Consider the following 115,343-nt stretch of genomic DNA (forward strand, 5'->3'; position numbering starts at 1 on the left):
AAGCCATACTGTATGGAACTGCCGCCCAGTCCATCACCATGGGTCGCTTCAATGATATCCGCCCCGGAGTCGTCGATTGCGCGTGTGAGTTCTGCGATCTGTTCCTTCGAATACTGGTGGCGGATGGCGTGCATGCCATCGCGCAGCGTTACGTCGTTAATCGTTACTTTTCTTCCCATTATTTAAGCACTCCTTCTTTTTGCATACTTTGCGCGATGACTTCCCCCGTCTTTACAGCGGCGGATGTGATGATGTCGAGGTTCCCTGCATACTCTGGCAGGAAGTCCCCGTTCCCTTCAACTTCTACAGAGACGGTCACGATATCGCCTTTGATCACCGGGTCTGCCTTGAACCTGTAGCCAGGCACGTACTCCTGTACATTCCCGAGCATTTTTTCAAGTGATGCTTCAATTTCCGCCTTCTTGTCCTCGGCAGAGCCAGCCGTCTTCACATGGATCGTATTCCTCATCAGAATCGGCGGATCGGCAGGATTCAGTGTAATGATCGCCTTGGATTCCTTCGCACCGCCCACTTCCTTCAATGCCCTCGCCGTCGTCACTGTGAATTCATCTATATTCTGCCTTGTGCCGGGGCCTGCGCTTTTACTGGAAATGGAGGCAACGATTTCTGCATAGTCCACATCGAGGACATCCGACACTGCCTTGACCATCGGAATTGTCGCCTGGCCGCCGCAGGTCACCATATTCACATTATCCAAATGCGGAATCTCCTCTTCTTTGAGGTTGACGGATGGTACAAGGAAAGGACCGACTGCAGCAGGTGTCAGATCGATTGCTTTCTTGCCCATCTCCTTAAGTATCGGTGCGTTGTGTGCATGGGCTTTCGCTGAAGTCGCCTCGTAGACGATATCTGCGATTTCAGGCTGTTCCCTCAAGCCATCGATTCCATTTGAAATGGCAACAAGACCATTCTCTTCAGCCTTTTTCAGCCCCTTTGATTCCGGATCGATTCCAATCAGTGCTGTCACTTCAAGTATGTCACTTCTCATCAGTTTGATCATCAGGTCGGTTCCGATGTTTCCGGAGCCGATGATTGCGCATTTAATTTTATTGTTTGTCATTTCCATCCCTCTTCCTATTTTTTAAGTTCCTTGCTGCTGCAGCAGTATTCGCATGCCTGTCTGAGATGGGTTGCAAGCAGCTGCCGCGCCTGCTCCACTTCATTCTCCGCGAGTGCCTGAACGATAGCCTTGTGCTGCCGGATGATTTTCTCCTGATCCTTCAATGCTGCTTCGCTTGTAATGTCGATCAGTGTCCTGAAGATGTCGCGCTGTGCGGACCATAGATGCATGAGGCTGTTATTATCCGCCATCCTGACCAGCAGATGGTGGAATGCAAGGTCGATCTCGATGTCCCGCTGCTTGTAGTAGTCCGCTTCCTCCATCTGCTGGATATAAAGCAGCAGCCGGTCCTTGTTGGCATTGAACATCTCCGGATCGATCTGGCCCAGTGCATGCGTCTCCAGGAGAATACGCGTGTCATAGAGGTTCTCGATGTCTTTTTGTTCAAACCCGGTTACTGCCGTACGTCCATTCGAATGCTTCTCCAGCAGATTTTCAGCAACCAACTTGCCGATGGCTTCCCTGACCGGTCCCCGGCTGACCCCGAGTTCGTGGGACAGTGCGGTTTCCACCAGGGCTTCCCCTTTTCGATATTTTCCCAAGATGATGTCTTTGCGAAGATGATCGACAATTTGAGAAGCGATATTCGTTTTGGTAATCAAATTGTTTCCACCTCCGTGAATATTCTGAAATGTAAACAGTTAACATTAACTTAAGTTTAAGAAACCGTTTGCATAATGTCAAGATAAAATTCAGAAATTTCCCTAATTATTATTTATATACCGAGCAGGAATAGACAAATCGGTATGGTGAGCAGGCTGATCAGCGTCGTCACCAGTGTGGAAAAGGACACAAGGTTCGGCTGCACATTGAACTGCACTGCAAGCATGGTCGAGTTGGCAGCCACCGGCATCGCGTTCAGGATGATGAATACCAGCTTCATCGTATCATCGACCGGCATGAACAGGACGAGGATGGCCGCAACTACAGGCGAGATGAGCATACGTACGGCAACCACGGTCGTAATATTCTTCATTTCGAACTTCTCTTTCGTAATCTGCGCAAGCTGCATTCCGAGAATAAGCATGACGACGGGAATGGCGGCATTTCCGGTCATCTGGATGATTTCCATCAGCTTGTCGTCGATTGTAATGTTGGCAAGCTGCAGGATGACGCCCGCCAGAGCCCCGTAGATGACTGGAATCCTGAAGACGCTGACCAGTGCCTCCTTTGCCGAAATCGTTGCCCCGTTGCCGAACGAGGCGATGAAGATGCCGACCGTACTGATGATGAATCCATGCAGCACCATCAGCACGATCGCATAGTCGAATGCTGTCGCTCCAATCGCAAACAGGACGACGGGAGATCCATAGTTTCCGCTGTTCGGGAACAACGTACCGAGCAGCATTGCCGATATGTCCTCCTTCCCCGATTTCATGAAAAATCCGATGGCCACCGTCACTGCGGCAAGAATGACGGTGATGATCAGGGAAAATATGAACAGATACAGATAGTCCACTGTAATTTCGTTGCTGTAGAACGTATCGAAGGTCAAGAGCGGCAGTAATATGTATAGGGATAGTGCGGATATCGATTTGATATCCATGTGAAGCAGTTTTTGGGCCGCATAGCCCGTTGCAAATACCAGGAAAACTGGGAGTACAATCATCAACAGTTGCATCGCTTCTCATCTTCTTTCCATATTTTTGTCATGCTTCCATCATAGATTATTATGGAAACAAAAAGAAGCCAGGCAGATGCCTGACTTCATCATTTAGACTAGCTTCTTCTGAGGAATAGAACGATTGCTGCAATGATTCCCAGTACAAAGAGTGCAACCGCCCCGATGATCAGGCCGATGTTCGAGCCCCCCGAGCCGGTCTGTTCACTCTCCTGTGCAGTATCCACCGCTTCTCCGCTGGTTTCATCCTCTGCAGACTCTTCGGGTGACACTTCATTCTCTGCTGTTTCTTCTTCCGTCGGTTCTGCAGTCGTTTCTTCCTCTTGCGTCTCCTCTTCAGTCGGCGCTTCTTCTGTACCCTCTTCGGTCAGCTCTTCTGTACTCTCCTCAGCAGACGGTTCCGTACTCTCTTCCGTCGCTTCTTCGGTGCTTTCCTCAACCGTTTCTTCCGTCGAAGGCTCAGTGCTTTCTTCCTGTACGGCCTCTTCAGTACTTTCTTCGGCCACTTCCTGGTCCTCATTGTTCGACAGCGCTGTAGAGAGTGCAGAGTCCGCTTCATCCAGCTGATCCTGGGTGATCTGGCCGTCGTTTAAAAGTGCATTCGCGTTCTCAAGTGCGGATTGGAGTTCGGGAGTGCGGGATTCCATCGGAATCTGTTCCGCTTCATTGACCGTCTGCTCCAGTCCGGATGTATCCACTTCAGGGGCATCGCTTACATTGGTGGTTGTTGCCGTCCTGAAATATGAGGTCAGCAATGGATTGTCATTCTGGTCCATTGCACGGACATGGTAGTTGTATGTCGTCGATGTGTCCAGTCCCTCATCTTGGTAATGGGCTTCCTGCGTCGTATCAATCAGCTGGTCATCCCGGTACACTTCATAGTATGCCGCACCCTGAAGTGGGTCCCATGAAAATTCCACAGTATTCCCTGTCGTGCCCTGGATGGTCACCAGCCTGTTGTGGAATGTCTCCATGAACTGGTATGTCTGCGGTGCACGCTCAGCCAGGCGGGCACCTGCATTGCCTCCGAGGTAATACATCGCAAATGTTTCTGCAAAATATTCACCCGGTGTATTGAAGTAGTTCGGCACCTGGTGGTCATGGAATAGATTGTCCTTCTCCTGTGCCATGATATCCCTGAAAGCCTGGGACTCACTTACCGTAAATCCGGCTGCGTAGCTGTCGACCGCATGCCCGTACTCATGCAGTTCAAGATTGATTGTGGAATGGGAGTTGCCCGGATTGCTGTATCCGATCCGTGCAGCTGTCGTATAGCCGCCCGCACCAGGCACATCGTCCCAGGTACGTCCCGTGCCTTCCCAGCCTCTCGGTGTCACACCCGACAGATATTCGAACTCCGGCAGTTCGGTGAGCGGCTGGTCCATAAGTATGATTCTGACGCCTGCACGGTTCGTATGTGCAAGAATCCGTTCATCCACCCGTGCGAGCCGGTTGATCATGGCCTGGGCTTCATTCGCATCGTAACTCCCGTCATCATCCCTGATTTCGACCATGTTCTGTAGACTTGGGCTGTTTGCAGATGCCTGTTGTGGCGCGAAACCGGTAAACATCAGCAATAGCCCGAGCACCATCACAATTCCTGTGAGGGTTTTCTGTTTCATATTTTTCCCCTACCTTCGCTCGTGTTTCCTAATATCTGTATTCCCTATAATAGGGATTTTAGACATGATTCTGATGAAACGATGATGTTAATCTACACTATAGTGCCTAAACAGGTCTCTGGCAAATAAAAAATGGCCATCCGGCATATGAATGCAGGATGGTCATGTCTTCAGCTGTATCTAGGTCAGACTTTCCCTTACGACTTTCTTGTAGTGGACCAGTGACAGCAGTGCAAAGAGGGAATAGAAAAGTGCATATACCCCCATCACAATCAGCATCGGCGTCCACATTTCAGTACCAAACAGGAACCATCCGGCATTCACTGCGAAATAGGCATGCAGCAGGCCGACCAGCAGTGGCACTCCGAAGGTGATGATCATTTTGAACGACAGCCCCCTGATGATTTCACGTTCCGAGAAGCCGAGTTTCCTGAGTACATTGTAGCTCCCCTTTTCTTCCTCGCTTTCGCCGACCTGCTTAAAATAGAGGATGCAGCCTGATGTCACGAGAAATGCAAAACCGACGAACGCAATGACGAACATTGTCATGCCGGAAGCCTGCAGCTGACCCGTTTGCTGCTGTATTTTGGATTCGAAGACCGGGTTTTCCTCACGATTCATCATATTCAAGATATCCATGCTGTCGCCTTCAGTGATATCGATGGCATGCAACATCTTGACTCCCTGTTCCTGCATCTCGTCGGACTGATGCTCGGAGAGCTCCTGATAGACCGTTTCGTCGACAATGGCTGTAGGTGAACCGTAGGAAACCATGCTCGGGAGAACCGCCGTCTCCTTTATGTCAACGAGTTCAAGCGAGCGTTCGTAATCATCCGAGACGAATGTCATGGGTGCATGCAATGTATAGTCGATGAAGGTCTGCATGACACTCGGCGTGCCGGTGATGATGGTTTCATTGGGACCGAGTGCGACTGAACCAAAATGCGCATCACTCACAACATTCATATACAGAGTCGAACCGTTAAAATCCAGTGCCTCGAGATCAGCGCTGATTGCACCTTCCGTCTTTGCCTCGTAGTCGACCGCCGGCATTTGGATGCTTTCGTAATCCACTCCTTCTTCATCGAGGAGTTCCTCATAGAATTCCAGCGCTTCCTCTTCATAGAACACATAATCATGCGGCATTGTATTTTCGACCATCTTCTCTGTAGAGTAGTAGGTGATGTAGGACAGCGACATGAGGCCGATGCTGAGGGCACTGATGACGGCAATCAGCGTCAGCAGGAATGCATTGGACTTCATCTTGAACATGATCCTTGTCAGGGAGAGGACATCCGTCACACTCACGTGTCCCTTCTTCGATTTTCTGATCATGTTCAGCACGAAGGCAACTGAAAATTTGAATGTGATATATGTTCCGATGATCGTCAGACCCAACACACCGAATACAAGCAGAAAGATAAGGGAGACATTCTCCATCAGCTGTGTGGAGAAGTAATAGCCGACTGCTACCATGGCGAGTCCAAGGACGCCCATCAGCACTGTGCCCGTGCCGAGACGCCTTGTATCCGATTCGCTTGTCCGGTTCATCGTCATCATCTGCAGCAGTCTTGTCCGCTTCAGGAAAATGAAGTTCTGAATCATCAGCAGAACGAATATGCCGATGAACAGCAGCGCCGTCTGGCCCACTGCTGCCATTGAAAAGTTGAGTCCGACGGAAAGTTCGACCTGCATGATCCTGAGCAGGATCATCATCAGCATCCTCGACAGCAGGAATCCGAAAAGGATGCCCACCATCAGGCTGCCGAAATAGATGATGGCATTCTCCAGCACCAGTATCCTGAACACTCTGCCCCGGTCGAGCCCGATGAGCTGGAAGAGCGCAAGTTCTTGGTTCCTCCGCTTCAGGAAGATGGTATTTGCGAACATTACGAAAGTGACGATGATGACGATCAACAGGACTGAACCGACTATAAAGCCGGTCGACATCATTGTGCCTGAAGACAACTCCTCGGCGGCACTCTCGTCCTTCGACATGAGGACGAAAGAAAAGTACAGGGAGACACTAAAAATAAGCGCGAAGATATACAGTCCATAGTTTTTGATGTTCCTGAAGAAATTTTTCAGGATGATGCGGTTAAGATTCAACGCCGACACCGCCCAGCACGCTCTGTGTATTCATGATTTCCTTATAGAATTCCTCCTGGGGACGCCCGCCCCGACGCAGCGTCGAATATACCAGTCCATCCTTCAGGAAGATCACCCTGCCCGAGTAGCTCGCAGCCGTCGCGTCATGGGTCACCATCATGATTGTGGACCGGCTTGCCACATTCATCTGCTGGAGCTTCTTAAGAAGGTTGCTTGCCGACTTCGAGTCCAACGCACCTGTCGGTTCATCGGCAAAAATGATTTTCGGCTGATGTATGAACGCCCGGGCGGCGCTGGTGCGCTGCTGCTGGCCCCCGGATATTTCATTCGGATACTTTCCACTCAGTTCATGGATGCCAAGTTCCCCGGCCACCCGTTCGAACTGACGGTCCACCTCATCCTTCTTCATATTCCTGATGGACAGCGGAAGCAGGATATTCTCCTTCACAGTCAGCGTATCAAGCAGGTTGTATTCCTGGAAGATGAACCCGAGGTCATTCTTTCTGAAGTGCGCAAGCTGCTTGTCCTTCATTTGGGTGATATCCGCGCCTTCAATCTGTATATGGCCGCTGCTCACCCGATCGATTGAGCTCAGTACATTGAGCAGGGTCGTCTTCCCGGATCCCGATGCCCCCATGATGGATACGAATTCACCCTTTTCGATATTCATATCAATTCCTTTCAGTACTTCTGTCCGGTTGAATCTGTTGCCATAGGACTTTTTGATATCCTTTGCTTCCAGTATCATATTGATGCCTCCATCTGGTTTTTTATCATACTCATATTCTATATGTATCCTGCAGGACAATCGTTCGATTTACATGACAGAAACAGAAGACCATGTGACATTTTCGTCACATGGTCTTCACTTTATGGAAAGTATTCTGCCCTGGAAAGATGATTACGACCCGTGTGCCTTCTCCATATTCGGAATCCACTTCAATTTTCATATTCATGGCCATTGCAGCTTCCTGTGCAAGGTACAGCCCCATGCCGGTCGCCTGCGCATCCTCGTGATCGCTGGTCGATGTGAAGCCCGCTTCGAATATCCGGGGGAGATCCTCACTCCGTATTCCTCTGCCATGGTCGGTGACGGTGAGGACAAGGCGGCCATCCTCCATGGCACTGCTTACACTCACATCATCATTATCCGTATATTTGACACTGTTTGTTATGACCTGGTCCAGGATGAACGTGAGCCATTTGACATCCGTCTCCACCTCCGGTACTGCCAGATCGATATCAAAGCCGACCCCCTTCTCCATGCACAGGCGCCTGACCTTCTGGATACTCCGTCTCACAAGCGGTTCAATTTCAGCCGTCTCGAAATAGAGGTCATTCCGGATGTTTGGCAGTCGCTTCATGTACAGCATCTCATTCAGCATGCCATCTAGCCGCTGCCATTCATTGGCAAGCTTCATCTTCTCCTGTCCTTCCAGATCGTCGATCAGCAGATGCATCGTCGTCATCGGCATCTTCATATCATGGATCCAGCGGGTGAGACCGTCCAGGCTCTCCTTCGTTCGGCCCGACTCCGCGTCCAACCGCTCGTCATGTGATCGCTTCACTCTGATCAGGCGCTCATGGATGGCCTGCTGCTCGGCCGTGACGGGCAGGGGCAGGGCGTCGATGTCCTCCACCGCCTCGAGGGAAAGCAGTTCCCTCGTATACCGTCTGCCCCTCGCATACTGCCATACCGCGAAAATGACGAGGAGTACACTATTGATGGCGACGATATAGAGGACGGAAAGATTTGGGATGGCCGCATCCAGAAGTCCAAGCAGCAGAATCATTCCGTTGAAAAGGAGGAACAAAAGCCACCAGGGTAAGTGCTGCTTCAGATACATCAGTCTCACTCCTTCAGCATATAGCCGAGTCCGGTTTTTGTAATGATGGCATCCTCAAGGCCCATCTCCTCGAGCTTTTTGCGTATGCGGTTGATATTGACGGTCAGCGTATTATCGCTGATGAACTTCGCATCATCCCACAGCTGTTCGATCAACGTCTCCCTTGAAACCACCTGATTCCTGCTCCCGACGAGGATGGAGAGGATGAAGGATTCATTTTTGGTCAGATCAAGGACAGCCCCCTCCCTGGAGACAGTAAGCTTTTTGAAATCAAACACCGCGTCACGGAATCCGACCACATCCACATCCTGCTGTCTGTACTGGTAGGCACGCCTCAGGAGCGCCTGAACCTTTGCCACCAGCACTTCGAAGTTGAAGGGCTTCTGTATATAGTCGTCGCTGCCCATCTGCATGCTCATCACCATATCCGACGGATGGTCCCGTGAAGACAGGAAGATGATCGGCACGCTCGATATATCGCGGATCCGCCTGCACCAGTAGAACCCGTCATATTTCGGCAGTGTAATATCGATGATGACCAGATCCGGTTCAGACTGGATGAAGTCATGCACGACATTGCCGAAATCGGACACCCCCGTGACCGTGTGGTCCCATTCCTCAAGGCGCGATTTCAATTCCTCATAAAGCGGCATGTCGTCTTCAACAATGAATATCTTCGACATTATGGCTTCCCCCGATTTCTTTTGCAAAAAATAAATATCCAGTTCCCATTATAGAGGAAACTGGATATTTTGTATCGTTTTCTATGACTGTATCGTATAGTCCGTCTGCATGTCCCACTCATGAATCTCGAAATGGCGGGCGCCGCTTGTCACATAGGGGTCCTGTCTGACGATTTCTTCGACCGCTTCAAGGGATTCCCCCTGATAGATGACGAGGCCGCCGGCGCCATCGGCAAAACGTCCATACATGAATACATTTCCGGCTTCCCTCTGATCCCTCAGGAAATCCAGGTGCTGCTGACGATATTCCTTACTTTTCTGTGCATCCTTCATCGGTGCCAATGCTGCGAAATATTTCATGCCATCCCTCTTTCCAAATGTTCTTTCCTATATATTACCATCATGTTGCCATGTTTTTCTATATCTGTCTGGCTTTAAGGAGCAGTCTCAGGAAATAGGGGCCACCGATCAGTGCCACGACGATGCCCGTCGGAATGATCGTCGGTGCAAGTACCAGCTTGCCGAGGAGATCCGCCCCGGTGAGCAGCACGCCGCCGATCAGCAGGGAGGAGAAGAACAGCACCTTCATATCCTGCCCGAAGAGGAGCCTTGAAATGTGCGGGGCAATCAGACCGATGAAGCTGATCGCTCCGCACACGCTCACGGCAAGGCTTGAAAGCATTGCTGAGAGGATGATCAGGATGATCTTTTCCTTGTTCACATTCATGCCGAAGCCGATCAGCATCTCATCATCCAGGTTCAGCATGCCCATCTCCCGGATCCGGAAGAAGACGAAGGCTGCAACGATCAGGATGTATGGCACCGATATATAGACGAACGGCCATGTATCCCCCCATATGTTGCCGGCGAAATACCGGTTGAGCATCTCCATCTGGGTTTCATCAAACATGGAAGTGAATACATAGACGAAGCCGGTCACCCCCATCGCGGTCGCAATACCGATCAGGATGAATATGTTGCTTTTGAACGTTCCGCCCATGAAGGACAGGAAGAAGATGATGAGCACTGTCGCAAGGCCGCCGATAAAGCTCATCAGGGGGAGTGCATACAGATGCTGGCTCATCGAGCCGCTGATGAACATGATGAAGAGCACCACACCGAAGCCGCTGCCGGCATTCACACCGATGATGCCCGGATCGGCAAGTGGATTCTTCGAAATGACCTGCAGAATCAGGCCGCTGAGCGCAAGAGCGGCGCCGCAGACCAGCGTGACGATGATCCGCGGCATCCGGAACTCGAACAGCACGAGCTCGACATCCTCCCCTGCCTGGTTGGTCAGCAGGGCCAACAGGTCGCCGGGAGCCAGACTGAAGGTTCCCGTAAGCAGGTGCGTGAGTACGATTGCGATGAGCATGACGATGATGATGATGAATTTCATCCGGTTACGCATATTTCCGCCCCCGCTTCTTGATGATATAGATGAAGAAAGGCAGTCCGATCACTGCAATGATGGCGTTGACGGGCGTTTCATTGAAGACTCTGGCGAACATGTCGGACAGGGCGAATATCATCGCCCCGAGCATTCCGGTATAAATGATGGTGAACCTGTGCATGTTGCCGAACAGCATCTTGACGATGTGGGGCACGAGCAGCCCGAGGAATACGACATTCCCCACCATGGCGACTGCCATACTGGCAAGCATGATGGCAAGGACCAGCGTCACCCTGCGGTACAGTGTCTGGTTCTGGCCGAGGGATACCGCCATCTCGTCCCCGAACAGGAGGACATCAAGCTCCTTCGACAGGAACAGCAGCACCGCCACGAGCACCAGTGCAATCGGAAAGACCAGGACGATGTTCGACATCGACTGCCCAGCGGCACCGCCGGCGGTGAAGAACGCGACGTACTGCCCCAGGCCGAATGTGATCACCAGGAAATCCGTCACTGCATAAAGCAGCAGGCTGATTCCGGCACCGGCGAGAATCAGGTGCATGGGGGAGCGGTAGCGCGTCAACGAAAGGATCACCAGGCCGACCAGCATGCCGCCGGCAAAGCCGACGCCCATCACCCCGATGAACGGCAGTGTGGGCAGCAGCAGTGCCCCGACGATGATTGCAAGATTGGCACCGGCATTGATGCCGAGGATGCTCGGCTCACTCAGATCATTATGCGTGACGGACTGGAGCACAAGCCCGGATATGCTGATCATGAATCCGGCGAGAAGTGCACCCAGTACGCGCGGCATCCGGATCTCATACAGGATCTGGTGCGCCTGGTCCGTCATATCCAGGGTGAAGATGACACCGAGGACCTGCTGGAGGGTGTATGTATTTGTCCCGAACATCATCGCCACCACAAAAGACAAAAGAATGCCCATCAGAGTGATGGGCAAAGGATACCATTTACGATCCATGCTGGACCTCTTTGACTGTCTGGCAGAACAGATCGTAATCTGCAAGGATCGGCTTGCCTGTCAGTGGATCAATGGTGATTTTTCCATTGATGTTGAACACATTGTTCAGAATGTCGTTTGTCAGGACATCGGTGGGATGACCGCTTTCGATGATTTCCCCCTGGTCCATGATGATGAGGTGGTCTGAATATTTTATTGCGTGATTGATGTCATGGAGCACCATGACGACCGTCTGCTTCGTCTGTTCGTTCAATCTTCTGACGATGTTGAGCGTCTCCAGCTGGTGATGGATGTCGAGGTACGTCGTCGGTTCATCGAGCAGCAGCACGTCCGCCCCCTGGGCGAGGAGCAGGCTGATCCATACCCGCTGCGCCTGTCCGCCTGAAAGCTCGCTCATCATGCGCTCGCTGAACTCGATGGCACCCGTCTCCTTGAGTGCCCAGTCGATGATCTTATAGTCATCCGGCTTCAGGCTCTGGAAGCGTTTCAGGTGCGGATACCGGCTGAAGCTCACCAGGTCGCGCACTTTGACATCATACTGGAGGCGGTTCTTCTGGGAGAGTATGCCGACCTTTTTGGCAACCTCCTTCGATTTCATCTGACGGATGTCCATATCATTGATATAGACGCCGCCCTCCTTGGCGGAAATGATTCTCGAAATCGTCTTCAGCATCGTCGACTTGCCGCAGCCATTCGGTCCGATGATGGTCGTCACCTTGCCCTCCACCAGCTCCATATTGATCTGATTGAGGATCGTGCGCTCATTCAATTCGACTTTTATATCTTTCAGCAATACACTCGTCATCCATGACACCTGCCTGTTTTTATTTCGTCAATGCGTCTACAATGATATCTTTCTGGTATTCCAATGAATATGGGTCGTTGTAGTAGAATGTCGGAGAGTCGAATTCGATGACATTGTCATTCTGTACGGCTTCGAGACTGTTCCATACTTCCGTATCCTTATAGGCGTTGTCCGCACCGGAATCGCCCGTGCCGACGAACATGTAGTCGCCCGCATATTTCTCTATCTCCTCAGCGGAAATCTTCTTCCAGCCGGTTTCGACGACTTCGTCCTGGACGGCTTCAGGCACTTTTACATCCAGTCCCTGATAGATGATTTCGGTGCCGCGGCCCCAGTTTGTACCATATACATATATGTCTTTGGCGAACTGTTCAATGACACTTGCGGTTGTATCTTCACCGATGGCCTCCTGGACCACTTCACGGTCCTCTTCAAGTTCGGCCTCCCAGCTTTCGATCCACTCTTCCGCGTTCTCTTCATTGCCTGTAATCTCGCCGAGTTCCCTGTGGATGTCAAGATAGTTCCACTTGGCATAGTCGATTGGAATTGTAGGAGCTACCGCTTCCAGTTTATCTAAATTTTCATCAGAATTAAAGGTAATAATCAAATCCGGATCAAGATTCATAACTTGTTCAATATTTCCCTCTTCAATCAGCTCGATATCTTCGGTATACGGCTCAAGCACTTCGCTTTCCGTCACTCTTGCATGTGCCCCGACGACATTGGCATCCATATGCATCAAATTCCCGAAATAGCTCATCCCGAGGATGACGATGCGCTGCGGGTCTTCAGGAATCTTTATCTCCTCGCCTGCGTCAGTCGTGTAGGAGACCATGCCGCCTGAAGCATCCTCTGCCGAATCTCCGCTCGTCTCTCCTGCTGCCGATTCATCCGTCGCTTCCTCTGACGATTCCTCTGAATTGCCACATGCTGCAAGAACCAGTACCATAAGTAATGCAAATAACCCGATGAACTTTTTCATTTTTCTACCCCGCTATGATTTATTTGAACTCCCGATATTGATAATCATTCTCATTGACTATATAATAAACGAGAATAGGGAATATTTCAATAGAAAAGAGGAAAGGCCATGAATATTTCGGATACGCTCATCATCGGCGGCGGACCAGCCGGTCTCTATGCCAGCTTCTATGCAGGACTCCGCGGCATGAGCGTCCAGCTCATCGAACACCACTCGGAGCTCGGGGGCAAACTCAATATATATCCCGAAAAAATAATTTGGGACATCGGCGGCATCCCCCCTCAGCCTGCCGAGGACATCAAGCAGCAGATGATCACTCAGGCGCGGACGTTCCATCCTGAAATCCACGTATCAACCACCTGTGAATCGGTCATCCGCCATGATGACCATTTCGAAACTATCACCGACCGGGGATCCTTCTACAGCCGGACGCTGATCATCGCCTCGGGGCGCGGTATCTTCACCCCGGTCAGACTTGCGGTCGAAGGCGCCGAGACATATGAACTGACCAACCTGCACTATACGGTCAAACGGCTGAACCGTTTCAAGGACCGGAACGTACTCATCTCCGGTGCCGGCAATACGGCGGTCGACTGGGCGGATGCCCTTTCCGAGGTTGCCGTCTCCGTCACGATGGTCTACAGGAGCGAAGAAATGAAGGGCCATGAAGCGATGATCGCAGCCCTTCACAGGAAGGATAATATTCAAATGTGCGCGCAGTGCGAAATCGATACACTGCATCCGAACGCTGCAGGGGATGCCATCGCCTCGGTCAGGCTCACCAACGGCCTCTCCCTCGATGTCGATGACGTCCTCATCAGCCACGGCTATGAATCGAACTGTGAATTCCTCAATACACTGGACGGCGACTTCGAATACAATGAACATCAGATGATCGAAACACATGATGTCGCCGACACGCCGGTGCCCGGCATATATGCCTGCGGCGACCAGATCATCTATGACGGCAAAGTCCGCCTGATCGCCGGCTGCTTCACGGAAGCGGCCCAGGCGGCCAACCATGCGAAGACCTTCATCAAATCCGATGCACCTGAAGACGGCATGGTCTCTTCACACAATGACATCTTCAAGGAAAAGAACAAGGCCCTGATCAGGAAGATGCACTGATGACTTGGACCGTGGAGATATTCGTCCCCACCCCGCCATACAAAAATAGAGTTCATCTCCTTTGAAGAGGAATGAACTCTATTTTTTTGGTTGTGATCATTTTCTCCATGATCTCTTCAAACAATGCCTACATATCCTTCATCGCATCCAAAAACTGCATGATCGCCGGACTGAGCAGGATGATGAACAGTGCCGGGAAGATGAATAGCACCATCGGAAACAGCATCTTCACCGGTGCCTTCATCGCCTTCTCCTCGGCCCGCTGCGTTCTCATCTGCCGAACTTCCTCGGTCTGGACACGCAGCACCGTGACCATGCCGATGCCGAGCTTCTCAGCCTGGATGATGCTGAACACCAAACTCTTCAGCTCCTCGATCGGCACACGCCCGATCATGGCAGTAAGGCCCTCCTTCCGCGTCCTGCCGAGCCGGACCTCTTCAAGCACGTATTTGAACTCGTCAGACAGCACCCCAGGCTTTTTCGCGACCACTTTGCTGAGTGCTGCATCAAAACCCAGTCCCGCTTCCAGGCTGATCGTCAGGAGATCCAGAAAATCAGGCAGTTCCTTCAGTGCCTGCGCCTGCCGTTTCTTCGCCTTCATGTTCATGTTCAGCTTCGGCAGGGCGATGCCTGCTGCCACCCCTGTGAATAGGAGCAGAATGCCATGGACGAATGTGAGATTCATGAACAAAATCACTAGTACGGAAAACACAGCCAGTACGCCCGAGAGCATCCACTGCACCATCTTGAATTCGATTGGGCTGAGTTTCATCCCCGCCTGCAGCAGCCGGACCTCCATCTTGTCCACCTTGTCCTTGGCGAGCCTTTTCTGCGACTTCTTCTTGAGGCGCTTCCATCCCGGCTTGATCAGTCGATCCATGAATGAAGCGTCCTCAATATCGATGTGCACATCCCCCGGTGCATCCGCCTCCGGAAAATACAGTGCAGTGCGTGCTGGGACCGTCCGGTTCCTGTAGGCAGGAATGGCCAGCGCTGCGTAAATCATCATCGTGATGGATAAAAAGAAACTGAGCATGAGAAATAGCATGGTTACACCTCGATCATTGTCATTTTGCGGATGAATATGAAGCCGATGATTTCAGAGACGAGTGCTCCGGCGAGCAGTATGCGTCCGATTGGTTCAGTGAACAGCAAACTCATATAGTCGGGGTTGATGACATACAGCAGCATGCCCACGACAATCGGAAGCAGCCCGATGATCAAGCCCGAAAGCTTGCCCTGGGCGGTCAGCGTACGGACCTGGTTCTCTATCTTCGTCCGCTCGCGGATCGTCTCCAGTATCTTATCAAGGAGATAGACGAGGTTCCCACCGACCTGCCTCTGGATCATTATCGATTCGACCAGCATGTCGAGCTCCGCGCTCGGCATCCGCCGCTTCCAGTCAATGAGCGCGTCTTCGAGCCGCGTCCCATACTGAAGGTTTTTAAGGACATACTGCACTTCCTCCTTGACGGGCGAATACGACTCCTCTTCGACCATCTGGAGTGCCTGGAGCAGACTGAACCCCGCCCTCAGTGAACCGCTGATCGAAGTGATCATCCCGGGGAGCGAGTCGTTGAACTGCTTGATGCGCTTCTTTTTCTTCTGTCCGAGCATAATCATCGGCATGAAGTATCCAAAGAGCCCGCCCATGATGGCCAGAATGAAGTTGTTCGAGATCATGTATAGTATGCCACCGGCGATGATGAAGGCCATCATCCTGAAAGCGATGAATTCCTCGACCTTCATCAGTACGCCGGCCGCTGTCAGTTCACTTTCCAGTCTTTCACGCTTCCTGCTCTTCCTGCCCCGTTTGACGAGCAGGTGCTTGAGGGCGCTGTTGGCATTCTTCAGGCTCCCCTTCAATGAGAAGGGTTCCCGGGGCTGCGCGCCTTCCGGATTTCTGGCGGCGGAAATGGCAAGAAGAATAAGAAAGAGGGTAATGAAAGTGCCTGCAATCAGAATGATTTCCATCCGGTCACTCCTTTTCCATGAACAGGGAAGCCGGCAGCTGGATGCCTTCCTGCTCCAGCTTTTCATAGAACTGCGGCCGGATGCCCGTCGGCACCAGTTTACCGATGATTTTGCCGTTATCATCCACACCGTTCTGCTTGAATACGAATATATCCTGGAGGACGATGACGTCCCCTTCCATGCCCTGCACTTCCGTAATGCTGGTAATCCGCCGCGTCCCATCGTTGAGACGCGACTGCTGGACGATGACATGGAGGGCGCCGGCAATCTGTTCCCGGATGGCTTTGATCGGCAGATCCATGCCCGCCATCAGCACCATCGTCTCAAGCCGCGACACCATGTCACGCGGACTGTTCGAGTGGCCCGTTGCAAGTGAGCCATCGTGTCCGGTGTTCATCGCCTGCAGCATGTCGAGCGCCTCTCCGCTCCGCACCTCACCGATGACGATGCGGTCCGGACGCATACGGAGCGAATTCCGGACCAGGTCACGGATTGTGATGGCCCCCGTCCCCTCGATGTTCGCCGGCCGCGTCTCGAGTGACACGACATGCTCCTGCCCGAGCTGCAGCTCGGCTGCATCCTCAATCGTCACGATGCGGTCCTTGTTGGAAATGAAGGAGGACAGGACGTTCAATGTCGTCGTCTTGCCGGAACCTGTCCCTCCACTAACGAAAATGTTCAGCTTGCCTTCAACGCACGCCTTGATGAAGGCCGCCATCTCCTCGGTCAATGTACCGAAGCGGATCAGATCATGGATGGTGAACGGATCTTTCGCAAACTTACGGATCGTAATCGTCGGTCCTCCGAGCGCAAGCGGCGGAATGATCGCATTGACACGCGACCCATCCTTGAGCCGGGCGTCGACCATCGGGCTGCTTTCATCCACACGCCTGCCAAGCGGGGAGAGAATCTTCTCCAACACCGCCATGACATGGTCATCATCCCTGAATGTGACGTCGGTCAGAGACAGTTTCCCTTTGCGTTCTGCATAGACATGCTTCGGCCCATTGACCATCACCTCGGATACATCCTCATCCAGAAGCAGGGGGTTGATGGGCCCGTATCCCGTCAGGTCGTTCTTCAGTTCGAGCTTCAGCTTTTCGATGTTGCCGATATTCTGGATATGGTCGTTCTCCTGGAGAATGTCCTGAATGATGTCATCCATATCCACGACGATGTCTTCAATATCCTCGTCCTTCCGCTCTTTCAGGATGAACTTCAGCGTCAGGTTCTTCAGCTCCAAATATTCCGCATCCGGTTCTTCGACCCGCACCGGTTTCGGCTTCTCCGCTTTTTCCTCCCTGATTGGGGGCAGGCCGGCTTCCTTCTCCTCCACAGGAGCAGTATGCTTCGGTGCTTTCACTTCCCTGTCATTTGTACTGCCATCATTTTTTGTCTGTAGTCTGGCCAGGAGGCTCATGCTTCAGTCACCTGCTTTCTGTCGCCCATCTCACGGAGATGCTCGGTGATCTTCCTGATCTTTTTCGAGAAGCGGTGTTTCGGGCTGCTCGATAGGAATGGAATGCCGCGGTCCAATGAATAGGAGATTTCCTTCAGTGCATAGGGCAGATAGAAGACGTGCTCCTGTGCCATATTCAGATGGTCGGGCACCTTCTTCGTTTCCATCAGCGTCGGCACGGTATTCTTGTTTACAACGAGACGGGTCTTCTCCCCATGACCGAGTGCATCAAGCGTCTCCACCATGAGCCGTGTATTCTTCAATGCAGCCATGCCCGGTGTGGTGACGACCATGATGCGGTCTGCCAGATCCATCAGCACCATGTTCTGTTCGGTCAGTCCATGATGCGTTTCCACAATGATGACCTCAGCCTGTGACTTCAAGTTCTCAATCGCAACGGAAAGATCTTCCGCATCGACGAGATCAGCAAACTCCGGACGCGGCGGTGCCGGAAGCAGCCGGACACCCGACGCATGCATCGTACAGAATGTATGGATGTTCTGGAAATCATCCCGTTCCACCGCTTCCTTGATGCTGACGCCCGGGGTCAGGTCAAGCGCCAGTGCCATATCACCAAATTGCAGATCACCATCGACGAGCACCGTACGCCTCCCCTGCTCCTGGAATGCCATTCCGAGATTCGTGGCGACGACCGTCTTCCCAGCGCCCCCCACTGCACTTGTTACCAATATGATTTCAGCGGTCATAACCACCACACCTTTCATTCATTCTCCAATTTGATGATGCGGCTGCTGATCCAGCCCTGCTGGCCGGATTTCGTTTCCACATGCATCCAGATGCGGCCATCCGCATCCGTCTCTTCTTCATTCTTCGTAATGAGCGAATCGCCCGCATCCACCACGGTCAGTACATTCGCATCGAGGGAAGGGCCGTTCCTCACATGGGCCCGTTCGGGAAGTACGATGATGTCCTGGGCGTCCGCATTGTCTGAATCCCCTTCAGTAGCCGGTTCTTCGACTGTTTGCTCAGTCGCTTCGACCTTCATTTCAGAAGCTTCCGCCTTATCCGCCCCACCTTCGACACTGCCGACTTCCATGTCCATCACTTCGCCATTCTCCTTCAACCTGCTGATCAATAACAAGTGCAGAACGCCATGATAATTTGCATCTACAACTTCAACTGCATCCGCCTGCTTCATCTCAACCGTTACAGTCAAGTACTGCTCATTCCCTTCCCCTTCGCCCGGCTCTTTCATACGTTGATTGACCGCCAGTATTTTCACGTTTTCAAACAGTATTCCAGCTCGGCCAAACCCATTTTGATTAGACTCATCATATGGTACATGTACAATATCAATCCTGTCGTTAGGTTGAACCAAGCTAGATACCGGTTGTGATTGATAGTCTTTGACTTCAAATGATACGGCTCTATAGCCATACGCCACTTTTTTGGATAGTATATCCCCTTCGCCTTTTTTCTCGATGTGGTGCTCAAGCAGCACCTCTCCGGCTACAAGGGAAGCCGCTGTATAATCCCCGATCGCCATATCTTTGTTCCTTACCGCAGACGGGTGCACTTCCGTCTCCCGCTTTTCGATCACCTGAAGATTTTCTCCTGTAAGCTGCGTGTTCTCCTCGATGTCCGAAGCCGCTGCAGCCACTTCAACCATTACAGGCTCGTCCGTCTCAGCCGCACCACTCTGCTGCATGACTATATAGAAGACGCCTGTCGTCAAAAGTCCTGACAGAATCGCCAGCATCAATATTTTTTTCGGTTTCATTGCATTCCACCTACCGTGTCAATTTAATCGTATATGCACCACGGTCCAGTGGTGCGTCTCCATTTGATTCTCCCGCTCCGACCCTCTTAATGAAAATGCCGCTGATTGAGTCATCCTTCGAGTCCATCGGATTAGCGAGATAAAAATAGGCAAACCCTGTTATTTCCACACTTTTCATCTGTTTCCCACCGTCGCCCAACGGCTTATATACCGGAATCAACATGATCCTTGGACAATCCCTCTGCTGGTAGTCTCCATCAGGGTAAGGACAATTGCTTATCCTGTAGTTGACCCCTTCTCTAGTTGCTCCTGCGATGTTACCCGTCTGAGTATTGATGACATCCCCTACTTTGAGCTCTTCGTCAAAGCCATATTTGAGAGATTCTCCATAAGATTTCGCTCCTGGGCCTTCCAATGCCAGTATGCCGAAGTTCCCTGTCTCGGAATCTCCTGCATCCACCTTCAATGTATAGGTGTCCCCATAAACTAATTCCATTGATTCATTCAATCCCAGCGGTACAGTACCGATGCCGGCAGTCATGGCATGGAGGCCAGCTTTTGCCTCAGCCTGCACTGTTACACTGTCTACTCCAAACAGGGCAGAAAAGAATACTGGAACTTCCCGCCCAACTCCCACATGAAGGAGGGCGTCTCCTTCCATATTTGAAAATAGAAGACTGTCCGTCTCCCCATGATGGTCTAGAATTTCGCCCACCACCTGGTTCACCTTCTCACTCGAGTTGGGCAGTTCCTGTGCGCCTGACAGTGCTGCCGCATTGGCAGTCTTCTGCATGTGACTCTTCGTCATATAAAGATGACCGCCATCGACAACAAGGCCAAGGATTGCGAGTGTGATCATCATGCCCAGTGCCATGAGGAGAAAGGAGCTTCCCTCTTCCTTTTTTAAAAAAGCTTTCATCATATCACTCCACTCTCGTTGTAGAGCTTGTCTTCACTGTGAAAGGAATCGCATAATCTCCCAGCGGGTTGAAGATCTGCTCAGGGTAGGTGATTTCCACTGTGACATAAGTTCCCGGGTCCTTTTCACCTGTCGGAGACACGTTCACAGTGAGTTCCGAAGCATCACCCGCAATGAAATTGTCGATTGCGTACGACTTCACCATCTCATCCGACTCCCCGAGACCTGCCATACGTGCTGCATCCTGGGTCACGAGCTCCAGCTGAAGCTGAGAATGGATGACCCGCCCAAAGTCGACGACACCGATGAGCAGAAAAAAGATGAGCGGTACAAGAATTGCGAATTCTACAGTCGATTGACCATTTTCCCGTCTCATCATAGAAGTTCCACATCCATCAGCAGCGCCAAGCCTGAACCACTTGCGATTGCCACACCGTACGGCATGCCGATGCCAAAGGATTTCTTCAATCCACCCCTTGTCACAATGACAAATATCGCAAGCATTCCTCCGACCACCGCCATATAGATGAAGGATTCCAATACAAAGCTACTTCCTTTAAACGCACCAACCAGGCCAAGCAGTTTGACATCCCCTGCCCCCATGCCCCCAAGGATATAGGGGATGAGCAGTAATGCAAAACCGACGACAAATCCAATCAGAGCGTCCCCAAATCCACTGAATCCACCGAATATGATATTCAATCCAAATGCAGCCAAAAGTGCTGGAAAAATCACCTTGTTGTATATTTTCCGTTCACGAATGTCTGTAACGACACAGACTGCAAGTACGATAATAAGAAAGACATTGATCAGCATATATCCTCTTCCTCCCGTCCGATCTTTCTACAAAAAACAGACCCATCAATAAGGTGGGCCTGTGGATGCAGCAAGTATATTATCCTTCTGTCGTTGTAGTTGCGCCAGTTATAGACTTAACGATACCTTCGAAAATGGCTGTGAATTCATCTGTAAGTACTGCAAAAGCGACTACGATTACGACAACAAGCATTCCCAGAATCAGACCGTATTCCGTCATGCCCTGTCCTTCTTCTTCCATTAACAAACCTCTAAAAAGTTCCATCATGTTCAATTCCCCCATATATATAATGATTAGCGTAAAGCTATATTGCCTGGTTTTTTTCAGCAAATGCCACAGTGTCACCAGTGGAGAGATCACCGAGTGCGCCTGCGGGAAGTTCGATGACGGATCGGGCTCTTTTGAACCTTCCGCCGACCTTCCCGGGTGCAAGATGTTTTTCAATACCGACGACCACGTTCTGTTCATTGATGTAGATGACATCGATGCTGAACTTCATGAAGAAGGTGTGGATTGAACTGCAAGGGTGGAGATGAAGGGCCGCGTCATGAGGCATGTCATGTCTGAACATCAGTCCTTTGAATCTGGACCAGAAGCTGTGTGCCTTGATGAGGTCTTGTGCAATGACTGTTCCCCTTGTACTGTTGATCAGTTTCATCTGTGTCTTCCTCCCTGTGTGCCTGTGGCTTGCTGTGTGATTACAACCCAAATTATGCACCTGAATGCAATTTACATCTATCCCCCATCACTCCCATTATTCGGATGGGCTGCCAATGGGAGCATCCTCTTATGTCACTAGGAGTCCCGTCCTATTGCATTTATTGAAAAGGGCATAAAAAAATGGAGAATGATTGCTCATTCTCCATTTCCTCCCCTCACTTATGCGATTATGGATCCATTTCAAACTCAGAAGCGGTTTCCGGTTCCTGATAGCGGTAGAGCGTCTTTCCTGCCTTCTGGAACTGCTCGATGATGCCCTGCTTCATCAACAGCTCCAGAACCGGTTCCAAATCCTCTTCATTCCTATCCAGGTTTTCCGAGAGATCTTCAAGTGAGTGGGCTGACTGCGGGTTGGATTGAAATAGCATTATGCATTCCATCTTTAAAGACGGAATCCTTCTAGTGTTCATCCCTTCCCCTCCTCGCCTGACACGGCATCCATAAGCCCGACCTGATGCCGATCACCTTTTTACAGCAAATATGAATCTTAGCTACTATCCAATCATACCCCTATCCCACAATATGGTATATCCGCTTCTGGTCTCATTTATTCCAGAATTTGTATAGGGGACAGGAAAATGATGGATGGCACCATTCTCCTATACCCCCTCCGGCTAGTGTTTATGGAGATATCTGTAAACTTTTGAAATGGCACTTACCCTGTCCGAGACATCCAGCTTATGGAATATCTTTGTAATATGGTTCTTTACGGTGTGGGCACTGATATAGAGGATTTCGGCAATGTCCTGGTTGTTCTTGCCTTCTGCCAGAAGTGTGAGCACTTCCTGCTCCCTCGGGGAAAGGTGGTCCATGCGCTTTACAGCGTCTGCGATTTCCTGTATATCGTCCATTTTGGAACTGCCGCCCAGGTCGAATTCCACTTCGCTGACGTGTGTCGTCCTGACGAGCGACAGGAAAGTATCCAATGCCGCTTCATCGATCCGGGGGAGATTTTCGGCATCTTCCAATCTATCCGATTTGGAGTAGGCGATGCATAGGGCATATATATATCCGGCAATATCCGTTCTGTCCGTACGTGGGATATCATGGTGCTGGAGTATGGCATTGCCGGTCTCCATTACTGACGCTGCATCATTTTCAGGGAACATCCTGCGTATAAAATCAGATGAATAGTGGGAAAGCTGGCATGCCCTGACGACAGCACGGGCAGACGCTTCCGGAAATTCGAGGCGTGCTGTGATGACGGCGGCGAGTTCGGCCGCTTCCTTCGACCGGACATATGCCGCTTCGTCCATTTCCTGGACGGCCAGGTGCAGCGCTTCAGACTTCTCCTCCTCAACATGTGTTTCCCTGTGTCCAGCGAGCTGGAGGGAGACGCCGCCGATGATGGAGAGGGTCTGGAGGAATGCAATGTGCTCCTGCAAGTCGAGTTCTGATGTACCATCGATGCCGACCGAAAGGATTCCCTGCATTTCATTGCCGTATGCCAGCGGGCATTCTATCGCCTGCTGTCCATTCGGCAGGGTGACGACATAAGGTTCGCCGTCTGTATCTTCAGGCAGCCGCGAGAGCTGCCGGGTCCGTTCCATCATCGTCCGGACATACTGGCTCACTTCTCCTTCGTAGCTTCCCCGGGTGACGAGCTTCCCCTTCCCACTCTTGTTGTCCTTGATGAGGACGAGCGAAAAGGGCCCTTCGACGAGGTTGATGCTGATGTCGAGCAGAATCAGTATCATGCGCCTCGGATCCGGAGTGGAGGCCATCAGCCGGCATATCTCCACAAGCGAAGTCAGACGGGACAGCTGCTGCGAGTTCTCTTCCCGCAACCCTTCCACAAGCAGGCTCGATTCGGTGAGTATGGAGGTCATCTGCATGAGCGTCTTTGTTGAAGCACTCGCACGCTTCTTCGAGAAGCTGCCTCCGAACAGCACAGCAACCGAACCGTCATGCGCCTGTGCCGTATCCGTAAACAGAAGCTGTGGGCGTTCCGGCAGGGAGGCGAATATCCTTGACCGCCTGTCCTGACCGATATCCTCCCAGTATCCCGGCACTTCCGTCAGCGCAGTCCTTCCGAGGAATCCCTCCCCGACGATGAACTGCTTCCCTCTGAGTGCCCCGGCTTCCCTGCCGATGATTCGGGTCACTGTATAGGTGTCCTCCCCGGTCTGTTCGGCGATTCCCAGGAACTCGATTTCTCCCCCGTCCTCGGTCACTTGGGAGAACAGTTCGGCACTTGCCGCCTCGTGCTGCTGCACGGATTTTCTGAGCCTGTCGAGATGGAGGCCGGATAACGGGGTGACATCGGTCTGCTGGAGGCATAATCCAGTCACTTCAGCGATTCTGCCTGCAAGCTGGAGCCACTCGCTTCTATTGTTCTCATACAGGATGGGTGCCGCGCCTTGCATCTCAGTCTGCATATCGACATCCCTGTCCTGGTCCACCAGGACGCCTGCCCATAGATAATGGGATGTCCCCTCACCATTTATGACAGGGGCGGCCATGATATGGACGCCCGAGGCTACTTCATATATGAGCGGGCGGCTGATGCGCCCATCATTCTTGAGTATATGCTTCATTTCATTCAATAGTCCTTCTTCCAGCATTGTGCCGCACAGTCCATTGCCGCCTTCGACCGAAGTGAGCACCTCCCCTTCCCTGTCGGTGAGGAAAAATGTCAATCCATACTGTGAAGCGAATGTCTGCTGGACCTTTTCCAACAATTCGATTGCTGAAGCCATCTTTACCATCTCCAGTGCAGTTTATCTTGGGTTGTACCAGTATGGCGAAACGTACATAAGGGTTTACTTAACCCTTTACCCATAGACACTAGAAACATGTAGAATAGATGGAAATGAATTCAAATTGCGTCAAGGGCACGCACCAGTGCCTTACCGATTTCTTCGGAGGGGCTCCTGCTGTCGAACTCGAGTTTTTCACCATTGATGAAGACGGTCGGAACAACCGAGATTGAACGCTCCAGTGCCTCTTTCGTAATATCGAGGCTCAGGTTCATCGTACTCCGCTGTTCCTGACAGCCATACTCCTGCTCCATCATCTGTTCTATTTCGCCGCTGTCGAGATGTGCCCATTCCCTCTGTGTGAGGAACAGGGACTTCATGATTTCATACGCTTCATTCGGCTGGTTGTAGTCTATGAAAAGGTTCGCTATCGTTCCGTGAAGCAGCCGCACCTTCGGTTTGTCATAATGCTTGATGGTATACTTCACTTCCCCCGCCTCAACACGCGGCATCACAGCTTCATGCGCGGCCAGGAAAAAGTTCACGCAGTACGGGCAGGCGGTATTCAGGAACACTTCAACATGCTTTTTCGCCCCATCCCGGCCAAAGCTCAAAGGTGGTGCATATTCCATACTCATGGTCTTCCCCTCCAATATTTCACTTTTGTCATTTCAAGTATAGATTAACCCGCAATGGTTGTGAAGATTCAATCATGTTGTGCTTTGAATTATTCAAATAAAGCGCACAATCCTATTGACAGTGCCGGAAAAAGGCGATAAAGTTTGTCTTAAATTAAATTGAGATGATTCTTATCCAGAGAGGTGGAGGGACTGGCCCTTTGAAGCCTCGGCAGCAGCCCGTGCGGGCCTGTGCCAATTCCAGAAGCGTAATGCTTGAAGATAAGAAGAGATGAATTTCTGCCCTCTTCTTCCATGAAGTGGGCTTTTTTGTTTCTCAGATCATCAATCAAACCATTGGAGGCTTTTCATCATGAAGGATAATACACGGGGCAATCCACTCGCACTGCTCCCCCTGCTCATTTTTGTTGCGCTGTTCATCGGTACCGGCATCATCACCCGGGACTTCCAGGCGATGCCGATTACTGTGGCGGTCATCATCGCCATCGTTGCAGCAATGTTCATAAAACCGAAAGACCGGCTGAATGAAAAGATCGGCATCCTGACCCGAGGTGCCGGCCGGGAGAACATCATGCTGATGGTGCTCATCTTCCTGCTCGCCGGTGCATTTTCACAGGTTGCCGAGAACATGGGTGCTGTGGAATCCACAGTCAACCTCGGCCTGTCACTCCTCCCGAGCAGCCTGTTGCTGATTGGGCTGTTCATCATCTGCTGCTTCATCTCCATTTCAATGGGGACATCAACAGGCACGGTTGTGGCACTTGCCCCCATCGCCATCGGCATCGCTGGACAGACAGACCTTTCATTGGCGCTGGCACTTGCCACGGTCATCGGCGGTGCCATGTTCGGGGACAACCTGTCGGTCATTTCCGATACGACGATCGTTTCCACACAGTCGCAGGAAGTCAAAATGGCCGACAAATTCAAGACGAACTTCTTCATTGTACTGCCGGGTGCAATCGCGACGATCATCATACTCTGGTTCATTTCCTCCGGACAGACGACGACACCGGCGACGGATCTCGACTACAATCTGTTTAAAGTGCTGCCCTATCTCGCCGTCCTGGTGATCGCCCTGCTCGGCGTCAACGTACTGATCGTGCTTTCCGGGGGCATCGTGTTTGCCGGACTGGTCGGTGTGCTTGATGGTTCCTATACATTCACATCATTCGTCGCCGCGGCCGGAGAAGGTATCGGCAATATGCAGAACATCGCCATCATCGCCATTCTGATCGGCGGACTCATCGCGCTCATCCAGCATTACGGCGGCATCGACTACCTGCTCCATTTCATCACGAGCAGGATCCGCTCCAGGAAGGGCGCAGAATTCGGCATCGCCGCACTCGTCAGTGCCACAGACCTCAGCACCGCCAACAATACGATTTCCATCATCATCACCGGGCCACTGGCCAGGAACATCGCCGACGAATATGGTGTGGACAGAAGGAAATCGGCGAGTGTGCTCGACATCTTCGCCGCCGCCTTCCAGGGGCTCATCCCCTACGGGGGACAGATGCTCGCTGCTGCAGGCCTCGCCGCCATTTCACCCGTCGCCATGATTCCATATTCCATCTATCCCGCAATGCTCCTGATCTGCGGCATCATCGCGATACTCATCGGTTTCCCGAGGAGACTGAATGCGTAACGGGATGAACAAGCAACTTCGGACAACTGAAACGACAGCAAGTTGGACGAAAAACACTCCTCTACCTAAAATGACCTGATCCTTAGAGGATCAGGTCATTTTTCGTCTGCTCCAGGACTATTCAGGCTGTGTCATCTCAAGCGCAGTATGGACCATCATCTTCACGCCGTCGATGAAGCTGTCTTCATCGATGCCGAACTTCGGATGGTGGTGTGGATATTCCATATCCTTCTCCTTGCTGCCAGCACCAATCCAGGCATAGGTTGCCGGGATGATGCGGGAGAAGGCGGCGAAATCCTCCCCGCCCATAGCGAGCGGATACTCGAAGACCTTGTCTCCAAACTCCTCTGTCGCCATCCTTCTGACCCTGTCCGTTGCAGCATCCTCATTCACCACAGCGGAATAGCCGTAGTTGAATGAAAAATCATAGGTCGCACCGTACATGTCGCAGACACCTTTGACCGCTTTTTCCATACGCTCCCTGACCATCTCCCTCGTCTCATCATTGATGGTGCGCACGCTGCCTTCGAGCACCGCACTGTCCGGGATGATGTTCTTCGCACTGCCGGCATGGAATTTCGTCGTCGAGATGACGGCGGAATCGAGCGGCGATGCAATCCGTGAAATGATCGTCTGGAACTGGTTCAGGACCTGGCCGCCGATGACAATCGGGTCGATCGAGTTCTCGGGCTGGGAAGCATGCCCGCCCCGCCCCTGGATCTTCAGGTCGAATGTGTCGGAATTCGATGTGATCGGGCCGTTCGTGATGCCGATCTTTCCTGTCGGTATCGGTGTGAACAGATGCTGGCCGTAGATGAAGTCGAGGTCATCGAAAAGTCCGGTTGCCACCATCTCCTGGGCACCGCCCGGCGGCTCCTCCTCGGCATGCTGGAAGATCAGGTAGACTTCACCATGGAGGGCGTCGATATTCTGCACGAGCACTTTGGCTGCCCCGAGCAGGATGGCGGCATGTCCGTCATGCCCGCAGGCATGCATCGCACCATCGTTCGTGGAGATGAAATCGATATCCGTGCGTTCCTCCTGGATCGGGAGGGCATCGATGTCTGCCCGGAGGCCGATTCTACGCCCCGGTTTCGTCCCTCTGATGATGCCGAGGACACTCGTTTTTGTCGGCTGGGAAATTTCAATACCCTCCATTTTCTCAAGTTCCGATTTTATATAGCCGCTTGTCCAGTGTTCCTGGAATGACACCTCCGGATGTCTGTGCATCGTGCGGCGCCATGTGACGACTTCTTCCATTACATTTTCAATCTGTTGTTGCAGGTTCATTTTCCATTCTCCTCAATTATCAATATTCAGGCAGGTAGATCGGGCCGTCGATACCGAGCGGGATGCCGATCAGATACCATACGATGAGCAGTATCGTCCATGCAAAGAACAGGACGATCGAATACGGCAGCAGGGCCGACAGCAGTGTGCCGAGTCCCGCGTTCTTGTCATAGCGCTGCGCAAACGCAAGCAGGAGCGGCAGGTATGGCAGCATCGGTGTGATCGGGTTCGTGAAGGAATCCCCGATGCGGTAGAGCATCTGCGTGAATGCCGGGTCATAGCCGAGCAACATGAACATCGGTACGAACACCGGTGCCAGGATGGCCCATTTTGCCGAGGCGCTGCCGATCAGCAGGTTGATGAGGCCGGCCAGCAGGATGAAGCCGATGATGAGCGGAATGCCGGAGGCGTTCACCGCCTCAAGCGCATTCGCCCCCTTGATGGCGATGATCGGCCCGAGGTTGCTCCAGCTGAAGTAGGCGAGCATCTGGGCGGCGAAGAATACGAGGACGACATAGCTGCCCATCGTACCCATCGCATCCCCGAGCATGCTGCCGAAGTCCTTCGTCGAACGGATTGTGCCCGCCTTGAGCCCATAGACGAGGCCCGGGACGAAGAAGAAGATCGTCAATATGAATATGATCGAATTCATGAACGGGGAATCCTGGATGATGGAGCCCGTTTCGGCATTACGGAATATCGCATTCTCAGGCAGGAGAAGCACCATGAAGACGATGAATGTCAGCAGTGCAGAGATGTTCGCCCACCTGAGCGCCACAATCTCCTTTTTCTCCAATGGTTCATGGTCGGCCGTCTCCAAACCTTCGTATGTACCAAGGCGCGGCACTGTAATCTTCTTCGTCACGAAATAGACGATGAAGAGCAGGAATACAGTCGCCACTGCCGTAAAGTAGTAGTTCATGAGCAGGCTGCCCGTATAGTCGGGGTCGATCAGCTGGGCCGCGGGCTCCGTGAACGCAAGCGCCAATGCTTCGGTCATCCCTGGGATGACGTTGGCTGCGAATGCACCGAGGGAAGCCGCGTACGCCATGACCAGGCCGACGAATGGGTGGTAGCCGAGTTTCATGACGACCATCGCCGCAATCGGCGGCAGGATGATCGGTGCTGCGTCACCCGCAACGTTGCCGACGATGCCGACCAGGATGATTGCAGGCAGGATGAGTTTCTGCGGGGATACTTCAATGGCACGTTTCATCGCCGTCTCGAAGTATCCCGATTTCTCGGCCATTCCGATACCGATCATGACGACCAGTACCATGCCGAGCGGTGGAAATTCACTGAAGTTCGTAATTGCTTCCGTAAAGATGCGGACGATTCCTTCTCCATTGAGCAGGTTCACCGCCTGGATCGTTTCACCATCGGCAGGGTTCACCGCTTCCCATTTGAGCATGCCGCCGACGAATGAGGCACCAAGAATCGTAAACATCAGTATGATGAATAATACAATCGGGTCGGGGAGCTTATTCCCCACCCTTTCGACGACATCGAGGAAACGGTTGAAGATTCCCCTCTTCTGATTGTTTTCCATATGTATGTCCTTCCCTTTTTAAATTTTCAAATAACAGTAACATTATTGCAGACCGCGGGATAAAGCACAAGAGGATTTTCAGGAGACCATAAATTTACTTATGGCAGCCGGCGTGCTACAGTTTTCCTAAAGATCTGCAAGTCCCGACAAGGAGTGGAGACATGGACAATAGAAACTTTGAACGTGCCAGAGCCCTCCGGCACGAACTGCACGCACACCCGGAACTCTCCAACGAAGAGAAATGGACGAAGGCCCATCTGATGGAGTTTCTGAAGGCAAATACCTCGCTTGAAATCATCGACCATGGCAGCTGGTTCTATGCCGCCTACCGCAGCGGTAGTGACGGGCTCAACATCGCCTTCCGTGCAGATTTCGACGCCCTGCCGATGGATGAGACCATCGATATTCCGTGGGCTTCGACAATCCCGGGCAAGGCGCACAAATGCGGCCATGATGGCCATACAGCGACCCTCGCCGCCTTCGCCCTCGAAGTCGACCGGCCGGGCAGTACCAACAGCATCTTCCTCCTCTTCCAGCCCGCCGAAGAGACGGGTGACGGCGCAAGGCAGTGCCTCCCCCTACTCAAGGATGAGGCCATCGACAGGATATATGGATACCACAACATGAGCGGCATGCCGTACCGGTCGGTCAATATAAAGGATGGAAATATCCAATGCGCCTCCACAGGCATGATCATCAGAATGACGGGAAGACCCGCCCATGCGAGCACGCCGGAGGACGGCATCAACCCCGCCCCCTCCATCGCACATATCATCAATGCCCTCCCGGACCTCACCAAAAGCAGTAAAGGGCTGCTCCTTGCCACCGTCGTCAACGTGGACATCGGTACAAGGGACTTCGGCATGGCGGCATATGAAGGGGAACTGTCGCTGACCATCCGGCCCCTCCACGAAAAGGAGCTTGAGCAGCTGAAGGCGGATATCATCACCATTGCACACGGGGAAGCGATGAACCGCGGACTTAAAGTCTCATTCGATTATACGGATGCCTTCCCCGAAACGGCGAATGACCCTGACATGGCGGATGAAGTGCGCAGGGCGGCCGGGGAGTGCGGCCTCGAAGTGAATGAACTCGACGAGGCCATCCGCGGCTCGGAAGATTTCGGACACTATACAAAAGAAGTCCCCGGCGCGTACTTCTATATCGGCAATGGCATCGACCATCCGTCCATCCATACTTCAGAATATGATTTCATTGATGAACATATAAAAACAGGGTGTAATATGTTTAAAACTTTGGCAAATGTATAATATGTGGAAAGACGCCATGCGAATATTCGCATGGCGTCTTTTCCTTCTAGCGGTCCTCCATATAGCCCTTCCATATGAACAGCCCAATGAAGGATAATGTACCGATAAAGCCGTAAAGCCAGATGGACAGCATTTCGTTGACGAACATCAGGACCCTCCTTCTTCTGCTGGTCTCGCCTCCATGGACGGGCGGAGCACCCATGAGGCGATGTTGATGGTGGCGATGCCGATGAAGGTGGCCACAGCCCCTGCCGACATCGTACTCGGAATGATGCCGCTGAAATAGAGGAACAGGTAGGAACCGAGTCCCACAATCATCGACAGTTCGGCAGCCCGTGCCGGTGCCTTCCGTTTCGCATAGACCGCCTGCAGTATTGGCCCCATCGTGCCGGCGGCGATGCCGGAGATGCCGATCCACATGACGTCCCCCATGTATTCGGGTGGACGGATGACGATGAGGAGTGCCAGCAGGCCGATGACCGGCACGGTCATCCGGCTGATCTGGAAGGCCATCCGCTGCGCCTTTTCGTCGCTGACTTTGACGATGCCCCGCTTCACCAGGAACTTCAGGAAGATATCATTGGCAAATACCGTCGAAATGGAGACGAAGATGCCGTCCGTCGTAGACATCGCGGCAGCCAGTATGACGACGCCGAAAAAGGCGACGAAGATGGCTGGAAACGCCCAGATGATATAGTCCACAAGTGCCAGGTCCGCTGCAGCGACCGAATCGCCGAGCGCCGCCCGGCTGTACAGGCCGCCGAAGAGGACAAGGACACATAGGGAGGCGACGACGACGTAGGTCGCAATCATCTTCCCGAGGTCCTTCTCATGCTTCAGTCCGAGCACCTTATTGAACAGGTGCGGGGCGGAGGCGAATGCCCACTGGATGGCGATGGCGCCGAATACCGCCCCGAAGGAATAGAAGTGCATGGATTCGGGGTTGAATACCGCCACGAGATTCTCGTTCTGTGCAGCAAGGTCGCCCGAAATGCCGGAGAATGTATCCGCAATGCTCCCGCGCCAGAAGATGACGATTCCCGAGATGAATATGACGACGGCTGTGACCGCCATCAGCACCGCCTGGATGGCATCGGTATATATGTCGGCAAGTGCCCCGCCTGCAAATACATAGACGACGACAATGACTGCAATGAGGATGAGCCCGGTCGTGTAGGACATGCCGAGCAGATACTCGAATATTCTCGCACCCGCCACGAACTGGGCGGCGATGTAGAATATGTTGAACAGGAGGATGAGGGCGGTCCCCACCCTGAGGATGTCACTTTTGTAGAAATCCCCCAGCCAGTCCGGCAGGGAAAGGGATTTCTGCTTCGTGTTCAGCTTCCGCACCTTTTTGGCCACCATGAGCACCCCGATCGGTCCGCCGCCGATCATGGCGAGGAACAGCCAGAGGTTGGACAGCCCCCACTCATGGGACCACCCCGGGTACCCGAGGAACGTTGCGGCGCTCAAATAGGTTGCTGCGAATGAAAAGCCCAGTACATACGGACCAAGCTTGCCGCCGCCTGTCGCAAAGTCACCGATGGTCTTCATTTTCTTCGAACTCAGATAGCCGACCGCAAGCATCAGCACCAGAAATGCGGAAAAGCCGATCCAAGTATATAGGGTGATCTGTTCCATGTATGTCTCCTTTCCCTAATCAGTACCATTGGCCCGCAAGGCTTGGTCTTTTCGCCGGATGATTGTCTGCCAGGTGCTTTCTGCCCTTGCCGAACATGTTCTCCCTGAGGGTCTCGCCCTCATACTCCGTGCGATAGATGCCGCGCGCCTGCAATTCAGGCACGACAAGGTCGACGAACTCTTCAAACGTTCCCGGCGAATAGGTCTGGGCGATGTTGAAGCCGTCTGCGTCGCCCTCTGTCGCCCACTCCTCAATCCGGTCCGCAATCTGTGACGGTGTACCGATGAACTTTACGGTGCCATTGCCGAGTCCGTGGTTTTTGATGGCCTCCCGCAATGTCCATTTGCGGTTCGGGTCCTTCGTATACATATCGAGGTTCCCCTGCACCGCCTCCGTCTCGATGTCTTCGATGTACTGGTCCGGATCATACTGGGAGAAATCGATGCCCGTATGGCCGGACAGGAGTGACGCCGTCCCTTCATAGCTCACGCTGTTTTGGAGCGATTCGTACTTTTCATACGCCTCCGCCTCGGTCTCCCCGATGATCGGCAGGATCATCGGAAATACTTTGACGTCATCCGCATTCCTGCCCTGGGCCACCGTGCGCTCCCTGATATCCTTCACGTAGGCCGCGAGCGCCGCGAGCGAATGGTTCTTCGTGAACACCGCTTCCGCATGCTTCGCTGCAAAGTCGCGTCCCTTCGGCGATGCGCCCGCCTGGAAGAGCACAGGCGTCCTTTGGGGGGAAGGCTCCACAAGATGCGGGCCGGGCACATTGAAGAATTCGCCGCGGTGGTTGATCATATGCACCTTGTCCGGATCTGCAAATGTGTCATTCTCCCTGTCATACCGGACGGCGTCCGCCTCCCAGCTGTCCTCCCAGAGCTTGTACACGACCTGGAGGAATTCATCCGCCCGGTTGTACCGCATCTCCTTCGGCAGCCGCTCTTCGAGCCCCATGTTGACGGCTTCACTCTCCAGGTATGATGTCACGACATTCCATGCCACCCGGCCCTCTGTCAGATGGTCGAGCGTCGACAGCTGGCGCGCCAGTGAATACGGCTGTGCATATGTAGTTGAGATCGTCGGGGCGAACCCGAGGTGCTTTGTGACGGCCGCCATGGCAGGAATCACGAGCGTCGGATCATGGGCGGGCAGCTGGACGGCGTGCTGCGCCGCTGCATCATGGGTGTTTCCATAGACGCTGTATGTGCCCAGCACATCTGCGATGAAGAGGGCATCGAACTTGCCGCGTTCGAGTGTCATCGCCGTGTCGATCCAGTATTCCAGACGGTTGTGGCCCGTGCCCTGGTCCTTTTCATGCTTCCATAATCCCGTGGAATGGGGGGACGGTGAATTTTGGATGAATCCGTTGAGATGGATCTGTTTTTTTGACATGTTCATACCTCCGATTTTTGATAGTGAAAAGCCCCTGCTTCCTGTAGATAAGAAGAGGGGCTTTATTTATAGAATAGAACATCCCTTCTCATCTTCTAGCAAGTCGCTACTGGAATTGGCACAGTTCACATACGGTCTGTTGCCGAGGTCTCAAAGGGCCAGTCCCTCCACCTCTCTTGATAAGAATTTTCTGAATTTATTAAGTTATGATGACTAATATATCCCATCACATATCCAAAGTCAACACCAAATCTTAGTTTTCTTATAGGAATTGAATTCGGCATGCATATCCTTCATATCATTTGATTTCAGACTGTTCTGACACTATAATTGTAACTGTACAAATTGGAATCAGTATAAACTGCGGACTGTTCTGATTGATATTTTTCCAAGCATCATCTTTCCGTAATTGGTCAAGAACTATATTATAGGAGGTTTTGATTTTGGCAGATAAGAACTATCAGAAAGAAAATGAGATTCCACGAGAAAAAGAGGCGGAACGCGATACGCTGACGACCCGGCAGGGCCGTCCCGTCACAGATAACCAGAACTTGCGCACCATCGGCGACCGGGGACCGGCGACGATGGAGAACTACCATTTCCTTGAAAAGATGTCGCACTTCGACCGCGAAGAAGTGCCGGAACGTGTGGTGCACGCCCGGGGAACCGGTGCATTCGGCTACTTTGAAACATACGGCAAAGTCGGCGATGAACCGGTGGAAAAATATACACGCGCCAAAGTATTTTCCGGTGAAGGCAAGAAGACGCCGCTCATGGTGCGCTTCTCCACCGTCGCAGGTGCCAAGGATTCTCCTGAAACCGAACGCGATCCACGGGGTTTCGCTGTGAAAATGTATACGGAGGACGGCAACTGGGACCTCGTCGGCAACAACCTGAAGATCTTCTTCATCCGTGATGCCATGAAGTTCCCGGATATGATCCATGCCTTCAAGGCAGATCCAGTATCCAATGTGCCCGATCCGACACGGATGTTCGACTTCGTCTCCCGTTCTCCGGAAGCGACGCACATGATCACATTCCTGTTCTCGCCTTGGGGCATCCCGGCCTCCTACCGGCATATGCAGGGCTCCGGCGTCAACACATACAAGTGGGTGAATGACAAGGGCGAAGCGGTCCTCGTCAAATACCACTGGGAGCCGAAACAGGGCATCCGCAACCTGACACAGGAGGAAGCGCACGATATCCAGTCCCAGAATGTCGCCCATGCGACACAGGACCTCTACACGGCGATCGAACGCGGCAACTATCCTGAGTGGGAACTGTTCGTGCAGATCATGGAGGATGACTATCATGAGGAACTGGACTTCGATCCACTCGATGATACGAAACTCTGGCCTGAGGACAAGTTCCCTTGGAAGCCGGTCGGACGCATGGTGCTTAATGAAAATCCGACGGACTTCCACGCCCAGATCGAACAGGCGTCATTCGGTACCGGTGTACTCGTCGACGGCATGGATTTCTCCGACGACAAGATGCTGATCGGCCGTACATTCTCCTACTCCGATACGCAGCGCTACCGTGTCGGTGCCAACTATCTGCAGGTGCCTGTCAACAGGCCGAAGACCAACGTACGCACAAACCAGCACCGCGGACAGCTCGACCATCGTGATCCGAGCGAAGGCAGCAGGGATCCGAGCATCAACTATGAACCATCCATGACCGGCGGTCTCGAGGAGGCGCCTGAAGAGGCACCACAGCATCAGCCGACATACAACGCTGCGGCGATGACGAAGCCGATCGACCGTCCGAACAACTACGGCCAGGCCGGTGAGACGTACCGTGGCTTCGAGGACTGGGAACGCGATGAACTGATCAAGAACCTCTCTAATGTACTCTCACAGTGTGACGAGCGCATACAGGAGGCCATGGTCCACCACTTCACGCAGGCGGACGAAGAATACGGCCGCCGCGTCAAGGAAGGCATCGAAGCAAAAGTGAAGGAAATGCAGGAGATGGGCGACGACACCGAAATGCCCGGCCGTGAAGCTGGAGAGAAATCCAGATATGGCAAGGGCACTGCCGCCCAGCAGCAGGCTGCTGAAGACGCAGTCGATAAAGGACACGAATCCGATCCATATTAGGATATAGCTGTATAGCAAAAAGGACTGTCGCTAGTTTTGTCGGCAGTCCTTTTTGCTATAGCTATATTCGAAAAATTACCAACCTGTAAACAATCACCTAAACTTTAATTAAGATAAACATTGAAAGATATCCTTAATTGAACTTGAATTTTTTATTCATGCAATGCTCTCTATGACACACTTGTCTTCAGTTACTTTCTAACTTTTATCCCCCCATTAAAGGTTCTTTTATCAAACTCAATTATATTATTACTATCACTTACAATCTTTATTGCAATAAGGGAATTTGAATATTCAGCAGTCTCTGTGTCAAAAGGAGCGGCTACTGCACTATCTCCATAGATTTTAAAAACAACTAATTCTCTATTTTCAAGTTCTGTTATGTAAAATTCTTCTTTACTTAATGCAGCATAATATCCCATTGCACTAGAGATATAATAAGCAAAGAAACAAATTATAGCAGCAACCATAATCTTATTCAAAATTGAGTAATTCCACCTTAAATGAAGACCTTCCAAAAGATTTTCTTTAGCTTCTTCGTCAAGATCTTTAATCTTTTCCCTCACTTTGTTCATATAACCTTTTGTCTTTCTATATTTAAAAAGAGGCGTCACGTATATTACAGCTAGAAAAGAGATGATAACTACTGTGAAAAAAAATATATATTGAAACCTAAAAAATAATAGGAAAATTAAAATACAAAAAAAATAGAAAAAATATCTAGAGAATAATACTATAATCGGATTATCTATAACTTTTAAATTCGATTTAAATCCGATGAAAGCCAAAGCTAAAGCTAAAAGTATTATCACCATGGAACCTAATGAAGTTACTAAGCTTGTTATTGATACAGATAACACACTGAACTCACCGAACCCAAAGTAAGATAGATATGCTTTTTCATAAGAATATGCAATAAAATAAGAAATAGCTGTAAACGTTGCTATTAATAGTCCTGTGTCTATAAAACCTATCCTATTATTGTTCAAGTAATAACCCCCTGTACTTTTGTTTCAAAATTTGCCTAACATTATACTCTAGGTAAAAAATATCATACTAAATTTTCCCATATACATTGTAAAATATTATTAAAAATTGAAGCACTCGCCTTCCATTAAAAAGAAATAGCCCATAAAGGTTGTCTCTGCTTAAAGCTTATCCTATTTCTTTTCAACCAATCTCAATAGGATTTTAGAGTAGCTCCTGTCACACAATTATACTTCGATTCATTTGTCCACAATTTCATTCAGTTTAATCGGTTTCTCGTAAATAGGGACAATCGTAACTATATTGTATGCCTGGGTACTTTTATAAACTAGTTCACTGGATTAGACTGACCTAGCAGTATGAGACAAAGATAAAACACCTTCATTAGGCTATCTTTACTCTAAAATCGATTGGAGAGAGCTTAGGCAAGTCCTTAATGGCCACTTGCCAAGCTGCTATCCCCTCCTCCGATAAGTCAGAGATCAAATCTGCTTTCGGAGGTTTTCATCTTTTTTTAAATATCAGTTCATCGGCACCTTTTTGAACCTGATTATGGCCAAAAGTATGAACACCAGACTCAGCACTGCAGTGATGGCCATGGACCCCAGCACATCCTCCGGATCGATTTCTCCGGCAAGTAGGCCTACATTATTTCCGATGAGATATTGTGGCAGATATGCCGCGGCGTCCGGATGGATGCCCGCCATCAGCATTACGATGACGGCCGCCACCACGCTGAACAGCACTGCGATGAAGCTATTAGTGAACAGCGTCGAGGCAAGCAGGATGAGGCTGATGATGAACAGCCCGTATACCCATGTCATGGCGAACGCCAGCACCAGATGGTCCACCGGCTCATCCCAGTAGTAGATCGTATACATATAGGCCACCAGGGCGCTCAAGGCATACCCGATTGTCCACACGAGCATGAGGAAGAGGGCTTTGACCACAATCACATTCGTCCGCTTCAGCCCCTTGGTCACGAGGTTCACCAGTGTATTGCGGCTGAACTCATGGGTGAGGATGCTGCCGAATACGATGACGAAGATGACCAGTCCCATCTGGTTCATGTTGCTGAAGAACTGCATATATGAATCCAGTGTCGTGGATTCGGGGATTTCGACCGTAATGCCGGAATCGTCCATCACCATGCCGAGGATATCCGGCAGTATGAGCGCCGTGAATGGGCTCAATATCCCGATGATGGCAAACACGATGAGAATCGCTGCGAACTTGAAATTGCGCCAGGATTCGATGAACTCCTTTTTGAAGAGTGGCAGCATCTGGTTCATGTGGTCACCTCCAGATACACATCTTCAAGCGATTTCCGTTCCTTCACTATTCTTTCCGGATAGACTTCATGCTTATGCAGCACATTATAGATTTCACGCAGGGAGTGGTTTTCTATGATATATTCCGATCCGCCGGCATGGTGCATCTCAAGCAATGGGGCCACTTTTCCGTAGGCTTCCTGATCGAGCTCCACGACAATCCCCTTTTCACCGAGCGGCCCCCGGGACATGTCGATCTCCTTCACGATCTTTCCGTCATAAAGGATGCCCACCCTGTCGCATATCCGCTCGACATCACCCAGTATATGGGTCGAGAAGATGACCGTCGTCTCCTTTGTGATTTCCTTCAGTATCTTCAGTATCTCCATCCGTCCTTTCGGATCGAGGGCACTCGTCGGCTCATCGCAGATCAGCAGTTTCGGACGGTGGATCAGCGCCTGTGCAATCCCGAGCCGCTGTTTCATGCCCCGGGAATAGTTCCGGATCCTCGATTTCTCCCCGTGGAGGCCGACAAGGGTGAGCAGTTCATCGATCCGTTCACGCTGCTCCGCCTTTCCCATCTGGGTGATGTCTGCACACAGCTTCAAATATTCCTCTGCGTTCATGTAGGTGTAGAACTCCGGCACATCCGGCAGATAGCCGACATGACGGTTCGTCGGCGTATCGCCGAACCGGACCTTTTCACCGCAGACGTATATTTCTCCACCGTCGGACTTCAAAAGCCCCAGCACCATCTTCATCGTCGTCGTCTTGCCGGCACCGTTGCTTCCTATAAATCCATAGATTTCATTCTGCGTGACTTCAAGGTTTAGTGCTTCAATGACCGTCTTTTGATTGAACGCCTTCTTCAATCCTTCAATCTTCAGTATGCCCATGTCATCTCCGCTCCAGTACGAAGTATAGGATCGGTCCGATGATATTTAGGACGAGCACGATGATGATCCAGACCACCTTATTCAAATATTTGAAATGCTCCTGTCTGATGATCATCACCAGTGCAGTCAGCATCAGTACCAGCTGCAGCAGAAGCAGCGGAACCAAAAACGGCAGGTATTCCTGTACATCCATATTCATGTTATTTTCGCCTCCACGATATTTTTCAATTTATGAACGATATTTTTGAACTCTATATCATCCTTCAATTCCGAAAAGACACCATTGTCCATAAGAACCCCCAGCAACTGCTCCCTGGCAACGCCAAAATTCACCGGTACATCCTTCCCGATATCGAAGTCCGCCACCCATTCATCGATTTCCGTGAAAAATTCATCCCCGTGCAGATAATAGTCGTTCGTCAGATTTCCTACAGATTCCAAAAATGCATTCAGATAATGGATGCACCGCTTCCTGTCATCGACAAGCTGCATCGCCGCAACAAGATAGAAGTTCAGCATCGAGTTCGGATGGAGCGCCTTGAGATTAAACGCTTCGTCCATGGCTTCACCCCTTGAAACCAGTTCCTCAAGATCATCGTAGAGTCCGCCCTGCATCATCATGGTAAAGTCCCCGATGATGAAAACGATATACTGGTACACTTCAATCTGCAGGACGGCTTTGGATTTCTGGATTTCTCCCTGCATCTGGTAGGACTGGGCCAATAGGGTACTCACCGGCAGCTTGGGCAAAGTGGAGTCGGACAACAGTCCGATCGCTTCTTCCGACTGCTGCTCCATCAGATGGATCATGGCCCTGAAGAATGTGACCTGTTCCTTGAGATGCAGCGAGTCGGAATGTGCAAGCACCCGTTCAATGAACTCCTTGGCCAGAGCGAATGTTTCCGTCTTGTCCTTGGCGAGATAACCATGATTGATCAGCAACCCCGTCAGTACGGTCAGCAGGCGATAGCAGCTGTAGTAGCGATGGGCATGGCTGCGCACCGCTTCCAGTGCATCATCATAGTCTTCCGTTTCGAACATGCCGGCAAGCCTGTGATAAATTATTCTGATCTGCTTTTTGGAAAGCTGGGGTGAATAATTGACCAGGTCGTCAATCGTGACATCAAACAGCACTGCCAGGCGTGCCAGATAGTTGATCTCAGGCAGGGAGTGCCCCTTCTCCCATTTTGAAACAGCCGCCTTGCTGATGTTCAGGAATTCCGCAATATCCGCCTGCGTATACCCAATCTGCTTTCTGTTGTTGAAGATGCTCTGGCCCACATTCATATCGTTCACTACCTCACTCCTATCCTGCTTCTATCATAAATAAATACGTAAGGAATATGTATCACCAATATATAAACAAATGTCACCGAAGTAAACCATAGGTTGACTATAATAATACTGTTATAAGAAAAGGCAGGAGTGATAGCACTCCTGCCCTGGGAAAATAATATTGGAATTTACTTGTCGCCACTGAGTTTCACAAGAATTTTGGACTGGCTCTTGTCATTCAGCAGGGCCTCAAATCCCTTGTCGACGATTTCGTTCAATTCGATGTGGTCGGTGATGACCGGGAATGGATCGATCTGTCCACTTTCCATCATCTTGACCGTCGCCTCAAAAATGTCCGGCTCGTAGGCCAGAGTGGATGCGATACGTACACCGCTTGCGGTGAGGGACATCGGATTGAATTCAATCGGTTTTTCGAAGATGGAGACGAGCGTCACCATGCCGCGCGCACGTGTCGCCTGGATGGACTGGTCGACTGTCACACCGACACCAGCCACTTCGAATGTCCGGTCGACACCGTCGGGATAGTACTCATGAATATAATCGATCGGATCTTCATTACCGGAATTGACCACATGTGTCGCGCCGACTTCCTTTGCCTTCTTAAGACGTTCGTCACTGAGGTCGAATGCAAAGATGTCCTTTGCACCCGCAGCCCTGGCGGCAATGATCGTCAACAGTCCGATTGGACCTGCCCCGAATACCGCAACGGAGTCGCTGAACTGCATTTCGGATTCCCGGATTGCCTGAAGGGCAACTGCTGTCGGTTCGACAAGTGCACCGAGCTCGAGGGAAGTGTCATCTTCAAGTTTCACTATATTTTTCCTGTCTACAACAACATAGTCGGCAAAGCCACCGTCACTGCCGAGGCCTACGAAAGTGAATCCCTTGTACATATCGACAAGCGGTTCGTCATGCACTTCCTGGGTGATAAGCGGATTGATCGTCACCTTGTCTCCAGCCTTAAGGCCTTCAACACCTGCACCGACTTCCTCCACAGTACCTGAAAACTCATGACCCATGGTCAACGGTGCCTTTCTGCCAGTCATCGGAGATGCTTCCCCTTTCGGGATAAAGATGGGACCAGCGTTATACTCATGGAGATCACTGCCACAAATGCCGGCCCAGGCAACTTTGACCTTAACTTTACCTTCACTGATTTCCGGTGTTTCAACGTCTTCTACGCGAATATCCTTTGCATCGTGAAATACTGCTGCACGCATATAAAGCCCTCCTAATTGTTATTTATTTCACAACCATTATACACCCATTCATAAAATAAAGGAAATGATAACCTAGCCCTTCAGCCATTCCTTCGCCTTCATCGCAGCTTCCTGCGGCAGACTGTGTCCGTTGACCCATGTGATGGCCACATCAGCACCCCGTGATTTGAACAGGTCCACGACCCGCCTGCTCTCCTCCTCAGGTGCCATCGGATCGTTTTTGCCCATGGACAGGAAGATTTCTGCCCCGCTGAGGTCCTTATCATGCTCGACTGCAACAGGATAGAGCGGCGCAAATAGGATTGCCTTTCTGTAGTCGGTATCCTCCCTGAGCATCATGTTGATGGCGATGTTCGAGCCATTGGAGAAGCCGACGAAGATGACATCACGGAGGTCGAAGCCATAATCATTTGAGGCTTCCACGATGAAGTCATGGAGTTCCTTGCCGCGGAAGTTGAGGTCTTCTACATCATACTGCCCTTCCCCGTGGCGCCTGAAGTAGCGGTTCATGCCATTCTCGGAGACATTGCCCCTTACGCTGAGCACGTTATACTCCGGATCCAGCATGCCTGCGAGCGGCAGGAGGTCATGCTCCGTACCGCCGGTGCCGTGCAGCAGTACGAATACCGGTGCACCTTTTTTATTTTCATTGTATATATGCTTCATTGATAACACTCCCTAAATCTATTTAGAACGTTTCGTATCAAATGGACGGACCTGGTCTTCGATATATTCGCGTCTTTCCTCAAGGAAAGGTGGCAGTGCGAGGCTTTCGCCGAGCGTTTCGTACGGTTCATCATCCATGAATCCCGGGCCGTCGGTGGACAGTTCGATGAGGATATGCCCGACACGCGTATACAGGGCTTCGAAATAGAAGCGGTCCACATTGCCCGAATGGGTCATGCCGAGCTGGTTGTACTTCTCTTCCCATTTCTTGATCACGTCATGGTCCGCGACCCTGAATGACACGTGGTGGACCTCACCATACCCTTGTCTTGCAGAGCCGGATTCGTCTTTCCTGAGAATGACCTGGCCACCATTTCCGCCTTCGCCGACGTCAAGCAATGCCACATCCGATTCCTCTACAACCGGCTTCATGTCATAGACGTCCATCAGCACTTTCTTGAAGTCATCGAAGTAGCTGACCCGGATTTCGATCGGACCGAGTCCATATATCGCCTTGTCCTCCGGTACAGGGCCATTCTTCCACGGGGTTCCAGGTGCAACGCCTTCATTGTGCTCGTCGGAGATCAGCTGATACTTCTGGCCATCCGCTTCCTCGAACGGCAGCACCTTCTTGCCGAAGAGCTCCTGGATGCCATCGTGCTTCACATCGAATTCATCGAAGCGGTCCCTGTAGTATTCGATCGCCGCATCATCCGGCACCCTGAATGCCGCCCGATAGATCGAGTTCGACCCCGGTGACCCTTTCGGATTGTTCGGAAAATCGAAAAACGTCATATCCGTTCCCGGCGAACCGACATCATCTGCAAAAAACGTGTGGTAGGTGTGGATATCATCCTGGTTCACCGTCTTCTTCACAAGGCGCATTCCAAGAACCTCTGTAAAGAACTTATAGTTCCTCACGGCATCGTCCGTCATTGCCGTCACGTGGTGGATACCAAGCAGACCTTCATTCTTCATAATAAAATCCCTCCAAGTGTTAATATCCATATAATATCTCGAATTAGAGATAATTTAAAGATATGTGCTCACATGTCTTTCCACAAAACAAAAGCCCGTCCCATAAGGGAACCCGCTCTCCATCCATTCCTATCTGACATCAAAGGATACTTCACCCATGCCTTCGAAGTCCGCCACGACATGTTCCCCCTTCGACAGCAGAACAGCCTCCGTAATGCCGCCCGTCAGTATGAGGCCTCCCCGCTTCAGGCCTGTGCCGTCCCTTTCATGGAGCATCTTTGTCAGGGCAGCGACCGAATTTGCAGGATGGTCCATGACGAATGAACTGACACCGCGTATTGCGGCTTCACCATTCCTATAGAGTGTGACACCGATGTCATCCAGTTTGTATTCCTCCGGGGAGAACCGCTGATTGCTGTAGACGACTTTTTTGCCAACGGTATTGTAGAGACCATAGCCATTGGGCGGAAAAGAGTGGGCAGGCGCTGTCCCCGCATGGCCGTCGGCTTTTGTATTCGTCTTCGGGAACTCCCCCTGCCAGATGTTGCAACGGTGTTCACCGTCCGGCACCAGTTCACCCCCCCATGGGTACAGCCTCTGTTCCAGACCGCCACGGGCTGCGAACTCCCATTCCGCTTCCGTCACATAACCGGTGTCGTTGATGAAGGCACTGAATGCTTCGTTCGTTACAGCATGCACGTCCATATGGAACGGATCGACCTTCACCCGTCTTGCCGGCCCCTCGCCGTCATCCGGATAGCCCTCTCTGCCGTTCGTGCCCATCAGGAACGAGCCGCCTGGTATGTACACCTGTTCAACTGTTGTCGCGGTCCCATTCCCTGAAGATGCGCGGTACTCATTTCCTGCATCATGAGATGCCACTTCTTCATCCATTACCATGATGTCACTCCGGTTCACACTGCAGCAGCAGTGTGAATTCCTGCTTTCATCCATCTGAATCCTCCCTGATACCCAAGTAATTGCACAAACGCTGCATCACCCCACTGTAAGCGATACCAATAATAATCAGAATTTTCATTTATTTATTCAACTATAGGCATATGGAGTTTTTAAGGAAACATACATTAGATACTAATTTACATATGTCTTTAGTATGTTTATAGTGAACACTCTCGTAATGGGAAGAAAACATTTCACTTCTGCTGGCAGTAAAGTCGTTTTATATATAAAAATAAATACTACTGCTTCCTGATAATAAAAAAGCTCGGACCGTAGTCCAAGCCTTTAATATATCTACCACTTTGTAGAGATTGTATCGGAGAAAGTTTTTATGATCACCTCTTCACCCATAGATCTTCAAGCTCTTCCAGTGTCTTCCCTTTCGTCTCAGGAACGAACTTCCATACGAAGAGTCCGGAAAGGACACACATCAGGGCGTAGAAACCGTATGTCATGGCCCCGCTTATCTCCATCATGAAAGGATAGAAGGAAGTGATTGTGAAGTTCGCCAACCATTGTACCGCTACCGCAATGGCCATCGCACTGCTTCTTACCCTGTTCGGGAATATCTCGGAAAGGAGCACCCAGGCAATCGGGCCCCAGCTCATCATGAATGAAGCTGTGTAGATGACGATGAATACAAGGGTTGAAATGCCGATGATGCCGAAACCTGCAAGCGTACTTACACCCAGCATGCCCACTGCCATGCCCGTTGATCCTATGATGAGCAGCGGCTTACGGCCAAACTTATCTACATACATTATAGCAACGAGTGTGAAGATGACATTCACAAGTCCCATCACCACTGTCTGTACCATCGATGCGTTTGCACCTGCACCGAGATCTGCGAATATACGTGGTGCATAGTACAGTGCCACGTTTATTCCGATGAACTGCTGGAAGAAGGAGATCATGATGCCGATGATGATGACCTTCTTGCCGAAAGTGAATAGCGGCGTCTTCTGCTCACTCTGTCCATCTTTCGTTGATTTGATGTTCGCCAGAATCTTTTTGGCATGGGATGGTGAGCGGTAGATTCTGTTCAGCACCGTCAAAGCCTTGTCTTCTTCATCATTCAATGTCAGATGACGCGGCGTCTCCGGTACCATGAACAGCAGGAGGAAGAAGACCAATGCCGGCACCGATTCTGATGCGAACATGTATCTCCAACCCATATCGTCGATCCATATGTCCGACTGTCCGAATGTAATGGCATAGTTGACGAAGTAAACGACGAGCATCCCGAATATGATGGCGAACTGATTCCATGAAACCAGTCGTCCCCTGATGCCTGAAGGTGCCATCTCACTTATGAACATCGGAGAAACGGCTGAGGCAAGTCCGACTCCAATCCCTCCTATAATACGATAGATGTTGAACATGATGAGGAGGGCGAGACCCGACTCTCCGACTTCAAAGAAAATAAGTTCAGGATACGCGGAAAGAAATGCAGAAACCATCAGCAACAGTGCTGCCAGCTGCAGTGATCTCTTACGACCAAAAGTTGCAGCAATCCGACCGGACAACAGGCCGCCGATTACACAACCGATGAGGGCACTGGAGACCGTCACCCCATGGATGAACGAATTGTAATCCGCAGTTATGTACTTCTGGAGTGATTGTTCGGCCCCGGAAATGACTGCTGTATCATAACCGAACAATAACCCCCCGAGCGTTGCAATCAGAGTTATTGCAACGATGAAACCTCTATTATAGTGTTGCGCCATAATATGAAAACCCCTTATCTTGAGCTTATACCTAAAAACTGGAGAGGCATGACCATCTCCAGTTTCTTTCATGCTTAATCTTCTTTGTACCTGAAATATTTGAAGTCGGCATGCTTTCCTCTGCCGCTTGTATCCTGGCACTGCATCCCTACAAAGGCGCCTGTAAAGAATCCACCGCCTTCAACATAGTCATCAGACAATTTACGACTTTCAAAAGTCACCCCTATGTCCATCCACGATTCTCCATCAAATGAATAAGAATAGTTATAGTGATGTCCATCAACTTTTACTTTCAAGTAAATATATTCTACACTTCCGGGAACTTCGACAGCATCTTCCAGATGGGCTGAGAAGCTGAAGTTGTCGCAGGACGTCAATTCCAGCACCCTTCCCTTTTCTTCATTGAAAGAGACCTGAAGGGCCGCCCAGTTTTCCGTATTATAATAGTTGACCAGACCAGCTGCCTGCTGGAAAGTTTCAGGAGTATACTTGAGCGCCGTTTCAGCCTCAAAGTTCAGGCTCTGCCATCTTCTTGCAACAAATGACTGGGTGAAGAGGGAAGTCAATGATTCCCGGCCGTACAGCCTGAGGTGGCCGGGACTTTCCTTAAGAGAACCGATTGTGTCGGTGAATGGTATTCTGAGGGTCTGGAAATTGATGTTCAGTCCATCCCCTTCAAAAGTTTCCACTTCCTTGTACGTAGTGGACACAGGATGTGGAGGCAGGCCAGGCGCCTCGACTTCCAGGCTGCCAGCCTTGTTTCCGACCACATATGGCCACCCGTCCCGCCACTCCAGGCGCTGAAGTGCAGTTTCTCTGCCGAGCGGACAGTATCCCCGGTCATGGTAGATGGATTCCGACTCCACCCTCAACGGACGCCCCGTGAGATGCGCTATGTACCACTCGCCATTCTGCGTCTCGACGATGGAGGCATGCCCCGCCTTCTGCAGTGGGTTGGAGGGATCATGCCAAGAGGTGAGCAGTGGATTGTCAGGATGGAGCTCATAAGGCCCCCGCAAGTTTTTTGCACGTGCCAGGGTGGCCGCATGTTCATATCTCGTCCCGCCTTCGGCAGTAAGAAGATAGTAGTAGCCGTCTATTTTATAAATATGCGGCGCCTCAGTCAGTTTTATTTCCGTCCCCTCGAAAATAACCTCCGGCTTTCCTACGAGTTCCTTGGCTTCCGGGGAATATTCCTGGAGGACGATCCCCCGGAAGGGATGATGGCCGACCCGGTGGTCCCATACCATATTCACCAGATACTTCTTCCCATCTTCATCATGGAACAGCGAGGGGTCAAACCCTGAACTGTTCAGGAAGACGGGTTCACTCCATTCTCCATCTACAGCATCTGCAGTCACCAAATAGTTGTGGCAATCCTTCCATTGGCCATTGACCACCTTTACATCTGTATAGATGAGCCAAAATTGACCATCACTGTAGGAGAGGCACGGGGCCCACACGCCACCGGAGTTTGGATTGCCCTTCATGTCAAGCTGGGATATCCGGTTAAGCGGATGGGAAACCAGCTCCCAGTTCACCAAATCTCTCGAGTGATGGATCTGGACTCCCGGGAACCATTCAAATGTGGAGACAGCTATATAGTAGTCATCGCCCACCCTCAATATACTCGGATCTGGATTGAACCCTTTAAGTATCGGATTTTCTATTTTCATGATCATACACTCCCGTCGATATTATTTGTACACCATCAGGTCATGATTTAACTTCCGTGTTGCAGGATAGACCTGTTTATATAACTGGTATACATTCTCGTACTGCTCCACTTCTGCTTTTGACGGCTTGAAGCTTTCCGCCGCCTCCGTGAAGGTCTCTGCACACGCCTTCAATGAATCGAACCAACCAGAACCAACTGCAGCAATCACTGCCGCCCCCATAGCCGGCCCCTGCTCGGCCTTCAACTTCACAATTTCCGCGTTGAAGACATCCGCCTGTATCTGCAGCCAATCCTCATTCTTGGCACCTCCACCTATGGAGATGATGCGGTCGATCGGCTTTCCATGATTTCTGATGATTTCAAGAGATTCCTTCAACGAGAATGTGATGCCCTCTATCACAGCACGGGTGAAATGATGACGTGTATGCGATGTGTCGATACCGTTGAATCCGCCCCGGATACTGCTGTCGATGTGAGGCGTCCGCTCCCCGGATATATATGGTGTGAACAGCAGACCATTGGCACCAGCCGGGACTTCCTTGATGCCTGAAAGCAACTCTTCAAAGCCCGTGTCTGGGGCGAAGGTGTTTCTGAACCAGGAAAGGCTGTCCCCTGCAGCAAGTGTTACTCCCATCGTATAGAAGGCTTCCGGCGCCGCATGGTTGAAATAATGGATGGCACCGCCGAAGTCTTTATCTCCAGTCGATTCATAGGACAGGATGACACCGGAGGTGCCGATGCTGCAGAGTGCATCACCTTCGGCTAAAATACCTGCCCCGATGGCACCGCAAGCATTATCTGCTCCACCCGCGAACACTTTCACTTTTTCTGATAACCCTGTTGCTTCCACTGTTTCTGAATTCAGATTGCCCGTCTGGGCTGTCGATTCCACGAGGGGTGGGCAGAGGGAGAAGTCGAGGCCAAGCGCCTCGCAGAGTTCCCGACTCCACTCCCTGTGCTGCACGTCCAGCAGCAGTGTACCAGCAGCATCCGAATATTCCATGTTCAGTTCACCTGTAAGCCTATATCTCAAGTAGTCTTTCGGCAATAGGAAACGATGCGCCTTCTCCAATATCTCAGGTTCGTGCTTCTTCACCCATAACAGTTTTGGAAGCGTAAAGCCTTCCAGAGCGGTATTTTTTGTGACGCCAATCAATCTGTCGCTTCCGACAGTCTGAAGAATTTCTCCACATTCCTTCGTTGTCCGAGTATCATTCCACAAAATCGCATTCCTTAATGCCATTCCGGACTCTCCTACAAGCACCAGCCCATGCATCTGACCGGAGAGACTCAATGCTTCGATCTCTTCAGTGCCTATGTCGCCTATTTCCTTGAGCGCCAGCAGCGTCTTCTCAACCCACTCTTCAGGGTCCTGTTCACTGTATCCTGGTTTTTCATGAAATATATTGAGCGGTTGGACGGCCTCTTTTACGACCGCCCCCGCTTCATCAACCATGATCACCTTGATTGAGCTTGTGCCAAGGTCCACACCCAGTACGTGAGCCATCTTGAATACCTTCTTTCTTCTATTTGTACATCGTCAGCATATACTGATTGATTTTCGCTTTGATCTTCTCCAGGCTGCCGGATTCGAGGTTGATGTCACCGAGTCCGAGTGCGTGTGCTTCGAGCTTCTTGAAGTCCGTAGTGCCTTCCACAATCTCTTTGCCGATGCCATGGGTGAAGGAATCGTAGCGTGCGCTGATGAGGTCTTCAATCACACCATCGTCAAGCAATTTTTGGGCGAGTTTAAGCCCCACTGCGAAGCTGTCCATTCCTGCGATATGGGCATGGAAGAGGTCGTCAGCTTTGAAGGAGCCCCTTCTCACTTTGGCATCGAAGTTGAGCCCGCCTTTTCCGAGGCCTCCATTTTTGAGGATTTCGTACATTGCCAGAGTCGTCGAGTAGATGTCTGTCGGGAATTCGTCGGTATCCCATCCGAGCAGCGGATGTCCTTGGTTGGCGTCGACGGAACCAAGCATATCGTGGATTCTTGCATAATGCAGTTCATGCTCGAATGTATGACCCGCCAATGTCGCATGGTTTGCCTCTATATTGAATTTGAAGTCCTTCTCAAGACCATAGTTCTGGAGGAAGGCGTATCCGCTTGCCACATCAAAGTCATACTGATGGGAAGTCGGCTCCTTCGGCTTCGGCTCGATCAGGAACTGAGCGTCGAATCCGATTTCCCTTGCATAGTCCTTCGCCATATGGAAGAACCTGCCCAAGTTATCCATTTCAAGCTTCATGTCCGTATTCAGCAGCGTCTCATATCCTTCACGGCCGCCCCAGAAAACGTAGCTTTCTCCCCCAAGCTCCTTGCCGATTTCCAGTCCCTTCTTCACTTTCGCAGCTGCATAGGCAAATACATCCGCACTGTTGGAAGAAGCAGCACCATGTACAAATCTCGGGTGGGAGAAGTTGTTGGCAGTATTCCAGAGCAGCTTTACATCGCTTGTCTTCTGGTAATCTTTGATCATTGCAACGATCTCATCAAGATTTTTATAGGTTTCTTTCAGGGAATCTCCCTCAGGTGCAATATCTACATCATGGAAGCAGAAGTACGGAACACCAAGCTTGTCGTAGAATTCGAAAGCCGCTTCGACCCGTGCCTTAGCCAGATCCATTCCACTAAATTTGTCCCAAGGCCTCTGCGCTGTACCGGCACCGAATGGGTCCGAAAGATCCTCAGTGAACGTATGCCAATAGGCGACCCCGAACTTCAGGATATCCTCCATACGTTGGCCATTGATTTTCTCATCCGGATTGTAGAACTTGAACGCCATGTCCTTGTTTGAATTCGGTCCCTCGTAATTGATCTTTTCTATGTTGTTAAAGTATGCCATTGTATTTCCTCCTAATTTTAAATATACTTATTAATAATTAGTTCGTCCGAAAGACAAACTAAGTGATCATAATGTACTAAAACATGAATATACTAAACTAATCCAAACGGGGTGGTCTTAATGTATAACTCATTCATATACAGAATTCTTGAGTGGATTATGCGCCTTGCGTATGTGCAGCTCCTCTGGGTAGTCTTCACTCTGATCGGTCTGGTGGCATTCGGTCTCTTCCCTGCTACATTCTCCGTATTCCATGTGGTTCGGAGATGGTTGAGGGGAGACACCGACGTGTCCATTTCAAAAACTTTCATCGGCCATTACAAGGCGCACTTTTTCAAAAGCAACCTGCTCGGCCTGTGCGTTATCTTCGGAGTGGCCCTGATTGCAGTGAACCTAATCTTCATCGATGTTACTGCACCCGGCGATTTGACGCTGATACACATCCTGCTTTTTGCTGTCATATTACTCTACACCCTGTTCCTGTTCTATCTGTTCCCCGCTTTCGTCCATTTTGAAGGCAGCATCCTGAAAGTCATGAGAAACGCATTCCTCTTCATGCTGATCAGTCCCGTGCATACAGCACTGATGGCTGTATCACTTGCAGCACTTGGCGCAATCTTCTACTTCCTCCCGCCGCTCGCCTTCATCTTTGGCATGACTGCCTATTCATTAACGACCACCTGGTTCGCCCTCATGGCTTTCAATAAGCTCAATTCAAAGGCACCGAACAGCCAAGACACCGCATAGGTGTCTTTTTTCATCCTTTGACCGCACTGGAAGCGAGTCCCTCCACCACTTTATTGCTGAAAAAGATGAAGGCGATGAGGATAGGCAAGATACTGATGATGAGGGTGGCCCCGATAGCCCCCCAATCCGTCATATACTGGCCTATGAAGTTCTGTATCCCGACTGTCAACGTCTTGTACTTGTCGGAGCTGATGAAGGTGTTGACGAATACGAACTCATTCCAGTTGTAGATCATGTTGATGATGATCGTCGTGGACATGATCGGCATCGTCATGGGTAGTATGATCCTGAAAAACACCCCATGGATATTACAGCCGTCAATGACTGCCGCTTCCTCTATCTCTCTCGGGAGTGTGTAGTAGAAGCCGAGCAGGATCATGATGGTGATCGGCAGGTTATAGGCCGTATAGGTGATGATGATTGACAATGGATTGTCGATCAGATTGACCTGAAGGAACATGCTGAACAGCGGAATGATGGCCGAATGGACGGGAATCATCAGGCCGACCATGATCAGCCCAAGCACCAGGCCGCTGAGTTTCCACTTCATGCGGGTCAGTGCGAATGTAGCCATGCTGGCTATCACTACAGTGAGGACTACAGCAGTCGCTGTAATCCATATGCTGTTCCAGAAGTAGAGACCGATGCCGCCCTCCCATACCTTCAGGTAGTTCTCCCATTTGAATTCACTCGGCAGGGCAAAGGGGGACCCGGAAAAGATCTCCCTGTTGTCCTTGAGGGAAAAGAGGAACAGCCAAAACAGCGGAAAAAGTTGTATCACTGCCACGATTCCAAGGAAGGAATAGAGCAGTATATAGCCCAAACGATTCAACATACACATCCCCTTTAATATTGAAGTTTCTCGTCACTTGAAGTGGCTTTACGGATAAACAGAGTCGCTATCAATGTGATTATGAGCATCAGGAATCCGATGGCACTACCATATCCAAAGTCGTTTACCGAGAAGGCAAGCTTATACATATAGGATGCCATAACCTCACTGGCACCGTTCGGCCCCCCATTGGTCATTACATAAATCAGGTCGAAGTATTTCAACGAACCGACGACCGCCAGCACTACCGTGACAAGAATGACCTCCCGAATCAGGGGCAGTTTGATCTTAAGTGCAATCTGCAGCGGCGATGCCCCATCTATACGGGCCGCCTCAATCACCGTCTCGGGAATATTCTTCAGTGCAGCATAGTATATGAGTATGTAGAACCCTGCATACTGCCACACTATCGGCAGAAATATGGCATAGAGTACGATATTCGGGTCAGCCAGCCATGAAGGTGGATTTTCAACCCCCACCCGCATCAGGATCCAATTGAGGATACCATTGGAAGGATTGTAGACTTTGATCCACAACTGCGCAATCGCAACAGACGACAGCAACATTGGGATAAGATAGATTTTTCTCAGGAGACCGGCTCCTTTTATTTTGGAAGCCAACACAAGGGATACAGCCAGATAGAGTATGAGGCTCAGTGTAGAGAATAGAGCCAGAAGTGTCGAATGCCATACACTTGTCCAGAACATGCCGTCTTGCAAGCCCCTGATATAGTTTTCCAATCCGATGAATTTCATTTCCCCTATACCGTCCCACTCCATCAATCCATAATAGCCTGACAGGATAAGTGGAATGAAGATCAGCACCCCCACCAGCAGAAGCGCCGGTGACATGTAGAGGAGTATCATCCATTTATTAGACATTACCTTATTCATCACATTCACCTACATTTGAGGGAGGAGGCAACGGTAAGATTGCCACCCTCCCAGAATCATGATGCGTGTACAACTATTCGCCCTCGAGCACTTCCGTATGTGCTTCAGTGAATTCTTCAGGTGTCACTTCTCCGCCGAACAATGCCTGTATCTGATTCAGGTGCACATCTGCTGCGTCTGCACTCATCTGTACATCTGCATAAAGAGTGATGTTAGAAGCCGAATTCAAATCGTTCAGCACATCTACATACATCTGAGGCAGGTCCAGCGATTCGGGATCGATTTTGGTTGCCGGAATTATACCTACATCTGTCACTGCACGCTCGCCCCATTCTTCTACGAAGAATTTGGTAAATGCCTTCGCCTCTTCCTTTACATCCGAGTTTTCAGCAACGAACATGCCAACGCCCGGACCGCCGACATAGCTGTCCATATCTCCCTCACCGTCAACGGTTGGGAATTTGAAGTAGCCGACCGAGTCGCGGAACTCCTGTGGAACGTCTTCATTCGTCGTGTAGTTTGGCAGATCCCATGTAGCAATCAGATACATCGCCGCCTGCTCATTCATGAATGAACTCTTGGCTTCCTGGTCGGACAGACCATTCGCCCCTTGCATAAAGGTATCATTATCCACGAGGTTCTGTACTTCTTCTGCAGCCTGTATAAGTTCAGGCTTGTTGAAATCGCCGGATTCAATGGCTTCCGTCAGCAGTTGGGAGCCCCCGAGCCTGTCAGCCAGATACATATACCACATCGAGCCTGTCCAACTGTCTCCATTTCCAAGAGCGACAGGCGGTACACCATTTTCGTTCAGTGTATCCACCACCGAATTGAACTCCTCCAGTGTCTCAGGCGGCTCCAGTCCGTATTCATCGAATATGGCTTTGTTGTAGTAGACGTTCGCCGTATTCAGTTCCAATGGCAGGCCATACGTCTGACCGTCGATTTCATAGCCTTCAGTCGTCCCTTCTACAAACTGCTCGCGCAATCCATCATCCAACATGTCGTCCAGTGGCGCGAACTTTTCTCCGCTGACATAAGGCTCCAGATATCCCGCTGCCCATGTCATGCCTACATCCGGCAATTCATCGGAGGAGGAGAGCACCTTCACCTTATCCTTATACTGCTCGTTGCTCAAGACTTCAACATCCACCGAGACCCCTTCATTCTCTGCTTCAAAATCTGAGATGATCTCCTCGACCACCCTATGATGCTGGGCCGAATTGCCTTCCGGCCATAGATGCATGAATTCGACCTTTTTTTCCCCTTCGTTCCCTTCACCCGCTGAAGCGGACTCGTCCTCTCCACCGGAACAAGCTCCAAGCATCAGAACCATGGCCGTAGCCCCTGTAGCCGTAAGCGCTTTCAAGTAACCCAATAAAAAAACCCCCTGTTTGATTTTTCAATCATTTTTTATTTCTTGTTGATAGAATAGCACCCCTAACTTAATTTGTCTAGTGGATGAACAAAGTTTTACCAAAATCCATTTCGTCATTTCTTTTAGGAATGATGTACTGTATATTTAACATTATCATGAGGGCTGTCCTGATAAGGATCAATTGGAAGGAGTCGACTCAATGAAGAAAACAAAGACTTGGAACCAACATGTGGTCAAACAGGAGAATAAGGACCTCGTACTGCATACGATCATGCGCTACGACCCGATCTCCAGAGCAGAAACGGCAATTAAAACCAGCTTGAACAAAGGGACGGTCTCCTCCCTCGTCAATGATCTGATTGAAGAGAATATGGTCTACGAGTCCGGACCTGGGAAATCCAGTGGCGGCAGACGTCCGGTCATGCTGAACTTCAACCGGATGGCCGGCTGTTCCATAGGAATCGACCTTGGTGTCAACTATATCCTTGGTGTGCTTACCGACCTCACCGGTGAGATTCTGATGGAAAAGTATATCAAATACGAATATGAATCCTACGAGATAACCATGCAACATACGTTGGAAGTAATCGATTACCTCATTGCCAGACAGCCCGACACCCCCTACAGCATTGTGGGGATCGGGGTCGGCATTCCGGGAGCAGTCGACTTGAAGGGCCAGGTCATGCTCGCACCCAATCTCAACTGGGAAAACGTAGAGATAAAAGACAAGCTGCAAGATCGGTATGGGGTCCCGGTAATTATCGAAAATGAGGCGAATGCAGGATGTTATGGTGAAAAGAAATACGGTGTTGGCAGCAAAAGCAATCATATCCTCTACATCAGCATCGGTATCGGTATCGGCATCGGCATGATGCTGAATGGAGAGCTCTATCGCGGCAACAACGGTTTTTCCGGCGAGATGGGACACATGACCATCGATCTGAACGGCAACCTCTGCCCATGCGGGAATCGGGGATGCTGGGAACTCTACGCTTCTGAAAAGGGACTGCATGCAGCGATGGCTGCCTACGAGATCCCCCCTCAATCGAATGACCAAAGGGACCTCGAATACCTGATCGCCCGCGCCCGGCAGAACGATGAACGGGCACTCGCACTTTTCAATACGGTCGGCGGCTACATCGGCCTTGGTGTCAAGAATATCGTCAATACATTCAATCCCGAACAGGTCATCATCGGAAACCGCATGAGCTCTGCACAGGAGTGGATTGAACCTGCAATAAGAGAAAAGCTGGATGGAACACTATGGTTCCAAAAGGAAGGGCTGCACCTTGAATTCTCCGGCCTTTCCACCCACTCTTCGGCAATGGGCATGGCGGCCTTTTCCATCGAAAACTTCCTGAAGAGCTACCAATATAGCCAAACCGCACTTTAGGAAAGGAGGATTCCATGTTTTCAAGACTTAAGACCGCTTTCCCTTCCCTCATCCCCTTCACATGGGAAGAATCAGAACGGGAAAGGTACATATGGTTTGTGATGGAGGATGATGAAATAATCGGCATCGACAAGTCCGAGCTCTCCGAACATGATTTTTCAGTGCTTTCCGCCTTCCTCACCCCCTACCGGGAGAAATTCCCAATGCCCACAGATGAAGAGAAAAAGTGGATCGATGCCCTCCAGGGAAGGCAGACTCTTGACCGGAAGTCCGGTTACCGCTTCATCCACTTCCACATCCTCACCAGACATGTTGAACCCAAAGCCGTCGATCAGGCACTCAGGGAGGCAGTCGACCGGGAGGTGAGAATCATCTGGAAGGATGCCCATGAGGGCATCATCATAGAAGAAATCGAGCAGGCGAAGGAAACCATCAAATTCGAAGAGATCATCGATTTGATCATGAGCGACCTCTACCTGAACATAAAACTCTATGTGGCGCCTGCCAACTATGATGCCATGAGCCCAAAGACTTATCATGACCGGACTTCAGAGCAGGCCCGCCTCCTCTTCAACACCCTGGGCCAGCCCGTCATATCCTTCACCGACGGCATGACGGACCTCATACTCGACAGGACCTCCCCGGAGGACAGGCAGAACATCATCTCAGTGCTCGGTGATTATGCAGACGACCCTGCCTGGCTCGAGGCAATGACAGTCCTCTTCCAATGCAGCCTGAACATATCCGAAGCTTCAAAAAAGCTGTTCATGCACAGGAATACACTGCTGTACAAGATGGACAAGTTCAGTGAAAACACCGGACTGGACCTCCGTAATTTCGATGATGCGGTAAAGGTCCAGCTGGCCATAAGATGCCTCAATATGGAGAAGTGCACAAAATGAACGGCAATCATTGTGCACTCCTTCCATATACATCCCACCCCCTGCCCTCTAGAATAAAAGGCAACCATACAGCAAAGGGGATTTAGAATATGGCAGAACTCATGTTGAACGACATCAAAAAGGTCTATGACAACGGGGCCGTTGCGGTTGAAGATTTCAACCTGCATATCAAGGACAAGGAATTCATCGTTTTCGTCGGTCCATCAGGGTGCGGTAAGTCGACCACACTTCGAATGATTGCCGGCTTGGAAGAAATCAGTGGGGGTGAACTACGCATCGATGATGCGGTCGTCAATGATGTGGAACCCAAAAACCGGGATATTGCGATGGTCTTCCAGAACTATGCCCTTTATCCACACATGACCGTATATGATAATATGGCATTCGGGCTGAAACTGAGGAAGCAGGACAAGAAGGATATAGACCAGCGGGTCAGGAATGCCGCCAAAATATTGGGGCTTGAAGAATATCTCGACCGCAAACCCAAAGCACTCTCAGGCGGGCAGCGCCAAAGGGTCGCACTGGGCCGTGCAATCGTCCGGGATGCGAAAGTCTTCCTCATGGATGAGCCGCTCTCGAACCTCGATGCGAAGCTCCGGGTCCAGATGCGTGCTGAGATACAGAACCTCCATCATAAACTGCAGACGACAACCATCTATGTTACACATGACCAGACCGAGGCAATGACCATGGCCACAAGACTCGTCGTCATGAGGGATGGCTACATCCAGCAGGTGGGCACACCGAAAGAAGTCTATGACCACCCCGACAATATATTCGTTGCTGGATTCATCGGTTCGCCTGCAATGAACTTCTTCCGCGGAAAATTGATGGATGAGCATTTCGTGACCGATTCGCGCAAACTCAAAATTCCAGAGGGTAAGCTGAAAGTATTGAGGGAACAAGGCTACACGGAGCAAGAAGTGATTCTTGGCATACGGCCGGAAGACATCCACGATGAGCCGCTCTTCATACAATCAGCACCAGGTGCTGCACTGACTGCAGACGTTGAAGTCGCAGAACTTATGGGCGCAGAGATTTTCCTGCATTCCAATTATGACGGCCAGAAATTCATTGCCCGTATCGATTCACGGACGGATGTCAAACCCGATTCACAGATAGCGCTTGCTTTCGATATGAACAAGGCCATCTTCTTTGATGCCCAAACTGAAAACACCATCAGATGAACAAAAGAGGGACTGCTTTGCAGTCCCTCTTCCTATTTCCCTATACTGAATCTGAATACCGTCTCTTTCCTGCCCATCCCTTGTCCTTCCATATCGAATCCGAGATCCATATGCTGGGCGGCCGGCGTCACCTGCGCCTCCAGACAGAATCCCATATACTTCTGCGGCTTCCTGTGTGCGAGCGGCAGGCCGTCATCCAGATTATTGCCCGTATAGAACACGAGCCCCGGAAAATCCGTTGTCATTGTTACTTTACGGCCGCTCTCCGGCTCGTACACTACAAAGTGGTCTTCATCCTCCAACAGGAAGTAGTGGTCATAGCCGCCATTCGCCACTCTGAGCTGTGCATCACCGCTTTCGAACACTTCCTGCAGCGTCCTATCCTGTCGAAGATCGAATATGCCTTCACATGCTTTGATGGATTCCGGGATCAGCGTGTCATCCATCTTCAGATATCGGGAGGCACCACTCCTGGCAAAATGATTTCCGATGGTACGTTCCGGATCATTGTTCAGGTTGAAATAGACATGATTGGTCGGTGCCACGGCTGTCGGCCCCGTACTTTCCACTTCATACTCGAGCTTCAGGGCATTGTCCTCATCGAGTGAATAGAGGATGCTCACTTCGGGGGCGCCGGGATAATCCTCGACCGATGTCGTGAATTTCACTTTTTCGATGCCATCCTCTTTGATGACCGAATCCTTCCACACCTCTGTATGTACACCCACGTCACCACTGTGGAGCAGATGCGGACCGTCGTTGCTGTCGAAGCGGTACACCTCCCCATCCACTTCAATCTCTGCCTCCTTCACCCTGCCTGCCACTGGGGCGATGGTCACGCCGAGGAAGTGCAGATTCCCCCGATACTCCTCAAGGGAGTCATTTTGCAGGACCACATTGCTGAAGTCCCCATTTCTATCCGGCACATGGATGCCGATGATGCTCGCCCCTATGTTCAGCAGTTCGACTTTCATGCCTTTACTGTTCTCCAGCACGTATTCAATGATGCCGTCTTCATGCTTCTTTTTATTGATCTTCATTCATACCCATCGCCTTTCCGATATCATTTTCCAATAATAACAATATACCCATTCTTTCGGCCAAAAACCAATACATCACATACAACTGCTTTCCTGAATTTCAATACAGTTATTATTTTTACGTTTAGCCTTTCAATGTTAAGGTTAAAGAGTATGGAATAGTGTCAAAAATCAAAAGGCACAAAATATATTAGGAGCGTGTTTACTTTATGACCGAGTACTCGAGGGAAGATATTTTAAGGATTGCGGAAAATGAAAATGTCCGGTTCGTCAGATTGCAGTTCACTGACATACTGGGCACAATCAAAAATGTGGAAATACCAGCCAGTCAGCTTGATAAGGCACTTGACGGCGAAGCCATGTTCGATGGCTCCTCCATCGAAGGCTTCGTAAGACTGGAAGAATCCGATATGTACCTGAAACCCGACTTCAATACTTGGGTGATCTTCCCATGGGAGCACAACGGCAAGCGGATCGCCAGACTGATCTGTGATGTCTATGACATCGACGGCAAGCCTTTCGAAGGCGACCCGAGATCGAACTTGAAAAGGGTCGTCAAGGAAATGGAGGAAATGGGCTATGAAGGCATGAACCTTGGTGCAGAACCGGAATTCTTCCTCTTCAAGCTCGATAAGAACGGCAATCCGACGACGGAACCGAGTGATGAGGGCGGCTACTTCGACCTCGCTGCGATGGATGATGGTGAGGAATGCCGTCGTGAAATCTCACGCACACTGGAGGAGATGGGCTTCGAGGTCGAGATGTTCCACCATGAAAACGCCCCGGGACAGCAGGAGATCAGCTTCAAATATGCAGACGCCGTCACATCCTCCGACAACCTGCAGACATTCAAACTGGTCGCAAAAACGGTTGCGAGGCGCTACAACCTGCACGCAACATTCATGCCGAAGCCGATCTATGGGCAGCCGGGAAGCGGCATGCACTATAACGTCTCCCTCTTCCGTGATGGACAGAACGTCTTCTATGACGAAAATGACGAATTCGGTCTGAGCAAGGAAATGCGCCACTTCATGGCGGGACTGCTGATGCACGCCAGAGGATACACCGCCGTCTGCAACCCGCTCGTCAACTCCTACAAGCGCCTGCAGTCCGGATTTGAGGCACCGAAGTATATCGCTTGGAGCGGCCGCAACCGTTCTCCACTCCTCAGAATCCCTTCCACACGCGGTGCGGCGACGCGCGCTGAAGTGCGCTCACTCGATCCATCCGCAAACCCGTACCTTGCGACCGCAGCCATCCTGAAGGCTGGACTCGAAGGCATCCGCAATGAAACTGAACTCGATACGCCGGTCGATGAGAACATCTATGAAATGACGAAGAAGGAAAGGGACGTCGAAAACATCGAAGACCTGCCGACGACACTCTACACCGCGCTCAAAGCATTAAGGGAAGATACGGTCATCCAGGAAGCGCTCGGCAAGCATATCTATAAGCAGTTCTACGACAACAAACAGCTCGAGTGGCAGATGTACAGCGCCCAGATCACCCAATGGGAACTCGATGAATACTTGACGCAGCACTAGAGCATGGCACTCCAAACAAAAGACCGCCGGCTGGAACGATTTCCAGCCGACGGTCTTTTATTTTGAGAGGGTGTCCCTATCTGATGAGCAGGATGACCGCGAAGAAGATGATGGCGATGATCAGGATGCGCTCGAGCAGCTTATCCGGCAGGGTGCTCGCATACCTGCCGCCGATGGATCCGCCGATTGCGGAACCGATGGAGAGCGCAATGGCGAACTTCCAGCTGATCAGGTCATTGAAGATGAAGACGAAGGTCGAGACCGAGATATAGATGGTGACGACAAGCGTTTTGATGCCGTGCATCTCCCCCATCGGGATGTTCGGAATGAGCATGAGCAGCGTCAGGCTGATGAAGAAGCCGACCCCTGCCTGAAGTGCCCCGCCGTACAGGCCGATCAGGATGAAGGCGACCCCGAGCAGCGGGATGGCCACCTTCGGATTGAACTTGCCTTTCATGTAGCGCTGGGGCTTGATGATGAGCAGCACTGCGAAAATGACCATGAAGACAGCCAGGAGCGTATCGAATGTATCATCTGCGATATTGACCGCAAACCGGGCCCCATATACCGATGCGATGGTCGTCGGGATGGCCAGCAGCAGGCCGAACTTCCAGTTCAGATGCCCATTCTTCTGGAACTGGTACAATGCAAACCCATTCTGGAAAAGGATGGCGATACGGTTCGTCCCATTTGCCACATTGGATGGCAGTCCGAAGAATATGAGCATCGGCAGTGTGAGCATGGAACCGCCCGCCGAGACGATGTTGATGAAACCGACGACGATGCCGACGGCAAGTATTGCTGCGAGTGATAGAATTTCCATATGATAGCTTCTTTCCTCTTATTTTGTCTTCATTAAAATAGTTCCAATGTTTAAGCATTATCATACCAGTTTTATATGTAAAATACACCGGGGTGCCCAAAATTCATTAAAAAGAGCAGGTTCGGCTGCCTGCCCTTTACATCTATAGCCATTCTAGTATACCGGTCAGGTCCGTATATGCCCGGTCGGGCTGGACATCCAATGTTTCCGGCTGTGCATGTCCCCGGTTGATCCAGGCCGTATGGAAGCCGAAGCTCGCCGCGCCCATGATGTCCCATGAATTCGACGACATGAAGAGCACTTCCTCCCTTTCGACACCCAACTGGTCCAGGGCATGGGCGTAGGCGGCGGCAGCGGGCTTGTACTGCTTGATTTCATCTGCACTGATGACCATGTCGATATCCCCAGCAATCCCGGAACCGCTGACAAGCGGGTCAATCATATTCTCCGAACCGTTCGAGAATACGACACGCTGCCTGTCCGAGAGCTTCCCGAGCACATCTTTCACTTCTTCGAACAACTCAAGCTCCAGGTAGGCCTCCATCAGCACATCCTCATTTTCCTTTGTAAGCTTCGCACCTTCCGCCTTGCACGCGTATCTCAGCGCATCCCGGGTCACTTCATCAAATGGCCGGTAGCGCCCCATCAACTGCCTCTGGAAAAAGTACTCCAGCTGCTTCTTCCGCCAGGCCGCACTGATCGCCTCCCCCTTCTCCGGAAAAATCGCGTCGCATGCCGCCTTCACCGAATGGACATCGTACAACGTGCCATATGCATCAAACACCAGCGCTTTGATCATATCAGGTCCCCTCCACTTTTCAAGATGCTTTACAGCTACCCTACGCACCTCCATCCAAACAACTGGAGCGCCCACATCATTTAAAAATATGAAAAAATAGTGATATAGGAATAGTTTGCCCATATTACGGTTATAAGAAAGGAAGCGCTAAAATTGGCAACAGGAGGTGGTCTGGATGACGAAGAGAAGCATCGCATTGATCACAGCACCCGGCATCGCAGAGCGGTTTGGTGCGGAGCTTGTTGAAGTTCTGCCCGAAATGCTCGACTACTATATCACCGATGATTATGAATGGGATGTCCATTACTATGAAGATATACTTACCGGCGGCACGAACGATTCCACAGAAGTGATAGATGCGGTCCTGGAAAGGAAGGAACGAGAAGATTGGGATTATGCCATCGCACTGACCGACCTGCCGCTCTTCAAAGAGAAGAAGCCGGTTATCGCAGAAGCGCTCAAAGATAAGAATGCAGCATTCCTCAGCCTGCCGGGCTTCGGTTTCACCATGATGAGGAAGCGTGTGCAGGAAGCCATCCTGCAGCTGATCAACGAAATGTACTATGGCACTTCGGATGAAGGACGACAGGCTTCCGAGGCGAACTTGAAATCCCAAAGAAAGCAGAAGTTCGATGCCCTGAGAAACAAAAATTCGAGAGCCCTCATCGGCACCCGGCTCCTGGAACGCTTTTCCCCACTCATACGGGAGACCCCCAAAGAAGTGGGGGATGCCGTAGACGTCCGGTATACCGTCAAATCCCGGCTGGGTGGAATGATCCGGATCATTTCGGGGATGGTATTCGCCAATGAGCCCTGGAAGATGTTTCCCGCCTTTGGGAAAATCATCGTCATCGCCTTCACAACCGGTTCCTATGCCCTTGTATTCCAGACATTATGGCAGCTCAGCACAAACTACAGCGTGCCACGTGCAATACTGATGACCATCATCTCAATCCTCGCCCTCACCGCCTGGATCATTCTGGCCCACCAGCTATGGGAAAAGCGGAGTGATGAGCAATCCAACTACATCAGAAAGTTGTACAACTCAGCCACATTCTTCACACTGCTCCTGACCGTCATCATGTACTACGTCATCCTGTTCACGATGTTCCTGATCTTGACGCTACTCCTCATGCCACCGGCCCAGATCGAGTCCTACACGTCCTCATCCATAGATATAGGCATCTACTTCTACACTTCATGGATCGGAGCAAGCATCTCGACGATCATTGGTGCCCTCGGATCCGCCTTCGAGGAGGAAGAGGTCGTACTCGACAGCACATACGGATATCGCCAGCGCCAGCGTCATAAGAAACTGAAGGAAGAACGTGAGAAGGAAAAGGAAAAGGAAAAGAAGGAGGAAGACAGTAGGAAGTAAGAGGGATAAAATAACCGCGCGTCAATCTGCACCCTTCAAAGCATACGCTTTGAAGGGTGCTTTTCTAGGTCCAATCAATAAGGGATGGGGCAATTGGAAGGCCATGCAGGGTCAGGTGAAAACATCCTGATACACTCATGATGCCAAGAGCATTTACAGCATATTAACAAGACCTTAATCATGTCTGAACATTTTTCCATTAGACTGCCAGTGTACGTCACTTTACGGGGAGGGTTCGAAGAAATCTGAAGCGGTTGATTTTTAATTTATGCGAAACAGGATGGGCCTACAGTTTGCTGCAGACCCCGATCAGAACGAAGCCGATCCAATTTTAATGAAGGAGAGAAGATTCATGAAAAACATTGCAGACACCTTGATGAAAACTTTATTGATGGCAGTCCTTTTGATGGGCATATTCGGAATATCGAATGAACAGCATACAGCTTCGGCCGCTGGAAAAAGCGATATTGCCCCCAATACCTCAAAACATACGTTGAACATCGCACATAGGGGCGCCTCAGGTTATGCCCCCGAAAACACCATGGCAGCATTTGACAAGGCCCTGGAAATGAAAGCCGATTACATCGAAATAGATGTGCAATTGAGCAAAGACGGGGAAGTAGTATTAATGCATGACGCAATGGTCGACAGGACGACGGATGGTTCAGGGAGAATAGATGCATTCACCCTTGAAGAATTGAGGCGGCTGGATGCAGGCAACTGGTTTGGACCTCAATTTGTGGGAGAACAGATTCCTACATTGGAAGAAGTACTCGATGCATACCGCGGAAAGATCGGCATCCTTATTGAAATCAAAAATGCATCCCAGCATCCCGGTATTGAAGAAAAAATTGCTGGTGCACTTGAAGAAAGGAATATGGACAAACCGAATAACGGAAAGATCATCGTCCAATCATTCGACCACGGATCAATCGCACGCTTCAATGCCCTCCTGCCGAATGTCGACACCGGCGTACTCGTGGGCTATGACGCTGAAGGCATATCAGATGCACAACTCGCCCAGTTCTCCACATATGCTGATTATGTAAATCCCAACCACCAGATGGTGGACGCGGATCTGGTCAGCCGTATCCATGACTACGGTATGCAGATTGCTCCATATACAATAAATGATCAATCAAGGATCAATGAACTGATGGATTATGGGGTTGATGGAATCATTTCAGATTACCCGGACCTCGTGGGGCATAACAGCGCTCTACACTACAATTAGGAGACAATCTCCCACTTCAAGATGCGATATAGATGAGTAATACCAAAAACCATAGGTGTCATGATTTTTGTAGTACACCCCCAAAAAGTAAACGACGCTCTTTTTTTAGAGCGTCGTTATTTACTATACTTCAATTTCATACCCTTCCAGTACTGCCTTCTCGACTTCCTTCAAGTCATTCCTAAAGAACTTGTCCACCCTGCTTTCAACCGCTTCATGAAGTTTCTGGTGATCCATTTCATGACTTTCATTGTAATCGAGGATGTTCTTTACATATACCGTTGTATACGCAGTGGTAAGCTTTTTGTTTTTCCCTTTGAAGACGGCCGGTTTATCTGAAACGATGTCGTACAGCCGCTCTCGGATATGTTCTTCTCCAGGACCAATAATCAGTTTCACTCTGAGTCCTCTGGTTGTATTCTGGAATTCAAACAATAATATCCGCCTGCTTGAGGTCCATCCCCCACCTTCATTTTCAACTGTTTGATCAAGCTGTTTCGTAGTGAAGCGGATCAACGTCTTGTTGCTGTCGTCCAGTACCAGATCTTCATCCGCTTCTATCATGTCCTGAAGCTTGGCCGAAACATCCGAATACATGTCGGGCTTGTATTCAAAAATTAGATCAAGCGCCTTCTTGTGCTTGAAGTATATATCCTGGCACAGTTTTTCCAAATTGCTGTCTCCCACAACGTACCTCCTGAGTGTATCCATATATTGTTCGATGAACAGCCTCACGCTGTTCTCCATCATATTTTGCCTGGATTCTAGACAGTACTCGATCATCTGCATCACCCCGCTGTAATCCATGCTCGTCCATATTTCAGGGTTGCTTGCTTCATCCCCGAAAGGTGTGAGATAAACGAAAACCTGATGGTATCCAGGGAAGTTGTCCTGGATGATTTCATAGTATTTGTTCAGTTGATGCTTCGACTCCCTGCTCCATACCTTGTTCTCTATAACCAGAACAAATCTGTTGGACTCGGAAATCGCAAGCAGGTCGATATTTTGCCATTCCCTCCTGACAATCAGATCATGGTAATCCCAGAGCAGTACCTTCAATGGGTCGAGCGTTCCCTTCGTCCCATCATATCCTTGAACAATTTCCTGCATGAAGCGTTTTATGAAAGCATCACTGAAGCCATGTTGCTCATTGGGCGAAAACAGCCAACCCAGTACATTGCTGTGCCGTATTTCCATGTTTACGATACCCAGTGTCTCGAATACATTGAACTTCGATGTCTGTGCCTCTATCTTTTCGAGTTCATTGATATCCATCAAAAAGTTTTGGAGCACTTCCCTTTCCTCTCTAGTAATCAACTTTTCCAATCTTTCCAACTCCCAGTTCAAATGCAAGAAGCCGATGCCTCTCATCCACTCTAATTACTGTGCCTTTATTATACTCAAATTCCTTTATATTCATCCTTAAAAAATCGTATAACTTTTCACCTATAGCGTAGTAATCTCCTTCTATGCTCCAACAAAAAAAGGACCTGATTTCTCAGGTCCCTGGGATTATTAATTGTATCTTCCGTTTATGCAACACCAATAATCCTGTTCATTACGCATATCCTCTTCTCATCCTGTTCTCCAGCTTATCGATGACATACGTAAGCAGTACACATATCCCCCAGTATACAAACGCTGCAGCGACGAAGGCTTCCAAATAGCTGAAGCTCTGTGCACCGACGAGCCTTGCCTGGGCGAAGATGTCCACAACGGTCACGAGGAAGGCGAGTGACAGCGCCTTGATGATGATCAGGAATGCATTCATCGTATCGGGCAGCGCCTCCACCATGACCTGCGGGATGATGACCTTCCTCAATACCTGGGTGGTACTGTAGCCGAGCGACTGGGCCGCTTCTATCTGATCCTTATCCAATGAATGCAGTGCACCCCTGATGATTTCGGACTGGAACACGGAGTAGCAGATGCTGAATGTCACGATGACGATGGCCGTGGAATTCAGGCTCGTCGGGTCGAAGGTGACATTGAACAGCCCGAGAAACCACGCGAGCACGAGCGGCAATGAATAATAGACCAGGTAGAGGAGCACGACATTCGGTGTGCCGCGCAGGAATGACTGCAGGACACCGATGACCTGTCTGACCACCGGTATGTTCAAACTCTGGATGTATGTGATCATGGCACCGAGCGTAAATGAAAGGACAAGGATGATGAGCGCCAAAAGCAGCGTCTTCGGAACGACTTTTAGGATTTCAACGAAGCTTTCGAAAACGGTCATGATATCAAACACTGTAGCCCGCCTCCTCTTCCTTCAGCTCGTAGCCCGTCTTTCTGAGCACCCGCTTCTTCCTGCGCTCGAGCAGTCTGATGATCTGCTCGGAGACCATGGAGATGCCCCAGTAGATGAGCGCCACCGTCAAGAATACTTCCACCTGCTTCATGCCGAATGTATCCCCGCTCATGATCGTCGCCAGACCCATGACGTCGACAACACCAATCGCGAAGACGAGGGAACTGTCATGGATGAGGTGAATCATCGCATTGCCGAGGCCCGGCAGTGCGATCGGTGCCATCTGCGGGATGACGATCCCCTTCATCTTCTGGAACGGCGTATAGCCGAGGCTCTCCGCCGCTTCATGCTGGCCCTTATCGATCGCCAAGTATGCCGGCCGCAACACTTCCGACATATATGCACCATTGAAGAAGATCAGGCAGACCACTGCGGCGGTGATTGCTCCGATGTTCGTTATATCGAACCCGATCAGCTGCAGCAGCACCGGCAGGCCGAAGAAGAACAGGAAGAGCTGCAGCAGTATCGGTGTGCTCCGGGTGAAGGATATATATGCCCCCATCAGCTGGCTGAGCACCGGTATCCTCCGGATCCGTATCGCAGCAACCGGAATACTGAGCAAAAGACCGAATACAGCGGAGAGTACGACAATCAGGATCGTTATGGGGATCACAGACAGGAACTGTGGAAATATCTCCAGCATATATTTAATATCCATGACTACCTCTCCTCTTCATTCATTGCCATTTCTACTCTTCGTACTGCAGGATGTCTTCCCCGTAGAATTCATTGGACAGTTCCGACACGGTGCCTTCTTCCTTCAGTTCTGCCAACGCTTCGCTGACTTTGTCACGCAGTTCAGCATTCTCTTCGGAATCATGGATCAGGAAATAAGTCGGATTGATTTCCACCGGTTCCGTCACATGGATGTCGAGACCCGCCTCTTCAATGATCTTCTGCTGGCCCAGGTTGGATGGGTGGACGAGCGCATCATAGACGCCGTCGTTCACTTCCTGCAGACGATCGGATGTCGGGATGCCGCCGTCCGACGTATCAAACTCGATCTGGTTGTCCGGATGCTCCTCATTGTAGCTGTTCAGCAGGTTGAAGACGCCGCCTGTCGGTGTAACCGGTACAATGTTCTTGCCCGGGAGGTCATCGAGACTTTCGATTTCACCTTCCTGGTCCCCTGTCGCAAATATCTTCATCAGGCTTGGACCATTACTTTCGTCGGGAACCAGATAGCTCTCCTCCCTTTCCGGAGAAAGTATGAGTCCCTGGGCGAGCAGGTCATACTGGCCGGTATCGAGGCCGATTTCACCCGCACTGTCGCTGGCACCTTCCATGTTGAACGTATAGCCCTCAAGCTTTTCGTCTATGGCACGCAGCAGTTCGGGTTCGTAGCCTGTCAGTTCTCCGTCATCACCGACATAGCTCAACGGGCGGGAGGAGGAGGACACTGCAACATCCACTGTCCTGACCTCTCCGCTTTCTTCAGAACCCTCTGCACTCTCTTCTTCGCCGCCACATGCCGCGAGCACCAATAGTACCGCTGCAAATGACACCAATAACAATAATTTTTTCATCGTATGTTTGCCTCCTTATGATTTTTAATGGGTTGTCGTATAGAACTTGCGTAAAAACTGCTGGGTCCGTGCACTTTCTGAGTGGTTGAATATCTGTTCCGGCGGCCCTTCTTCAGCCACCCTGCCCTGATCCATGAAGATGACACGGTCGGATATGTCTTTGGCGAACGACATCTCATGGGTCACGAGTATGATCGTCATGCCCGAATCCGCGACTTCGCCGATCGCCTTCAGTACCTCACCGACCAGTTCAGGGTCGAGTGCCGAAGTCGGCTCATCAAAAAGGATCACTTCCGGCTCCACAGCGAGTGCCCTTGCGATGCTCACCCGCTGCTGCTGGCCACCCGAGAGCTGATGCGGATATGCATCCGCCTTCCCGTCGAGCCCGACACGCGCGAGCTCCTTCATGCTCTTGTCATGCGCCGCCTTTTTCGACTTCTTCTGAACCACAATCTGGGCATCCATGACATTCTCCAGCACCGTCTTGTTCTTGAACAGATTGTACTGCTGGAAGACCATCGCCGTCTTCCGGCGGAGATTGAGCGTCTCCTTCTTCGTTATCGAACCGAAATCATATGTGAGGCCGCCCAGGGTGATCCGGCCGCTCTCCGGCTTCTCCAGCAGGTTGATGCATCTGAGCAGACTCGTCTTCCCCGTACCACTCGGTCCGATGAATGTAATCACTTCACCCTTTTTGACTTCGAGGCTGATATCATCCAGCACCTTGTGGTCCCCAAAAGACAGATTCAGATTCTCTATGTTCAGCACATGACACACCTTCTTCCATTATGTAGTCTGAAAATTAAAATGATACGATTCATTATAACTATTATTCCCGACTTGTCAAATGGGGATTTAAAGTTTATTATTACACATGACTATTGAAAAAGAGTATCTTTGGTGGAATAATGAAGAAATTATGATGTTACAGATATGCTTTAGGAGAGGAGTATCACTTTGGAAACATTACAGGACCTTGAAATGAATGAACGCTTCCATTTAATAGAAGAAACAGCCAGGAAATTCAAAGAGACTTCACAGGAGCACGATGAGAACGTCACCTTCCCATTCGAGAACTTCGAAGCTTTGAAGAAAATCGGCTATCCACAGCTGTCGGTGCCTTCAGAATACGGTGGAGGTGGCATCTCACTGCACGAACTGATGAAGCACCAGGAGATCATCGCGAAATATGACGGTGCCACCGCCCTGTCCATCGGATGGCATATGGGCATCATCATGGATATCGGGGAAAAGAAGTCTTGGAATGACGCAAAATACAGGAAAGTCGTCCAGGATGTCATCGAGAACGGTGCACTCATCAACAACCTGGCCACGGAACCGGCAACCGGCAGCCCGACACGCGGCGGCAGGCCGGAGACCACGGCGCGGAAAGAAGGCGGCGAATGGATCCTGAACGGCAGGAAGACTTTCGCTACCTTGTCACCGATATTGAAGTACGGTGTTATCAGCGCCGCGATCGAGGACAGTGATGAGGTCGGGAACTTCGTCGTCGACAGTGCACTCAAGGGTGTCCGCATTGATGAGACATGGAATTCCGTCGCCATGCGCGCAAGCGGCAGCCATGACTTCATCATGGAGGATGTACATGTACAGGAGGAGGACCTCGTCTCCTACCGTACACTCGGCAAAAAGGATCCCGCCGGATGGCTCCTGCACATCCCGGCGTGCTATCTCGGCATTGCACGCGCCGCGCAGGATTCGGCACTCGAATTCGCGACCTCCTACTCCCCCAACAGCATCAAGGGAACCATTTCAGAGCTGCCCAACGTCCAGGAGAAGCTCGGCCGAATCGAGATGTTGCTGATGGAATCCGAGCACTTCCTCTATTCCGTTGCCAGACAGTGGGACGAAAGCGATGAAGAAGAAAGAAGCAGAATGGGCAGCGAACTCGGCGCCGTCAAGACATCCATCGTCAACAAGGCCGTCGAAGCCGTCGACCTCGCCATGCGCGTCGTCGGCGCAAAGAGCCTGTCAGCCGATAACGAGCTGCAGCGGTACTACAGGAATGTCCGTGCCGGCCTCCATAACCCGCCGATGGATGACATGGTCATCATTGGACTGGCAAAGAGTTCGATCAGCAGGGTGGAAAACGCGAAAAAGCAGGAGCAGCAGATATAGGCCAACATGAAAAAGGACGCCGGGAGGACTTAAAAATCTTCCCGGCGTCCTTCTTCAATTCCTTCATTCACACCATTTCATTTTCATCGACACTGCATATATAGGCAACCACCGTATCCTTCATCGGAAGATCGACCTTGCCGTTCAATGCATCGACTGCGATGATGCCGTACTGATGATTACGGTCTTTCGTATAGCCGACCCAATAGGGGACATACACCAGCCATTGGTCCAGAATCGCCACTTCGATCTTCTCCCTCCGCTTTTCCTTGGCGAAAAGCTCCCAATAGAGGATATCCTTTGCACTGTCCTTACCGATAGACTTCTGCACGGGGAAATGCTCCCCATCAGCCACATCAATGTCATAGTCGACCGGCAGGATGGCATTCATGCGGCTCAAGGGTTCAATCGCAATCCGTCCCTCCATGCCATCCGGCACTGTATGTGTAGTGGCTCTGTAGTTGAAGCACCAAAACGGGAGGTATACCTGCTCGATTGCCGTCAGCCTCGCAGCCCGTCTGATCTTCTTCCACCAGTTCGAGTAGAGGTGGCCATTCATCTTCATCGTCGCTTCCCTTTTTTCGATCATCGGCTTCAAATAATTGACCATGATTCAACCTCCTACATATTCTGCAGATAAAGGAGGAAGGCGATGACTACGAAGAAGTAGATGACCAGATAGATCGGCCATCTCGTCGTCTCCTTCTCCTCCTCGACTACATCAACAGATTCTGCCGTTTCGGCGCGCGTGGCAATGCCCTCCTGGATCTTACCGAGGGTGAGCCCCTGTATCTTCTCGGAAGCGGGTGCCGGAGTCACCATGCTTACCAGATACCCTACACCAATGGCGACGACTGCGCCCACCATGTTGTTCCACAGCCAGGATATTTCTCCGAAGACGGTGACCGCCCAGACGGAAACCATGCCTGCGATGACCCCGATGAAGGCACTCGTCCCGTTCACCCTTCTTGTGAATATCGCCAGGACGAACACGCCGAGCAGCGCACCATAGAAGTATGATCCGACCTGGTTGACGGCCTCGATGACCGGACCCAGGTTGCCTGCGAAGAAAGCAAAGATTGTTGCATAGATGCCCCAGAAAATCGTGGCATAGCGGGACGCCTTCAAATAGTGCTCTTCTGATGCGTCCCTTCTGATGAATTTGCTGTAGAAGTCGCGTATGGATACAGCGGACAATGAGTTCAGTGCCGAGTCAAGGCTCGACATCGCTGCAGCGAATACCCCGGCTATGATCAGCCCAGAAATCCCCACAGGCAGCTCATTGACGACAAACCGCGGGAAAAGTTCGTTCAAGTTATCAATGTTCGGATCCCCTGCATATTGATAGAAGATATAGAGCAGGACACCGATCAGTATGAAAAGGAGCATTTGTGGAATCAGCAGGATGCCGCCCAGCACGAGTGACAGTTTACTTGCCCGGATGGATTTGCTGGTGAGCACCCTCTGGATCTGGCTCTGGTCCGTTCCGAAATAGGCGGCGTGCAGGAAGAAGCCACCGAATATCCCGGCCCAGATGCTGTATTCGACCGACAGGTCAAATGAGAAATCCAGGGACTGGAGCATCCCGGTATCAGCAGCAGTACTCATCACTTCCCCCCACCCTCCGGGAACATCCTGGAAGATGATGAACACACTCAGGACAGCACCGAGCCACAGAACGAACATCTGGATCACGTCCGTCCAGATGACGGCACTGATGCCGCCGAGCACAGTATACGAAACCGCAATGACCGCCATTACGATGATGGTGACATTTATGTTTATACCCGTTACGACCGAGAGCACAAGTGCCGGCGCATAGAGTACCACGCCGGTTGCGAGCCCGCGTGCAATAAGGAAAAGGCCGGCGGTCAACGACCGTGTCTTCACATCAAATCGCCGCTCCAAATATTCATAGGCGGTATAGACTTCCGTCCTGTAGAAGAACGGCACGATTGTGGCAATCAGGAACGCCATGGCCAGCGGTACGTTGATGTAGGTGGCCATGCGTGTCAGACCACCGTCATAGCCCCAGCCAGGTGCACCAATGAAGGTGATGGCACTGGCCTGTGTTGCCATTACGGACAGGCCGATTGCCCACCAGGGGATGCTCCGCCCGCCCAGGAAGTAGTCCTTCGTCGATTTCTGCTTCCTTCCGAAAGATGCCCCGATCAGGGCGGTACCAAGTATATAGACGACAAAGATAATATAGTCGATTAAAGTAAAGCTGCTCATTTATGAACCCCCTTCTTTAATTCGCTTAAACTGCAGTACGCCGGCAATGTCTATGCAGAAATCTTCACCTCCTTGAACACTCGTCCATTTATTTTCATGATTCATCCTCCTTCAGCCACATCGCCTGATATGGCTCGACCTTCAGAACTGCCGATTCTGCGGAATGGGCGGTTCCACTGATCATATCCTTGAAGGGGCGGCCCTCGAGCTTTCCTTTCAAGGCATCCGTCGGCAATTCAATATGGTCACCCGACACGTTGATGAGGGCCAGCAATTCATCTCCCGTCTCCCTATATGTTCTCGCTACCGCAAATAGCCGATCATCCAGAAAAAGTACTTCCTGGTCGGCATTCGGGTGCAGCGCCTTCTCCCCCTTCCGTTTTTCTATACGTTCCATCAGATTGTTGAAGATGCGGCTGCGGATGCTGGCCGCGTCTTCCAGTTCCTTCTCCAGTGCCTCCAGATCGAGCTTTTCCCGATTGATTGAACGGTATCTTCCAGTCTGGTCCACTCCCTCCTGGTCATTCTGTGACCCCAGCAGGCTGTGGATGTACACTCCCGGCACGCCCTTTACAGACAGCAGAATGGTCTGTGCGGCAATAAACCGCGCCACCGCCTGTGCACTCGAGTCATCCGGCTGCTTCAATGCACTGAAGTAGTTGATGTTGAGCTCGTACGGGCTTTGTGTCCCATCCCCATTATCCTTATAGGAGACATACCCCCCGTTCTCTTTCACACGATCCACCATTCCCTGCACTTCATCATCATTCAGAATACCTTCGACCGGCCGCAGGCCCACCCCATCGTGGGAAGCAAGAAAGTTGAAAAATGAAGTCTCGACACTTGTCGGTTCGAGTGAGTCCGCCCATTTCGAGAGATGCGCCGCATTTCCCGACTGGAAAGCGTGCAACGTCAGCGGCGGCAGCGGGAACTGGTAGACCATATGCGCCTCGTTCGTACCATCACCGAAATAGCTGATATTATCCTTGTGCGGCACATTCGTTTCCGTAATGATGATCGTACCCGGGGCCATCTCGTCCAACATCCCCCTCATGACCTGGACGAGGCGGTGCGTCTCCTCCAGATGTATGCTCATCGTGTCCAGCTGCTTCCATAGGAATCCTATCGCGTCCAGGCGCAGATAGCGTGCACCGTGCCTGACATACTCGGCGAGGACTTCAAGTACGTTGAGGACCAGGGCTTCGCTTTCATAATTCAAATCGATCTGATCCGCACTGAAAGTCGTCCAGACATACTTTCTCCCCTCTGCATGGGCCACTTCCGTCAACAGGGGCGATGCCCTCGGCCTGACGATGGAACTGTGGTCCACAGAAGGATCCGATTCGATGAAATAGTCCTGGTACTCTGGTGCACCCTTCAGATAGTTCAAAAACCAGTCGCTTCTGCTCGAGATATGGTTGATCACCGCATCGAACATGAGGTCATAATCTACTGCAAGCGCATGGACATGTTCCCAGTCCCCGAGCGCCGGGTCCACTTTCAGATAGTCCTGGACCGAGAAGCCATCATCTGAAGTGTAGGGGTAGAAGGGAAGGATATGGACAGAGCCGATCGTATCTTCAACATGTTCATTCAGGAATACCTTCAATGTATGCAACGGTGCCTCACCCTGTTTCCTCACAGAATCCCCATACGTAATCAGCATGACATCCTTCTGATCCACCCATCTTTTTGAGCGGGGAGGCTGTGCGTATTGGTCGATGATGTCCTGGATGCCCTTATAGATACGTTGTCCTTTCCCCTCCCCGTACACTGCAGAAAGGTTATGCCGGAGTACATCCATATTTTCATGTCCCATTTATATCCACCCTTTCTGTCTTTTATCTCAATGATAATAAATATTCAGATTACTTTCCATGTTACACAGCCCAAATCTGCAGGGTCAAAATCAGATCGATACTGGTACGCACAACAAAAAGACACCTCTAAAGGTGCCTCTCAGGTAATCTTATAAAAAGCCAGGGCAATCTGGAGCAGTGTGGAATCATTGATGTCACGGGGATCGTAGCCCGTCACTTCCTTCACCTTCTTCAGTCGGTACTGCAGTGTGTTCTTATGGATATGGAGTGACTCTGCCGTCTTCTTGATCGAACCGTCATTCTTATAGAAAGTATCTATGGTGTTGAAGCAGTCCGGTATTGCCGCGAGGAGTTCGGGGCGGAGCTTCCTTTGAATGAAATCCGTCCTGACCGACTGGGACAGATCATACATGAAGGATTCCACCCCAAGGTCTTCAAAATAGAATAGTGGCCGCTTGTGGTCGACGCCGAAACGTAGTGCACGATCCGCCTCTTCGACCGACTTCCATAGTTCCCTCGGCGAGTCGTAGAGGTTCCCTATGCCCGCCACGCTCCTTTGGTCATAGGTTTTATCGAGTGCAGACTGGATCTCCTCCATCCTCGAAGTAAGCAACTTTTTACGCTGCTGGTAATCCATGTGTTCATTGACCGACAGCAGAAGCATATAGCTCGATGTTCCATTCGGAACCAGCACATGTTCGTTCTTCTCCGGAAAATGCCTTGAAATCAGGTTCTCGATGGCACGCCTGTACCGCTGCAGTCTGACCTCCTCCAGGACATCTGCATCCGGACTTCCGATCCTGGCATACCAGTAGTCTTCAAAACCCTCCAGTTCGAGGATGACCGCCACCCTGGCCTTGTATATGTTGATGTTGAATATCCAGCCCCGTGTGGCAAAAAGCTTCTCATCATCAAAGCTGTTGTCCGCCCATTCTTTGACAAACGTTTCCCGCGCCTGGTTTTCAAGCTCCAGCTGTTCTTCCAGATAACCTTCCTTGTAGGCCTCCCTGACCAGAATCTGCGTCATGCGCTGGAGGAGCACCCCCAGCCGACCGACCTCGCCGGGGTCTCCTGTAATGCCGATCACCCCGACCACCTGGTCATGAAGCCTTACTGGCATAATGACACCCGGCCTGGTCCCCTCAAGTGTTTTACGCGAGTAGACTACAACCTTCTGTTCCGTCCGCAGCACTTCCGCCGCCCCTTCATGGAAGTCTCCCACACGTCCCGCGTCCATGCTTGCGATGATTCTGGCTTCTTCATCCGTAAAGTGAATATCCCTCTTCATAATGGAACCCGTCTCCTCCACAATCGACTGTGCTATCTCTCTCGGTATCAGCATATTCGGCAAACACCCCATCCTTCTTCACTTCGCAATGGCATCTATGGAAGAATCGATCCGCACCGGGCGGCTACGTGCATTGAACTGTCCAATACAATGTGACAGTGATATCAACTGAATTGAAATGTCATGCATATCTATTTATAGTATATCAGTTAATTTAATCCAATATTCTGATATTATAAATTAACTATACTAAAAACGGCCCGACTCATCTGAGTTGGGCCGATATTATACCATCTTTTAAATTGCATAATTTTCAGAACTTATATCATCCAGCTCATAGGAGGCCTTGAGTTATACTTTAACTTTCCTTTCAGTGATTCTTCTACAACAACAGCAGCGTAAGCTGCGGTACCAGCACTATGATGATCAGTCCGATCAACAGCACGAAGAAGAACGGCATTACTGCCTTGGCGAGTACGGGTACACTCAGCCCGGATATGCTCGAGCCTACAAAGAGGTTGACTCCGAGTGGCGGTGTAATGAAACCGACAGCCAGGGCAACGATCATCACGATTCCGAAGTGGATCGGGTTCACACCAAGCTCTATTGCCATCGGCAACAGGATTGGCGTAAATATGATGACTGCTGCGGAAGTGTCCATGAACAACCCGATGACCAGAAGAAGGATGACAATCAGGATGAGCAGCATCACTTCATTCTGTGTGATTGAGAGGAAGCCTTCAGCGACGACTTGCGGAATCCTTTCCATAGACAACACCGTACCGAAAGCATTCGCTATTCCGATGATGACAAGGATGACCACTGAGTTGAGGGCAGCTTCCCTTACGGCTGCCGGAAATTCCTTGAAACTCATCTCCCGATAGACGAGGAGGCTGATTATCGTTGCATACACTACTGCAACAACCGCTGCCTCAGTCGGTGTGAATATGCCGCCGTATATACCTCCGAGAATAATTACAGGTATAAGGATGGACCATTTGGCTTCGTTAATCGACTGCAACACCTTCTTGAAACTGAACTTTTCACCCGTACCAGTGTACCCTTTCTTCTTGGAATGGAAATACGCATAGACCATCATGATCAGACCAAGGAATATTCCTGGTATGATTCCCCCGATGAAGAGGTCTCCTATGGATTGACTGCCGGATACACCATATAGGACGAGAGGAATGCTCGGAGGGATGATGATGCCGAGTGATCCCGCAGCCACTATGACAGATGTGGCGAATCTCTTATCATATCCTTCGGCGACCATGGCAGGAATGAGCATCCCGCCGATCGCCGCGACTGTGGCAGGCCCTGAACCTGAAATCGCCGCAAAGAACATGCTGGTGAGGATTGCCGCCATGGCGAAACCACCGGTATATCTGCCGACGAATACATTCGCCAGATCGAACAGTCGTGAAGAGATGCCGCCCTTGCCCATGATTTCTCCTGCCAGTATGAAGAATGGCACGGCCATCAGCGCAAAGTTATCTGTTGAGGTCACCATGCTCTGGGACAGGAATGTGAGCGTGAGATTCGGGGAATAAAGTGCTGTTATGACAAGAGCCAGTCCCAAGGAAATGGCTATCGGAACCGACAGTAGCAGAAAGAGGAAGAAGCTGCCAAAAAGTATGAATGATGTCATGGCGTCCTCCCTCCCACTTCATTGTCCTCATTTTTCCGATCGGCATCCTGTATGGTCCTGTAATCGAGGATGATGTTCTGGATGAGCCTGATGGATGTCAATATCATGCCGAACGCAAGGGATGCGTATACATATTCCATCGGTATCTGGAGGGCAGCCGATTCCCTCGTAATTTTCGTCACGATATCCACACCGTAATAGGCGACCACCAGAGCGAATATGAGAAAAAGTATGTTTGCGATCATCTTGATGACCGCTGTCCCCTTCTCTTCGAAAAGCATGGTGAGGGCATCGACCCTGAGATGTTTCCGCCTCTTCACTCCATAGCTGACACCGATATAGATCAGCCAGATGAATCCGTATCTTGCGATTTCCTCGGACCATGACAGCGAGCTGTTGAAGACGTACCGCATCACGACCTGAGAAAATATGACGAAGACGGTGAAGATGCTCAAGGCGATCAAGATGTATTCTTCAAAATGTTCATCCAGCCATTTAAGCACTTTCATCATTCATTCCTCCCAAGCTGTTCCAGGATCCTGTCCAACACTTCGTCGCCAAATTGCTGACGATAGCTCTCATAGACCGGTCTGGTCTGCTCACGGAACTGTTCGGTGTCAGGGCGTACCACTTCCATGCCCTCTTCCTTCAGATCCTCCAGTGTCTTTTCCTCATTCTCGACAATGAGATCCCGGTGATACTGTGCCGCTTCCTTTGCACTCGCTTCCACGATATCCTGCTGCTCCTTGGACAGGGAATTCCAGAAATCATCACTGATCGCAACAGGCAGAGGCATGTATTGGTGCGCCGTCATATTCAGGTACTGCTGCACTTCCTGGAAACGGCTCGCATATACATTGGCTATCGGATTTTCCTGCGCATCAACGGTCCCCTGCTGCAGAGCCATATACAGTTCCCCGAATGCCATCGGCGTCGGATTGGCACCAAGCGCCTGAAAAGTGGCAAGCGACAAAGGAAATTCAGGTGTTCTGATATTCAATCCTCTAAAATCCTCCGTAGATTCAATCGGCTTGTTCGCAGTCACATGGCGGATGCCATTCTCAAAATAGGCGATAATCCTCAAGTTGTCCTCAAGCAAAGGTGCAGCTGCATCCTCCCCCACTTCTCCATCCAGTACTTCCCAGGCTTCTTCATAGCTGTCGAACAGATAGGGCAGTTCGAAGATGCTGATGCTCTGGTCGTACTGGCTGAACGCACTCGCTGCCACCATCTGTAGGTCATTCAACGTGACACTCTCGATCATTTCCGCTTCAGAGCCCAACTGTTCATTCGGATAGATGAGCACTTCCATATCCTCCGAACGTGCCTCCACCAGTTCTTTGAAGCGCAGGGCAGCCGCATGCCTTTCATTGTTTTCCGGCTGGCCATGGGCGAATCGGATGATCACCTTGTCTTCCGATTCCACCGCTTCGCCTTCCGAAAATAAAACGTAGGAAACGGACACTGCCAAAATGGCAATTGCGCCCATCATTAGTATCTTGAGAAATTTCATACTTACCTCCTATCTGCATTCCTGCCTGCCACTGATTCTTCCAGATGCCTCTTCGAAAATATGTAAACGGTTACAAACTTATTAAAAGGAATGGGTGGAAGACCGGTTGAAGCCTTCCACTCCCAATGGCATCAGTCTATATGTGATCCACCGTTGATGTCCAGTTCTTCTCCTGTGATATAGCCTGCACCTTCTGACGCCAGGAAAGCAATCGAATGCGCAATGTCATCGACTTCTCCAACACGCTTCAAAGGAATGCCTTCTATGATCTGCTTTTCAGCCTCTTGCGTCAGGAGACCGCCCGTGATGTTCGTACCGCCGACAAGACCGGGGGCTACAGTGTTGCATGTAATGTTGAATTCTGCCATTTCACGTGCAATCGCTTTTGTGAATCCAGTCACACCAGCTTTGGCCGCGGAATAATGGGATCCACCGAATATGCCGCCGCCGCGCTTGCCGGACACGGAACTGAGGTTGATGACCCTGCCATATTCGTTTTCCTTCATGGACTTGAGGACGGACTGTGTGACGAAGAAGAGTCCCTTCATATTGATGTTGAATACGAGATCCCATTCATCTTCGGGGATATCCAGTACACGTGTCGGCCTTGAAATTCCTGCATTATTTACAAGTATGTCGATCTTCCCATACTTCTCCACCAGGGTGTTGACTGCATCCGCCACCCTGCTCTGGTCAGTGATGTCCATGGTGATGCCTTCGGCATTACCACCTTCATCCCGGATGCCTTCGGCAACCTGCTTTACACCTGCTTCATTGACGTCTGCCACAATGACAGTCGCGCCGCCTTCGCTCAATTTTACTGCTGTTGCCCTGCCGATGCCCTTCTCCGAACCGGCACCGGTGATCAAAGCCACTTTTCCGCTGAAATCCATTTTTACATCTCCCTATCCATTATATATCCAAAGGCCGGAAATTCCGGCCTTCTGCAATTACTTATCCAGAAACTCCTGTGCTACAGAAGCGATACCGTCAGCATCCAGCTTGTAGTGCTTGTACAGGTAGTAAGGCTTGCCGATCAGTGAATTCTCATCGTAGAATCCGTGCCGTTTGAATTTGCATGGAATGCCTGATTCCATCAGCACTTCCGAAATCGCACTGCCGAGGCCACCCATGATGTTGTGCTCTTCGACAGTGAGGACCGCACCTGTATCCTGTGCCGCTTCAAGCACGGCCTGTTCATCCATCGGCTTGATGGTGTGCATATCGATGACACGCGCCTCGATGCCTTTCCCACTCAGTTGATCTGCAGCCCTCAGCGCCTGCAGGACTTCGATGCCGCATGCGATGATTGTCAGATCGGATCCATCCCTCAGGATATTCGCCTTGCCGATCTTGTTCTGGACCCGCTCCCCTTTTTCATATACAGGTTCTTCCCTGCCACGGCTGACCCTGAAATAGATCGGTCCATCATAGCTTTCTACGGACTCCTTGATCATTTCAGACAGCGCCACACCATCAGCCGGTGAAATGACCGTCATATTCGCCATGGCCCTCGTGATTGAGATGTCTTCGGTCGCATGGTGGGATGTGCCATAGAATCCCATTGCAATGCCCGTATGCGTTCCAATCAGACGCACGTTGAGGTTTGGGTAGGCGACCGCCGTACGGATGTTTTCAGCAGCAAGTACACCGAGGAAGGAGGCATATGTGGAGACGAATGGCACCTTCCCGGTCGAAGCCAGCCCGGCAGCGGCTGTCACCATGTTCTTCTCCGCCAGGCCGAAGTTGAAGAATCTGTCCGGATAGGCTTTCGCAAACGGCCATAATCCTGTCGGTTTGCTGAGGTCGGAACTCATCGCCACCACTTCCGGGTGGTCGTCGGCGAGTTCGGCCAGCGTCGGACCGGACGTCAACTGTTTTGACATTTCAAGGCTTTTATACAGTTCCCAAGTGTCCTTATGGAAGGTTGTCTGTTCAGTCATTGTTATTGTCCTCCTTCGATTTCTTCGATTGCACGTTTGATGTCGTCTTCACCAAGGTTCGCCACATGCCATTCATAGCCATGCTCCATGAAGGAAACGCCCTTGCCTGCAACCGTATCGCATATGATTGCAGTCGGTACGTCGGAGTCCGCCGGCGGCAAATTGTCGAATGTATGGATCAGCTGCTCGATATCATGACCGTCGATCTCTATCACGTTCCAGCCGAAGCTTTCCCATTTGTCCTTAATCGGTTCAATTCCCATCAGTTCGGCGGTATTGCCGTCTACTGTCACCTTGTTGTTGTCGACGATTGCGACAAGGTTGCCGAGTTTGAAGTTGGCTGCACTCATGGCCGCCTCCCATACTTGACCTTCCTGAAGTTCACCGTCACCCATAAGTATGAATGATCTGTAGTCCTCGTTGTCTAGGCGTGCACCAAGTGACATGCCGACACCTACTGAAAGCCCATGACCGATTGAACCGGAGCCGAAATCGATTCCTTTGATCTTGTTCATATCCGGATGGTCACCGAAAGCACTGCCGAGCTGCGTATAGGTATCGAGCTCCTCCTTCGGGAAGAAACCGACATCAGCAAGAATCGAGTAGACGCCGACCGCAGAGTGCCCTTTCCCCATTACGAATCTGTCCCTGCTTTTCCATCTCGGGTTTTTCGGATCGTAGTTCATCACATGATAATAGAGCGTCGCGAAAATCTCCGAGCTGGAAAATGAAGAACCGTAGTGCCCGCTCTTCGCCATGGAAATCATGCGGATTGTTTCAAGACGGGACATTTTTGCCTTTTCCTTGATGAGGTCTATCTTTTCTTTTGGTATAGAAGTTGTTTCAGTCATATTCATCCTCCTAGTGGTTAATCGTTTAACCTGATAATCGCATATTACTATGAAAACGTTTTACTTGTCAACATAAATTACAGAATATTTTAAAGTTTCGATCCTGAGAATCCACATAAGCAGATTGATTAATCCTTGAAAGTCGCATAGAATGGCTCTAAACTACTGTATATGACAATATGCATTGAGGAGAAATATCATGAAAGTGACGATGAAAGACATAGCGAAGGAAGCCGGGGTGTCCGTAGCGACCGTTTCGCATGTAATAAATGGAACGAAGAACATCACCGAGCCGAAGCGGTCCAAGGTACTTGAGATCATCGAGAAGTATCACTATGTGCCCAATTCAACCGCCAAGAACCTCCGGACACAATCCACCAAGACCGCAGCGATGGTCGTTTCCAGCTTCACCGACTCATTCGTCAATGGAATGATCTATGGCGTCGAACAGAAGGCCCGGGAGATGGGGTACAGCCTGCTGCTGGTCAATACGAATGAGGATGAGGAATATGAGAAGAAGTCGATCAATCTGCTCTATTCAAAGATGGTCGATGGCATCATACTTTCTCCCACTTCCAATGACATCAACTACTTGAACGACTTTACCGAATCTATGCCGATTGTCCTCGTCAACCGCTACAATCCTGTAGTGAAGAACGCACCACGCGTCACCGGCGACAACTTCAGGGTCGGTTATGATGCCACCTCCCACCTGATTCAGCATGGCCATAGGAACATCGGCGTCATCTATGCAGTACCGAATGTATCCACCACCGAAGGACGGCTGGCAGGGTATCGGCAGGCTCTCGAGGAAAATGGCATAATGTATGACGAAGAACATCTCGAACTCGGTTATGCTACCGTCGAAGGCGGTGCCAAAGCTGCAGAAACTCTGTTGAAGAAAGAAAAAGACATCACTGCCCTGTTTATACAAAATGATCTAATGACTATCGGAGTCATTTCCAAGCTGAAGGAATTGGGACTGAAGATTCCTGAAAATATTGCACTTATTGGTTTTGGTGATTCTCCATCCGCTGCTATAACCGCTCCACCAATCACTAACATGGTACTACCCCCTCAGCAAATAGGTGCCAAAGCCTTCGAGTCTTTGTCGAAACTTATAAATGGAGAGACACATGTAGAAAACATTGAGCTTCCGGCATCGATGGTGGTCAGAAAATCTTGTGGCTGTGAATAACGGAAGATATAATTTCAATACATAAAAACCGTGAAGGATCTCGTCATCTTTCACGGTTTTTATAGTTATTTATCTATCGATAAAATTTTCAGATTATTATACCAGCATTAAAGAATTCTGCTATCATGAAATCAAACACACTCGTAAAGGATGTCCACTATGTCCAACTATAATGTGAACAACAGTACAGTAAATGCTCTGCTCGGCTGGATTGACGAAGGCATCGTCGCGATTCCTGAAATCCAGCGCCCGTTCGTCTGGAGTGCGACGAAAGTCCGTGATCTACTGGACTCCCTATATAAGGACTATCCCATCGGCTACATCATCACATGGCAGAACCCCGATGCACGGCTCAAGGACTACACAGCAACTTTTACCAGCCAAACTACTAAGATATACTGAGGTGGACTATGCATTCATATTCCTGAGTGATCTCTCTCCAATCTCCCCATCCTGTTGTCAGCTTGGATTTATTTCATAGTTCACCTCAAGAAGAAACTATATGGTGTAGGAATCGTTTAATTTCCATGTTTGATAGAAGTGTTTTGAATTTTATGGGTGACCAAGAAATATCTCGTTTATTATGACAAACTAACATACTAAATTTTCTTATAAAGACCCAAAGTAATTAAAATTAACTAGCTAAACATTTAATTTGCTTTTAGCTACAACTCAACCATTCATATTCTATCTAATTTGACTTTTAAAAGCTCACTTAACTCTTTATATATATTCCTTTGGGCTTGATTTCCACTGCCCACATTCTTATTCCAATCGTACCCATCTAAATGACTTATTATTTCTTTATATGTTTTTCCAAATTTTACCCAACAATATACTTCTGGGAACAACAATAATAATGCTCCAATGCCGTTTGTCTTGGCTAATTGCCCTTGTTTATTCTGTACCTCTCCATTTTGCTTTGTTTCATTATTGTAATCTATAGGCCATTCCTCAGGGAAGTTAGTTTGAACTCCTCTAAAAAACTTATATAATTGCGTAAATTTTTCTTGCACAGTAGCATCTTTTAAATCTGTCTTTTCAATCGCCTTTTTTGCATTTTCAATGAAAAATGCTTGTGAAACGCTGCCATCTCCAACTCCTAACATTTTAATTTGTTTATAAAGTGGTGAGGCATCATTCTGATTTAGATTTCTAGCTATTTCGCTATATTCTTTATCTATTTTATATTCTTGCTCGTTTATATTGTTATATAAATCATATAGTAATGATTTATTTACTGCTTTTTGATTCCCATTAATTTCGCTGAAAATTTTAGTGGACATAGATAGCGATATATTAAAGAATAATGTTACTGGCAATTCAAAATCCTCTATATCTGATGATAATAAGCCTGCCAGCCTATGTTGGCCATCAATTACAGTAAATATTGTCTCTTTGGGAAAACGCAATATTCCAACATCTTCACCATCAATAACTTCATGTAATTGATTCTCATCAAGGCTATTACACGCTAAAATTATAGATGAAGGGAACAAACTACTTTGTGAACTTTCCACAAAATTTCTAATGTCCTTAATCCTCTTTATTTGAGTTCTCCTTTGAACACCTTCCACATCACTGCCGGACTCTATTCCAAGATTTTCTAACTGTTTTATATATTTATTTACTTTATGCATATCTTCTTCAGTATCTACATATGGTTCTCTAAAATGAAAACTTACTGTATCTCTTAAGTAACCAACATCTAGTTTAGTTAAATATAGAAATTCATTTTTCTGTGAAACTCTAATAAATGGATATTGCTTCATTTTAATCCTCCTTAATCACTCTTCTTCAGGAATGTCCAATTGCTTGTCTTCCTGAAGAGGAGTAGAAGTAATTTTTAGTACATCTAGTTTTGGGATATTAAATGTATAAATCGTCTCTTCTCTCTTTACTCTAAAGACTATATATTTAATTATGGTAGGAACTGAATATCCAAAAAGACCACTAATTAACGCTAGGTACATATCCCACAATATATCTTCAGGAAAAATATGTATGATTAAAATCTTTTGACTCAAGAAATATATAAATAAAAATCCTATTGCTAGTAAAATAAAAGACAAAACAATATTGCCTTGAAAAGATTTTTTTTGCTTAGTAACCTCTAAAATTTCTAAAGGGTTATCTGTTTCAATTTTGTTTTTTTCTGTATATGATAAGTAAGCGAATGAGTTTCCTTTTTCCGGAACTTCAATTTCTAGTTTACCATCCTTTTTAGAGTATTTTTGCTCCAATGTTTTTAGTGCAGAGTTGAGTAATTCATAGACACTCTCATTACTTTTTAAGATAAATCTTATGGACATCTTTTCAGTTGATATTTCATCATTTAAAATGACAATAATATCATGACTTGAAGTTTTAATTATATCCATAACTTTCTCAACTTCTACAATATTAAAGATTGTTCCCATCCCTTCTACTTTTTGAAAATCTTTATATATTGCTTTGATTTTTTCTCTATCTTTCGACCTCTCTATCTCTCCTTCTTTTATATTTACATCGAAGCCAATTACCCCTCGTACTTTTTCTTCTGGCTTATATCTAGGAATGATAATCACCTCTCTTAAATGTGGTGTGTCATTAGGGTTACAAAAAACCATACACAAATTTCCTTTAAGTTTAAATACAGATATTAACTTGCAATTCCCCTATACCTAAAGCTAGTCAGGAAGTAGCGCCTTCTTCGAATTTACTTTACATACAAATATATGGAATTTATTCTTACTTACTTGTAATGATATTATCAAAACTTTAACATAATTATAGCAAATTTCAACACTGGTAAAATTTATAATTTTACTTAGGATGCTTCTTCCTATTTTCAACTTCCTAAATATCACTTCATTCATCTCATTCACCAACATCTATATATATACATAAGCTAACCCTTCTTCAATGTTTGATTGATTTCTCTCGACACTTTTTTTAGTAGTTAGTTCATCGGAATTTTCAAGAAATTCAGAAGCCTATTAATATAAAGGTAGTAAGAAACCTTCTATATTATGATATTGCTTTTAATTTTTTCCCTGAGAGAGCGTAAAATAGTTTGTGTAAATGAATAAATAGAAAAAGGGCGTCCTTTTCTTGTAAGATTAAGTTACCACACCAAATCCAAGAAAAGAGGACGACCCCTATGGATCATTTTACATTAGATATTATTCAAGCTCTAGTAAAAAAAGACGATGTCACAGAAATCTTCCGCAGCCACCTGGAAACGGCGGTGAACACATTACTGAAAACCGAATTGACTGCATTCCTGGACTACGAAAAGTATGACCGTGTGGGCTTCAATTCCGGGAATTCCAGAAACGGCGTCTATACCCGCACGTTACATACCGAATATGGCGACCTTCAGATTGACATTCCCCGGGACCGGAATGGGGACTTCAAGCAGCAGACCGTTGCGCCTTACAAGCGGTCCAATGACACATTGGAATCTTTTGTCATCCATATGTTTCAAAAAGGTGTGACGATGTCTGAAATCTCCCATCTGATTGAACGGATGTATGGGCATCACTATACGCCCCAGACCATTTCAAATATGACCCAGGCGGTCACAGAAGAAGTGGAGGCATTTCGCCAGCGTTCGTTATCCGAGCGGTATGTGTGCGTGTACCTGGATGCGACATTCCTGCCCGTCAAACGGGAGACAGTGACCAAAGAGGCTGTCTATATCGCTGTGGGCATCCGGGAGGATGGCTCCAAGGAAGTGCTGGCCTATACTGTCGCGCCGACGGAATCTGCGTATGTATGGAAAGAATTGATTGGAGATAACCATGCACGGGGCGTGACGGAAGTCCTGCTCTTCATTTCTGACGGGCTTCCAGGTATCAAAGACAGTATTCATTCGGTGTTTCCAAAAGCGAAATACCAGACATGTTTCATTCACGTTGCACGCAACATTTCCCACAAGGTCCGTGTGTCGGACCGGAAGGCAATCTGTGAGGACCTGAAGTCCCTGTATCGCGCCACGGATAAGGCCGAAGCTGAGCAGGCTTTGGACGCGTTTATCGAGAAGTGGAAGAAATCTTACGCCAAAGTCACGCAATCGTTGAAAGCCAATCCGGATCTGTTCACTTTTTATGATTTCCCTGAAGCAATCAGGAGAAGCATTTACTCCACAAATCTGATTGAGTCATTCAATAAGCAGATCAAACGGTACAGTAAGCGCAAAGAGCAGTTCCCGAACGAAAACTCCCTTGACCGTTTCCTGGTCACTCAATTTGAAGCATATAACCAACGGTTCGCGACACGGTGCCATATTGGTTTTGACCAGGCCCGTGCAGAATTAGCTGAAATGTTCGGCGGGTAATGCACACTACAAGAAAGGGCATGCCTTCATTTACACATAATTATTGACGGTCCCAGCTTCTTTGTTAGAGTATTATCTTAAGAACCAATTTAAATTTTTAAGATAGCACTATTTTAATCTATAACTTACTTCATAAGAGTGCTCCATAGCTTTAGATTTAACATAGATATCCAACATAATTAATCTTTTTCGTTCATTTTCATATCTAACTAATCATTTAACGGTATTAAGCTGTTTCGGTTAGTTCTAGTTTTAACCATAAAAGACCCTTGAATCGATTCGTGCATTTCTCAGAAATTAGTCTTAATATCTAACTTCTGAGAATTATCACAAATTCCTATGTCGATTCAAAGATCTTTAATAGTGTCAGTGTTTAGATCTTAATTTTAGAGTTCTCACCAAGTATTACTTCGTTATTTATTCTATAATTAATTAGTTCTTCAAAATCTTCATTATATTCATAACCAATAAAGTTTCTAGATAAGTTAACCGCGCTTATTAAAGTGGTTCCACTACCTAGAAACGGATCAAATACCATATCTCCGGGTTTTGTGCTAATTAAAACTAAACGATTAACAAGCTCAGTAGGATATATAGCAGGGTGTATGAATTTTTTCCCTATACTACCAGCTTTTCTATTTATATTCCATATATTTGTATTATTTAAATAATCATTCTTATAGTCATTGAAATTCTGACAGTAGTTTAGTTTATAGTTTGAACTTTTTGCAAAGACTAACACGAACTCATATTTATCTGATAGATTATTTGCATTAACAGGAATACTCGAGGATTTATGCCAAATTATAATATCGATAAATTTAAATCCTAACGCCCTCATTTGTTTTATATATTCATAAGGCATGTTATAGACTTTTCCTAATCGCGTTCTAATATTTATATTGACAAAAAGTACACCAGTTTCTGAAAGAATTTTATATAAATTTGTCCATACATTGTACATCCTTAACAAGTAACTCTCATATGACTCATGACCAATTTGACCGTCCTTGAAGTAATTTTTTAAGTCCCAATATGGTGGGGAGGTGACAATTGAATCTACCACTTCACCTTTTAATTTTATATTCTCGGAACTATCAAACTTTATCTCATAAGTACCAAGCTTCATTTGCTCTGTATTAGATATTATGGTTTGATCGTTTGTATTACAGTTAATTTTATCATTTTCGAATTTATTAATTTCGGTTAAGAATTCAGCTTCTATTTCTACAAAATCTTTTAGATGATTATCTAAATACCACTCAGTTTCTTCAGATTGATTAAAGGCTGTATAAACTCTTCCTAAAATTTGCTTAATATCCAATTTTATATGATGAGTTATTTTACCTTTACCATCATCCAGAGTTGGGATCCAGATATTACTTGGATCTTTCCCTTTTTGAGAATAATTTTTACTTCTTTTACCCCATTCTACATCTTTCCATATATGAGGTTCTCTGATCTCATCCTTATTAAAGTAACTATTCTTGTCTTTAGAAAACCAGATTACGTATAATAAGGAATCTTTCACTGCACTACTATTGTTAACTGCTGAAGGGATAACGATAATATTTTTGTAGTATAAAAAAGGAGTATTATCAATATAATATTGTGCTTGCTCTAAAACTGAACTTTTTATTTCTCCTTTTTGATATTTGTTCCTGAAAAAAATTAACACATTATCATAATAATCTTCTTCAATATGACATATTTTATCAGATGATATATTGTTTATTATCAAATTTCTATTCATCGTAATTCTTCATTCTTTCTTTAGCAAGATTATAATACTCTTGAACTTGTTCAATATAAATATACTTTCTGTCAAGAAGAAAGGCTACCTTGGCAGTAGTACCGCTGCCCCCAAAAGGATCTAATACTACGTCACCTGGTTGTGTCCAAGAGTTAAGTACATCTTCTACTAATTTTTCAGGCATTATGGCAGGATGGCCATGTGCTATTAGATCTCTGGTAGTCTGGCCTCGACCATTTTTATATTTCCATATATTAGTTCTGATTCCGAACTTATTTATTACTTTTTTAGTTTTCTTAGTTAAAGTACCATCTGCTTCTCTTCTTGTGACAACACCATAGGTTTCTTGACCAGCCCATTTATTAGGTTTGTCTTTCAATAAATTTATTGTTTTAGGGTTACCTTTTGATAACACAAATATATACTCAAAAACATTAAAATAACGGTTTTTATGCGGAGGACCACTCCCAGTTTTTTCATATATTATTACATCGTATACTTTAAATCCTATCTCTTGAAAATAAATAGCTTGTTTATAACTTGTTAATGTTTTTTCGCCATTTACTGTAGCATCTCCAACTACCCACGCTACTACTCCGCCCGGTTTCAGAACACGATACAATTCTTCAGCTATATTCTTAAATTTTTCAAAGTTCCAGTTTGCAAATTCGTCTGTATATGTTCTTAATTTATCATAAGGGGGACTAGTAACTACTGCATCTATTACATTGCTTTCAAATTCCTCTAAAATTAACTGTGCGTCTCCTAATATTAATTCATTCTCAGTAATAGTAAATCTTCCTTTCTAGACTATACGGCTAAGAATAATATCTTCATGATCTTCTTCTGTTATAGCTTTTTCTGTTACTAAAAAGTCCAAAGCCAAAGCTTGCATCTCTATATTGACTAAATGTTTATACCTGTCTACTATACTAATATTTAAATAGTTGTTCTCATCTATTTTTGTATACAAGTTAGACTTGTAATCCTCTTTAGCTAAATGGAATCCAGTATGACAATTTGGACAAATGCCATACAAATTAAGTACGTGATCCTGTCCTGAACGTGATATAGGAACTAGGTGATGATACTCTAAATACCACTCCCCACTATTTTTTTGAAAAGTTTCTTCTCCACAACAATCACAAGTCTTAACATTATTATTACTGTAATAATCTTTGATATAAAGTATATGTCCTCTTTTACTATTAAGTTTGTTGAGCTTATCATCCGAAATATTTAGTAACTTCGATTTTTCCATTATGGATGTCTCGGTTTTTTGCTTAACTATATTGTCAGTGGTTATGTCATCTCTATATAAATTACCTATAACTTGGGAATAATTTATATCAGTTTTGTTTTTTCCTTCATTCACTTCTTTTAGTAATGCTGTTCCAAATTCGTCAACCAACATTTTATATATGTTAGGTAACTCAATCTTAATTTTTTTTATCTTTTCTAAATCACTTCCTGCGCTGAACATAGAGAGATCGAGTAATAGAGTGTAATTTATACTTGTTATATGACTATACCAACTTGATAATTTTTGGAAATCCCTTCTCTTTCCATTTACGATTATATTTTTATAATTCCTCACTTGCTTTCTAATTAATTTTTCTTTAGGAACTTTATAACGTTTTATCAAGTTAATATACTGTTCTAACTGCTGTTTACTGTTTAAAGTAAAACTGGCAGTTGATGAACTTGAACTATTCCTGCTATTATGACTAACTACATTCAACTCAGGCAAATTTACTGAGGTAATTCCATACATATATTTTTTTATTTCTTTATTAAAGTCTTCAGTGGTGTTATCAGCTTTTCTATCGAAATTTTTAACGTGCTCTTCTACTTCACTTGTTGGTAATGTTTGAGAGACATGACGAGAAATTTTATACTGATAATCTTTATAAGTTATACTTTGGTTGTTGTACAAGTATTTTAAGATTTTTAAATACGGATTAAGCTCTATAAAAAAGGGTGCGTCTTCTTGCAAATCAGATATTGTTATTACTGGAGGTTGCGAAATCATCTTGATTTTTTGGTGCTCCATTATTAAAGCTGTCTCTAGATAATTTGCTTCTAATATCGACTTACCAATTACTGTCAACGAAAAATTCTCAAGAGATGTCATATTACTCTCGTAAAGCAACCCAAAATGAGATAAAAGCTGTCTTATATTTCTTAAAGGCGCTGTAGCATCATTGACTTGCTGTCTAATTTTACTGTTCTTATAATTTGATCTGTCAGAATTTCTCATTAGCTCTATATCGTGTTCTTTAAAAAATTGATCGTAACTGTTTGTTTCGTATATATGCACAGGTAACTTTTCAAAAGAAACCTTGGCGTTCATCAAGTCCTTTAATATAAATTTTTTAAGACCACCTTGTCCGCCTATATCTAACAGGTACACCATATATAGTTTCTGAGCTAATAATTTATGATTATAATTTTCTTTTTCATTTTCAAATGCTATTTCGTTTCTATAAAACTCGTTCCATTTTATCACATTGTGGAAGGTTTTAATATTTTTCGCGTAAAAATATTTCTTAGCATCATTTTGTAAGTCTTTTGGTAAAGATTTAATATAGTCATCAAATATTCTTGTTATTTCTCTGTAGGTACTGTCATTACTTAAACTCTGTTTTAAATCAAATATGTAGTGATAGAACGTTAAAAATTTTTTTAAGTACCAATAAACACCTACCTCAATATACTCACCATCAATTTTATGTTTTTTTGTAGTCCATTCCATAGATTTGGTAAGAAAGTAATTCCCCGGATTTAACATTTTCATGATTAGCCTCCTAAAAAATATTTCGTATATTACATAACTATGCAATGGTAATCTATTGTTCGTAATTTATATCTAGTCACACTCATATTCGTGATAGAGAACATAAAGCGTCATCTCCTATATTAGCATGAATGAAAATGTAGTAACATGATCATATTTTTAACAAAACAATTATATTCTGTTAAAATAAATGATACACTTTTAAAATAGATGAAGACTTTAGAGACCGTCAATAATTATGTGTAAATAGATAAAATTTTTTCTCGTATGTAATCACCGTGCGACTATTCTTTGAACATCGCCGTCAGTTCTGCCCGTGCCTGGTCGAATCCCAAATGACAACGGGTGGAGAAGCTCTGATTATAGATTTCGAACTGTGAGACCAGGAAACGGTCCAATGAATCTTCGTTCGGGAACTGCTCCTTGCGCTTACTGTATTTCTTCACCTTCTTATTGAATGATTCGATGAGGTTCGTTGAATAGATGCTTCTCCAAATGGATTTTGGGAAGTCATAGAAGGTGAAGATATAGGGATTGGATGCCAGTGATTGTGTCACTTTCGGGTAAGTCTTTTTCCATTTGTCGACAAAAGCTTGTAGCGCTTTTTCGCCCGATGCCCGGCTCTCTGCCCGGTATACTGACTTGAAGTCGTCACAGATTTCAGCCCGGTCAGCGACACGCACTTTATGGGAGATGCCACGGGACAGGTGTACACAGCACGCTTGATACCGGGCGTCTGGAAAGACCGCAAAGATCCGGTCGGTGATGCCTTTCAAACCGTCAGAGATGAACAGAAGGACGTCCTCGACCCCACGCGCTTTGACATCCTGGAGGACCTCCTCCCAGACAAATGCAGATTCTGTCGGGGCAACGGTATAGGCCAGCACTTCTTTCGATCCATCCTCCCGGATGCCCACGGCGATATAGACGGCTTCTTTGGATACCGTGTCGCGTTTGAGGGCGATGTAGGTCGCATCCAGATAGATACAGGCATAGCGTGCAGCCAGCGGACGGTGCTTGAACGCATCCACCTGTTCACTCATCGCTTTCGTCATATTGGAAACGGTCTGAGGCGTGTAGTGATGACCATACATCTTCTCAATCAGATCCGAAATCTCCGACATCGTGACGCCTTTTTGAAACATATGGATGACAAAGGATTCCAGCGTATCGTTCGCACGCTTATACGGAGCGACCGTCTGCTGATTGAATTCGCCATTTCGATCCCGGGGCATCGACAGCTCCAGATTCCCATATTCCGTATGGAGGGTGCGGGTGTAGATGCCGTTCCGTGAGTTCCCGGAGTTGAAACCGATACGGTCATATTTTTCGTAATCCAGGAAAGCAGAGAGCTCTGTCTGAAGGAGCGTATTGACCGCCGTCTCCAGATGGGTACGGAAAACTTCGGAGATGTCTTCTTTTTTTACTAGAGCCTGCATGATATCTGTTGTAAACTGAGTCATAGGGAGGCCTCTTTTCTATGAATTGGTTGTGGTGACTTAATTCTACAAGAAAAGGGCTTCCTTTTTCTATTTATTCATTTACACAAGATATTTTACGCTCTCAGACTTTAAGAGCAACTTAATATTTATTAATCATACTTGAGAATTACCCAGTTTATTAAAAATTAGATAAAAAGAAATACTAATAAGATGATATGTTGAGGAGGAACAAGGTGGAAAACGCCGTTAGAGATCTAATTAACACATATTTATTAAATGTGGAATATCTTGAATATTTAATAATCGATTTTGATCTACACTATTTACTATATGAAACTGATAAACTGAAAAAAACCGTTAGTATAAGAGATTATAAGCTTAGCGGTAAGTTTATATATTATCATTTACTTAAAAACACCTAAAATTTACATTAACTAATGTACTCTTCAATTCAGTTACAATACACCTATTTCAAGAAAAGCAGGAAAATTATACTCTTTCTTGAATTGAAATTACGTAAAGTGCAATAATCTCGTTTACCGGTATGTAACTTGTACGTTTGTTTCGACTCTAAACACCTAAGTAAATTGATCTATGGAAAACTCAAGGTTGACACTAAATAAGATGAATGCTCATTAATATTTAAAGCGTCTTTATTCAGCTATACGTAGAAAGTGCTAAAAATTAACAACATCGCATTAATATATGAATCTTTAAATTTTACGATTTATTCTTTTCATAATCTTGCAAAGTACTATTAACCTTCTCACGATTCTTTATATCCCAGTCTCTTAATGTTTTCATTATTTCTTCTAAGCTTTTTGAAATAGTAATCTTACTGCTGTAATTCATATAAAACACGTCTATTTCATTCTGTTCCTCCAATTCATCGAATATTAGGTTTTCACTCTTTTTCCAATACTTTAGGAGCTGCTTATCTTCTATATCTAAAGTAAGTCTTAACTTATCAGGTAAAATAAAACCGTGAGTAGAGTGACCTTCCAATACTCCTACCTCATAATGAACATTAAATCTGTTCCATTCCTCATTTTTTAATTGTCTCCAAAATTGATCTTCCTTTTTATTACCCCGAACTTCCCAATTTTCTGGTTCTAAAGTTTCCTGCATTCTCCTGTCCACCTCTTGCATTAAAAGTTTGAGATTAGCTCTACCTTCTTGAAATGTAGTTTTTAAGTCACTTTGGTTCGAACTAATAAACCTTGCCCATTCTTCATTCATACTGCTTTCTCCTCCTTTTAAGTACTCTTCCACATAATTTACGAAGTCTTCAAGAAGAAAGGCACTTCTCAAGTTATTTAGGTAGTCGAAGTGTAGTTTTCTAAATGCTTCTGCCAGTTCTTCAAATGTGATACTTATAAAATCATCAGATGGAGATTCTTTACTTCCCTTTGGCGTTAGTAGTATAAGTACAGGTATTTTCTTCTCTTCGCCCTTTTTTGCACTACCGATTATACTTTTACCATACTTTCCCAATTGGTTTTTATGTAATACTGCATAGATTTTACTTTCTATACCAATCAGAAGTTTATCTGTAGTAATGAGAAAGTCGATTCTTTGCGCCTGACCAAGAGCTTCTTCTCGAGAAACTTCTACCAGTTCATTCTCCGATACAGCATAGTCTTCTTCGTACTCTTCTCCCCCTGGCTTCAATTTGGAAAAGTATAAGCTTAACAAAGCATTCAATGGTTCTTCTGATCCGAACCTCTCTGGGTCAATCAGGAAAGCCAACCAATTGCTGATATAGTTCTCTTTATGTTCAATTCCAAATATTCTTGCCGTCGTGTCTAGTTTTTTCTTTACAGTACTTTCAGGTATATTTGCCAACTTTAACGTCATTTCATCAAAATTGAAACTTTCAATCGACATATTAACCCTCCTTTTAAAATTAATTATACCTTAATATATTTAGGAGATTCCGTATAAACTGGAACCTCCTAAACAGTTAAATCATCCAAGGTCTCGGATTCTTCTCTTTCTGTCTGACATTACTTTTCGGCAAATTTTCTTTTTTAGCGACTCTTGGTCTCATGCCCTGCTCGATCCGCTTCGACACTTTGCTATCGAGATAGCTGGTTCTAAAAACTTGGAATACGCGGCTCGTTTCACTGCCGCAGTCGGGACACTGGTCTTTGGTCAGGTCTTCGGTACTCTGCTTCCACGTTTCATAGCTGCCGCATGTCTTGCACTCAAATGTATATCTTGGCATCAGTCGATCTCCGGTATGATATTCTGGTTAAATATTTCTTTCGGCAGCGACAATGTACAGCAGGCATTCGGTATATCGACAATACCGCCGATATGTCCCTGTACGGGTGCGGAGCCGAGCAGCATATAGGCCTGCTCCCCAGTGAAGCCGAGGGTCTTCATATATTCTATAGCGTTGAGGCAGGCATTGCGGTATGCGGTATTGGCATCGAGATACTCCTGCGTACCGTTCAGTTCATTGACGGAAACACCCTCGAATACGAGGTATTCATTATAGTGTGGCATGACGGGACCAGGCTGGAATGCCGGATTGCGTTCAATCTTGTGCTTCTTCATGCCACCCTTAATGACATTGACTTTGAGCTCGATCCATCCAGGGATTTCGATACCGCCACAGAAAGTGATTTCTCCATCACCTTGCGAGAAGTGCAGGTCGCCCACTGACAGTTTTGCACCTTCCACAAATACAGGGAAGTAAATCCTGGATCCTTTCGAAAGGTTCTTGATATCACAGTTTCCGCCATTCTCCCTCGGAGGGACGGTTCTGGCGCCTTCTCTTGCGACACGGTCATAGTCTTCGCCTTTCAGTGTACCGAGTACCGTCGAGTCCTCATCCGGCAGTTCAGCAAGTGGCGGTACACGAGTCGGATCCTTGTCCACCAGCTCCTTCTCTCTTCTGTTCCACTCATTTAATAATTCCTGGGATGGAGCCACACCGATTAGTCCTGGGTGGATGATACCTGCAAATCTGACATTCGGCACGTGTCTTGAAGTTGCATAGATACCTTCAAAATCCCAGATGGACTTTGCAGCATCGGGATAGTGATCAACCAGGAAGCTTCCCCCATTTTCCTTTGCAAATACGCCATTGAACCCCCACTCATGGCTGCTGAATGTACCTATATCCAAAATGTCCACGACCAGAAGGTCGCCCGGTTCCACACCATTGACATGCACCGGTCCACTCAATACATGCACACGCTTCAAGTTCACTTTCGCAATATCCGAAGGGTCGTCATTGTTGCTGATCTGCCCATCCGTCCAGTCCAGGCACTCCATCTTGAACGACTCACCCGGATCTACTGAAAAGGCTGCGGGGATGTCCGGATGCCATCGGTTATGGCCCGGGTGCTTCTGTTCATGCATCTTCTTCGACAAATCGATTTCAAAAATCTTCTTGGACATTGTAAAACCTCCTGTCATATTTTAGGAAAGCGCTTACAATTGAATTGTATCATTTTACAATACAGGTTTCCATATACATTACATTTTTCACTCCATTAAAAAAGACCACTTTCGTGGTCCCATGTTCCTACTCTGCAAACATCTTCATGACGCCGCCGGCAACGGCCAAGTCGAAGTATCCCGCCCCCACACATTTGTAAAGAGTGATTTCTTCGTCACCCTGTCTCAGGTAGTCCTGCTCGAATATGTCGACGAGTTCGCCTTTGATGTCGTCCCAGCTGATGATGCCCACGTCCACCGCATGGATCAGCTCACCAGCTTCCTCCTTGACGGATTCGAGGTCGTCGGCATAGATCTGGTTTGCTCTCTTGATCGTCGTTTCGTCCATTTCCTTCATTACCGGCTTGAAGGAGCCGACGCCGTTGATGTGTGTGCCGGGTTTGATATCATTCCCGTCGAATACCGGTTCTGTGGACTGGGTAGCACAGTTGAGGATATCGCTTTGTGTGACGACATCTGATGCATTGTCCACGACCTCGATGTCCGCCTTGATGCCGAATGCCTCGAGCCTCTCTTTGAACGCTTCCGCCTTCTCCTTCGTACGGTTATAGAGCACGATTCTTTCGATATCCCGCACTTCAATGACACCGAGCACCTGCTCGAATGCCATGTTGCCCGTACCGATGGCACCGAGCGTCTTCGCATCCTTACGTGCAAGCCTTTCCGTCGCGATGGCGGTCATGGCACCAGTGCGGAGGCGCGTGAGGTATGACGCATCCATCGTCGCCTTATGCTCCCCCTTCGTCAAATCGGTGACGAGCAGGTTCCCCTGCGTTGTCGGGAGGTCTTTATTCACCGGGAAAATCGAGACGGTCTTGATGATGGAAATCTTCGATGCCGTGCTGATGCATGGCATATACAGCATCGAGCTGTTGTCGTCCACCGGGAGTACAGTCCGGGGCGCCTGGATAATTGCGTCATCCTTCAGATCCTGCAGGACATTTTTGACGTCCGCTATCGCGTGGTGCATGTGGTACTCGTTTTCAATCTGTTCATCGGTCAGTGTAATCATGGAATTTTCCTCCGCTTCTCATTCGCCTTTTTGGCGTATCACTCCTCCCAATGATATAACCTCCAGAATATTGCGTCAAATACGCTTCCAAGACTTTTTATTTCTCCTGTGACTGATATAATACCTTTATGATTACATATGAAAGGGAGCGATGATTTTGGATATAAAGGATTTTGTCGATACATATTATGTGGAGCGCAAGAACACGAACTCCACAAAGTGGGATCTCCTCGGGGAGCGGTTTGGGGATCCGGATCTGCTGCCGATCTGGGTCGCCGACATGGAATTCAAGGCGCCTGACAGCGTGATCAGCGCACTCACCGAGCGTGTCCAGCATGGTGCATACGGCTACTCATTCATCCCGGACGAGTACTACAACACATACTCCAAATGGATGGAGGACAGCTTCGGCTACAAGGTCGAGAAGGCGTGGTGCCGGCCGGCGACAGGGGTCGTATCGGCGCTCTACTGGTTCATGAACTGCTACACGGAGGAAGGGGATGCGGTCATCATCACACCGCCCGTCTACTACCCGTTCTTCAACGTCATCCGGGACCTCGACCGTACGCTCGTGACGGTGGACATGAATGAGAATGACGGCCGCTTCGAACTCGACTTCGACCTTTTCGAACGGAAGATTGAAGAAAATGACGTGAAGCTCTTCATCCTGTGCTCGCCGCACAATCCAGCCGGCCGTGTATGGACGGAGTCGGAGCTCGAGCGCATGCTCGCAATATGCGAGAAGCATGACGTCCTCGTCATTGCGGACGAGATCCACCAGGACTTCGCCTACGGTGAACACAAGCATATGCCGGCACCGCTTGTGGCAGACGGCAAGTACACCGACCGCATCGTGCTCGTGAATGCAGCCTCCAAATCATTCAACCTGCCCGGCCTGCTCCATGCCAACATCGTCATCGAGAACGACGCACTGCGCCAGCAGTTCGACGACTATGCCGGCCAGCACATCAAGAGTGAGAAGAACATCCTCGGCCACCTTGCTACACAGGCCGCCTACGAGGGTGGGCGCGAATGGCTCGAGGGACTGAAGAATGTCATCCTGTCGAACTACGCCTATGTGCGGGAGACGCTCGGGGTGCATATACCGGAAGCGAAAGTGATGAAGCTCGAAGGCACATACCTGCCGATGATCGACCTGCGCGGCTTCCTCGCCCCTGAAGATACGAAACACTTCGTCCAGGAGAAGTGCAAGCTCGCCGTCGACTATGGCGAGTGGTTCGGGGAAGGCTATGAAGGCTACATCCGCCTGAACCTTGCGACGCATCCGAAGTTCGTCAAAGAGGCCGTGGACCGCATAGTCGAGGAATACAAGAAGATGAAGTAGAACTGACGCCCTGCTCCGGACTCCCGGGACAGGGCTTTATTCATGCCGAGGTGCTTTGACCGGGGAATGGGATTATGCAACAATGAATATAAATGGACGATTGGAGGGATCGGTATGGCGGAAGACAGAATAGAGAGCAAGGGTGTCGTTGTGGTGATCATCGCCGCAGCTTTTTTATTGACCTTCAACCAATTCCTATTGATCACCGCATTCCCGACGATCATGGCGGAGTTCGACATCAATGCCACACAGGTCCAGTGGCTGACGAATGCCTTCATCCTCGTCACACTGATATTCATCCCGATGTCCGGGTACCTGTCGACTACCTATTCCGCCCGGACACTCGTCATCTTCTCGCTCACCTGCCTGCTCATCGGTACGGCGATCGGCGGCTGGTCGCCGAACTTCGGCATCCTGCTCCTCTCACGCATGATCCAGGCGATTGGTGCGGGGATCATCCTGCCGTTGATACAGACGATACTGCTCATCGTCTTCCCCTACCACAGGCGGGGGTTCGCCATGGGCTTGCTCGGTGCGGTGACGAACATCGCGCCCGCTTCCGCCCCGTCGATATCGGGCATCATCATCGACTACCTCGACTGGCGGTCGCTCCACTGGGTGATCCTGCCGTTCATCCTGATCACCTTCGTCATGGCGCTGTTCCTGATGAAGAACGTGCTTGAACAGAACCGGACGACACTCGACCTCCGTTCGGTCGCCCTCTCCGCATCAGGCTTCGCCCTCTTCATCCTGGGTCTCAGCAACATCAGCGTATACGGCTTCCTGAGCCTGTGGTCGATCCTGCCGATGGCGGTTGGCATCGTGAGCGTGCTGTTCTTCATCAGCCGCCAGTTCAGCATCCCGACACCGGTATTGAACCTGGATCTGTTCCGCAACCGGACGTTCAGCCTTGCCATCATACTGATTTTCATCAATATGATGCTGCTCTTATCGACGGAGACGATACTGCCGATGTTCGCACAGGACGCACTCGGAACGAGCGCCTTCCTGTCCGGCTTCCTGCTCGTACCGGGGACGATCATCCTGTCCGTCATCACCTTCGTCTCCGGCAACCTGTATGACCGGTACGGCGGCAAACGGATCGCCACGATTGGGTTCGCCTGCACCGCCGTATCACTCGGGCTGATCAACACCGTCGGCATGGACGACTCGCCATACTGGATCATGGTGTACTTCTGCCTGTTCATGACCGGATTCGGCCTGACACTTATGCCGCTCGTCACCGTCAGCATGTCCGAGCTCGGGAAGGAAGACATCCCCCATGGCTCCGCCATCGTCAACACTGTGCGCCAGTTCGCCATGGCCTTCGGCATCATCATACTGACATCCATCATCAGCATCACCGTCGCCGTGATGGAGGCACCGTATGCCACAAGCACATATTGGGGCACATCCTATGCCTTGATCGTCATGGCCGGGCTTGCGGTGCTCGGTTTCATATTGACACTCAGGTTGAAGGAGACGAGATACTGACGAAAAAATCGCCTTGCGGATCTATGCCGCAAGGCGATTCTTCATTTCTCTTCCAATGTGTTGATGTAGCGCTCCAGCCTGTCGGCCGCTTCCTTGAGTTCCGCCATGCTGCAGGCGAATGAAAGGCGGATGTGCCCTTCACCGAACTCGGAGAACGAGCGGCCCGGTACGACAGCGAGCTGTGTCGCTTCAAGCAGGTTGGTGGCGAACCGGAACGAATCGGTGTCGTACTTCCTGATCGACGGGAAGATGTAGAATGCCCCCGTCGGCTTCGACACTTCGAGTCCCATGTCGAGGAGCCGATGGTAGATGTAGTCGCGCCGCTCGATGTAGGCTTTATTCATCTCCTTCGGCACATGACGATGGTGCTTCAGTGCCTCGATCGCTGCATACTGGCTCGGAAGTGCAGCACAGATGGTGTTGTATAGGTGTACAGCCGTGACATCCTCCATGATGGTCCGGTGACCAACGACATATCCGATGCGCCAGCCGGTCATGGCATGTGACTTGCTGAGGCCGTTGACGACGAGCACCTGCTCCTTGATGTCCGTATAGCTTGCGAGACTCACATGCTCCCCTCCAAGCGTATTCTCCGCATAGATTTCATCGGTGATGACGAAGATGTCATGCTTCCTGAACACTTCCACCAGCGCATCCATCTGCGGCTTCGTATAGGTGACACCGGTCGGGTTCGTCGGGTAATTGAGCAGTACGGCCTTCGTCTTCTCCGTAATATTCGACTCGATCAGTTCCGGTGTCGCAATGTGGCCCGTCGGCGTCATGTCGATGAACTTTGTCACGGCCCCGCACAGTTCGATGATCGGCTCGTAGCCGAGGTAAGTCGGAGCGGGAATGAGCACTTCATCCCCCGGGTCGAGGATGGCGCGCAGGATGCCGTCGATCCCTTCGCTCCCGCCGACCGTGACGAGCACCTCGCCGTCCGGATCATATTCCGCACCATGGACCTCGCGGTAGTACTGGCTGATCGTCTCCCGGAGTTCGAAGAGCCCCGTATTATGTGAGTACTTCATCGATTTCGTATTGATCGCCTCGATTGCTGCATCCTTGATCGGCTGCGGCGTCTCGAAGTCCGGCTGTCCGAGCGTCAGATCCACCACATCCGGGAACTCCTCCACCCGGTTGGCAAACTGCCGTGTGCCCGGGACCTCGATATCCTTCATTTTTCTGTTCGCCTGTGGCATCGTATCCCTCTTTCCCATTGATTTCCCTACCGATTATAACAGATGGCTTGTTTTTTGACTTCGATCTATCCATTTATATGAAAGTATATATGCGACTGATTAATTTTAATAATTTCGTATGCCATCAAAAAATCGGTAGATAGACACTCTGAAGCATCTACTTACCGACTTTTTAAAATAATGTTCAATTCAAAGAGGTAAGATGAAGATAATCGTTCTGAGAATGATGTAGAAAATCAAAAAGAGTGTGAGGGCTCTCGCGTACCCATGTTGACCCTCTTTTCGGAATTTCACTATGGCAAAAATCAAAAGCGCAGGGAATAATATGTAGCCTACGAGGACGTGGTCCAGGACATCCATTAAAATTTCTAATCACCTTCCTTGAAAAACGATGTATAGATAGAGATTACGTTTAAAGTCAGCTTCTCTCATACATTTGTAGTCCATGCAGCCATATACAGCGATGCGTCCAGGCACAGTAATGGAGGCTCTTCTTTTCCAGGTCCTCCTGCTGGTATACGGCCCTGAACCCGCCTAGTTTTTCAGACTATTTATCGTTAATGATGCTATGAAAGATAAGGAATTGATTAATAGGAGTGACAGAAGAACTATAGTAATATCATTCACATAATCAACAGCGACTAAAAAAGAAAATATGATGATACTTATATTCGTCATATGATGAGAAAAGAAACCACTTTTATAACCAATCCATTTCGTTCTCTCATCACGAGGTTCGCTGGATTTGAAAAAATATTCCTCAATGAGTCCTGTTAAACCTATCGTGATCACAACTATATTAAACAAAAGTAAATTTGTGTGATTCAAAAGTATACTCCCAACACCAACCATCACTAATATGATATAAACAATGTAATTTATAGCATTTGAATGAGCAGGACATTCTTCTTTTTCATTCAAATTCATTTCTATTCCTCCTTGTACTTGAATAGATCTTCAATACTGGCTTCGAATAATCTTTCTAACTTTCGTTTGTCAAAATAATCTGGACAGTTCCTTCTCACCCAAGTAACTTAAGACACTTTCAACGGTGTAGGATAGTTCAACGACTTTCTCGGTATGTGGTTTCTTGTTGCGGTGACAGATGAGACAAACGTTTGGTCTACCGTATTGAAATCCATGTCTTTGGTCACTCTATCCTTTCTAATCAGTCCAGTGGTATGTTCATTCAACCCCGCTGGGATGGTGTTCGCGGATTGGAAAAGTAGATGGACAGATCATTTCGATTGCTCATCGATCGCCAGTTGGAGAATTCCTGCCTTACCACAGTCGAAAGGGATGGTCTTGGACAGGTTTCTTGGCACTCCGGGGTGATGGCTGCTTCAATATCCAGTGCTGTTCTGCCTTTGGGTTTTAATGTGATGATGGCTTTTGACAGGCGCTCAACAGTATGATGACGGCACTCTTGTGATGGACACCGACAATGGTATCCCCTTCAAGGCGGCCCAATTCTTTACTGAAAGTAGAATCATCATCCACCTTTTCAGTGATGTTACGTCTGAAGGCTTGAGGGCCTAGACGCTCTTGATGATCACTCGGTTTTCGCTTGTCTTGCATCGGTAATGTGAACGCCTTAAAGGTTCTGCGTTTGAACATGCGGTATCCAATTCGCAGCCACTTTCTCCATTACGTGGGGTTGCTGCGCTTCAGGCAACACTATATGTTTTCTACCACACCATTTTTTGTTTCCTTTATAACAATGATAATAGTCCAGCTATGAGCAATCGGTATTTCTTGATGGAAGTAGGCTTCTGTGGTTACCAGTTCGCCCGTCGGAATGTGGGTTTCGGTCATGCGTAATCACTCTATGATTTTCCTTGACCGGAAAACTCGTTTTGAGTGTATCACGTCCGACTCTTTTTAGGTGTCTAGCTTAATTTTAAAATCCGTGATGTTAAAAATCACCTTCTTTATTGGAACAGAATTTACAAGTAAAAGTACTTAAATTAACCGGATAATATCAATCAACCGATATTTGAATTAACCGGTTTATTTAACTTTTCTTTAGATTCATCATAAATTTCTTTAGGGAAATTGAAGAGTCTAAGAAGTTCAATGGCATTTGATGTTTGGGCTGGTCCTTTTTTAATTTTGTAATCAAAGAATATATCTTCATCCTCAAGGACTTCAGAAAAATGATACATTATCATATCGTTAATCAGCGATTCAGTCAGTTCGATATCATGTGTGGCGGCAATCATAGAGACCCTATCGTCAGCATTTAAGAATCTCAATAGCACTTCTGCTGCAGCTAAACGTTCTTTCGTATTTGTACCTTTAAATATTTCATCTATGAAGCAGTATATATTATGATCACTAACTTCTAATGTGTCGATGATTCTTTTTAGAGACTTGACTTCGCTAATAAAATAACTGTCACCTTCAGAAATACTATCTGAGATATCCATTGATGAAAATACTTTACCCGGTACATATTCAAAATGTTTACTAGTCGATGTCGATATTCCATTGCTCAAAATCACATTTAATGCTAAGGATTTCATAAAAGTAGACTTTCCTGATGCATTTGATCCAGTGAGTAAAATATTATGACTTAGATCAATTGAATTGCTAACAGGCTCCGAAATAAGGGGATGGTATACCGATGTAGTTTTCAAGTTACCCTTATTCTTTCTGCTTGGGATAGAATAATAAGGTAATGTCTTTCGCCACATGGCTACTGAATAGTTTAAATCTATTCCTGCAACGAATTGCCAACACTTTTCATAAGTGTCCTTATTATTATTTAGTACTTTAATAATATAATGATACACATGGTAATCTAGAACAAATGCATTCTTAATTGCTGTTAGCATTTGGAGAAACAAATTATTTTGATCAGTATTTTCATTTATTAGTAGGGCACTAACCAATTGTAAATTCTTCACTTTACCTTTAATTTCAATCTGATCTTCAGTTTCTTTTTTTAGATAATTATTAAGCTGAGAAGCAACATTGATAATATTAAGGCCATAGAATAGATCCGAATATTCATCTTCGTGTCTAGATTTATGCTTATATGAAATAATCATATTAATAAGCAGGGACCCAATTATTGTGAAAATTCCTAAAAGGAAATTGATAGATATTAAAAAGATTCCTATTAAAGGTAAGAAACTAAGTAGTAAATATTGTGGCCGATATTTCTCTGACTTTGAATAATTGCGATTGAAAAAGTATTTTGAAGTATTGGAGTTCGGTTGTTTCGATAATTTCGAAAGAATTAACGTGATTTTTTCCCGCCATGTAATATCTTCTTCAAATTTTTTAACGAGGTTTTCTTTGATATCATCACATTCTGCAACGTTTCTTAATGCTACATAAAGGCGCTCTTCTCCTATAGTTGTAAAAGCGTAATTAATTTCTTCTAAGAGTCTATCCATATCTAAATCGCGCCATGTAATATCGTCTACTTCAGCAGTTTTATCTACTTTAGCGCCAGCTGTTAAGTTTCGATAGTAATTATCGAAATTAATAAACGACTCATTGTATTCTAGCCATTTTGAATGACTCTCCCATAGATTTTTGATTTCTTTTTTTCTCTTTTTATTCTCTGATAATGTTAAAAGTGTAGTTACAGCAATAATTATTAACACAGTACCCAAATAAAAGTATAACGTAGACATTTTTTTCATCCTTTTTTAAAACTTTTCGTTTGTCAGGATACACCAGGAAGATGAGAAAAAGACATCTAACTTAGATGTCTTTTTTTAATGAAACAAGTGCCTCTTTCTTTTCTCGTAAATCTTTAAATTTTTCTTTAGCTTCTTTGTCAGAATAATATACCATCAAAGAATTATCGTAAATCAGTTTTGCCTGCTTCTTTCCTTCAGCATCAAGTTCTTTTGAGATTTTAGACTCTAAACCCATAATCTCCTGAAGTAAATCATCGCTTTTTTGATTATAACTCAGTTCCTCTTCTTTTACTTTAGACTCTATAATCCCATCTCTTATAGCAGCCCTTATAACAAAATAAAAGATGATTGCAGCAAATAATATGTATATAAATACCATAATTACCTCCCTATTCACTATATTATCATATCATATTATATTCATTCTTATTTCCTTTTATTGTTAATAGCCAAGTTGAGTTCTCATGCGCTTTATACCGAGCATTGCTTCTAATATAAAATTCAATGCTTTTTGAAAATATCATGGACATGAACTTCATTTTCCTTTATCATTACAATATTCATAAAAATACATAAAAGGGGATTAATTATGCATTTCTCTAGAGAGACCAAGATAAAGACATGGACGGTATCGACCATCGCCCTCCTGCTCTTCATCGTTCCGGTCTACTTCAATGGCCAATGGACCATCATCCTCGGCATATTCGCCGATTATATACTGACGGGACTGGAAGGTTCCATCCCGACGATCATCACCGTCATCATGTCCTTCTTCCTGATTGTGACCATATACGGGACACTGATCAACCGCAACAGCTTCAAGAATGCGCCTAAAATGCGCGATATATTCGTCCTCGACTGGCTGTGGTTCACACTGCGTGTACTTGGTACCTTGTTTGCAATCATGACCGTCACAGGCTTCGGTCCGGAGGTGATCACGAGTGACCTGACAGGCGGCACTATGATGAACAGCCTCGTGCCGATACTGGCCACATGGCTCCTGCTTGCCGCCTTCCTCATGCCGCTTCTGATGAACTTCGGTCTGATGGAATTCATCGGCACGTTCCTGGAACCCATCATCCGCCCGTTGTACAGGGTACCGGGACGCTCCTCTATCGATGCGCTCGCTTCATGGATGGGCAGCAGTCCAGTCGGCGTCATGATTACGACCCAGCAGTATGAGCGCGGTTTCTATACGAAGCGCGAGGCAATGAACATCGCCACCAACTTCTCGGTGCTCTCGATTCCCTTCAGTCTGGTGATTGCGACATTCATCGGCATCGAAGAGTACTTCCTGCAGTTCTATCTGACGATGGCCATCGCCTGTATCCTTACAGCCCTCGTCATGGTACGCATTCCGCCACTCTCCCGCAAGGAAGATACGTACTACGAGGTGACCGGCAAGCAGATCGATGACCGGTCAACGGAAGGCACGATGCTCAAGACGGCGACGACGCGCGCCTACAAGCGTGCGGATGAAAGCGATGGCGCGAAAAGCATCGCCCGCGACGGTACGGTGAATGTCATCGACATCTATGGCGGGCTGATTCCGGTCGTCATCGCCATCGGCACACTCGCCCTGATCGTGGCGGAATACACACCGGTATTCACATACTTGAGCTATCCCGTCCAGCTCGTCCTCACACTGATCAATGTACCGGAAGCCGCAGCCGCAGCACCGGCGTTCATCATCGGCGTGACCGACATGTTCCTGCCGTCCGTCATCGGATCCGGCATCGAGAGCGACTTCACGAAATTCATGATCGCCGTCATGTCACTCACACAGATCATCTACTTCTCGGAAGTCGGTGCCCTCTTGCTGAAGTCGAAGATTCCCGTCTCCGTGTGGGAACTGATTGCGATATTCACCCTGAGAACCATCATTTCATTTCCGATCATATACGTTCTGGCGCTTCTGTTCGTCGGACTATAGAACAATCCCCCTGGTCGCCGCCAGGGGGATTGTCTGCATTCATCGGTTCACCTTCTGCCTGAGGGGTATATGAATAGTGCGAGGTGATCAGGATGAGCTTCTATCAGGAACATGAAAAGGAAATCACTGCACTACAGCTGATTTCCCAGATTGTAGGCAAGTTGAAGTTGGAGTATGCATACCAGGAGCCCCAATGGGCACATGTCATCCTTGATATTACACCGAGAGGATTTACGACTGGAATATTGGGCCGGGGAGACGGCGTGTTCGATATTGAAGTGGATCTCGTCAACAGCCGGATCATCATACGGACAATGTCCGGGGACGAGCGCATCACCCTTGCCGACGGCAAGGCAATCCGTACGTATTACGAGGAGATCATGGCAGCCGCCCGGCGGTTGGGGTTGGAACTCTCCATCCATACGAAACCTCAGGAAATGGCAACCACAACCCCTTTTGAGGGGGATGCGTCCCACCATCATTATGATGCGGATGTTTCCTTGGAAATACTGAAATGGTTCCAGTTTGCCAGGGATGCGGAAAAGGCATTTCTCGCTCCCCTGCGCATCCGCAAGGTCCACCCCGGCCTTTTCTGGGGCACTTTCGATGTTTCATGCATCGTCATATACGATCAGTCCGAGCCATTCCCGGATGACACGAAGGTGATTGAACGTGCCGCATTCGACGAGCATATGATCGAGTTCGGATTCTGGCTTGGGGATGATACGGACAGGTCTCCGACCTTCTTCGTCCTGCCCTATCCATTTGTCGACAACAGCCCCCTGGAGATTGATGACACCTTCCCGGCAGGGAGCCGTTTCGACCCTGCCATGACCGAGTACCTGTATGAAATGGACGATGGCCGGGGCAAAAAGGGGGATGTCATCCGATTTTTCAGATCATCCTTCATCAAATCCTCCGAGTATTTGGAATGGGAGGACATAGAGCACTGCTTCAGCGTCCTGAAGATGAAGAAGAACCAGGTATGAAAAAGGGCTGGGATAAAATATCCCAGCCCTCTCTTTATTTTGGCGCATCACTCCACCCTGAAGAATGCTTCGGCTTCCATATGGTCATTGTACTTGATCAGAAACGGCTCCCCTTCCGGCACGGCCCGGGCCACTTTTCCGGAGGCGGTGCCGCCGGAGTAGATCTCGCCTGCCGGAAACTCCTCATCCTCCACCCACATATAAGTATCCTGGCTGACATTCGAGCCATCCTCCTTGAATATTTCTATGTTTTCGGATACGAGGACCGCATGGTCGTCATTCTCGAATTCCGTCAGTTCGAATGTGAGGTCGAAGACGGCCCATTCCTGCCCGTCATCCGTCGGATCGGGTTCCATATACTCCGTCGTCAATATATCGACCGCTTCCGTTCCCCGGACGACGTTGTCTACCGTTACATTGCCGGTGCCGGCGAGACGCTCCCCGTTCTCGTCATAGGTGACGACTTCAACGGAGACGGTCTCCCCGAGTGCTGCCGGATTGCTCCGCGTCGCTTCGTCCGTGCCGGTTGAATCCTCTTCTGCACTCTCCTCTTCAGATGCCTCTTCCGTATCCTCTTCAATCGTCTCCGACTCTTCGTCCACATCATCTTCAAACGTCTCTTCCACCGCTTCTTCCGTCGTCGTATCCTCCGTCGCCTCCTCAGCACCACAGGCGCCAAGAAGCATTACTGCAGCTACACCGCCTGCCAAGAGATATTTCCTCATCATTCATCCCCCCTTACCTGCTTATCCTCATTATACGCACTGCATGCAGGCAAAATCCATATAATTTTTAGAAAATTGTGTTTTTAATGAAATCTTTATAAAGGGTGGAATTTTGAGGAAAATAAAAGACCAGGGGAGTCGTCTCCCCCGGCCTGTGGATTATTTTTCAACCAGCGCTTTCGCCGATTCGAACAGTATGTTGACGGCATGCGGCATGCTGTCTTCGTTGATGTCGAACTTCTCGTTGTGGTGCCCGGCTGCAAGCTCGGTGCCGAAGATGCAGTAGGTGCCCTGGCCCCCATGCTTCTGCACGGCGTTGATGAAGAATGTCGCATCCTCCGACCCGGCACTGGCATCACTCCTGAGGTCGCTTGTGAGCCCCTCCTGTTCTGCGATATCCTTGAGCACCCCGGCCACTTCGAGGGAGCAGTCGGCGCTCTCGCCTTCCCCGACGAGTTCGATGTGATGGGTCACGCCGTACATCTTTGCCGCCCCTTCGATGATTGCTTCGGCCTGGCTTTTGACGTAGTCGTTGATGTCGGATGTCTCACCGCGCGTCTCGATTTTGAGCGCAGCATGGTCCGCGATGATGTTGCGGCCGCTACCGGCATGCAGTTCACCGACGTTGATGCGCGTCGCCCCGCCGGAATGCCTCGGAATGGCGTTCAGGTTGAGTACGGCATTTGCTGCAGCGAGCATCGCATTCTTCCCTTCCTCGGGGTTGCCGCCGGCATGCGACGAGCGTCCCTTGAGGGTGACATCCATCTTCGATGTTGCGAGGAAGCCGTTGTTGGCGGCGACGAAGTGGTCGTGCGGCACACCGGTGCCGATGTGGGAGGTGATGAAGTAGTCGACGTCACTGACGACCCCCGCCTCCACCATGGAGCGCGCCCCGCGCGTCCCCTCTTCGGCCGGCTGGAAGATGAGCTTTATCTTCCCTTTGAGCTGGTCTTTGTTTTCCATGAGCTTCGTGGCCAGGCCGAGCCCGATGGTCGTATGCACATCATGCCCGCAGGCGTGCATATTGTCGTTCGTCGACCTGAAGTCTTCCTTGACCGGCACATGGTCGTCGCCTGTCGCCTCGACGATCGGCAGGGCATCCATGTCCACCCGGTAGGCGATGGTCGGTCCCGGTTTGCCTGTATCGAGTGTTGCGACGATGCCGGTATAGCCTTCCGAGACGAGGCCGAGATATTTCTCGACGGCCCCGTTCTCCTTCGCCCATTCGAGGTGCTGCTTCGTCTCTGCGTCCGACGGCTTGCCCATGCAGTAGTCGGGATCCATGACGGCCCTCCCGATTTCGAGGTCGTAGCCGAGGTCCTCAAGTATGTCCGCCACGATCGTGGAGGTGCGCATCTCCAGGAATCCGAGTTCCGGATACTGGTGGAAGTCACGCCGCCATTCAATCAGTTGCTTTCCGAGCTTTGTCATTGTATTCTCCCCTTTGGCACTTTTTTTACCCTCTATAATTCTAATCTATATGTATTTTGAAATATTTCCAAATAAAATCGTATTGAACAGAATAAAAGATGGAATCAAGCTTGAATAATATGGAGTTATTGTATAGAATATGAATGTAGCAATCAGGGGCCATAGCTCAGCTGGGAGAGCGTTGCACTGGCAGTGCAAAGGTCAGGGGTTCGAGCCCCCTTGGTTCCATTAAGCGACCCTCACCTTCATATGAAGGTGAGGGTCTTTTTGTGTCCTATTCCCCTTTTTCCATTACGGCAAAATAGTTCTCTTCATTATCTGCAAAGTTGAATGTCCGCTCGGATGAGAATGTTTCAATCTCCCCGACTTTCACCCCTCTTCCCGAGAGTTCTTCGTGCAGTTTGTCGAGGTCATCCGTAAAAAGCATCAGAGAAGGCGTACCGAAGTTCAGCTCCGGCGACAGCTTCTCGATGAGTTTCCTGTCATGGAGGATGATGCTCGTCTCCGCTTTTTGTGTCGGCTTTATCTCGATCCACTTCATATCGGCCCCTTCCTCGGATTCCGAAGCGACGATGAAACCGAATTTCTCCGTCCAGAATTTACGCGTCGCCTCCTGATCATTCACATAGAGCATGACTTCCCCGATTCTCGTAAACATCTGCCTCTCCCCTTTGATAGTGATTTGTTGTGCCCCTACTGCTCTGCCATCGCTTCCCATCACTCCTATATTACCCATGATTCCCCCTCATGACTCCACCACCCGGATGAAATTATCAGGCAAGTTAGAAATTTCATCCGATATGCTATATAATTCTAACCATCCTAAAATCGGAGCTGATCGCCATTGGGCTGGTATATATTCTATTTTGTCCTCTATTTCATATTCATGCTGGGTATCGCGGCATTCTATTTCAGAAGAATCACAACGTATGAAGATTATCTGATCAGCAGCTGGAACACCGGCTTCTGGAAGATCACCGGCACCATCATCAGTACATTCTGCGGGGCAGCGGTCTTCATCGGCTGGGTCGGACTCGGCTTCACGGTCGGACTCTCGGGCTACTGGAAGTTCGCTTTCGTCGCCATCGTCTTCTCGCTGATCCTGATCCTCGGGTTCGCAAAGCCGCTCAGGTGCCAGCGCCTGATTACGATGGCGGACCTGTTCACGGTCCGCTTCGGGGGCAAGGCGGGCATCGTCCCTTCCATACTGTCCGCCTTCATCTATTCCGTGCCGACGACGGCACTCCAGATGGTCGGCATGTCGACGGTATTCAACATTACGATGGGCGTCAGCCTGCCGATGGGCATATTCATTTCATTTGTGGTCATACTTATATTCACCGTCATCGGCGGACTGCCGGCGACGATTCTGACGGATGCGATCCAGTCCATCCTCATCATCATCGGGGTCGTTGTCCTCACCATCGTCACCGTGGCACACGTCGGCGGATTCGGCGCACTGTTTGAAGCGAGCGCACCTGAATACTTGAGCATCGCAGGTCCTGAAGGCTACGGGGAGATTCTGCTCTATGCCCTGTCGGTCGGCCCCTTCTATATGGTATGGCAGTCGACATGGCAGCGCATATTCGCAGCAAAGGATGAGACTGTCGCGGTCGGTGCCAACACGCTCGGCTTCATCATCGCCGGACTGATTTCCTTCCTGCCATTCCTGATCGGACTCGCCGCCCGCCAGTTTGTGCCTTTGGATATGCATCCCGATCTCGTATTCTCATACGTCACGGACTTCCTGCTGGCAAGCCCGATCGGCGGACTCGTCTTCCTTGGGCTGCTTGCTGCACTCATGACCGGGGCCACATCGTTCATACTGCAGGGATCGAGCAACCTGACGGTCGACTTCTACAGGAACTTCATCAACAGGAATGCCGGCGGCAAGCGCATGCTGTTCTTCTCGCGCGTGTCCGTCCTGATCATCACGAGCCTTGCGTGCCTGTTCGCCTATACGGTCGAGGATATCGCAACGACATACCAGTGGGCACTGCGCCTGACGGCGACCGTCATCGTATTCCCGTTCCTTGCCGTTATGTTCTGGAAACGGGTCACGAAGATGGGCGTATTCGTCAGCATGCTCGGTACCGCCCTGCTTGTCCTCGCCTATCCGTTCCTGCCGATCGGCATGGACCATGCGCTGTTTGGCTTCCTGGTTTCGATCGTACTGCTCGTCGGCGTCAGCCTCATGACGAAGCATGCACCGTCGGAAACGGTACAGGCCGCCTATTTCGAAAAACTGCACAACCCTACATTGGAGGATAGACGATGACTACACTATTGATTAAAAATGCAAACATCATCGATATGGTGTTCGACACCCCCTACTTCGGGGATATTCTGATTGAAGACGGAAAGATCGTGCACATTGATGAGGAAATCGCCGCAGGTGAAGAAGATGTGCTGGATGCGGAAGGCCGCTTCGTCCTGCCCGGCTTCATCGATACGCACAGCCATCTGCTGCTCTACGGACTGTACAAGTCGCTTGTCGACCTGACGCCCGAGGTGGTGAAGAATGTCGCAGACATACAGAACGCACTCAAAGCCCGTGCGGCAGATACGCCGGCCGGTGAATGGATCGTCGGACATGGCTACAGCGAAATCGAACTCGAGGAGGACCGCCATATTACGATTAAAGAACTCGATGCCGTATCCACGGACCATCCGATCTACATCCGGCACAGTTCCGCCCATATGGGCGTCGCGAACTCCAGAGCCCTCGAAATCGCCGGCATCACAGCGGATACACCAGATCCTGACGGCGGCTATTTCGCCCGGACGGATGGCAAGCTGAACGGTCTCCTGTTCGAGCTGCCTGCAGTGGAGGTGCTTCTCCCCCACCTGCCGAAACCCACCAAGGAAGAGATGATCCATGCACTCGAATCGGCCGAGTCGGACTATATCGAACGGGGCATCACAACCGCCACCGAAGCATGCGTCGGCCTCGCCCATGGTGCGGACGACTATGGTGCCTTCACCGCCTACATCCAGCAGGACAACGACCTCAAACTCCGGCTGATGATCGACTATCACTTACTGATGGAATCAGAAGCACTCAAGGGCCTTTCATTTTCGGAATTGAAGGAAAGGATAGAAACCCTGTCCGACGGACAGTGCACGCTCGACAGTGCGAAGTTCTTCCAGGACGGCTCCATCCAGATCAACACTGCGGCGCTGACCCGCGACTACCATAATGTGGCGGACAAAAGCCACATCATCATTCCACAGGAGAAGCTCGAAGCACTGTATCTGGATTTTGCCAGGCGGGGTTATCCGCTCACGACACACGGCAATGGGGATGCAGCGATCAAATCCATCATCGAAGCCTACAGTAAGGTGGAAGCTTTGCCGGATTACGGTGAAGTCAAGCGCATAGAACACATCCAGACGGGGGAATATGCGGATATAGAGGCGATGAAGACGCATCACATCGACGGGTCTTTCTTCACCAATCATATCTACTACTTCGGGGACAAGCACTACGAGAAGTTCCTTGGGCCGGAGCGCGCCGAAAAAATGAATCCGGCACGGTGGGCCGAAGACCTCGGTGTGCTCTATACACTCCATTCCGACTGCCCGGTGACGCCGATTTCACCGCTCGAGACCATCCGCATCGCATGCGACCGTGAGACGAAGAGCGGCAGGGTGCTTGGGGAGGACATGAAGCTGACGCGTTTCGAGGCATTGAAGGCGATGACGGTGAATGGCGCGAAGCTCAACCGTACGGAGGACCAAAACGGCACCGTCGATATCGGCAAGGATGCCGACCTCATCATACTCGATGAAAATCCGCTGGATGAGGATATCGTTCTGAGTGATGCACTTATCCATTACACGTTCATCGATGGTCGGATGGTCTACAGAAAATCATAGAATGTGCGATAGGGAAATAGAACAAGGGGGATTTATACATGGACACATTGATTTCGCCCGATGAGACGTGGCTCCTGTGGGCATTCCTCGTCGGCTGGGCGGCAGTATCGATCTATCTGGAACAGCGCTTCGAATGGGCATCGAAACTTTCAGGGGCCATCGTCGCCCTGCTCGGAGCGATGATCCTGGCGAACACCGGGGTCATCCCCATCGAGTCGCCGGTCTATGATGCGGTATGGAGCTATGTCGTACCACTCTCCATCCCGCTGCTCCTGTTCCAGTCGAACATACTTAAGATATGGCATGAAAGCGGCCGGCTGCTGATCATCTTCCTGATCAGCGCCACCGGCACCGTCGCCGGTGTCATCGTTTCATTCACTTTGCTTAAGGATCTGATTCCGGGGCTTCCACATATCGCAGCGATGATCTCAGGTTCTTATACGGGTGGGAGCGTGAACTTCGCCGCCCTGGCTTCGCGCTTTGATGTACCCGGTGAGACGGTATCCTCTGCAGTCGTTGCGGACAACCTGCTGATGGCCGTCTACTTCCTCGTGCTCATT

The 115,343-nt window shown here is 48.9% G+C and carries 104 protein-coding genes, 1 tRNA gene, 1 pseudogene and 2 riboswitches (2 of these 108 running past the window's edge); of the genes and pseudogenes, 23 read left to right on the forward strand and 83 right to left on the reverse strand.

Annotation, left to right across the window (positions count from 1 at the left end; all coding sequences use genetic code 11):
- The 14 genes from dmpG to BO53_RS0103600 all read right to left on the reverse strand — a co-directional run.
- Positions 1-179 carry the 5' end (the start) of a 4-hydroxy-2-oxovalerate aldolase gene (gene dmpG / locus BO53_RS0103535; protein ID WP_031545495.1) on the reverse strand. The gene continues 841 nt to the left of window position 1, outside the view, so the window shows 179 of its 1,020 coding nt (coding positions 1-179); it begins with the start codon at positions 177-179; the stop codon falls past the left edge of the window.
- Complete coding sequence (locus BO53_RS0103540; protein WP_031545497.1) at positions 179-1,081, reverse strand: acetaldehyde dehydrogenase (acetylating); 903 nt, start codon at positions 1,079-1,081, stop codon at positions 179-181. The genes dmpG and BO53_RS0103540 overlap by 1 nt, the downstream gene beginning before the upstream one ends.
- 14 nt (positions 1,082-1,095) lie before the next feature.
- Positions 1,096-1,743 (reverse strand): GntR family transcriptional regulator, encoded by a 648-nt coding sequence (locus BO53_RS0103545; RefSeq protein WP_031545499.1) that lies wholly within the window; start codon positions 1,741-1,743, stop codon positions 1,096-1,098.
- Positions 1,744-1,856: 113 nt separating this feature from the next.
- A complete protein-coding gene (locus BO53_RS0103550) occupies positions 1,857-2,762 on the reverse strand; it encodes an AEC family transporter (RefSeq protein WP_031545501.1) in 906 nt (301 codons plus the stop codon).
- 98 nt (positions 2,763-2,860) lie between these two features.
- A complete protein-coding gene (locus BO53_RS0103555; RefSeq protein WP_031545503.1) occupies positions 2,861-4,384 on the reverse strand; it encodes an anthrax toxin lethal factor-related metalloendopeptidase in 1,524 nt (507 codons plus the stop codon).
- A 180-nt stretch (positions 4,385-4,564) separates the two neighbouring features.
- On the reverse strand, positions 4,565-6,493 hold the full coding sequence (locus BO53_RS0103560; RefSeq protein WP_031545505.1) for an FtsX-like permease family protein: 1,929 nt from the start codon (positions 6,491-6,493) through the stop codon (positions 4,565-4,567).
- A complete protein-coding gene (locus BO53_RS0103565) occupies positions 6,483-7,241 on the reverse strand; it encodes an ABC transporter ATP-binding protein (RefSeq protein WP_031545507.1) in 759 nt (252 codons plus the stop codon). The genes BO53_RS0103560 and BO53_RS0103565 overlap by 11 nt, the downstream gene beginning before the upstream one ends.
- Before the next feature lie 106 nt (positions 7,242-7,347).
- Positions 7,348-8,340 (reverse strand): sensor histidine kinase, encoded by a 993-nt coding sequence (locus tag BO53_RS0103570; protein WP_031545509.1) that lies wholly within the window; start codon positions 8,338-8,340, stop codon positions 7,348-7,350.
- A gap of 5 nt (positions 8,341-8,345) precedes the next feature.
- The gene (locus BO53_RS0103575; protein WP_031545512.1) at positions 8,346-9,023 is read right to left on the reverse strand and encodes a response regulator transcription factor; all 678 of its coding nucleotides are present in this window, start codon (positions 9,021-9,023) and stop codon (positions 8,346-8,348) included.
- Positions 9,024-9,104: 81 nt separating this feature from the next.
- On the reverse strand, positions 9,105-9,383 hold the full coding sequence (locus BO53_RS0103580) for a YciI family protein (RefSeq protein WP_031545513.1): 279 nt from the start codon (positions 9,381-9,383) through the stop codon (positions 9,105-9,107).
- 58 nt (positions 9,384-9,441) lie between these two features.
- Complete coding sequence (locus BO53_RS0103585; protein WP_031545515.1) at positions 9,442-10,434, reverse strand: FecCD family ABC transporter permease; 993 nt, start codon at positions 10,432-10,434, stop codon at positions 9,442-9,444.
- The gene (locus BO53_RS0103590; RefSeq protein ID WP_031545517.1) at positions 10,427-11,398 is read right to left on the reverse strand and encodes a FecCD family ABC transporter permease; all 972 of its coding nucleotides are present in this window, start codon (positions 11,396-11,398) and stop codon (positions 10,427-10,429) included. The genes BO53_RS0103585 and BO53_RS0103590 overlap by 8 nt, the downstream gene beginning before the upstream one ends.
- Positions 11,388-12,203 carry an ABC transporter ATP-binding protein gene (locus BO53_RS0103595; protein ID WP_031545520.1) on the reverse strand — a complete coding sequence of 272 codons (816 nt, stop codon included), beginning with the start codon at positions 12,201-12,203 and terminating at the stop codon, positions 11,388-11,390. The genes BO53_RS0103590 and BO53_RS0103595 overlap by 11 nt, the downstream gene beginning before the upstream one ends.
- A 19-nt stretch (positions 12,204-12,222) precedes the next feature.
- Positions 12,223-13,185: an ABC transporter substrate-binding protein gene (locus tag BO53_RS0103600; RefSeq protein ID WP_031545522.1), complete on the reverse strand. Its 963-nt coding sequence runs from the start codon at positions 13,183-13,185 to the stop codon at positions 12,223-12,225.
- 108 nt (positions 13,186-13,293) lie between these two features.
- On the opposite strand from BO53_RS0103600, the gene BO53_RS0103605 reads away from it, so the two are divergent.
- Positions 13,294-14,313 carry an NAD(P)/FAD-dependent oxidoreductase gene (locus tag BO53_RS0103605; RefSeq protein WP_051682994.1) on the forward strand — a complete coding sequence of 340 codons (1,020 nt, stop codon included), beginning with the start codon at positions 13,294-13,296 and terminating at the stop codon, positions 14,311-14,313.
- A 127-nt stretch (positions 14,314-14,440) separates the two neighbouring features.
- Here the strand turns inward: BO53_RS0103605 and BO53_RS0103610 are convergent, their stop codons facing one another.
- The 13 genes from BO53_RS0103610 to BO53_RS0103670 all read right to left on the reverse strand — a co-directional run bounded on the left by BO53_RS0103610 (position 14,441) and on the right by BO53_RS0103670 (position 25,280).
- The gene (locus BO53_RS0103610) at positions 14,441-15,361 is read right to left on the reverse strand and encodes a type II secretion system F family protein (protein ID WP_031545526.1); all 921 of its coding nucleotides are present in this window, start codon (positions 15,359-15,361) and stop codon (positions 14,441-14,443) included.
- A 2-nt stretch (positions 15,362-15,363) separates the two neighbouring features.
- Positions 15,364-16,287 carry a type II secretion system F family protein gene (locus BO53_RS0103615; RefSeq protein WP_031545528.1) on the reverse strand — a complete coding sequence of 308 codons (924 nt, stop codon included), beginning with the start codon at positions 16,285-16,287 and terminating at the stop codon, positions 15,364-15,366.
- A 4-nt stretch (positions 16,288-16,291) separates the two neighbouring features.
- On the reverse strand, positions 16,292-17,707 hold the full coding sequence (locus BO53_RS0103620) for a TadA family conjugal transfer-associated ATPase (RefSeq protein ID WP_031545530.1): 1,416 nt from the start codon (positions 17,705-17,707) through the stop codon (positions 16,292-16,294).
- On the reverse strand, positions 17,704-18,453 hold the full coding sequence (locus BO53_RS0103625) for a CpaE/TadZ family protein (protein ID WP_169738722.1): 750 nt from the start codon (positions 18,451-18,453) through the stop codon (positions 17,704-17,706). The genes BO53_RS0103620 and BO53_RS0103625 overlap by 4 nt, the downstream gene beginning before the upstream one ends.
- Before the next feature lie 14 nt (positions 18,454-18,467).
- The gene (gene cpaB, locus BO53_RS0103630; protein WP_031545534.1) at positions 18,468-19,487 is read right to left on the reverse strand and encodes a Flp pilus assembly protein CpaB; all 1,020 of its coding nucleotides are present in this window, start codon (positions 19,485-19,487) and stop codon (positions 18,468-18,470) included.
- Positions 19,488-19,497: 10 nt separating this feature from the next.
- Positions 19,498-20,406, reverse strand: a complete 909-nt coding sequence (locus BO53_RS0103635; RefSeq protein ID WP_245608183.1) for a pilus assembly protein TadG-related protein — start codon at positions 20,404-20,406, stop codon at positions 19,498-19,500.
- A gap of 4 nt (positions 20,407-20,410) precedes the next feature.
- On the reverse strand, positions 20,411-20,785 hold the full coding sequence (locus BO53_RS0103640; RefSeq protein ID WP_031545539.1) for a TadE/TadG family type IV pilus assembly protein: 375 nt from the start codon (positions 20,783-20,785) through the stop codon (positions 20,411-20,413).
- Positions 20,782-21,222, reverse strand: coding sequence for an A24 family peptidase (locus tag BO53_RS0103645; RefSeq protein ID WP_051682996.1), 441 nt, complete (start codon positions 21,220-21,222; stop codon positions 20,782-20,784). The genes BO53_RS0103640 and BO53_RS0103645 overlap by 4 nt, the downstream gene beginning before the upstream one ends.
- A 79-nt stretch (positions 21,223-21,301) precedes the next feature.
- Positions 21,302-21,463, reverse strand: a complete 162-nt coding sequence (locus BO53_RS0103650; protein ID WP_245608184.1) for a Flp family type IVb pilin — start codon at positions 21,461-21,463, stop codon at positions 21,302-21,304.
- Positions 21,464-21,527: 64 nt separating this feature from the next.
- On the reverse strand, positions 21,528-21,881 hold the full coding sequence (locus tag BO53_RS0103655) for a DUF192 domain-containing protein (RefSeq protein WP_031545546.1): 354 nt from the start codon (positions 21,879-21,881) through the stop codon (positions 21,528-21,530).
- A 229-nt stretch (positions 21,882-22,110) separates the two neighbouring features.
- The gene (locus BO53_RS0103660) at positions 22,111-22,311 is read right to left on the reverse strand and encodes a hypothetical protein (RefSeq protein ID WP_156956083.1); all 201 of its coding nucleotides are present in this window, start codon (positions 22,309-22,311) and stop codon (positions 22,111-22,113) included.
- Positions 22,312-22,557: 246 nt separating this feature from the next.
- Positions 22,558-24,642 carry a response regulator transcription factor gene (locus BO53_RS14165; RefSeq protein WP_031545550.1) on the reverse strand — a complete coding sequence of 695 codons (2,085 nt, stop codon included), beginning with the start codon at positions 24,640-24,642 and terminating at the stop codon, positions 22,558-22,560.
- A gap of 119 nt (positions 24,643-24,761) precedes the next feature.
- Entirely contained in the window at positions 24,762-25,280 is a 519-nt protein-coding gene (locus tag BO53_RS0103670; RefSeq protein WP_051682998.1) for a thioredoxin domain-containing protein, read from the reverse strand.
- Between the two features lie 168 nt (positions 25,281-25,448).
- Positions 25,449-25,548: riboswitch (SAM riboswitch) on the forward strand.
- An 84-nt stretch (positions 25,549-25,632) separates the two neighbouring features.
- Between BO53_RS0103670 and BO53_RS0103675 the strand changes: the two genes are divergently transcribed.
- Positions 25,633-26,925 (forward strand): Na+/H+ antiporter NhaC family protein, encoded by a 1,293-nt coding sequence (locus BO53_RS0103675; protein ID WP_031545555.1) that lies wholly within the window; start codon positions 25,633-25,635, stop codon positions 26,923-26,925.
- Positions 26,926-27,042: 117 nt separating this feature from the next.
- On the opposite strand, the gene BO53_RS0103680 is transcribed toward BO53_RS0103675, so the two are convergent.
- A complete protein-coding gene (locus BO53_RS0103680; protein ID WP_031545556.1) occupies positions 27,043-28,215 on the reverse strand; it encodes a M20 metallopeptidase family protein in 1,173 nt (390 codons plus the stop codon).
- Positions 28,216-28,234: 19 nt separating this feature from the next.
- Positions 28,235-29,770, reverse strand: a complete 1,536-nt coding sequence (locus tag BO53_RS0103685; RefSeq protein WP_281174442.1) for an AbgT family transporter — start codon at positions 29,768-29,770, stop codon at positions 28,235-28,237.
- A gap of 155 nt (positions 29,771-29,925) precedes the next feature.
- On the opposite strand from BO53_RS0103685, the gene BO53_RS0103690 reads away from it, so the two are divergent.
- Positions 29,926-31,035 carry a M20 metallopeptidase family protein gene (locus BO53_RS0103690; protein ID WP_031545560.1) on the forward strand — a complete coding sequence of 370 codons (1,110 nt, stop codon included), beginning with the start codon at positions 29,926-29,928 and terminating at the stop codon, positions 31,033-31,035.
- A gap of 147 nt (positions 31,036-31,182) precedes the next feature.
- On the opposite strand, the gene BO53_RS0103700 is transcribed toward BO53_RS0103690, so the two are convergent.
- Together BO53_RS0103700 and BO53_RS0103705 are read right to left on the reverse strand one after the other, a co-directional pair.
- On the reverse strand, positions 31,183-32,679 hold the full coding sequence (locus tag BO53_RS0103700; protein WP_031545562.1) for a sodium:solute symporter family transporter: 1,497 nt from the start codon (positions 32,677-32,679) through the stop codon (positions 31,183-31,185).
- Positions 32,680-32,698: 19 nt separating this feature from the next.
- Positions 32,699-34,078: an LLM class flavin-dependent oxidoreductase gene (locus tag BO53_RS0103705; protein WP_031545564.1), complete on the reverse strand. Its 1,380-nt coding sequence runs from the start codon at positions 34,076-34,078 to the stop codon at positions 32,699-32,701.
- Between the two features lie 85 nt (positions 34,079-34,163).
- Positions 34,164-34,264: riboswitch (SAM riboswitch) on the reverse strand.
- 257 nt (positions 34,265-34,521) lie between these two features.
- Here BO53_RS0103705 and BO53_RS0103710 point away from each other — a divergent pair.
- Positions 34,522-36,180 carry a catalase gene (locus BO53_RS0103710; RefSeq protein ID WP_051682999.1) on the forward strand — a complete coding sequence of 553 codons (1,659 nt, stop codon included), beginning with the start codon at positions 34,522-34,524 and terminating at the stop codon, positions 36,178-36,180.
- Between the two features lie 191 nt (positions 36,181-36,371).
- Here BO53_RS0103710 and BO53_RS0103715 read toward each other — a convergent pair whose 3' ends face one another.
- The 13 genes from BO53_RS0103715 to xylA all read right to left on the reverse strand — a co-directional run bounded on the left by BO53_RS0103715 (position 36,372) and on the right by xylA (position 50,705).
- Complete coding sequence (locus tag BO53_RS0103715) at positions 36,372-37,169, reverse strand: hypothetical protein (RefSeq protein WP_031545568.1); 798 nt, start codon at positions 37,167-37,169, stop codon at positions 36,372-36,374.
- A gap of 519 nt (positions 37,170-37,688) precedes the next feature.
- Positions 37,689-38,459 (reverse strand): ABC transporter permease, encoded by a 771-nt coding sequence (locus BO53_RS0103720; protein ID WP_031545570.1) that lies wholly within the window; start codon positions 38,457-38,459, stop codon positions 37,689-37,691.
- Positions 38,456-39,334, reverse strand: coding sequence for an ABC transporter ATP-binding protein (locus BO53_RS0103725; RefSeq protein WP_031545572.1), 879 nt, complete (start codon positions 39,332-39,334; stop codon positions 38,456-38,458). The genes BO53_RS0103720 and BO53_RS0103725 overlap by 4 nt, the downstream gene beginning before the upstream one ends.
- Position 39,335: 1 nt before the next feature.
- Complete coding sequence (locus BO53_RS0103730; protein ID WP_031545574.1) at positions 39,336-39,533, reverse strand: PLDc N-terminal domain-containing protein; 198 nt, start codon at positions 39,531-39,533, stop codon at positions 39,336-39,338.
- Entirely contained in the window at positions 39,530-40,621 is a 1,092-nt protein-coding gene (locus BO53_RS0103735; protein ID WP_245608193.1) for a helix-turn-helix domain-containing protein, read from the reverse strand. Before BO53_RS0103735 ends, BO53_RS0103730 begins: the two co-directional genes overlap by 4 nt.
- A 176-nt stretch (positions 40,622-40,797) precedes the next feature.
- A complete protein-coding gene (locus tag BO53_RS0103740; protein WP_031545578.1) occupies positions 40,798-41,850 on the reverse strand; it encodes a 2,3-butanediol dehydrogenase in 1,053 nt (350 codons plus the stop codon).
- Positions 41,851-41,922: 72 nt separating this feature from the next.
- The gene (locus BO53_RS0103745; protein WP_031545580.1) at positions 41,923-42,516 is read right to left on the reverse strand and encodes an alpha/beta hydrolase; all 594 of its coding nucleotides are present in this window, start codon (positions 42,514-42,516) and stop codon (positions 41,923-41,925) included.
- 18 nt (positions 42,517-42,534) lie between these two features.
- The gene (gene mhqE / locus BO53_RS0103750; protein WP_031545583.1) at positions 42,535-43,494 is read right to left on the reverse strand and encodes a ring-cleaving dioxygenase MhqE; all 960 of its coding nucleotides are present in this window, start codon (positions 43,492-43,494) and stop codon (positions 42,535-42,537) included.
- A gap of 129 nt (positions 43,495-43,623) precedes the next feature.
- Positions 43,624-44,448: an SUMF1/EgtB/PvdO family nonheme iron enzyme gene (locus BO53_RS0103755; protein ID WP_031545584.1), complete on the reverse strand. Its 825-nt coding sequence runs from the start codon at positions 44,446-44,448 to the stop codon at positions 43,624-43,626.
- A gap of 341 nt (positions 44,449-44,789) precedes the next feature.
- Positions 44,790-46,181, reverse strand: a complete 1,392-nt coding sequence (gene xylE / locus BO53_RS0103760) for a D-xylose transporter XylE (RefSeq protein ID WP_031545586.1) — start codon at positions 46,179-46,181, stop codon at positions 44,790-44,792.
- A 74-nt stretch (positions 46,182-46,255) separates the two neighbouring features.
- On the reverse strand, positions 46,256-47,857 hold the full coding sequence (locus tag BO53_RS0103765) for a glycoside hydrolase family 43 protein (RefSeq protein ID WP_031545588.1): 1,602 nt from the start codon (positions 47,855-47,857) through the stop codon (positions 46,256-46,258).
- Between the two features lie 21 nt (positions 47,858-47,878).
- The gene (xylB, locus tag BO53_RS0103770; protein ID WP_031545590.1) at positions 47,879-49,366 is read right to left on the reverse strand and encodes a xylulokinase; all 1,488 of its coding nucleotides are present in this window, start codon (positions 49,364-49,366) and stop codon (positions 47,879-47,881) included.
- A gap of 19 nt (positions 49,367-49,385) precedes the next feature.
- Complete coding sequence (gene xylA / locus BO53_RS0103775; RefSeq protein ID WP_031545592.1) at positions 49,386-50,705, reverse strand: xylose isomerase; 1,320 nt, start codon at positions 50,703-50,705, stop codon at positions 49,386-49,388.
- A 120-nt stretch (positions 50,706-50,825) separates the two neighbouring features.
- Here xylA and BO53_RS0103780 point away from each other — a divergent pair, with 120 nt between their 5' ends.
- On the forward strand, positions 50,826-51,452 hold the full coding sequence (locus BO53_RS0103780; protein WP_031545596.1) for a YesL family protein: 627 nt from the start codon (positions 50,826-50,828) through the stop codon (positions 51,450-51,452).
- Positions 51,453-51,462: 10 nt separating this feature from the next.
- Here BO53_RS0103780 and BO53_RS0103785 read toward each other — a convergent pair whose 3' ends face one another.
- The 3 genes from BO53_RS0103785 to BO53_RS0103795 all read right to left on the reverse strand — a co-directional run bounded on the left by BO53_RS0103785 (position 51,463) and on the right by BO53_RS0103795 (position 54,513).
- Complete coding sequence (locus BO53_RS0103785; protein ID WP_031545599.1) at positions 51,463-52,284, reverse strand: carbohydrate ABC transporter permease; 822 nt, start codon at positions 52,282-52,284, stop codon at positions 51,463-51,465.
- A 14-nt stretch (positions 52,285-52,298) separates the two neighbouring features.
- Complete coding sequence (locus BO53_RS0103790) at positions 52,299-53,177, reverse strand: carbohydrate ABC transporter permease (RefSeq protein WP_031545602.1); 879 nt, start codon at positions 53,175-53,177, stop codon at positions 52,299-52,301.
- Between the two features lie 73 nt (positions 53,178-53,250).
- Positions 53,251-54,513, reverse strand: coding sequence for an ABC transporter substrate-binding protein (locus BO53_RS0103795; protein WP_051683000.1), 1,263 nt, complete (start codon positions 54,511-54,513; stop codon positions 53,251-53,253).
- A gap of 241 nt (positions 54,514-54,754) precedes the next feature.
- On the opposite strand from BO53_RS0103795, the gene BO53_RS0103800 reads away from it, so the two are divergent.
- The 3 genes from BO53_RS0103800 to BO53_RS0103810 all read left to right on the forward strand — a co-directional run bounded on the left by BO53_RS0103800 (position 54,755) and on the right by BO53_RS0103810 (position 58,037).
- Positions 54,755-55,948 carry an ROK family protein gene (locus BO53_RS0103800; RefSeq protein WP_031545607.1) on the forward strand — a complete coding sequence of 398 codons (1,194 nt, stop codon included), beginning with the start codon at positions 54,755-54,757 and terminating at the stop codon, positions 55,946-55,948.
- Between the two features lie 14 nt (positions 55,949-55,962).
- Positions 55,963-56,850: a PucR family transcriptional regulator gene (locus tag BO53_RS0103805; protein WP_031545609.1), complete on the forward strand. Its 888-nt coding sequence runs from the start codon at positions 55,963-55,965 to the stop codon at positions 56,848-56,850.
- A gap of 89 nt (positions 56,851-56,939) precedes the next feature.
- Positions 56,940-58,037: an ABC transporter ATP-binding protein gene (locus tag BO53_RS0103810; RefSeq protein WP_031545611.1), complete on the forward strand. Its 1,098-nt coding sequence runs from the start codon at positions 56,940-56,942 to the stop codon at positions 58,035-58,037.
- 32 nt (positions 58,038-58,069) lie between these two features.
- Here BO53_RS0103810 and BO53_RS0103815 read toward each other — a convergent pair whose 3' ends face one another.
- On the reverse strand, positions 58,070-59,077 hold the full coding sequence (locus tag BO53_RS0103815; RefSeq protein ID WP_031545613.1) for an aldose epimerase family protein: 1,008 nt from the start codon (positions 59,075-59,077) through the stop codon (positions 58,070-58,072).
- 209 nt (positions 59,078-59,286) lie between these two features.
- Between BO53_RS0103815 and glnA the strand changes: the two genes are divergently transcribed.
- Positions 59,287-60,621 carry a type I glutamate--ammonia ligase gene (gene glnA, locus BO53_RS0103820; protein ID WP_031545615.1) on the forward strand — a complete coding sequence of 445 codons (1,335 nt, stop codon included), beginning with the start codon at positions 59,287-59,289 and terminating at the stop codon, positions 60,619-60,621.
- Positions 60,622-60,697: 76 nt separating this feature from the next.
- On the opposite strand, the gene BO53_RS0103825 is transcribed toward glnA, so the two are convergent.
- Entirely contained in the window at positions 60,698-61,444 is a 747-nt protein-coding gene (locus BO53_RS0103825; protein WP_031545617.1) for a sulfite exporter TauE/SafE family protein, read from the reverse strand.
- Between the two features lie 142 nt (positions 61,445-61,586).
- Positions 61,587-62,243, reverse strand: coding sequence for a haloacid dehalogenase type II (locus BO53_RS0103830; protein WP_031545619.1), 657 nt, complete (start codon positions 62,241-62,243; stop codon positions 61,587-61,589).
- Between the two features lie 175 nt (positions 62,244-62,418).
- On the opposite strand from BO53_RS0103830, the gene BO53_RS0103835 reads away from it, so the two are divergent.
- Together BO53_RS0103835 and BO53_RS0103840 are read left to right on the forward strand one after the other, a co-directional pair.
- The gene (locus BO53_RS0103835; protein WP_031545622.1) at positions 62,419-63,621 is read left to right on the forward strand and encodes a transporter permease; all 1,203 of its coding nucleotides are present in this window, start codon (positions 62,419-62,421) and stop codon (positions 63,619-63,621) included.
- A 376-nt stretch (positions 63,622-63,997) separates the two neighbouring features.
- A complete protein-coding gene (locus BO53_RS0103840) occupies positions 63,998-64,855 on the forward strand; it encodes a glycerophosphodiester phosphodiesterase (RefSeq protein ID WP_037341772.1) in 858 nt (285 codons plus the stop codon).
- A 123-nt stretch (positions 64,856-64,978) separates the two neighbouring features.
- On the opposite strand, the gene BO53_RS0103845 is transcribed toward BO53_RS0103840, so the two are convergent.
- From BO53_RS0103845 to BO53_RS0103865, 5 genes are all read right to left on the reverse strand, one after another.
- Positions 64,979-66,181, reverse strand: coding sequence for a PDDEXK-like family protein (locus BO53_RS0103845; protein WP_245608186.1), 1,203 nt, complete (start codon positions 66,179-66,181; stop codon positions 64,979-64,981).
- A gap of 232 nt (positions 66,182-66,413) precedes the next feature.
- Positions 66,414-67,109, reverse strand: coding sequence for an amino acid ABC transporter permease (locus tag BO53_RS0103850; RefSeq protein ID WP_051683002.1), 696 nt, complete (start codon positions 67,107-67,109; stop codon positions 66,414-66,416).
- Positions 67,102-67,827, reverse strand: a complete 726-nt coding sequence (locus BO53_RS0103855) for an amino acid ABC transporter permease (RefSeq protein ID WP_031545630.1) — start codon at positions 67,825-67,827, stop codon at positions 67,102-67,104. The genes BO53_RS0103850 and BO53_RS0103855 overlap by 8 nt, the downstream gene beginning before the upstream one ends.
- A gap of 31 nt (positions 67,828-67,858) precedes the next feature.
- Entirely contained in the window at positions 67,859-68,695 is an 837-nt protein-coding gene (locus tag BO53_RS0103860) for a transporter substrate-binding domain-containing protein (RefSeq protein WP_031545634.1), read from the reverse strand.
- Positions 68,696-68,719: 24 nt separating this feature from the next.
- Positions 68,720-69,463: an amino acid ABC transporter ATP-binding protein gene (locus BO53_RS0103865; RefSeq protein WP_031545638.1), complete on the reverse strand. Its 744-nt coding sequence runs from the start codon at positions 69,461-69,463 to the stop codon at positions 68,720-68,722.
- A gap of 189 nt (positions 69,464-69,652) precedes the next feature.
- Here BO53_RS0103865 and BO53_RS0103870 point away from each other — a divergent pair, with 189 nt between their 5' ends.
- A complete protein-coding gene (locus BO53_RS0103870) occupies positions 69,653-70,834 on the forward strand; it encodes an acyl-CoA dehydrogenase family protein (RefSeq protein WP_245608187.1) in 1,182 nt (393 codons plus the stop codon).
- A gap of 67 nt (positions 70,835-70,901) precedes the next feature.
- On the opposite strand, the gene BO53_RS0103875 is transcribed toward BO53_RS0103870, so the two are convergent.
- From BO53_RS0103875 to BO53_RS0103925, 10 genes are all read right to left on the reverse strand, one after another.
- Positions 70,902-71,444: a hypothetical protein gene (locus tag BO53_RS0103875; protein ID WP_031545643.1), complete on the reverse strand. Its 543-nt coding sequence runs from the start codon at positions 71,442-71,444 to the stop codon at positions 70,902-70,904.
- 11 nt (positions 71,445-71,455) lie between these two features.
- On the reverse strand, positions 71,456-73,069 hold the full coding sequence (locus BO53_RS0103880) for a sodium:solute symporter family protein (RefSeq protein WP_031545645.1): 1,614 nt from the start codon (positions 73,067-73,069) through the stop codon (positions 71,456-71,458).
- 94 nt (positions 73,070-73,163) lie between these two features.
- Positions 73,164-74,888 (reverse strand): sugar phosphorylase, encoded by a 1,725-nt coding sequence (locus tag BO53_RS0103890; protein WP_051683003.1) that lies wholly within the window; start codon positions 74,886-74,888, stop codon positions 73,164-73,166.
- 140 nt (positions 74,889-75,028) lie between these two features.
- The gene (locus BO53_RS0103895) at positions 75,029-76,231 is read right to left on the reverse strand and encodes a CdaR family transcriptional regulator (protein ID WP_169738723.1); all 1,203 of its coding nucleotides are present in this window, start codon (positions 76,229-76,231) and stop codon (positions 75,029-75,031) included.
- A gap of 328 nt (positions 76,232-76,559) precedes the next feature.
- Positions 76,560-77,828 (reverse strand): TRAP transporter large permease, encoded by a 1,269-nt coding sequence (locus BO53_RS0103900; protein WP_031545652.1) that lies wholly within the window; start codon positions 77,826-77,828, stop codon positions 76,560-76,562.
- On the reverse strand, positions 77,825-78,340 hold the full coding sequence (locus BO53_RS0103905) for a TRAP transporter small permease (RefSeq protein WP_245608188.1): 516 nt from the start codon (positions 78,338-78,340) through the stop codon (positions 77,825-77,827). The genes BO53_RS0103900 and BO53_RS0103905 overlap by 4 nt, the downstream gene beginning before the upstream one ends.
- Entirely contained in the window at positions 78,337-79,341 is a 1,005-nt protein-coding gene (locus BO53_RS0103910) for a TRAP transporter substrate-binding protein (RefSeq protein WP_037341684.1), read from the reverse strand. Before BO53_RS0103910 ends, BO53_RS0103905 begins: the two co-directional genes overlap by 4 nt.
- 131 nt (positions 79,342-79,472) lie before the next feature.
- Positions 79,473-80,234, reverse strand: a complete 762-nt coding sequence (locus BO53_RS0103915) for an SDR family NAD(P)-dependent oxidoreductase (RefSeq protein ID WP_031545659.1) — start codon at positions 80,232-80,234, stop codon at positions 79,473-79,475.
- 57 nt (positions 80,235-80,291) lie between these two features.
- The gene (locus BO53_RS0103920; RefSeq protein ID WP_031545661.1) at positions 80,292-81,284 is read right to left on the reverse strand and encodes a transketolase family protein; all 993 of its coding nucleotides are present in this window, start codon (positions 81,282-81,284) and stop codon (positions 80,292-80,294) included.
- 2 nt (positions 81,285-81,286) lie between these two features.
- Positions 81,287-82,135: a transketolase gene (locus tag BO53_RS0103925; protein WP_031545663.1), complete on the reverse strand. Its 849-nt coding sequence runs from the start codon at positions 82,133-82,135 to the stop codon at positions 81,287-81,289.
- 199 nt (positions 82,136-82,334) lie between these two features.
- Between BO53_RS0103925 and BO53_RS0103930 the strand changes: the two genes are divergently transcribed.
- Complete coding sequence (locus BO53_RS0103930; RefSeq protein WP_031545665.1) at positions 82,335-83,333, forward strand: LacI family DNA-binding transcriptional regulator; 999 nt, start codon at positions 82,335-82,337, stop codon at positions 83,331-83,333.
- Between the two features lie 159 nt (positions 83,334-83,492).
- A complete protein-coding gene (locus BO53_RS0103935) occupies positions 83,493-83,735 on the forward strand; it encodes a DUF262 domain-containing protein (RefSeq protein WP_031545667.1) in 243 nt (80 codons plus the stop codon).
- Positions 83,736-84,013: 278 nt separating this feature from the next.
- On the opposite strand, the gene BO53_RS0103940 is transcribed toward BO53_RS0103935, so the two are convergent.
- A complete protein-coding gene (locus BO53_RS0103940) occupies positions 84,014-85,105 on the reverse strand; it encodes a DGQHR domain-containing protein (protein WP_031545668.1) in 1,092 nt (363 codons plus the stop codon).
- Positions 85,106-85,120: 15 nt separating this feature from the next.
- The gene (locus BO53_RS0103945; protein ID WP_031545670.1) at positions 85,121-85,942 is read right to left on the reverse strand and encodes a hypothetical protein; all 822 of its coding nucleotides are present in this window, start codon (positions 85,940-85,942) and stop codon (positions 85,121-85,123) included.
- A 533-nt stretch (positions 85,943-86,475) separates the two neighbouring features.
- Here BO53_RS0103945 and BO53_RS0103950 point away from each other — a divergent pair.
- Positions 86,476-87,654: an IS256 family transposase gene (locus BO53_RS0103950; RefSeq protein WP_031545673.1), complete on the forward strand. Its 1,179-nt coding sequence runs from the start codon at positions 86,476-86,478 to the stop codon at positions 87,652-87,654.
- Between the two features lie 373 nt (positions 87,655-88,027).
- Here the strand turns inward: BO53_RS0103950 and BO53_RS13315 are convergent, their stop codons facing one another.
- The 8 genes from BO53_RS13315 to BO53_RS0103995 form a co-directional block, all read right to left on the reverse strand.
- Complete coding sequence (locus BO53_RS13315; protein WP_037341687.1) at positions 88,028-89,407, reverse strand: DNA-methyltransferase; 1,380 nt, start codon at positions 89,405-89,407, stop codon at positions 88,028-88,030.
- Positions 89,400-90,197, reverse strand: a complete 798-nt coding sequence (locus BO53_RS0103960) for a DNA methyltransferase (protein WP_084184874.1) — start codon at positions 90,195-90,197, stop codon at positions 89,400-89,402. Before BO53_RS0103960 ends, BO53_RS13315 begins: the two co-directional genes overlap by 8 nt.
- 15 nt (positions 90,198-90,212) lie before the next feature.
- Complete coding sequence (locus BO53_RS0103965) at positions 90,213-92,204, reverse strand: HNH endonuclease signature motif containing protein (RefSeq protein ID WP_031545678.1); 1,992 nt, start codon at positions 92,202-92,204, stop codon at positions 90,213-90,215.
- Between the two features lie 284 nt (positions 92,205-92,488).
- The gene (locus BO53_RS0103970; RefSeq protein ID WP_031545680.1) at positions 92,489-93,667 is read right to left on the reverse strand and encodes an IS256 family transposase; all 1,179 of its coding nucleotides are present in this window, start codon (positions 93,665-93,667) and stop codon (positions 92,489-92,491) included.
- Positions 93,668-94,366: 699 nt separating this feature from the next.
- Positions 94,367-95,533 carry a PD-(D/E)XK nuclease family protein gene (locus tag BO53_RS0103980; RefSeq protein ID WP_031545684.1) on the reverse strand — a complete coding sequence of 389 codons (1,167 nt, stop codon included), beginning with the start codon at positions 95,531-95,533 and terminating at the stop codon, positions 94,367-94,369.
- 76 nt (positions 95,534-95,609) lie between these two features.
- Positions 95,610-95,873 carry an FmdB family zinc ribbon protein gene (locus BO53_RS0103985; protein ID WP_031545687.1) on the reverse strand — a complete coding sequence of 88 codons (264 nt, stop codon included), beginning with the start codon at positions 95,871-95,873 and terminating at the stop codon, positions 95,610-95,612.
- Positions 95,873-97,057 carry a formamidase gene (gene fmdA / locus BO53_RS0103990; protein ID WP_031545689.1) on the reverse strand — a complete coding sequence of 395 codons (1,185 nt, stop codon included), beginning with the start codon at positions 97,055-97,057 and terminating at the stop codon, positions 95,873-95,875. The genes BO53_RS0103985 and fmdA overlap by 1 nt, the downstream gene beginning before the upstream one ends.
- 127 nt (positions 97,058-97,184) lie before the next feature.
- Positions 97,185-98,129, reverse strand: coding sequence for an ornithine cyclodeaminase family protein (locus tag BO53_RS0103995; protein WP_031545691.1), 945 nt, complete (start codon positions 98,127-98,129; stop codon positions 97,185-97,187).
- Between the two features lie 151 nt (positions 98,130-98,280).
- On the opposite strand from BO53_RS0103995, the gene BO53_RS0104000 reads away from it, so the two are divergent.
- Complete coding sequence (locus tag BO53_RS0104000) at positions 98,281-99,474, forward strand: MalY/PatB family protein (RefSeq protein ID WP_037341692.1); 1,194 nt, start codon at positions 98,281-98,283, stop codon at positions 99,472-99,474.
- Between the two features lie 114 nt (positions 99,475-99,588).
- A complete protein-coding gene (locus BO53_RS0104005) occupies positions 99,589-100,968 on the forward strand; it encodes a DHA2 family efflux MFS transporter permease subunit (RefSeq protein WP_031545695.1) in 1,380 nt (459 codons plus the stop codon).
- Between the two features lie 41 nt (positions 100,969-101,009).
- Here the strand turns inward: BO53_RS0104005 and BO53_RS0104010 are convergent, their stop codons facing one another.
- From BO53_RS0104010 to BO53_RS0104035, 5 genes and pseudogenes are all read right to left on the reverse strand, one after another.
- Positions 101,010-102,170, reverse strand: coding sequence for an aminotransferase class I/II-fold pyridoxal phosphate-dependent enzyme (locus tag BO53_RS0104010; protein WP_031545697.1), 1,161 nt, complete (start codon positions 102,168-102,170; stop codon positions 101,010-101,012).
- A 534-nt stretch (positions 102,171-102,704) separates the two neighbouring features.
- A complete protein-coding gene (locus BO53_RS0104020; protein ID WP_031545699.1) occupies positions 102,705-103,097 on the reverse strand; it encodes a hypothetical protein in 393 nt (130 codons plus the stop codon).
- A 69-nt stretch (positions 103,098-103,166) separates the two neighbouring features.
- Positions 103,167-103,985: pseudogene (locus BO53_RS14010) on the reverse strand (IS30 family transposase).
- Positions 103,986-104,155: 170 nt separating this feature from the next.
- Positions 104,156-105,817, reverse strand: coding sequence for a MutS-related protein (locus tag BO53_RS0104030; RefSeq protein ID WP_031545701.1), 1,662 nt, complete (start codon positions 105,815-105,817; stop codon positions 104,156-104,158).
- A gap of 70 nt (positions 105,818-105,887) precedes the next feature.
- Positions 105,888-106,205 carry a hypothetical protein gene (locus BO53_RS0104035; protein WP_031545702.1) on the reverse strand — a complete coding sequence of 106 codons (318 nt, stop codon included), beginning with the start codon at positions 106,203-106,205 and terminating at the stop codon, positions 105,888-105,890.
- A gap of 210 nt (positions 106,206-106,415) precedes the next feature.
- On the opposite strand from BO53_RS0104035, the gene BO53_RS0104040 reads away from it, so the two are divergent.
- Together BO53_RS0104040 and BO53_RS0104045 are read left to right on the forward strand one after the other, a co-directional pair.
- The gene (locus BO53_RS0104040) at positions 106,416-107,759 is read left to right on the forward strand and encodes a YjiH family protein (RefSeq protein WP_037341695.1); all 1,344 of its coding nucleotides are present in this window, start codon (positions 106,416-106,418) and stop codon (positions 107,757-107,759) included.
- 92 nt (positions 107,760-107,851) lie between these two features.
- The gene (locus tag BO53_RS0104045; RefSeq protein ID WP_031545706.1) at positions 107,852-108,748 is read left to right on the forward strand and encodes a DUF5996 family protein; all 897 of its coding nucleotides are present in this window, start codon (positions 107,852-107,854) and stop codon (positions 108,746-108,748) included.
- Positions 108,749-108,795: 47 nt separating this feature from the next.
- Here BO53_RS0104045 and BO53_RS0104050 read toward each other — a convergent pair whose 3' ends face one another.
- Both BO53_RS0104050 and BO53_RS0104055 read right to left on the reverse strand, forming a co-directional pair.
- A complete protein-coding gene (locus BO53_RS0104050) occupies positions 108,796-109,473 on the reverse strand; it encodes a hypothetical protein (RefSeq protein ID WP_031545708.1) in 678 nt (225 codons plus the stop codon).
- A 159-nt stretch (positions 109,474-109,632) separates the two neighbouring features.
- Positions 109,633-110,904 carry an amidohydrolase gene (locus BO53_RS0104055; RefSeq protein WP_031545710.1) on the reverse strand — a complete coding sequence of 424 codons (1,272 nt, stop codon included), beginning with the start codon at positions 110,902-110,904 and terminating at the stop codon, positions 109,633-109,635.
- A 155-nt stretch (positions 110,905-111,059) separates the two neighbouring features.
- Here BO53_RS0104055 and BO53_RS0104060 point away from each other — a divergent pair.
- A tRNA-Ala gene (locus tag BO53_RS0104060) sits at positions 111,060-111,132 on the forward strand.
- A gap of 46 nt (positions 111,133-111,178) precedes the next feature.
- Here BO53_RS0104060 and BO53_RS0104065 read toward each other — a convergent pair.
- On the reverse strand, positions 111,179-111,562 hold the full coding sequence (locus BO53_RS0104065; protein ID WP_031545712.1) for a VOC family protein: 384 nt from the start codon (positions 111,560-111,562) through the stop codon (positions 111,179-111,181).
- A 186-nt stretch (positions 111,563-111,748) separates the two neighbouring features.
- Here BO53_RS0104065 and BO53_RS0104070 point away from each other — a divergent pair, with 186 nt between their 5' ends.
- The 3 genes in view from BO53_RS0104070 to BO53_RS0104080 are tightly spaced (at most 38 nt apart) and all read left to right on the forward strand, a layout consistent with a single transcriptional unit that may run on beyond the window.
- Positions 111,749-113,182 (forward strand): sodium:solute symporter family protein, encoded by a 1,434-nt coding sequence (locus tag BO53_RS0104070; protein ID WP_031545714.1) that lies wholly within the window; start codon positions 111,749-111,751, stop codon positions 113,180-113,182.
- Positions 113,179-114,783 carry an amidohydrolase gene (locus tag BO53_RS0104075; RefSeq protein ID WP_031545716.1) on the forward strand — a complete coding sequence of 535 codons (1,605 nt, stop codon included), beginning with the start codon at positions 113,179-113,181 and terminating at the stop codon, positions 114,781-114,783. The genes BO53_RS0104070 and BO53_RS0104075 overlap by 4 nt, the downstream gene beginning before the upstream one ends.
- Positions 114,784-114,821: 38 nt before the next feature.
- Positions 114,822-115,343, forward strand: the 5' portion of a protein-coding gene (locus BO53_RS0104080) for a DUF819 family protein (RefSeq protein WP_031545719.1). Its footprint extends 690 nt past the window's final position; the window shows 522 of its 1,212 coding nt (coding positions 1-522); the start codon lies at positions 114,822-114,824; its stop codon lies beyond the right edge, outside the window.

This window comes from Salinicoccus luteus DSM 17002 (genome assembly GCF_000712035.1).
Taxonomy (GTDB): domain Bacteria; phylum Bacillota; class Bacilli; order Staphylococcales; family Salinicoccaceae; genus Salinicoccus; species Salinicoccus luteus.

Coding starts and splice junctions, on each gene's coding strand:
- BO53_RS0103540 (WP_031545497.1), bottom strand. CDS start 1,081: ATGACAAACAATAAAATTAAATGCGCAATCATCGGCTCCGGAAACATC.
- BO53_RS0103550 (WP_031545501.1), bottom strand. CDS start 2,762: ATGCAACTGTTGATGATTGTACTCCCAGTTTTCCTGGTATTTGCAACG.
- BO53_RS0103555 (WP_031545503.1), bottom strand. CDS start 4,384: ATGAAACAGAAAACCCTCACAGGAATTGTGATGGTGCTCGGGCTATTG.
- BO53_RS0103565 (WP_031545507.1), bottom strand. CDS start 7,241: ATGATACTGGAAGCAAAGGATATCAAAAAGTCCTATGGCAACAGATTC.
- BO53_RS0103570 (WP_031545509.1), bottom strand. CDS start 8,340: ATGTATCTGAAGCAGCACTTACCCTGGTGGCTTTTGTTCCTCCTTTTC.
- BO53_RS0103575 (WP_031545512.1), bottom strand. CDS start 9,023: ATGTCGAAGATATTCATTGTTGAAGACGACATGCCGCTTTATGAGGAA.
- BO53_RS0103580 (WP_031545513.1), bottom strand. CDS start 9,383: ATGAAATATTTCGCAGCATTGGCACCGATGAAGGATGCACAGAAAAGT.
- BO53_RS0103585 (WP_031545515.1), bottom strand. CDS start 10,434: ATGCGTAACCGGATGAAATTCATCATCATCATCGTCATGCTCATCGCA.
- BO53_RS0103590 (WP_031545517.1), bottom strand. CDS start 11,398: ATGGATCGTAAATGGTATCCTTTGCCCATCACTCTGATGGGCATTCTT.
- BO53_RS0103595 (WP_031545520.1), bottom strand. CDS start 12,203: ATGACGAGTGTATTGCTGAAAGATATAAAAGTCGAATTGAATGAGCGC.
- BO53_RS0103600 (WP_031545522.1), bottom strand. CDS start 13,185: ATGAAAAAGTTCATCGGGTTATTTGCATTACTTATGGTACTGGTTCTT.
- BO53_RS0103605 (WP_051682994.1), top strand. CDS start 13,294: ATGAATATTTCGGATACGCTCATCATCGGCGGCGGACCAGCCGGTCTC.
- BO53_RS0103610 (WP_031545526.1), bottom strand. CDS start 15,361: ATGCTATTTCTCATGCTCAGTTTCTTTTTATCCATCACGATGATGATT.
- BO53_RS0103615 (WP_031545528.1), bottom strand. CDS start 16,287: ATGGAAATCATTCTGATTGCAGGCACTTTCATTACCCTCTTTCTTATT.
- BO53_RS0103620 (WP_031545530.1), bottom strand. CDS start 17,707: ATGAGCCTCCTGGCCAGACTACAGACAAAAAATGATGGCAGTACAAAT.
- BO53_RS0103625 (WP_169738722.1), bottom strand. CDS start 18,453: ATGACCGCTGAAATCATATTGGTAACAAGTGCAGTGGGGGGCGCTGGG.
- cpaB (WP_031545534.1), bottom strand. CDS start 19,487: ATGAAACCGAAAAAAATATTGATGCTGGCGATTCTGTCAGGACTTTTG.
- BO53_RS0103635 (WP_245608183.1), bottom strand. CDS start 20,406: ATGAAAGCTTTTTTAAAAAAGGAAGAGGGAAGCTCCTTTCTCCTCATG.
- BO53_RS0103640 (WP_031545539.1), bottom strand. CDS start 20,785: ATGATGAGACGGGAAAATGGTCAATCGACTGTAGAATTCGCAATTCTT.
- BO53_RS0103645 (WP_051682996.1), bottom strand. CDS start 21,222: ATGCTGATCAATGTCTTTCTTATTATCGTACTTGCAGTCTGTGTCGTT.
- BO53_RS0103650 (WP_245608184.1), bottom strand. CDS start 21,463: ATGGAAGAAGAAGGACAGGGCATGACGGAATACGGTCTGATTCTGGGA.
- BO53_RS0103655 (WP_031545546.1), bottom strand. CDS start 21,881: ATGAAACTGATCAACAGTACAAGGGGAACAGTCATTGCACAAGACCTC.
- BO53_RS0103660 (WP_156956083.1), bottom strand. CDS start 22,311: ATGCTATTTCAATCCAACCCGCAGTCAGCCCACTCACTTGAAGATCTC.
- BO53_RS14165 (WP_031545550.1), bottom strand. CDS start 24,642: ATGGCTTCAGCAATCGAATTGTTGGAAAAGGTCCAGCAGACATTCGCT.
- BO53_RS0103670 (WP_051682998.1), bottom strand. CDS start 25,280: ATGAGTATGGAATATGCACCACCTTTGAGCTTTGGCCGGGATGGGGCG.
- BO53_RS0103675 (WP_031545555.1), top strand. CDS start 25,633: ATGAAGGATAATACACGGGGCAATCCACTCGCACTGCTCCCCCTGCTC.
- BO53_RS0103680 (WP_031545556.1), bottom strand. CDS start 28,215: ATGAACCTGCAACAACAGATTGAAAATGTAATGGAAGAAGTCGTCACA.
- BO53_RS0103690 (WP_031545560.1), top strand. CDS start 29,926: ATGGACAATAGAAACTTTGAACGTGCCAGAGCCCTCCGGCACGAACTG.
- BO53_RS0103700 (WP_031545562.1), bottom strand. CDS start 32,679: ATGGAACAGATCACCCTATATACTTGGATCGGCTTTTCCGCATTTCTG.
- BO53_RS0103705 (WP_031545564.1), bottom strand. CDS start 34,078: ATGTCAAAAAAACAGATCCATCTCAACGGATTCATCCAAAATTCACCG.
- BO53_RS0103720 (WP_031545570.1), bottom strand. CDS start 38,459: ATGAACCAGATGCTGCCACTCTTCAAAAAGGAGTTCATCGAATCCTGG.
- BO53_RS0103725 (WP_031545572.1), bottom strand. CDS start 39,334: ATGGGCATACTGAAGATTGAAGGATTGAAGAAGGCGTTCAATCAAAAG.
- BO53_RS0103730 (WP_031545574.1), bottom strand. CDS start 39,533: ATGAATATGGATGTACAGGAATACCTGCCGTTTTTGGTTCCGCTGCTT.
- BO53_RS0103735 (WP_245608193.1), bottom strand. CDS start 40,621: ATGAATGTGGGCCAGAGCATCTTCAACAACAGAAAGCAGATTGGGTAT.
- BO53_RS0103740 (WP_031545578.1), bottom strand. CDS start 41,850: ATGCGTGCAGCAGTATTTCACGATGCAAAGGATATTCGCGTAGAAGAC.
- BO53_RS0103745 (WP_031545580.1), bottom strand. CDS start 42,516: ATGAAGCATATATACAATGAAAATAAAAAAGGTGCACCGGTATTCGTA.
- mhqE (WP_031545583.1), bottom strand. CDS start 43,494: ATGAAGAATGAAGGTCTGCTTGGTATCCACCACGTGACGGCAATGACG.
- BO53_RS0103755 (WP_031545584.1), bottom strand. CDS start 44,448: ATGGATGAAAGCAGGAATTCACACTGCTGCTGCAGTGTGAACCGGAGT.
- xylE (WP_031545586.1), bottom strand. CDS start 46,181: ATGGCGCAACACTATAATAGAGGTTTCATCGTTGCAATAACTCTGATT.
- BO53_RS0103765 (WP_031545588.1), bottom strand. CDS start 47,857: ATGAAAATAGAAAATCCGATACTTAAAGGGTTCAATCCAGATCCGAGT.
- xylB (WP_031545590.1), bottom strand. CDS start 49,366: ATGGCTCACGTACTGGGTGTGGACCTTGGCACAAGCTCAATCAAGGTG.
- xylA (WP_031545592.1), bottom strand. CDS start 50,705: ATGGCATACTTTAACAACATAGAAAAGATCAATTACGAGGGACCGAAT.
- BO53_RS0103780 (WP_031545596.1), top strand. CDS start 50,826: ATGTATAACTCATTCATATACAGAATTCTTGAGTGGATTATGCGCCTT.
- BO53_RS0103790 (WP_031545602.1), bottom strand. CDS start 53,177: ATGAATAAGGTAATGTCTAATAAATGGATGATACTCCTCTACATGTCA.
- BO53_RS0103795 (WP_051683000.1), bottom strand. CDS start 54,513: ATGGTTCTGATGCTTGGAGCTTGTTCCGGTGGAGAGGACGAGTCCGCT.
- BO53_RS0103800 (WP_031545607.1), top strand. CDS start 54,755: ATGAAGAAAACAAAGACTTGGAACCAACATGTGGTCAAACAGGAGAAT.
- BO53_RS0103805 (WP_031545609.1), top strand. CDS start 55,963: ATGTTTTCAAGACTTAAGACCGCTTTCCCTTCCCTCATCCCCTTCACA.
- BO53_RS0103810 (WP_031545611.1), top strand. CDS start 56,940: ATGGCAGAACTCATGTTGAACGACATCAAAAAGGTCTATGACAACGGG.
- BO53_RS0103815 (WP_031545613.1), bottom strand. CDS start 59,077: ATGAAGATCAATAAAAAGAAGCATGAAGACGGCATCATTGAATACGTG.
- glnA (WP_031545615.1), top strand. CDS start 59,287: ATGACCGAGTACTCGAGGGAAGATATTTTAAGGATTGCGGAAAATGAA.
- BO53_RS0103825 (WP_031545617.1), bottom strand. CDS start 61,444: ATGGAAATTCTATCACTCGCAGCAATACTTGCCGTCGGCATCGTCGTC.
- BO53_RS0103830 (WP_031545619.1), bottom strand. CDS start 62,243: ATGATCAAAGCGCTGGTGTTTGATGCATATGGCACGTTGTACGATGTC.
- BO53_RS0103835 (WP_031545622.1), top strand. CDS start 62,419: ATGACGAAGAGAAGCATCGCATTGATCACAGCACCCGGCATCGCAGAG.
- BO53_RS0103840 (WP_037341772.1), top strand. CDS start 63,998: ATGAAAACTTTATTGATGGCAGTCCTTTTGATGGGCATATTCGGAATA.
- BO53_RS0103855 (WP_031545630.1), bottom strand. CDS start 67,827: ATGGATATTAAATATATGCTGGAGATATTTCCACAGTTCCTGTCTGTG.
- BO53_RS0103860 (WP_031545634.1), bottom strand. CDS start 68,695: ATGAAAAAATTATTGTTATTGGTGTCATTTGCAGCGGTACTATTGGTG.
- BO53_RS0103875 (WP_031545643.1), bottom strand. CDS start 71,444: ATGGTCAATTATTTGAAGCCGATGATCGAAAAAAGGGAAGCGACGATG.
- BO53_RS0103880 (WP_031545645.1), bottom strand. CDS start 73,069: ATGAGCAGCTTTACTTTAATCGACTATATTATCTTTGTCGTCTATATA.
- BO53_RS0103890 (WP_051683003.1), bottom strand. CDS start 74,888: ATGGGACATGAAAATATGGATGTACTCCGGCATAACCTTTCTGCAGTG.
- BO53_RS0103895 (WP_169738723.1), bottom strand. CDS start 76,231: ATGCTGATACCGAGAGAGATAGCACAGTCGATTGTGGAGGAGACGGGT.
- BO53_RS0103900 (WP_031545652.1), bottom strand. CDS start 77,828: ATGACATCATTCATACTTTTTGGCAGCTTCTTCCTCTTTCTGCTACTG.
- BO53_RS0103905 (WP_245608188.1), bottom strand. CDS start 78,340: ATGATGAAAGTGCTTAAATGGCTGGATGAACATTTTGAAGAATACATC.
- BO53_RS0103910 (WP_037341684.1), bottom strand. CDS start 79,341: ATGAAATTTCTCAAGATACTAATGATGGGCGCAATTGCCATTTTGGCA.
- BO53_RS0103915 (WP_031545659.1), bottom strand. CDS start 80,234: ATGGATTTCAGCGGAAAAGTGGCTTTGATCACCGGTGCCGGTTCGGAG.
- BO53_RS0103920 (WP_031545661.1), bottom strand. CDS start 81,284: ATGACTGAACAGACAACCTTCCATAAGGACACTTGGGAACTGTATAAA.
- BO53_RS0103925 (WP_031545663.1), bottom strand. CDS start 82,135: ATGACTGAAACAACTTCTATACCAAAAGAAAAGATAGACCTCATCAAG.
- BO53_RS0103930 (WP_031545665.1), top strand. CDS start 82,335: ATGAAAGTGACGATGAAAGACATAGCGAAGGAAGCCGGGGTGTCCGTA.
- BO53_RS0103935 (WP_031545667.1), top strand. CDS start 83,493: ATGTCCAACTATAATGTGAACAACAGTACAGTAAATGCTCTGCTCGGC.
- BO53_RS0103940 (WP_031545668.1), bottom strand. CDS start 85,105: ATGAAGCAATATCCATTTATTAGAGTTTCACAGAAAAATGAATTTCTA.
- BO53_RS0103945 (WP_031545670.1), bottom strand. CDS start 85,942: ATGGTTTTTTGTAACCCTAATGACACACCACATTTAAGAGAGGTGATT.
- BO53_RS0103950 (WP_031545673.1), top strand. CDS start 86,476: ATGGATCATTTTACATTAGATATTATTCAAGCTCTAGTAAAAAAAGAC.
- BO53_RS13315 (WP_037341687.1), bottom strand. CDS start 89,407: ATGAATAGAAATTTGATAATAAACAATATATCATCTGATAAAATATGT.
- BO53_RS0103965 (WP_031545678.1), bottom strand. CDS start 92,204: ATGAAAATGTTAAATCCGGGGAATTACTTTCTTACCAAATCTATGGAA.
- BO53_RS0103970 (WP_031545680.1), bottom strand. CDS start 93,667: ATGACTCAGTTTACAACAGATATCATGCAGGCTCTAGTAAAAAAAGAA.
- BO53_RS0103980 (WP_031545684.1), bottom strand. CDS start 95,533: ATGTCGATTGAAAGTTTCAATTTTGATGAAATGACGTTAAAGTTGGCA.
- BO53_RS0103985 (WP_031545687.1), bottom strand. CDS start 95,873: ATGCCAAGATATACATTTGAGTGCAAGACATGCGGCAGCTATGAAACG.
- fmdA (WP_031545689.1), bottom strand. CDS start 97,057: ATGTCCAAGAAGATTTTTGAAATCGATTTGTCGAAGAAGATGCATGAA.
- BO53_RS0103995 (WP_031545691.1), bottom strand. CDS start 98,129: ATGATTACACTGACCGATGAACAGATTGAAAACGAGTACCACATGCAC.
- BO53_RS0104000 (WP_037341692.1), top strand. CDS start 98,281: ATGATTTTGGATATAAAGGATTTTGTCGATACATATTATGTGGAGCGC.
- BO53_RS0104005 (WP_031545695.1), top strand. CDS start 99,589: ATGGCGGAAGACAGAATAGAGAGCAAGGGTGTCGTTGTGGTGATCATC.
- BO53_RS0104010 (WP_031545697.1), bottom strand. CDS start 102,170: ATGCCACAGGCGAACAGAAAAATGAAGGATATCGAGGTCCCGGGCACA.
- BO53_RS0104020 (WP_031545699.1), bottom strand. CDS start 103,097: ATGAATTTGAATGAAAAAGAAGAATGTCCTGCTCATTCAAATGCTATA.
- BO53_RS0104030 (WP_031545701.1), bottom strand. CDS start 105,817: ATGTCTACGTTATACTTTTATTTGGGTACTGTGTTAATAATTATTGCT.
- BO53_RS0104035 (WP_031545702.1), bottom strand. CDS start 106,205: ATGGTATTTATATACATATTATTTGCTGCAATCATCTTTTATTTTGTT.
- BO53_RS0104040 (WP_037341695.1), top strand. CDS start 106,416: ATGCATTTCTCTAGAGAGACCAAGATAAAGACATGGACGGTATCGACC.
- BO53_RS0104045 (WP_031545706.1), top strand. CDS start 107,852: ATGAGCTTCTATCAGGAACATGAAAAGGAAATCACTGCACTACAGCTG.
- BO53_RS0104050 (WP_031545708.1), bottom strand. CDS start 109,473: ATGAGGAAATATCTCTTGGCAGGCGGTGTAGCTGCAGTAATGCTTCTT.
- BO53_RS0104055 (WP_031545710.1), bottom strand. CDS start 110,904: ATGACAAAGCTCGGAAAGCAACTGATTGAATGGCGGCGTGACTTCCAC.
- BO53_RS0104065 (WP_031545712.1), bottom strand. CDS start 111,562: ATGTTTACGAGAATCGGGGAAGTCATGCTCTATGTGAATGATCAGGAG.
- BO53_RS0104075 (WP_031545716.1), top strand. CDS start 113,179: ATGACTACACTATTGATTAAAAATGCAAACATCATCGATATGGTGTTC.